We start from the raw sequence: 115,343 nt of genomic DNA on the forward strand, positions 1-115,343 counted from the left end.
CGGCGCGCCGAGCGGGTTGACCACCCGGCCGAGGAACTTGTCGCCGATCGGCACCGAGAGCACCCGGCCGGTGCGCTTGACGCTCTGGCCCTCCTCGATGCCGGCGAACTCGCCGAGGACCACCACACCGATCTCGCGGACGTCGAGGTTGAGCGCCACGCCCAGCGTGCCGTCCTCGAACTCCAGGAGCTCGTTGGCCATCGTCGAGGGCAGGCCCTCGACGTGGGCGATACCGTCGCCGGCGTCGGTGACGGTGCCGACCTCCTCGCGGGAGGGGGCGGGCTTGTAAGAGGAGACGTAGCGCTCCAGGGCGCCGCGGATCTCCTCCGTCGAGATGGTCAGCTCGGCCATCCTCAGCTTCCTTCTGGGTTCGAGTGGTACTAAGCGGGCTTAGCGCTTCGCGAGCGCGTTGCGTGTGTCGGTGAGCCGGCGCAGGACCGTGCCGTCGTACAGGTCGGAGCCGACCCGCACGCTCATCCCGCCGAGGATCTCCGGGCGCACGATCTGCTTGACGGAGACCTCTCGACCGTACAGTTCGGCGAGCTTGGCGCCCAGCCGGCGCTCCTCCTCGTCGGTCAGCGGGGCGGCCACCGTGACGTACGCCACCTGGCGGTCCCGCCGGTCCGCTGCCAGCTCGACGAGCCGGGTCAGCGAGCTGTCGAACGCGCGCCCGCCGAAGCCGGTCAGGGCCACCTCCACGAGGCGGATGGTCACCGGCTTGGCCTTGCCGTCGAGCAGCGCGCGGGCCAGCGTGGCCCGCTGGGCCGGCGGCGCGACGACGTCGCCCAGCGCACTGGCGAGCGCCGGGTCGGCCGAGATCACCTGGCGGAAGCGGAACAGCTCGTCCTCCACCTCGGCGAGGTCGCCGGCCCGGTCGGCGCTGGCCAGCAGCGCCTCCACGCCGAGCCGCTCGGCCGCGTTTAGCAGCTCGGACGGCGCCGACCACCGCCCGGCCACGAGCGCGCCGACCATCTCGACGGCCGGCTTGCCGACCTTGTTGCCGAGCAGGCCGGAGAGCAGGCCCTGGCGGTCGGTGCCGCTGCGGGCCGGGTCGGAGAGCGCCCGGCGCAGCCGCGGCTCGCGGCGCAGCAGGTCGGCCACCGCGAGCACGTCGTCGGCGGTGCCGGCGATCGTCTGCGGGTTGGCCCGGCGGGCGTGCGCCTCCAGCCGCTCGGTGGCGGCGGCGTACGACTCCCGGCTTGCTGCCTGCATCAGCGGGCCCCGGTGCTCTCGAGGTCGGACAGGAAGCGCTCGACCGTGCCCTTGCGCCGCGCCTCGTCGGCGAGGGACTCACCCACGATCTTGCTGGCCAGGTCGACGGCGAGCGTGCCCACCTCGGCCCGCAGGTCGCGGACGATGGTCGCCCGCTCGGCCGCGAGCTGCTCCTTGCCCGCCGCGATGATGCGGTCGGACTCCTCCCGCGCCTTGGCCAGGACGTCCTGCCGGATGCCCTCGGCGTCGGCACGCGCGTCGTCCCGGATCCGGGCGGCGTCCGTGCGGGCCTCGGCCAGCTGGGCGCGGTACTGCTCCAGCAGCTGGTTTGCCTCGGCCTGCGCCGCCTCGGCCCGCTTGATGCCACCCTCGATGGCCTCGACCCTCGCCTGGAAGGTCTTCTCCATACGGGGGAAGACGAACTTCATCAGCACGTAGCACAGCAGCGCGAACGCGATCGTGCCGACCACGATCTCCTGCCAGAGCGGGATGATCGGGTTGTGCTCCTCGGCCCCCTCGGCGGCGAAAAGGTACATCTGAACCTCCGTTCGGAAGGCTGTCAGCCAGCCCAGATGAAGCCGAACGCGACACCCAGCAGGGCGAGCGCCTCGACCACGGCGAAGCCGATCCAGACGAACGGCTGGGTCAGGCGGGACGACTCGGGCTGGCGCGCGGTCGCCTGCACGTAGCTGGCGAAGATCAGACCGACGCCGATACCCGGGCCGATGGCGGCCAGGCCGTAGCCGATGGCGGCGGTGCTGCCCGTTACCTCAGCGAGCAGTGGCATAGCTGTGCTTCCTCCTGGTTATCGCGGCGTGTAGCTCACGCGCGGGACGACGGAACTTACAGATCAGTGCTCTTCGGCGAGCGCGCCCTGGACATAGCTCGCGGTCAGGACCGTGAACACGTACGCCTGCAGGACGATGACCAGCGCCTCGAGGAACGTCAGCGCGATCGCCATCAGCCAGGACACGACGGACACCGGCGCGAGCCAGACGTTCGACTGGAGCATCACGAACCCGCCGAGCGTGAACACCAGCAGGATCATGTGGCCGGCGAACATGTTCGCGAAGAGCCGGACCGCCAGGGTGAAGGGGCGGAACACGAAGGTCGAGATGAACTCGATCGGTACCAGCAACGGCAGGATGAACCAGGGCGCCGGTGGAATGAGCGAGTTCTTCATGTACTTCGCGAAGCCGTGCTGCCGGATGCCGACCGCGTTGAAGAGCACCCAGCTGATAATGGCGAGGATCGCCGGGAACGCGATGTGCGAGTTGGGCGACATCTGGATGCCCGGGATGATGCCGAAGAGGTTGGTCAGCAGCACGAAGCAGAAGAGCGTCGTCAGGTAGGGCGCGAACCTCACCCCGTCGTGCCCGATCAGGTCTCTGGCGACGTTGTTACGCACGAAGCCGTAGATCGACTCGGCGATCCACTGCCGCTTGGTCGGCACGAGCTTCGGCTCCCGGTAGGTGACCAGGAAGAAGATGATGAGGGCCGCGACCGCCACCCACACCAGGAGGGTGACTTTGGTGAACCAGGGGGTGGTGCCCTCGACGATCGGCGGCAGGAAGAAGTCTTCCACGGTCGGCGGCCACGGGATCTCCGCCGCGAGACTGCTGCTCAAGAGCCTGCCCCTCCTCTAGACGCCCAGCCGGCGGACAACCAGATAGATGCCCCCGGCCGCGCCGATCACCGCTCCGATCCCGATCGGCACACCGCCGAGATCGAACCAACGATCGACCAGCCAACCGATGAAGCCCCACACCGCGATGCCCGCGATGAGGTAGCTGATCGCCACCCAACCCTGCCCAGCGCCGCCGCCGGCAGGAGGTTGGGGGGATTGGTCACCGGCCATGACGCGCCGAACCATATCAGGGAGGGATTTTGAGGGTGCGACTCACCCCCCACGCAAGAGCCTTGTGCGGGCGGCTGAGACACTGGAGTCGTCTGTGCCCGTACGCTACTCCTCATTGGCAAGTCCGGTCGCCCACCGTTCGCCGGGTGTTCGCCAAATGCATGAGACGCCGATCACTCCATAGCACTTTGTCTACGTTTCGGCCAGACTCGGGTGAGCCACCAGATGTGCACGCCGGTCCATGCGACGATCCCCGCGGCCACCCCCCAGCCGAATGGCAGCAGGCCGGGCCAGTCGCTGGCGCCGACCGGGATCATGGCGGCGCCGAGCAGGCTGTACTTCATCACGTAGAGGCCGACCCCGAAAGGCAGTACCAGCCTGGGGTTTTGCTTGTCGGCCCAGGCAAGCACCACTGTAGACAGTGTGAAGCTGGCGCTGGGCAAGGCCACGCCGACGGCCGCGCCGACCGCGCCGGCACCGCCGCGGGCCAGCCCACCGACCACGGCACCGGCCACGACGACCACCGCGCTCGCCAGCAGCAGCGTGGGCAGGTGGCGCAGCCGCCAGTGCCCGTCGTCGCCGGCCACCGCCGGCACAGTCGCGTGCTCCCCGGCCGTCATTCCGGGCCCCGGCGGAGACGTGGAGCGAAGCGGAGCGTCTTCGCTGTGTGGTTGTTCATCGCGGGTACGCCGGGAAGGCCCGGACCAGCTCGGTGACCTCGGCGCGCACGCCCTCCAGCACGCTCCCGCCCGCCGCCGGGTCGGTGCGCACCGCCTTGGCGATCAGCCCAGCGATCTGCCGCATCTCCGCCTCCCGCATCCCCTGCGTGGTCACGCTCGGTGTGCCTACCCGGATCCCGGAGGCGACCATCGGCTTCTGCGGGTCGTACGGGATCGCGTTCTTGTTGAGTGTGATGGCCGCGGCGTCGCAGCGCTGCTCCGCCTCCCGCCCGGTGACGTCCAGGTCACGCAGGTCGATCAGGGCCAGGTGGGTGTCGGTGCCGCCGGAGACCGGGCGCATCCCCTCGCCGGCCAGCCCGGCGGCGAGCGCCTGGGCGTTCTTGACCACCTGTGTCGCGTACCCCTGGAACTCGGGCAGCGACGCCTCGCGGAGGGCGACCGCCTTCGCGGCGACGGCGTGCATCAGCGGCCCGCCCTGGGTGAACGGGAAGACCGCCTTGTCGATCCGCTCGGCGAGCCCGGCGCGGCACAGGATCATGCCGCCGCGCGGGCCGCGGAGCACCTTGTGGGTGGTGAAGGTCACGACGTCGGCGTGCGGCACCGGCGACGGGATGGCCTTGCCGGCGACCAGCCCGATGAAGTGGGCGGCGTCGACCAGCAGGTAGGCGCCGACCTCGTCGGCGATCTCCCGGAACCGGGCGAAGTCGATCAACCGGGGGTACGCCGTGGCGCCGCAGATGATCATCTTTGGGCGGTGGGCCAGGGCGAGCTCGCGCACCTCGTCGTAGTCGATCAGCTCGTCGTCCTTGCGCACGGTGTAACCGACGGTGGCGAACCATTTGCCGGAAAAGTTCACCTTGCTGCCGTGGGTCAGGTGGCCGCCGTGCGGCAGGTCCATGGCGAGCACGGTGTCGCCGGGCTGGAGCAGCGCCGCGTACGCCGCGAGGTTGGCGCTCGCCCCGCTGTGCGGCTGGAGGTTGGCGTGCTCGGCGCCGAAGAGCTCCTTGGCCCGGGCGATGCCGATCTCCTCCGCCTTGTCGACCTCCGCGCAACCCCCGTAGTAGCGCCTCCCGGGGTAGCCCTCCGCGTACTTGTTGGTCAGCGTCGAGCCGAGCGCGGCGAGCACCGCGGGCGAGGTCAGGTTTTCGCTCGCGATGAGCTGGAGCCCGCCGCGCACCCGGTCGAGCTCGCCGAGCACCACGGCGGCGATCTCCGGGTCGGTGGCCTCGAGTGCCGCGAAGTCAGGCCCCCAAAAGTCGCTCATGCCCGTCCTCGCTTCGCTGCGGGCGGGCACGAGGCTCCCGAAGGGCTGTGCCTTCTGATTCGCTCGCTTCGCTCCCTCATTGGGGCAGTTTAGGGGCCACCGAAGGCCGCGCCCGCGCTCGGAGGGGTGAACTCCTGCCTCGACTCGCCGGAGAGCGCCGAGGCCATCGTCCGGGCCACCGCCACGATCACGTCCCGCTGGATCGCCGAACCGACGTGGTCCCGCGGGTCGTCCGGGTTGGCGGCGATCGAGGCGACGGCGAGCTGCGGGGTGAAGCCGACGAACGACTCGGTCGAGGCGTCCTCGGAGCTACCCGTCTTGCCGGCCACCGGCCGCCCGTCCAGGATCTCGGAGACCTGTTCGGCGGTGCCGCCGTCGCAGCGGCCGTACGTGGACTGGTCGCCCACCGGGCAGCGGGCCGCGTCGGTGGCCGCGCGGGCCACGTCTTCGCTCAGCACCCGCTCGCACTTCGGGTCGCCGGCGGCCACCTTCTCGCCGGACGAGTCGGTGATCGACAGGACCGGGGTGGGCTTGCAGTGCATGCCCTCGGCGGCCACGGTCGCGTACGCGTTGGCCAGGTCGAGCGGGGTGGTGGCCGCGACGCCCAGCGTGAACGAGCCCCATCCGGCCGCGTTCTCCTTGGCGAAGTTCGCGTCGCTCTCCGCGCGGAACGTGATGCCCAGCCGCTGCGCCATCTCGACCACCTTGTCGGCGCCGACCTGCTGCTCCAGCCAGACGAAGTACGTGTTGACCGAGCGCCCGAAGCCGGTCCACATCGTGCGGTAGCCGTCCATCCACGACGGGTTGGCGTTGCTCGGGCACCACTTGCCGTCGCAGCTCCCCTCGCCGCTGGCCGGGTACTGGGAGACGAAACGGGCCGGCGCGTCGAAGCCGGTGTCCAGGGCCCGCCCGGACTCCAGCGCGGCCAGCATGGTGAACATCTTGAACGTCGAGCCGGCCTGGTACCCGTTGATCGCCCCGCCGCCGGCGACGAGCTGGTTGGTGGTGTCGTCGAGGCTGTAGTGGCGGTTGACCGCCATCGCGAGCACCCGCCCGGTGCCCGGCTGCACGACCGCCATCGGGGCGGCCCGATCGCTGCCGTACCCGTACACCTCCAGCACGTTGCGCTGGGCGGCCTTCTGGATGTCCGGGTCGAGCGAGGTGACCACGCGGTACCCGCCCTGGAGCAGGTTGCGCTCCCGCTCCTGCGCCGTGGCGCCGAACTCCGGCTGGGCCATCCACCACTGCCGCACGTAGTCGCAGAAGAAGCCCCAGGAGTTGTCGCTCGAAGCGACGCAGCCGCTGGGCATCTCGGTGGGCTTGAGGCGGAGCGGCTCGGCCTTGGCCTTGGCGGCCTGCTCAGGTGTGATCTTTCCGGCGCGGGCCATCGAGTCCAGCACGTACCCGCGGCGCTCCAGGGCCTGCTCCTTGTTGCCGCCGATCGGGCTGTAGCTGTCCGGCGACTGCACCAGGCCGGCGAGCAGAGCCGCCTCGGCCAGTGTCAGCTTGGCCGGCGCCTTGTCGAAGTAGCGCTCGCTCGCCGCCGCGATCCCGTACGCCCCGGCGCCGAAGTAGGCGATGTTGAGGTAGCGGCTGAGGATCTCCTCCTTGGAGAGCTCCTGCTCCAGCGCGATCGCGTACCGCATCTCCTGGAGCTTGCGGCCGGCGGTGTCGGCGGTGGCCTCCTCGCGCTGCTGCGCGGTGAGGCTGGGGTCGGTCTTGAGGACGTTCCGGACGTACTGCATGGTCAGCGTCGAGGCGCCCTGCTCGACCTGGCCGCCGGTGCCGTTGGCCACGAACGCCCGGATGACGCTGCGCAGGTCGACGCCGCCGTGCTCGAAGAAGCGGGCGTCCTCGGCCGCCACGATCGCCTCCCGCATGACCGGTGCCACCTCGTCCAGCGGCACGTCCTGCCGGTTGACGTCGTAGAAGCTGGTGATCAGGGTCTTGCCGTCGTTGGCGTAGATGTACGAGCGCTGGGCCGGGGGCGGTGTCCGCAGGTCGCTGGGGAGGTCCAGGAACGCGTCGCTGGCGGACTTGGCGGTCAGCGCGAGCACCGCGTTGGCCGGGAAGACAGCGGCGGCCACGGCCAGACCGGCGAGCACGCCGCAGAGGACCAGGGTCAGAAACTTGGACAGCAGAGACCGGGCACGCACGTGCCAAGAGTTGCCGGCAGGGGCCTGCGTATACCAGGTCTGAGCCGGATTGTCAGCTAACTCTCAGCCGCGTCGTCGTTTCAGCAGTACCGCGTAGAGCGCGCCGAGGACGACGATCACCGCTGCCCCGCCCCCGACGAGCGGGAGGGCGTTGGTGACGGAGACCGGCTCGGGCTCGGCCTGGATTTCCGTCGGCGCCACCGGCTCCGTCGGCGCAGGCGGCTCCGCCAGCTCCGTGGCGACCGGTGCTGCCGCTTTTGTGGCTTTCGCGGGCTTCGCCGCCGGCTTTGTGAAGATCACGTCCGAGCAGGAGTAGTACGTGTCCGGGGTGCTCGAATTCTGCCAGATCGTGTAGATCAGGTGGCGTCCGCTCTTGTCGGCCGGCAGCGTCCCCTTCATCCGGTACGCCTCGTCCCGGAACGCCGGGTCCGCGACCGACAGGAACGGCTTGCTCTCCAGGTCGGACCAGGCCAGCGGCTTCTCCGGGTCGTAGCCGTCGCGGGTCACGTAGAGCTTGAACCTGCCCTCGTGCGGGATCGTGCTCCGGTACGCGAACGCGAAGCTCGCCCCCGAGGTCAGCCGCGTCGCCGGCCAGTCCGCGCGGGCCAGGTCGAGCCCGGCGTACCGGTCGATGCCGGCGCTGCACAGCTTGCCGTCCGGGATCACCTCGCGGTCCCGCCCGTCGACGCCGGGCAGGCGCAGGTTGTCCCAGTCCGCCCACCGCTGGCGCCCGCTGGCCGAGAGGGCCGCCTGGCAGGCCGCCGAACCGGCACTCGTACCCTCGGTGCCGCACGCCGCGAGGCGGCTCACCGGGCTGGTCAGGGCGCCGTGCGCCCGCGCCGGAGCCGGGGCGGCCAGGACCACCAGCGCGGCCGCGGCGAGCGCGTAGAGCACCTTCACGGGCTGTGGTACGTAGCCGGCGGTCCGCGAGATCAAAGCTCCCCTCAAGTCGTTGGAACGACTTGAGGGGAGCTTTGATCACAGCGAAGCGGCGATCTCCTCGGCGGTGACCGGGCCCTCGCGGAGCACCTCGGGCGCCGGACCGGTCAGGCGGACGAGCGTCGACGCCGCCGCGTACCGCACGGCGCTCTTGTCCTCCACCACCGGTACGTCGCGCACGTCGCCCCAGGGCAGCTCGTCGAGCAGGTCGCGGTCGAACGGGCGGGTCTCCTCGCCGGAGCGGTTGAGGCTGGTCGCGGTGATCGGCGCGTCGAGCGTGGCGATCACCTGGAGCGTGGCGGCGTGGTCCGGCACCCGGATCCCGACCGTCCCGCCCAGCGTGACCATTTCGTCCGGCAGCGCGCCGGTCTGCGGTACCACGACGGTCAGCGGCCCCGGCGTGAACGCGCCCATCAGCTGGCGGGCGGCCGGCGAGAGCCGCGCGTACCGGGAGGCCATGCCGATCGAGGCGCAGGCCACGTGCATGGCGTGCGCGCGGTCGCGCTCCTTGACGTCGAACGCCGTGCGCAGGGCCGGCAGCGAGGTGGCCAGCGCGGCGAGCAGGTATCCGGTCTCGGTGGGGAGCACGGCCAGGCCGCCGTCGCGCAGCCGCCCGGCCACGAACTCGGCGTCGGCGAGCCGGAGCAGCCCGGAGTGCGCGGACGGCGCCAGGAAGTGGAACCGCGTCACGAGACGGCCTCGGGCATGAGGGCGCGGGCGAGCGGGTCGACGGTGTCTTCGATCTCGTCCGCCACCCGGGTGAACGCCTGGTCGCCGCGGCCCCACGGGTCGTCGAGGTCGTCCGAGGCGACCGGCGGCGAACTGCCCCGGGCCGCGTTGACCGCCTCGACCAGGGCCACCCCGCGGTTGTACACGGCGTCGGGGGTGACGCCGCCGGGCGGCAGCGCGGAGAGGTCGACGGTGCCGAGCAGCCGGCCGAACTCGCCCAGCACGAACGTGCGGGCCGCCGCGTCGGGGCGCAGCGCCACCACGTACTCCTGCTGGTCGGCCGTTGCCGTGAGGACGAGGTCGGCGGCGTCGATCAGGTCGGAGCGGAGCTTGCGCGCGAGAAACCCGTTGGGGTCTGCGCCGCGGGCCCGCACCTGGCGCGCGGCCGGCGGGTTCATCTCCTCGCCGGCGTGCCAGCCGCCGGTGCCGGCGCTGTGGCTGTGCAGCATCTCCTCGGCCGGCGGCGTCGGGCCCGCCTTGGCCAGCCGCTCGCGCACCGCCCGGTCGAGCAGCCGCTCGGCCATCGGGGAACGGCAGATGTTGCCCATGCACACGTGCAGGACGGTGAACGGCGGCACGTCAGGACTCCGCGTCCGGGCTCTGCTGGCTGGCGCTCGCTCCGCTCCCGCTTCGGCCCGGAGGCCGGCTCCCGCCGCCCTCGTCGCTCCGCTTCTCGGACCGGCGGTCGCCGGCCTCTTCCGGGCCAACGATGTCGGGCACGACGTCGCGGATCTTTTCGAACGGGATCGCGCCGTTGCGCAGCACGCGGGGCACGTCACCGGTCAGGTCGACGATCGAGCTGGGCTCCGGGTCGAGCGAGGCGCCCGCCTCCAGGTAGATCCGCACCGCGTACCCAAGCTGCTCGCGGGCCTCCTCGGCGGTCTTGGCCGCCGGCTGGCCGAGCTTGTTGGCCGACGAGACGGCCATCGGGCCGGTCTCGCGGAGCACCTCGAGCGCCACCGGGTGCAGCGGCATCCGCACCGCGACCGTGCCGCCGGTCTCGCCGAGGTCCCACTGGAGGCTCGGCGCGTGCTCGACGATGATCGTGAGCGCGCCCGGCCAGAACGCGTCGGCCAGGTCGCGGGCGAGCTTGGGGAGCATGAAGACCAGGCCGTCGAGCGTGTGGCGGGAGCCGACCAGCACCGGCGGCGGTGCCTGCGGCTCGGGGCCCTTGGCGTCGCGCAGGGCGGTCACCGCGTATGGCGTGAAGGCGTCCGCGCCGATCCCGTAGACCGTGTCGGTCGGGAGCACGACCAGCTCGCCGTTCTTGACCGCCTCGATCGCCGCGGCGATGCCTCGGTCGCGGTCGGCCACCAACCGGCAGTCGTAGAGCATCACGGTGTGCAGTCTGCCACGTGAACGGCGGTCGCGTACCGCGGCCGGCCAGCTAGATCATGATGATCTTCGATGTCAGTGAAGCGGCTGTCCGCGCGGAGCAACGCGGGCACCGCGACGCCCTGCGAATCGTCGTGCTCCACCGCGAAAACCCCGCCCGGGCGGAGCAGCGCCGCGGCCCGCCCGATCACCGGCCGGATCACCGCGAGGCCGTCGGCGCCGGCGAAGACCGCGTCCCGCGGGTCGTGGTCGGCGACATCAGCGGGTACCGGCGCGCCGGCTGGCACGTACGGCGGGTTGCAGAGCACCGCGTCCACCGTGCCGTCGAGGTCGGCGAGCACGGCCGGGTCGGTGACGTCCCCCTCCACCACGTGGATCGGGGTGTCGCCGGCGGCCGCCCGCGCCTCGGCGTTGCGGCGCAGCCAGGGCAGGGCGGCGGGCGAGCGCTCGACGGCGTACACCCGGGCGCCGGGCACCTCGCCCGCCACCGCGAGCGCGATCGCACCCGAGCCGGCACAGAGGTCGACCACGGTCGTACCGGGCGTTATCAAAGTGATCGCCCAGCCGGCCAGAAGCTCGGTCTCCGGCCGCGGGACGAAGACACCGGGCCCCACCGCCAGGTCCAGGTGGCGGAACCCCGCGCTGCCGACCAGGTGCTGTACCGGCTCGCCGGCCGCCCGCCGGGCCACCAGAGCGTCGAACTCCCCGAGCTTGGCGGCCGTAAACCCATCTATCAGCGCCAATCGCCCACGAGGCACGCCGAGCACATGGGAGGCAAGGATTTCTGCATCGACTCTCGCCGATGGCATACCTGCCTTGGACAGCACGTTTGTGGCGTACGACACCGCCTGCAACGCCCGCGTCCGGTCCGTCCCTTCGATGGGGTGTTCCATATCGCCCGTCACGAGATAATCATTGGATAGCGGGTCGGTGTGGCGACCCGGGGGTACGCCGGGGGTCTTCCGGGGGTTAGGAGGCTTGAGTGAGTTGGCTCGACCGGGTCACCGATCAGGCCGAAACGCTCCAAAAGGCCCGTAAGCTGCAGGAAAGCAGCCGCTCGGCGGAGGCGTGCGTCCTGCTCGACCAGATCCTGGCCACGACCGACGACCCGTTCACCCGGGCGGACGCCCTCGTGCAGCGCGTCGCCGCCTTGATAAACCTCGGCCGCACCGCGGAGTACAACGTGGCGGTCCAGATGGCCTTCGACGCGATCCGCGACCTCGCCGAGCCACTCCTGCTCGGCAACCTGCACGCCCTCGCCGCGCTCGCCGCCCAGCACCAGGGTGCGCTGGAGCGGTGCGTGACCCACCTGGTGCACAGCGCCCGCGCCATGGCCACCGTCGAAGACCTCGACTGGGACACCGCCGTCGCGTGGAACGACCTGGCGATGGCGTACTCGTACCTCGGCTTCCACGGCCACGCCCTGGGCGCGATCGAAAAGGCGCGCCAGGTGGCGGCGGCCGCGGAGGTGACGCCCGAGACGTTCGCCGCGCCCGGCATCCGGCTGCGCAACGCGGTGGCGCTCGACCACAACGGCGACACCGACGGCTGCCTGCGGGTCCTGCGTGACATCACCGCCGACGCGGAGCGCTTTCTCGACGACAACGGCGGGGCCAAGCTCCGGCCGAGCGGCCGCGCGGCGTACGGGTACGCGATCGCCCGCCGCGCCGCGCTGGGCGAGCCGCCCGAGTCCTCCCGACAGGCCGCCCGACTGCTGGCCGACGGCGGCGACGGGGCCCGCGCCCGCGACCTGCGCATGCTCGGCGAGGTCTGCCTCGCGATGGCGTCGGGGCGGCCGATCGAGGCACTCACCCGGCTGGAGACGGTGGCCGTGTCGAGCGAGACGCTGGGCGCGGCCGAGCACGCCCGGCTGCGCAGCCTCACGTACGCGCGGGCCGGCGACCACGCGGCCGCGCACCGGGCCGACCGGCACGCGTTCCGGCTGGCCGCGCAGCGCAGCGACCGCCTCCGCGACGTGTACGTCGAGGGCATCGCCGCCCGGCTCGACCACGAAGACATGCGCCGCTCGGTCTCCCGCTACCAGGACGAGGCGCTCACCGACCCGCTCACCGGCCTGGCCAACCGCCGCCACCTGGAGCGGTACGTCGCGGCGATGGTGGCCCGGGGCGAGCGGGCCACGGTCGGCGTCTGCGACCTCGACGGCTTCAAGGCGGTCAACACCGCGCACGGCCACCTCTCCGGCGACCTGGTGCTCCAGCGCATCGCCGGCGTGATCAACAGGGTCATGCGCCGCGGTGACTTCGTCGCGCGGTACGGCGGCGACGAGTTCGTGGTCGTGCTGCCCGGCGCCGGCATGGCCGAGGCGGCCGAGGTGGGCCGCCGGATCGGCACGGCCGTCGAGGCGGAAGACTGGGAGTCGCTCGTGCCCGGCACGCCGGTGGGCGTCAGCGTCGGGTTCGCCGAGGTCAGCGCCGCAGCCAACCTGCGCGAGGCGCTCGGCACCGCGTTCGAGCTCGCCGACCGCGCGATGCTCCGCGCCAAGCCCGGCGCCCGCCCCCAGCCCGTCGCTTCCTGAGCCGTGATCGGCGCTCACCCGCGGCATCAGCTCCGCTTCAGCTCCGTGTCTCCCGCCAGGCGGGCCTGCCGGTCGGCCTCGGTGAGCGCCTCCAGGACGCCGTCCATGTCGCCGGCCAGCACCAGGTCCAGGTTGTACGCGGTGTAGCCGATCCGGTGGTCGGTGATCCGGTTCTGCGGGAAGTTGTACGTGCGGATCCGCTCCGACCGGTCGACGGTGCGCACCTGCGAGCGGCGCGCGTCCGAGGCGGCCGCGTCGGCCTCCTCCTGGGCGGCGGCGAGCAGCCGGGCCCGCAGGATCCGCATCGCCTGCTCGCGGTTTTGCAGCTGGCTCTTCTCGTTCTGGCAGGAGACCACGATGCCGGTGGGCAGGTGGGTGATCCGGACGGCGGAGTCGGTGGTGTTGACCGACTGCCCACCCGGGCCGGACGAGCGGAAGACGTCGATCCGCAGGTCGTTGGGGTCGATCGAGACGTCGACCTCCTCGGCCTCGGGGAGTACCAGCACGCCGGCCGCGCTGGTGTGGATCCGCCCCTGCGACTCGGTGACCGGTACCCGCTGCACGCGGTGGACGCCACCCTCCCACTTCAGCCGCGACCAGACGCCGTTGCCGCCCTCGGGCACCCCCTTGGTCTTGACCGCCAGCGACACGTCCTTGACGCCGCCGAGGTCCGAGTCCTGAGCCTCGATCACCTCGGTGACCCAGCCGCGCCGCTCCGCGTACCGCTGGTACATGCGGAGCAGGTCGCCGGCGAACAGGGCGGACTCCTCGCCGCCCTCCCCCGCCTTGATCTCCAGGATCACGTCCTTGGCGTCGTGCGGGTCGCGCGGGATGAGCAGCTCGGCGAGCCGCTCCTCCAGGACCGGCAGCCGGGCCGCGATCGCGTCGGCCTCGGTCGCGAACGAGGGGTCTTCGGCCACCAGCTCGCGGGCCGCCGAAAGGTCGGCACGCGCCTGCTCCAGCTCGCCGGCCGCCTTGTGCAGCGGGGCGAGCTCGGCGAAGCGCCGGCCCACCCGACGGGCCGTGGCCTGGTCGGCGTGGATGGACGGGTCGGCGAGCCGCTTCTCCAGCTCGGCGTACTCGTCCAGCAGTCCGCTCAGGCGATCGGTGCTCATCAGATGCCTACCCCTCGGGATCGGTGAGTACATGCGAACGGCGCCCGCCCTCGCGAACGAGGGACGGGCGCCGTCGGGGTAGCTACTTGGCCTTCTTGGCGGCGGCCTTCGCGTACTTCTGCTGGAACTTCGCGACCCGGCCGGCGGTGTCGAGCACGCGCTGCTTGCCCGTGTAGAACGGGTGGCAGGCGCTGCAGGTCTCGACGTGGATCTGACCGTTCTTCGCCGTGCTGCGGGTGGTGAAGGTGTTGCCGCAGGAACAGGTGACCTCGGTCACCACGTACTGCGGGTGGATGTCGGGCTTCATGTCGCCTCGGTCCTTTCGTAAATGGTCGCCGGGTCGCCATCGTCACGGACCGCCGCCTGAGGGCGGCCCGCTCCGGCGTGAACCGGAACCTTGGCCGATTGACCAGTGTGCCATGCCTGGCCGATCGGTTGAACGCGGGGATGCCGGGTGTCATTCCCGGGCCGGTGTCGCGGCGCCGGCCCGGGAGACGGCCGGGCTGGCATGCTTGTAGACGATGCCGCGTTTGATCATCACGCGAGGCCTGCCCGCGTCCGGTAAGACCACGTTCGCCCGAAAACTCCAGCCGGGCGTGGTCCGGGTCAACCGTGACGACCTGCGGCGCATGCTCCACGGCGACCGGCTCTACACCACCTGGGCCGAGGGGCAGGTCACGGTCGTACAGCGGGCGCAGGTCGAGGCGCTGCTCCGGATCCGCGCCGACGTCTGCGTCGACGACACCAACCTCTCCTCCCGCCTGGTACGCGAGTGGGCGCAGCTGGCGGCGCGGCACGGTGCGACGTTCGAGGTGCATGACTTCACCGACGTACCGGTCGACGAGTGCGTACGCCGCGACGCCGACCGCCCCGAGTCCGAGCGGGTCGGCGAGGACGCGATCCGAAGCATGTACGAGCGCTACCTCGCCGGCCGCACGCTGCCCCTCCCGGTGCCGGACGTCGCTCCCGGCCACCCCGCCGTCGTGTACGACCCGCCACCGGGCGCGCCGAAGATCGTCCTGGTCGACATCGACGGCACGGTGGCGCTGATGGGCGACCGCAGCCCGTACGACATGCGCCGGGTCGGCGAGGACCAGCCGCACCGCGCGGTGATCGCCGCGGTCCGCGCCATGCACGCGGCCGGCCACGCCATCGTGTACTGCACCGGGCGCGACGAGTCCGCCCGCGCGGCGACCGAGGAGTGGCTCGACCGCCACGTCGGCGTCCCGTACGAGGCGCTCTACATGCGCGACATCTACGACTCCCGCCGCGACGCCGTCGTCAAGCGCGAGATCTTCGAACGCGAGGTCCGCGACCGCTACCACGTCGTCGGCGTCTTCGACGACCGCATGCAGGTGGTCAGGATGTGGCGCGAGCTGGGCCTGACCGTCTTCCAGGTCGCCGAAGGCGACTTCTGAGCACCCCCACGTCCGTGATCGAAGCTCCCCTCATGCCGGTCTAGCGACGAGGGGGGGGCGTGGATCACGGCGGGGGGGGGCGGGGCGGGGGGCGGTCGCGCGGGCGGTGACGCCGTTCACCGTCACGGCCAGCACCACCGAGCCACCCGAACGCAGGGCGACCAGCTTGCCCGTCGACGGGTCGAACCAGGCCACGTGCCACGGACGCAGCCCCGCCGCGGATCCGATGTGGACCGACGGGGACGCGCTCCAGTCGGCGCTCACCGGCGGCGCCACCGGCACCTCCCGGCCGCTCTGGGTCAGCACCGCCGTCACCTCGACCGGCGTGCCGCGCGGTGCCGTGGCCGGGGCGGTGACCGCGAGCGAGTCCACGTGTGCCTGGGTCTCCGCCACGATCTCGCCGCGCGGGTCGACGCCGAAGTGGGTCCAGCCGGTGAAGCCACCCAGGTGCGGGGCGGACGACGGGGCCTTGCCGGAGTTGCCGTTGACGACGTACGGGACGCCGTCGACCCGGTCGGCGTGGAACGTGCCCACGTGCGCGCCGACGAAGAGCGCGCTCTTGCCGGACCGGCGCTCGAAGTCGCCCAGCCACTGCTCCACCAGCGCGGCCTCCTTGCGGTCGCCGAGCTGGCTCGCCTTGGCCGGCGTGGGATCGCGGGGCGGGTGGTGGTGGAGGACGACGACCGACCTCACGCGCCGGTCGGTCCGCGCCGAGTCCAGCGCCTGCCGCAGCAGCTTGACCTGCTCGAAGCCGCCGCCGCGCAGGGTGCCGGTGGAGGAGTCGAGCGTGACGAACCGTACGCCCCGGTGGTCGAAGACGCGGGACGTGGCGCCGAACACCGCCTGGAAGTTGGCGATCGGCGCGCCCATGATCTCGTGGTTGCCGGGCACGTAGTAGTACGGCAGCTCGCCGCCGAGCTCCTCGTCCAGGATCCGCTTGGCGAGCGCGAAGTCCGCCTCGGTGGCGGTGTCGACCAGGTCGCCGTTGACGACCAGGAAGTCCGGCCGGGCCGCCTTGACCTCGCGGAGCGTACGGCGGGCCTGGGCGACCAGGTCGCTGTCCGGCGCGGCGGCGACGAACTGCGCGTCCGACAGCACCGCGAACCGCCACTGTGCACCGTCCACTGTGCCATCCCTGACGACGACGCGGTCGGTGCGGAGGGGTACCGCTGGTTGGGCCACGCTGGGCGGGACTTTGGCGACGATGTCGTCCACCAGGATCTCGCTGGTGTACTGGGCGTCGGGGCGGGTCTCGGCCACGTAGAAGCGGCGCACCCGCACCGGGTACTGGACGCCGGCGGGCACGGCCATCTCCACGTACCGCCAGCCGGTCCAGGTGACCAGCGGGCCGCTCAGCACGTGCTGCTGGTCGAGGGCGTCGTGCAGGTGCAGGCGGGCCCACTCGCCCTTGCCGTTGCCGTATATCCACATGCCGAACGCCTGCGGCTGCCCCGCCACGGGGATCCAGGCCGGCGGGTCGGCGTACGCGGCGCGGGTGCCCGTGGAGAGGCTGAAGTCGTACGAGAGCCTGAGGCCGGTGCCGGTGTGCCCGGGCGCCGGGGCGACCGAACCGGCGGCGCGGGCGTGGCTGAACTTCCAGCTCGCCGCGTCCTCTTCGAACATCGCGACCGGCACGTCCTCCAGCCCCACCGTCACCGGTACGGCCACAGTGGAGCGTCCGACGTGGAACGTGACGAGCCCGGCGCCGACGTCCTTCTTGGCGCGTACGGCGAACGAGCCGTCACCGGTGGCCGAGACGTCGAGCAGCGAGCGGTCGTAGTCGAGGCGCACGTCGGCCGGCTCGATCGGAGCGCTGTTGCCCTCCGCGTCGTACCCGACCACGCCGAGCGTGCCGGAGCCGAGCGCCGCCAGCCCGAGCCGCGCGGAGGTCGCGTCGATCCGCTCCAGCGGGCCGAGCACCCGCAACGCGATGTCGCCGGAGGCGCGGCCCTTCGCGGCGGTGACGGTCGCCGTGCCGGGCGGCCCCGCACGGAAGACACCGTCGCGGCTCACGGACCCACGACTGGCGCGCCACGACGGCGTACCCGATGCGGGTCCATAGGTCTCGTCGTAGCCGGCCGCCGTCAGGCGGCGGGTGAGTCCCGGGAAGACCCGGTCCGGGTGACCGCCGCGGACCGGGTCGGTGCCCGGGGCCGCGACGGGTTCGGCGGCCGTCTCCACCCAGAAGCCGGCGAGCCGGCCGGAGCCGGGGGCGGCGTAGAGGGCGAGGCCGTTGGGCACGGGGCGTTCGGAGCCGTCGGACGGGCTGTTTTCCACCCGCACGGCGGCCTGCCCCGGCTCGCGAGCGAGCAAAGTGGACGATCCGCCGCCGTCGAGGTTGAGCGCGTTGTGCGCGCCCAGCTCCGCCATGAGGCGGCCGAGCTCGGTGAGCGTGACGCCGCGGCTGTCCGCCTGGCGGCCGTCGACGGTCAGCAGGTACATGCGGCGGCCGTCCCGGGAGAAGCCGACGGCGGTGCGCGGCTCGGGCGTGACGTCGCCGATGTCCTGCGGCACACCGTCTTTGACGAGCACCTGGCGCCCACCCACGGCCGCCTTGAGCGGGCCGCCATCGGACGAGCGGGGCGCGTACGACACGTCGACCGCGTCCCCCGGCTGGAGCCCGGCGAGCGCGTCGGCACCGGCGTCCCGGCCGAGCAGCACCGTCGTGCCGGCCGGGATCGGGCCGCTGCCGGGCCCGCCGGACACCGATACCACTGAGCCGCCGCTCAGCGTGACCTCGGTGACCCGGGCCGCGCCCTCGACCGCCCGCCGCCGGTCGTACGAGCCCCAGAGCGCCGTGAACACGCCCACGCCGCCCGGCTGCACCAGGTTGTTGAACTGGGTCAGCGCCACCCGCGTGCCACCAGGCAGCGCGGCCGTACCGTCGAAGTGGACCTCGACCACCTTGCCGACGCCGCCCGGCGTGATGCCCACGGCGTTGACGCTCCCCTGCACCGGCGACTGGATCAGCCGTCCACTCTGGATGCCGATGCCCTGCGCGGCGCCGGAGGCGTTGATGTCGAAGAAGTCACCGTTGACCGCGGCCACCGCGCGCGTGCGGTCGGCGGCCGCGCGCAGCGGCTCGGTCCTGGCGACCGCGCCGGAGTTGACGTAGTCGACGCTCAGCTTGCCGGAGAGGTCGGCGGTGAGCGCGTCGGCGCGCAGCCAGCCGGCGGCGTGGTAGCGGTCGAATGAGGTCAGCGTCAGCCCGGGCGCGACCGGGCGGGTGCGCTTGCCGGTCTCGATGTCGTCGAAGGCGTCGACCTGCGCCCCACCCAGGGAGGCCGGCCCCGCGGCCGAGGCGGCCTGCACCGCACCCAAGGCGGCTTGCGTCGCATCCAAGGCGGCCGGCGCCGCGCGCAGGGAGGCCAAGGAGGCCGGCGCCCCACCCGAGGCGGCCGGCGCCGCGCCCAACGAGGCCAAGGCGACCGGGGGCGCCGGGGCGGCCACGGGAGCGGCCACCGCCGGCGCCGGCAGACCCAGGATCGAGACCAGGACGAGAACGGCTGCGCTCCGCATGTCGCGTAGTCAACCCGATCTCGCATGGAACTTTCAATAGCTCGATGTCTAACTGAAAGAAAACTTCAGGCAGCCGGTACCAGGGGCGTGGCTTCCAGGGCGGGACGCACACCCGCTCCCTTGGCCAGCGCCATCGCCTCGGCGTCGAGGTAGAAGTTCGGGCGCTGGTCGGCCTCGTGGTAGTACCGGTGGAAGACCGGCGTGGCGCCGCCGGACATCGGCGGCACGATCCAGGTCCAGTCCGCCGGCACCGGCCGCCCGGCCCGCTCCTCGTTGCGCATGTGCGCGAGGAAGCGCTCGGACTCGGTGTGGTGGTCGGTGATCTTCATGCCGGCCCGGTCGAACGACCAGAGCACCGCCCGGTTGAGCTCCACCAGGGCGCGGTCCCGCCACAGCGTCGCCTCGCGCGACGTGTCCAGGCCGAGCCCGCGAGCCACCACGGGCAGGAGGTTGTACCGGTCCGGGTCGGCGAGGTTGCGGGCGCCGATCTCGGTGCCCATGTACCAGCCGTTGAACGGGGCGAGCGGGTAGTCGACGCCGCCGATCCGCAGCCGCATGTTGGAGATGGCCGGGATGGCGTGCCACCGCAGCCCGAGCCGCTCGAACCAGCCCAGCTCGGGGTGCCCGATCGGCACCTCGACCACGGCCTGTTCGGGCAGCTCGAAGAGGCGTGGGCCCTCGCCCGGCGCCTCCACGACGACGGGCAGGACGTCGAACTGGCCACCCCGACCGCGCCACCCCATCGCGCGCATGGCGTCGGTGAAGGGGACGTACCGGGGGTCGCCGACGACGCCGTCCTCGGTGCGGTAGCCGGCGTAGCGGATGAGCTGTTCGTTCCACACCCGGGCGTACGGGCGCCCCGGCTTGGCCGGCGCGAAGATCGAGATGACCGGGCGGATGGCGCTCCCGCCGCCGGCGACGTGCAGGTGCCGGACCAGGAGCGAGAAGATTTCCTTGGCGCTGTGGGCACGGCGCCGGTCGAGCACGGTGAGACTGCGCCAGTACAGGCGCCCGATGCACCGGCTCGCGTTGCGCCAGGCGACCTTCGCGCCCCAGACGAGCTCGTCGGTCGTGTGAACGTACGTCCCCGTGGCGGCGATCTGTGCGCGGACGACAGCGAGCCGGGGCTCCACCGGGCCGAGCCTGGACACTTCGCTATAGCAGAGCCGGAGAAACTCCTCGGCTTCCGCGGGATCCGCCGGCGCGGCCGGATCCCATTCTTCGGCGGGCACGTTTCGGTAGCCCGGCACCGTCATCTGCGCCTCCTCAGCTGACGTCCGTTTCCGCTCCGCGCGCCACCAGAGGACGTGGTGACGCGCGAAGTGTGAGGACCGTTTCACGTGGAGTCACTCAGACATCGCACAGCGCGTGCGATCGGGTCATCTGATGTCGGACCGCCGACAAAACGGTTGCGGCCCCGGCCGGAGTGATCCAGCCGGGGCCGCGCATGCAGACAGGGTGATCAGGCGGGGTCCGGCGCGGAACGCACCGCACCCCGCCCCCGAAGGGTCTCTACTCGCCCGGAGTCGACTTTGCGATCTGCATCAGGAACTCGATGTTGGTCCGGGTCTGCTTGAGCCGGTCGAGCAGCAGGTCGAGCGCGGCCTGCGTCTCCAGCGAGCTGAGCACCTTGCGCAGCTTGTGCGAGATGGCCAGCTCCTCCGGCGCGAGCAGGATCTCTTCCTTACGGGTGCCGGACGCGTTCAGGTCGACGGCCGGGAAGACCCGCTTGTCAGCGATCTTGCGGTCGAGCTTGAGCTCGGCGTTGCCGGTGCCCTTGAACTCCTCGAAGATGACCGTGTCCATCATGGACCCGGTCTCCACCAGCGCGGTGGCGAGGATGGTCAGCGAGCCGCCGTTTTCGATGTTGCGCGCGGCGCCGAGGAAGCGCTTTGGCGGGTAGAGCGCGGTCGAGTCGATACCACCCGACATGATCCGGCCACTCGCCGGAGCCGCCAGGTTGTACGACCGGCCGAGCCGGGTCACCGAGTCGAGCAGCACGACGACGTCGTGGCCCAGCTCGACGAGGCGCTTGGCCCGCTCGATCGCGAGCTCGGCGACCGTCGTGTGGTCCTGCGGCGGGCGGTCGAACGTGGCCGCGATGACCTCGCCCTTGACCGAGCGCTGCATGTCGGTGACCTCTTCGGGCCGCTCGTCCACGAGCACCACCATGAGGTGGACCTCGGGGTTGTTACGCGTGATCGCGTTTGCGAGCGCCTGGAGCACCATCGTCTTACCGGCCTTGGGCGGGGAGACGATCAGTGCCCGCTGACCCTTGCCGATCGGCATGATCAGATCGATGATCCGGGTCGTCAGGATGTGCGGCTCGGTCTCCAGCCGCAGGCGCTCCTGCGGGTAGAGCGGAGTCAGCTTGTAGAACTCCGGGCGCCGGCGCGCCTCGTCCGGGTCCATGCCGTTGATGGTGTCCAGCCGGACCAGCGGGTTGTACTTGTCGCGGCGCTGCTCACCCTCGCGGGTGGCACGCACCGCGCCGGTCACCGCGTCGCCCCGGCGCAGGCCGTACTTCTTCACCTGCGACATGGAGACGTAGACGTCGTTGGGACCGGACAGGTAGCCGGTCGTGCGGACGAACGCGTAGTTGTCGAGGACGTCGACGATGCCGGCGACCGGCACGAGCACGTCGTCATCGGTCACCTGCGGCTCGTTGCCCCCGCCGCCGCCCTCGGCACGCTCGCCGCGGCCGCGCCGGCGGTCCCGGAAGCGGCTGCGCCGGCTCCGCCGGCCACCGCCCTCCTCGCCGTCGTCGTCTCCGTCGCGGTCGCGCTCGTTGCGCTGCTCACCGCGGTCGCCGCGGTCCCCCCGCTGGCCGCGCTCGTTGCGGTCGCGGCCGTTGCGCGACTCGCGGTCACCCCGGTCGTTGCGGTCGCCGCGGTCACCGCGGTCGCCCCGCTCGGCGCGCTCCGCCTCGTCGGGAGCACCGTCGCCGCGGGACTCCGGCGGGCCGGCCGGCCGGCTGGCCCGGCGCGAACGCGGCTCGCGCTCCTCGCCGTCGGACGGCGGCTCGGAAGACGTCACGGTCACGGGCGCGTCGCCGCCACGACGCTCGGTCTCGGTGGTGTCGGGCACCTCGGCGCGCACCTCTTCGCGAACCGGCGCGACCGCGGCCGCTACCTCGGCCCGCTGGCGCGGGGTGCCGGCGGTGCCGTCGGCCCCGCCACCCTGGCGCTCGGAAATCGCGGCGATCAGCTCGCCCTTTCGCATCCGGGCCGTACCCGAGATGCCGAGCGACGCGGCCAGGCTCTGCAGCTCCGGCAACAGCATCGCCGACAGCCCGGTGCCTCGGCGCGCGCGACGCGCGGTGCCGGCGGCGGCCTGGTCAGCGACGTTGGTGACATCCGACGTCACGTCGGTGGTGTCGCTCAATGGATTCCTTCCCTCGATAGGCCGGGGCTGCCCGGATCGAAGATCCTAGGTGGCCGGGCGGCCTCGGTGCACCCGCCTCACGTACCAGGGCGGGAGTTTGTAACACAGCAGCGGTGGGCCTAAGCAGCGGATAAGACGAACTGACCGCCGAAAGCTTCGGGGTGCGCCGCCACGCAGAGATCTATTGCCTCGCGACTGTGCTAGGGCCAGAGCGTAATCAACTCATCGGACCTGCGGCAACAGTGGTCCGCTCGGCGTGTCCCAGTGTACCCCCTCGACGCGGGCCCCGGTGACATCTACTCCCAACCGTTGTGCGAGCCAACCCATTCCCGGTGCGAAATCTTCCGGTACCGGCGACAGCGCGAGCACGGAGGGTCCCGCCCCGCTGACCACGGCCGCCACACCCGCCTCTCGCAACGCGGTGACCAGGGCGAACGTGGCCGGCATGCCGGGCGCGCGGTACTGCTGGTGGAGCCGGTCCTCGGTCGCCGGGAGCAGCAATGCCGGCTCTTCGGTGATCGCGTGGACCAGCAGCGCGGCCCGGCCCGCCGAACGCGCGGCGTCCGCGTGCGGCACGGTCGCCGGCAGCGCCGCCCGGGCCTCCGCGGTCAACCCGCGGTCCGCGGGCACGAAAACCGTCGGTTGTACGGATTTGGCGGGTTGCCGCGTCACGGCGATCGCGCCCGATTCCTCCGTCCACGCGATCGTGAACCCGCCGAGGAGGCAAGGCGCGACGTTGTCGGGGTGCCCCTCGATGCGGGCCGCGAGGCGCAGCGCGGCCGCGGCGTCCATCCGCCACTGCCCGTCGACGGCGAGAGCGCGGGCGAGCTGGATGCCGGCCACGATGGCGGCGGACGAGGAGCCGAGGCCGCGCGCCTGCGGGATGCGGTTGACGCAGGTGACCGATACCCCGGGCGGGCGGCCACCCAGCTCGTCGAAGGCCGCGAACATCGCGCGTACCACCAGGTGGGACGCGTCGGCCGGCAGGTCGCCGGCGCCCTCGCCGGACACCTCGACCGCGACGCCGCCCGCCGTCACCCGCGCCGAGACGTCGTCGTAGAGCGCCAGCGCCAGCCCGAGCGTGTCGTAGCCCGGGCCCAGGTTGGCGCTGGTCGCCGGGGCGCGTACGCGCACGTCGCCGGGGACGAAGGAGGGGGCCACGGGCTCATGGTAGGTCCCTTGATCGGCCTGCCTAGGGTGGCCCCGTGGACGAGTTCGGATACGTCGCCATCCAGTTCGCCGCCCAGCTCCCGGCGCTGATCGTGCTGGTGGTCGGGCTGGCGCTGCTGGCCGCCCGCCGGCGTACCCTCACCGGCCGTGCCGGCGCGCTGGCCGTCTCCGGGTGCGCGGTGCTGCTCGCCGGCGTCCTCCTCAGCATCGCCTGGACCAGCAGCTACATCTGGATCTACAGCGGCGGCGACTTCGACGTCACCGAGTTCGGCCTGATCGCCTCCGGGGTGGGCCTGGTGCTCACGCTGGTCCACGCGACCGGACTGGCCCTGGTCATCGCCGCCGTCCTGGCCGGCGCCCGCCCCGCCGCGCCGCCCTCGTTTCCCATCCCTCCGTGATCGAAGCTCCCGTCAAGTCGCTAGAACGACGTGGGGGGAGCTTCGATCACGCTGGAGTTAGGAATCCGCGGGTGGGCGGCGGGGTGAGCGGCCGGCCTGCTTGAGCGCCAAGCGGAGCGCGAACTCGATCTGCGCGTTGACGCTGCGCAGGTCGTCGGCGGCCCACTTGGCGACCGCGTCGTAGACGTCGGGGTCGAGCCGGAGCAGGAGCTTCTTGCGCTCGGGCATGAGCTTCCTCGGGTCAGGCGTACAAGGAGCCCGTGTTGACCACCGGCTGGACGGCCCGGTCGCCGCAGAGGACCACGAGCAGGTTGGCCACCATCTGCGCCTTGCGCTCCTCGTCCAGGTCGACGACGTGCTCGTCGCGGAGCCGGTCCAGCGCGTTGGAGACCATGCCCACCGCGCCCTCCACGATCTTGAACCGGGCACTCACGATCGCGCTCGCCTGCTGCCGGGCCAGCATCGCCTGGGCGATCTCCGGCGCGTACGCCAGGTGGGTCGTGCGCGACTCGAGCACCTCCACGCCGGCGAGCTCGACCCGCTCGCGCAGCTCCTGGGTCAGCTCCTCGCTCACCACCGAGCCGTCCCGCAGGCTGGCCCGCCCGCTGTCGTGCGCCTCGTACGGATAGCTGGTCGCCAGGTGCCGCACGGCCGCCTCGGACTGCACCGCCACGTACTCGACGTGGTCGTCCACGGCGAACGCGGCCTTGGCCGAGTCGACCACCCGCCACACGACGACGGCCGCGATCTCCACCGGGTTGCCGTCGGCGTCGGAGACCTTGAGCCGCGCGGTCTCGAAGTTGCGCACGCGGAGCGTGACCCGGCGCTTGGCGGTCAGTGGCCAGGTCCAGTGGAAGCCGGCCACGCGGATGCTCCCCACGTAGCGCCCGAAGAACTGCACCACCTGGGCATCGTTGGGATTGACGACCGTAAAGCCGGTGGCGACCACGCCGACCACCAGCGCCCACGCCGAAGCGGTGATCGAGATGCTCAGCGCGGTCGCGGTCTCGGAACCGCCCGCCGTGGCGAGGATCACCACCAGGCCGACCACGGCCAGCACGAACAGGCCCGCGACGGCGACGAACCCGGACACCCGGAAAGCCTGTCTCTCCATGACGACTCCCGACAGCCTCGATAGCGAAGTGATATCACTACGATAGCGTCACGGGGTCTCCTCCGCCACCACCGCCGTACCGAGGCCGCGGGTCGCGATCCGCCAGCCGACCGCGTAGACGAGCGTGACCAGCGCGCATCCGGCGATCAGCGCCCGGCTGTCCACGTGGTCGACGAGCGCGGCGGCCACGAGCTGGCTGACCGAGATGGAGAGCGTGGCGAGCATGAGGTCGGCGGCGAAGACTCGACCCCGCAGGCGGTCCGGCACCTCGCCCTGGAGCGCGAAGTTGGAGAGGATCCAGTTGGTACCGCCGGCGAAGTGCGCGGCGAAGACCAGCGCCAGCACCAGCGGAAACCAGGGCGAGACGGCGACGCCGAGGTAGGCGAGGCCGTACGCGATCATCGAGATCGCCAGCCCGGGCAGCAGCCACGAGCGGTGGCCGAGCACCCTGCGCATCGCGATCGGGCCGACCAGCGCGCCCGCGCCGCGTACGCCGAAGAGCAGCCCCGCCCCGATCGCGCCCACGCCGAAGCGGCCGGCGAGCAGCGGGAAGACGGTCAGCACGCCGTTGCCGAGCCCGACCGCGGACTTCACCGTGACGAGCGCGAGCACCCGCGGGCGGTGCGCGATGTAGGCGAGCGACTCGCGGATCGCGGTCCAGGTGCCCGGCCGGACCTCGTCGCCGTTGCGCGGCGCCTGCAAGGGCCGGCGGATCCGCCACTCCAGGCCCGCGGCCACGGCCAGCGCCGCCGAGGCGATCCAGAAGCAGGTGTACGGGCTGAAGGCCGCGCTCAGCACGCCGCCGAGCGAGGCGCCGACGACGGCCATCGTGCCCCACGCCGAGCCGGCGACCGCGTTGGCGGCGGCGAGGTCCTCGATGTCCACCACGTTGGGGAGGGCGGCCTGGGCGGCCGGCGAGTAGAACGCCTTGGCCACGGCGAGCGCCCCGATCGCGACGAGCGCCAGGGCGGCCGCGCCGGCACCCCGTACCGCCTGCAGGAGCACCACGGCGAGCAGCGCGGCGACGTTCGAGAGGACGAGGAGCTTCTTGCGGTCGAGCCGGTCGGCGATGGTACCGGTGACCGGGAGCAGCAGCGCGACCAGCCCGGTGTCGACGGCGAGGACCAGCCCGCCCCAGACGCCGCTGCCGGTCAGCTCCGGCAGGAGGACCAGCAGCGGCACCATGACGAACCAGTCCGCGCCGAAGACGACGAGCTCGGCCGCGAAGAGGTTACGGAAGTCGCGGTTGTGCGTAAGGACCGATAGGGGAGACGCCACGTACCAAGACGTTACGTCACTGCATTGGTTTCTTGATCTTTGGCAGGCGGAGCACCTCGAACTGGTCGGTCCCCTCGATCAGCGCGGCCGAGGGCTTGGCCGGCGGCGGGGCGACGAGCGGCTCGTGGCCGTTGCTCGGCCGCGGCCCGGCGAAGACCAGGTCGGGCTCGCGGCGGAACCGCTCCTTGAAGCTCTCCACCATCGTGTAGAGCGTCGGCACGAGCACCAGCGTCAGCAGCGTGGAGCTGATCAGGCCGCCGATCACCACGATCGCGAGCGGCTGCGAGATGAAGCCGCCCTCGCCGGTCAGGCCGAGCGCCATCGGCAGCAGCGCGAAGATCGTGGCGATCGCGGTCATCAGGATCGGCCGCAGCCGGCGCCGCCCGCCCTCGACGACCGCCTCCAGCACCGGCATGCCCTGCTGCCGGTACTGGTTGACGAGGTCCATCAGCACGATCGCGTTGGTGACCACGATGCCGACGAGCATCAGGATGCCGATCAGCGCCGGTACGCCGAGCGGGGTGCCGGTGACCAGCAGCAGCGTGATCGCGCCGGTCGCCGCGAACGGGATCGACACGAGCAGGATCACCGGCTGCACCAGGCTGCGGAACGTCGCCACCATGATCACGAAGACGATCGCGATCGCGGCGAGCACGGCCAGCCCGAGGTCCGCGAACGCCTCGGCCTGGTCGGCGCTGACGCCCCCGATCTCGTACGTGGCACCCGGCGGCAGGTCGAGCCCTTCGAGGCGCTCGGTCAGCGCGGCGCTCACGGCACCGACGTTGGAGCCGGTCGCGGTGCCGGTGACGGTGGCACTCCGCTCGCCGTCGATGCGGGTGATCTCGACCGGGCCGGCGACCTCGTCGATGTCGGCGACGTCGTCGAGGCGGAAGGTGCCGATCCGGTGCGCCCGCAGTGCCTCCACTGTGGCCGGTGAGCCGGCCGGGGTCACCACCACGTCCTGCTGTACGCCATCGATGCTCACCCGCCCCACCGGGCCACCCCGCATGATCTGCGCGACGATCTGGCCGATCGCCTGCTCGGTGAGGCCCACGCGGGTGGCCGTGGCCCGGTCGACCACCACGTCGAGCCGCGGCACGTCCGCCGACAGGCTGGTGCTGACCTGGTCGACGTCGGGTGTCTCGGTCATCGCCTGGCGTACCTGGTCGGTCGCCTGGGCCAGCGCGTCCGGGTCGGCGGCCTGGACGATCACCTCGAGCTCGTCGGTGGAACCGCCGTCCGGCCCGCCGCCACCGCCGACCGTGATCTCACCGGCGCCGTTGATGCCGCCCAACTGCTGGCGCAGCTCGTCCTGTACCTCGCCGGAGTCGACGCCCTCCTTGACCGTCACCGAGAAGCTGGCCGCGGTGACCCCGCCGCCGTCCCACGGCGCGCCGCCGCCACCGGCGGTCACCTGGTACGACTCGATGTCGTCGCGGCCGGCCAGCACGCCCTCCACCCGGCGGGCGGCCGCGTCGGTGGCGTCGAGGCTGGTGCCGGGCGGCAGCTCCTGGCTGATCACGAACGTGTCCTGCCCGGAGTCGTCCAGGAAGTTGGTCTTCAGCTGCGTGGAGAGCCCGAAGGTGCCGAGCAGCACCGCGAGCCCGATGCCCACCGTGGCCCACCGGCGCCGGGTGGCGAAGCCGATCACCGGCAGGTACGCGAGCTGGAGGAAGCTGTGCCGCTCCCGCTCCTCGGCCGCCCGCCGCACGGACGCCTCGTCGCCGGCACCGGTCGCCGGGCGCAGGAACCAGTACGCCAGCACCGGGATGACGGTCAGCGAGACCAGCAGCGACGCGAGCAGGGCCACCGTCACCGTGATCGCGAAGGGCGCGAAGAGCTGCCCCACGAACCCGCCGACGAGCGCGATCGGGGCGAACACCGCGACCGTGGTGAGCGTCGACGCGGTCACCGCGCCGGCCACCTCCTTGACGCCGTCGAGGATCGCCCGGCGCTTGTCCTCGCCGTACCCGAGATGGCGTTTGATGTTTTCCAGTACGACGATCGAGTCGTCGACGACGCGTCCGACCGCGATCGTGAGCGCGCCGAGCGTGAGCAGGTTGAGCGAGTAGTCGCCGATCCACAGGGCGATCAGCGCGACCAGCACCGACAGCGGGATCGACACGGCGGTGACGAGGGTCGAGCGGACGGAGAGCAGGAAGACCAGGATCACGAGTACGGCCATCAGCAGGCCGAGCAGCCCCTCGGTGGTGAGGCTGTCGATCGACTTCTCCACGAACGGCGCCTGGTCGAAGATCACGGTCAGCGTGGCCCCGCTGCTCTCGCCCAGGTCGGCGAGGCGGTCGCGGATCTCGTGCGAGATCTCCACCGCGTTGCCGTCGGGCGCGGCGGTCACCGCGATGCCGATGCTGTCCTGCCCGTTGGTGCGGGTGAACCCGGTCGGCGGCGCCAGCCCCGGCTCGACGGTCGCCACCGCGCCGAGCTGCACCGGGTTGGCCCCCGGGCCGGGCGCCAGCCACAGCTCGCGCAGCTGGTCGATGGTCGTGATCGGCGTACCCACCTGGATCGTGCGGGTCTTGTCGTCGGCGGTGAGCGCGCCGGCCGGGATCGCCACCCCGTTGGCCTGCAACGCCGTGCTGATGGAGCGGACGTCGAGGCCGGCGGCGGCCATCTTCGCCGGGTCCGGCGTGACCGCCACGACCGGGTCGCGAGCACCCTCGATGTCGACCGTGCGGACCCCGTCGATCTCCTCGAGGTCGGGCACGACCGTGCTCTCCAGCCGGTCCACGAGCTCCTTCGGGTCGCCTCCCTCGCCGTTCGACGCGAACAGCACGACCGCCGGCAGGTCGTCGGTGCTCCCCGCGAAGACCTGCGGCTCCACCCCGTCCGGCAGTTGCGGGCCGACCCGGCTGAGCGCGGTCTGCAGCTTGTTCGTCGCGTCGTCGAGGTCGGTGCCGAACTCGAACTCGACCTGGATGCTCGCCGACCCCTCGCGCGACGTGGAGGTCACCTTGCTGAGGCCGGCGATGCCCCGCACGGAGTTCTCTATCGGCTCGGTCACGCGCTGCTCGACGATCTCCGGCGCGGCACCCGGGTAGGGCGCCACGACGAACGCCGCGGGGAACTCCAGCGAAGGCAGCAGCTGCTGCTTCAGCGAGGGGATCGCGAACGCCCCGAACGCGGTGACGACCACCGCGACGAGCGCGACCAGACCGCGGTTGGCAAGGCTGAGTCTGGCGAACAACGACATGTCGGAGCTCACTCCAAGGGGGATGGGAAACGCACGAGGGATGCGGCGCTCACCTTAGCGGTCGCCACTCTGGTGCGGTGTAGGACATCCGGCCTCACCTGCCCCAGCCGTACCGACTTTCACTCTTTTTGTTACGAAGATTCGTCCCGGCAGGTGGTTATCGGTCGGGTGGCGAACACTCGATCGCGGCAGAGTGGGGCATCCTGGAGCTGCGACGCGAGACAGGAGAGACGCCATGTGGCGGGGTCTTATAGAGCAGTACCGGGACCGCCTGCCGGTCACCGGTTCCACGCCGGTCGTCACGCTGTACGAGGGCAATACGCCGCTCGTGCCCGCTCCGGTGCTGTCCTCCCGGCTGGGCTGCGACGTCTACCTCAAGGTGGAGGGGGCCAACCCGACCGGCTCGTTCAAGGACCGGGGCATGACGCTGGCCGTCTCCAAGGCGGTCGAGAGCGGCTCCAAGGCGATCATCTGCGCCTCGACCGGCAACACCTCGGCCTCCGCCGCGGCGTACGCGGCACGCGCCGGCCTCACCTGCGCGGTGCTCGTACCGCAGGGCAAGATCGCGCTCGGCAAGCTGGCCCAGGCGCTCGTGCACGGCGCGCGGCTGCTCCAGGTGAGCGGCAACTTCGACGACTGCCTGTCACTCGCCTCGAAGCTCTCCCTCGACTACCCGGTGGCCCTGGTCAACTCGGTCAACATCGACCGCATCCACGGGCAGAAGACGGCCGCCTTCGAGATCGTCGAGGCGCTCGGCGACGCGCCCGACATCCACTGCCTGCCGGTCGGCAACGCCGGCAACATCACCGCGTACTGGCTGGGCTACCAGGAGGACCGCCAGGAGGGCAACGCGACCCGGACGCCGAAGATGTACGGCTTTCAGGCCTCCGGCGCGGCCCCGATCGTCACCGGCAAGGTGGTCGCCGAGCCGTCGACCATCGCCACCGCGATCCGCATCGGCAACCCGGCGAGCTGGACCAAGGCGGTCGACGCCCGCGACGCGTCGGGCGGCCTGATCGCGGCGGTCACCGACCGGCAGATCCTCTCCGCGTACCGGCTGCTCGCCCGCGAGGTCGGCGTCTTCGTGGAGCTGGCGAGCGCGGCCAGCGTCGCCGGCCTGCTCCAGGAGGCCGAGGCCGGCCGGGTCCCGCGCGGCTCCACGGTGGTCTGCACGGTGACCGGCCACGGCCTCAAGGACCCGGAGTGGGCCATCTCCACGGCACCGTCCCCGACGACGATCCAGCTCGACGTCATCGCCGCCGCGCGAGCCCTCGACCTGGCCTAGCCCATCCGAGTTGATCAGGGAGCTCGTGGGCGTGTCGGCCGGCGCTTCGCCCCACAAAGTCCCTGATCGACCACGGCGGGGGCGCGTGAAGCGCGGAGGGTGAGGCCGCGGGAGCAACGGTCCGGACCACTGCGGACGTCGCGGTAGCTCTATATCGCTTCGATGCCTTCGACGCGGAGGACGCTCGCGATGGAGCGGACGATGTCGAGCTGCTGGAGCTCGCGGACGGTGGCCGTGAGCGCGGCGTCCGGGGCGGCGTGGGTGACGATCACGAGGACCGCCTCGTCGCCGCGGCCGGACTGGCGGACCGTGGCGATCGAGACGTCGTGCTTGGCGAAGACACCGGCCACCGCGGCGAGCACGCCGGCGCGGTCGGCCACGTCGAGGCTGATGTGGTAGCGGGTGACCGCCTCGCCCATCGGGCGGATCGGCAGGTCGGCGTAGCTGGACTCGCTCGCGGCGCGGACCCCGGCGAGCCGGTTGCGGCTGACCGCGACGATGTCGCCGAGGACGGCGCTCGCGGTCGGCGCGCCGCCCGCGCCCCGGCCGTAGAACATGAGCTGGCCGGCGGCGGCGGCCTCCACGAAGACCGCGTTGAACGCGTCGCCCACGCTGGCCAGCGGGTGTGAGCGCGGGATCATCGCCGGGTGCACCCGCACGCTGACCGAGTCGTCGATCCGCGCGGCGATGCAGAGCAGCTTGATGGTGCAGCCCATCGCCTTGGCGCTGGCCACGTCGGCGGCGGTGACCTCGGTGATGCCCTCGCGGTGCACGTCGGCCGCGCTCACCCGGCTGTGGAACGCGAGCGAGGCGAGGATCGCCGCCTTGGCCGCCGCGTCGAAGCCCTCGATGTCGGCGGTCGGGTCGGCCTCCGCGTACCCGAGGGCGGTCGCCTCCTCCAGCGCCTCCTGGAAGCCGGCGCCGGTGGCGTCCATCGAGGAGAGGATGTAGTTGGTGGTGCCGTTGACGATGCCGGTGACCCGCGTGATCGTGTCGCCGTGCAGCGACTCGCGCAGCGGCCGCAGCAGCGGGATCGCGCCGGCGACGGAGGCCTCGTAGTACAGGTCGGCGGAGCCCTCGGCGGCCGCGTCGTGCAGCGTGCCGCCGTCTTCGGCCAGGAGCGCCTTGTTGGCGGTCACCACGCTCTTGCCGGCCTTCAGCGCCTCGACCAGCCAGGTGCGGGCCGGCTCGATGCCGCCGACCACCTCGACCACCACATCGACGTCGTCGCGCTTGACCAGGCCGAGCGCGTCCGTCGTGAAGAGCGCCGGGTCGACGGGCACCCCACCGCGGTCACGGCCGAGCCGGCGCACCGCGATGCCGGCGATCTCCACCGGCGTACCGATCCGGGCCGTGAGGTCGCTGGCCTGCTCGTGCAGCAGCCGGACCACCTCGGAACCGACCGTGCCGCACCCCAACAGCGCCACCCGTACAGGCTTCATCCCACATCCAATGCCAGCAGGTCGTCCTCGGTCTCCCGCCGGACGATCACTCGCGCGTGCCCGTCACGCACCGCCACCACCGGAGGCCGCGGCACGTGGTTGTAGTTGCTCGCCATGCTCCGGCAGTATGCGCCGGTGCCGGGCACGGCGAGAAGATCTCCGGGCTGCACGTCGGCGGGCAGGAATTCATCCTTAACGACCACGTCACCGGACTCGCAATGTTTTCCCACCACCCGGGCGAGGATGGGGGGCGCGGCGGAGGTGCGGGAGGCGACGGTCGCCGAGTACGTGGCGCCGTAGAGCGCCGCCCGGATGTTGTCGCTCATGCCGCCGTCGACGCTCACGTACGTGCGGATGCCGTCGACGTCCTTGACGGTGCCCACCTCGTACAGCGTGAAGACCGCCGGCCCCACGATCGCCCGCCCCGGCTCGATCGACAGGCGGGGCAGCTTCAGCCGCAGCGCCTCGCACTCGTCCGCCACGATCTTGTCGAGCCGCTTGGCGAGGTCGGCGGGGGTGGCCGGGTCGTCCTGCGTCGTGTACGCGATGCCGAAGCCGCCGCCGAGGTCGAGCTCGGGCAGTTCGACGCCGAGCGCGTCGCGGATCTGCGCCTGCAACCCCAGCACGCGGCGGGCGGAGAGCTCGAAGCCGCTGGTGTCGAAGATCTGCGAACCGATGTGCGAGTGCAGCCCGCACAGTTCGAGCACGCCCTCCTCGACGATCTTCTGGGCGGCGGCGAAGGCCGCGCCGCCGGCCAGCGAGAAGCCGAACTTCTGGTCCTCGTGCGCGGTCGCGATGAACTCGTGCGTGTGCGCCTCCACGCCCACCGTCACCCGCAGGAGCACGGCGGGGCGCCGGCCGAGGTCGCGCGCGATCGCGGTGAGCCGGTCGATCTCGTGGAACGAGTCGACGACGATCCGCCCCACGCCCGCCTCGACCGCGCGGGTCAACTCGGCGACCGACTTGTTGTTGCCGTGAAAGCCGATCCGCTCCGGCGGCATCCCGGCCGAGAGCGCGGTGGCCAGCTCACCGCCGGTGCAGACGTCGAGGTGCAGCCCCTCCTCGGCGACGATCCGCACCACCGCCCGGCAGAGGAACGCCTTGCCCGCGTAGTACACGTCGCAGCCGGCGAACGCGGCCAGGAACTCGCGGCAGCGCTCCCGCATGTCGTTCTCGTCCAGCACGTACGCCGGGGTGCCGAACTCCTCGGCCAGCGCCCGCACGCTGACCTCACCGACGGCGAGCGCGCCGTCGGCGGCGCGCGCCACGCCCGTGGGCCACAGTTGCGGCAGGATCGCGTTGACGTCTTCGGGGGTACGGAGCCAGGCCGGCCCGGTGCTGCCCAGCTCTCCGTGCAGCGCCCCCGCCTCGTGTGCTCGCACGGGCGTTACATCCTCTCCGGCGCCGAGACGCCCAGCAGGTCAAGACCGTTAGCGATCACGGTACGGGTGGCGTCGTTGAGCCACAGCCGTGCGCGGTGCAGATCACCAATCGGCTCGTCACCCAGGGGGAGGATGCGGCAGTTGTCGTAGAAGCGGTGGTACGAGCCGGCCAGCTCCTCCAGGTAGCGGGCCACCCGGTGCGGCTCGCGCAGCTCGGCGGCCGCGGCCACGATCGCCGGGTAGTCGCCGAGCGCCTTGAGCAGGTCCTGCTCCTTTTCGTGGCCGAGCAGCTCGGGCCGGAAGTCGTCGGCCTCGCCGCGGGTCAGCCCCACCTCGGCCGCGTTGCGCGCGACGCTGGCGGTGCGGGCGGCCACGTACTGCACGTAGTAGACCGGGTTGTCGCGGGTGCTGCGGGTCCACAGGTCGACGTCGATGTCGATCGGCGAGTCGCTGGAGAAGCGGGCCAGCGCGTACCGCGCGGCGTCCACCCCGATCGCCTCGACCAGGTCTTCGATCGTCACCACCGTGCCGGCGCGCTTGCTCATCCGCAGCGGCTCGCCGTCTTTGACCAGGTTGACCAGCTGGCCGATGAGGATCTCCAGCGTGCGCTCGGGCCGGTCGCCGAAGCAGGCAGCCATCGCCCGCATCCGCCCGATGTATCCGTGGTGGTCGGCGCCGAGCAGCATCAGCAGCCGCTCGAAGCCGCGCTCGCGCTTGTCGAGGTAGTAGGCGCAGTCGGCGGCGAAGTAGGTCCACTCCCCGTCCGACTTGCGCAGCACCCGGTCCTTGTCGTCGCCGAAGTCGGTGGTGCGCAGCCAGATCGCGCCGTCCGCGTCGTACACGTGGCCCTGCTCGCGCAGCCGGGCCACGGCCAGGTCGAGCTCACCCCGGGCGTGCAGGTCGGACTCCCGGAAGAACAGGTCGAACGGCACGCCGAAGTCGGCCAGCGAGCCGCGGATCTCGCGCAGCATCCGCTCCACGCCCTCGTCCCGGAACGTCCGCTCGTCGGCGTCCGGGTGCTCCCTCTTGATCTCGGCGGCGATCTGGCCGATGTACTCCCCCGCGTACCCGTCTTCGGGCACCGGCCGCCCCTCCGCCGCCGCCTGGAGCGAGCGGGCGAAGCGGTCGATCTGCGCGCCGGCGTCGTTCACGTAGTACTCGGTGCCGACCTCCGCGCCGCTCGCGCGCAGCAGCCGGGCCAGCGCGTCGCCGAGCGCGGCCCAGCGGGCGCCGCCGATGTGCACCGGGCCGGTCGGGTTGGCCGAGACGAACTCCAGGTTGATCCGCTGGCCGGCGAGCCGGTCACTGTGCCCGTACTCGCGGCCGGTCTGGACCACCACGCGGGCGAGCTGGCCCGCGGAGGCCGTGTCGAGGCGGACGTTGAGGAAGCCCGGACCGGCGATCTCGACCGACTTGACCCCGGGTGTCCGGCCCAGGTGGTCGGCGATGCCGGCGGCCAGGTCGCGGGGCTGCGCCCCCACCTTCTTGGCCAGCTGAAGCGCGATCGTCGATGCGTAGTCGCCATGCTCGGGGTTGCGCGGGCGCTCGACCGTGGTCGATGCTGGCAGGGCGGCAGGATCGAGCCCACGCTCGGCAAAGAGCGCGCGGGCGGCGGCGAGGACAGCCTCGGCGAGCTTGGCGGGAGTCACCGAGCAATGCTAGCGGGGGTACAGTGGGTCCCTCGGCGGCGACCCTGTGCCCGTGCTCGATCCGCCATCCCCTGACCGACCGACCAGACGAGGCACCATGAGCGTGAGTACCCCGGCCGGCGACCAGCGCCGTCCGTCCGTGGTCAGCACAGGTAAGAAGGCGCCGGCTGGCTCCGCCAAGTCATCCACTTCCGGAAAGTCGGCGACCACCGACAAGTCAGGCTCCGGCTCCGCGCGCAAGGGCACCACGGGCGGCGGCAAGGGTGGCGGCACCGGAAAGGGCGGCGGCGGCAAGGGCCCGCGCAAGCCGATCACGCCGGTAAAGGTCAGCCAGGGCCGTAACTGGGGCCCGATCGCGCTCTTCGTCGTGGTCGGTGTGCTGGCGGCCGGCATCGTTGGGTATGGCGCTTACGCCGCGTTCCAGGGCTCCCGCTCCTGGGAAGACCGCGCCTCCGACATCAGCGGCATCGTCAACTACCGGGAAAAGGACCCGTCCCTGACCCAGGGCGGCCAGCACGTGCAGGGCAAAGTGCAGTACACGGTCACGCCGCCGGTCGGCGGACAGCACAACCAGGACTGGCAAAACTGCATGGGTGACGTCTACGACGCGCCGATCGCCAGCGAGCACGCGGTGCACAGCCTGGAGCACGGCGCGATCTGGATCACGTACCGGCCGGACCTGCCCAAGGAGCAGGTCGACAAGCTCGCGGCCAAGGTGCGGGGCACGGAAAAGATGCTGATGAGCCCGTTCGACGGCCTGGACAAGCCGATCTCGCTGCAGGCGTGGGGCTACCAGCTCAAGGTCGACAACGCCGACGACAGCCGGATCGACCAGTTCATCAAGACGCTGCGGGTCAACGCCTCGGTCGAGGGCCCGACCGCCCTCTGCGCCCAGGGCATCACCGCCACCGGCACCGAGCCGCGCAACCTCCAGCAGCCGAGCACCGAGCAGCCGATGCAGCAGCAGGGCGGCTGAGCTCGTGGTGGCCACCGCCACGTCTCCCGACGAAGCGACGTCAGCCTCGCCCGGCGGCCCCACCCGGGCCGCCGGGCGGCGCTGGGGCACCGTCGCCCTGGCACTCGCCGTCGCGGTCGGCCTCCTGCTCGGGTACGCGGGGGGTTGGCTCACGCCCCGCCTCACCCGCCCGGGCGACACCTCGGCCGAAGCGGGCTTCGCCCGTGACATGACCACGCACCACACGCAGGCCGTGCAGATGGCGCTGGTCGCGTTCAAGTACGGGCAGGATCCCGCGGTCACCCAGCTCGGGGTCGACATCGCGACCGGCCAGCAGGGCGAGATCGGCATCATGCAGACCTGGCTGCGCCAGTGGCAGCTCGACCCGACCGGCTCGGAGCCGCCGATGGCCTGGATGCCGGATGGCGAGCAGTTGATGCGCGAGGGCGGCCTGATGCCCGGCATGGCCACCAAGGAGGAGATGGACAAGCTGGAGGCCGCGCGCGGCCACGAGCTGGACGTCCTCTTCGTCACCCTGATGATCAATCACCACCTGGGCGGCATCCACATGGTCGACGCCATCCTCGACCGGTCCGGCAACGACCAGGTCACCGAGGCCGCCCAGCGCATGAAGAACACCCAGCAGGGCGAGATCGCCAACATGCGGAGCATCCTCAGTCGCATTCAGTAGTTTTCTGACTACCCAGCGCTACCTGACCCTTTTGTCATCGTTGTCCGGGCGTGGGGGTTGTTGTCGCTGCATCGTCATCCCGCCGTACGCCCATGGGCAGTGCGGCCCCGGACCTGCTCTTCTCCCATCCGGCCGATCCCGAACCCCTAACGGCCGATCCCCAGCTCCCCGCGACCGGCGTCGCGGTCGCCTTCCGCGCCCCGCGCGCTACGCCGCCCTCTTCTGCCCGGGCCGAGAGCACGGCACCGACCGGCCACACCCCGACCCGCCCGCTCGCGCCGAGACGCCCGCTCCCGACGTCGGGCATCCCCGCGACCACCCGCGGCCCGGCCCCCAGATCCGCTGGCTCCGCTCCTGCGTCAAGCCGCGCTCCGGCTTCTCGCTCTGCTTTGGCCTCTGGCCCTCGCCCTGATTCGGTCGTCAGTTCTCGGCCCGCTTCAGCCTCTAGCCCCCGGCCCGCTTCAGCCTCTGGGCCGCAGCCCCCTTCGGCCTCAAGCCCGCGGCCCCCTTCAGCTTCTGGTCCTCGGCGGGCTTCGGCTTCTGGGCCTGGCTTTGATTCCGCTGTTGGGCCTTGGTCTGACTCGGTCCCTTGGTCTGACTCGGCTATTGGCTCCCACGCGGGGCCGGCCTCTCGGCCTGCCTCGGTCTCTGGCCTTCGCTCCGAGTCGGCCGCTGGCCGTCGGCCTGACTCGTCCCCTAGCCGTCGGCCTGGCTCGGCCTCTGCCTTTCGGCCCGACTCGGCCTCTGGCCTTCCGCGTGCTGGCCTTCGGCCCGACTCGGGCGCTGGCCTTCGGCCTGAGTCGGTCCGGTCGGGTTCGACTTTGGTCCGGCCGCTGGGTGGCTGGGGTCCGGCCGACGCTGGTCCGGCCCCGACCGGGGGCTCCCCTCCCGCCCTGGTCGCCGCGACCCGCGCGGCCCTCCCCTCGGCCCCGACTCCACGAGCCCGGCCCGTCCCGCCCGCCGTCCCAAATGGGTCCAGCGCGGCGGCGCCCGCCCGAACCCCCGCCACCGCAGCCCCGACCCCCGCCACCAGCCCGACGATCGCGGCCAACGACGGGCGCCGCGGCCCACTCGGCAACCCGCGACGCCAGGCCGCCCACTGGTGCCGCCGCCACCGGTCAGGCGGCGACGGCGCGGTAGCCACCCGCCGCCGCCACGGCACCCTCACCCGCGACCAGGAACTCACCCTCGTCGAGACCATGCGCGACCGCTTCCCCGACCAACTCGACCTGAGCGGTCCCCTGTGGAGCCGCCAGACCGTGGCCACGCTGGTGGAACGCCTCTTTGACATCCCGCTCAGCCCAGCCGCGGCCGGGCGCTACCTGCGCGCCTGGGGCGTCACCACCCGCGAACCGGTGGACCGCGCCTGCCCCCTCTGCGCCGAGTCCGTGGTCCGCTGGCAGGTGGAGACGTACCCCACCATCAGCCGCACCGCGCAGAAGCAACGCGCCGAGATCTACTGGGCCGGCAAGTCCCGCCTGCACGGCACGACACCGGCCACGGAGGTGATATCGGCCGTCTCCACCCGCGGCTGGATCCGCTTCATGGTCACCACCGATCCCGGCCTCCCCCGCGACTTCCTGTCCCGCCTGCGACCCCCGACGGGCCGCCCAGCCCACGTGGTGGTGGACGCCTCCTGGTCGTACCGCGAATGGCCGCGCCGGGCGCCCGAAGGCGTGACCCTGCACGCACTGCCCTGCTGCGAACGCGGCCGCTAGCGTGGGCGGTGTCGGTTCGGCCCGCCGGCGGGGAGCCTGCTACTCTTCGTGGGTCGCTGAGCCCCCGTAGCTCAGGGGATAGAGCACCGCCCTCCGGAGGCGGGAGCGCAGGTTCGAATCCTGCCGGGGGCACCAACTACATAGACCATGACTTTGATGCGACTTGTCCAAATAGCTAGAAATGCACCCCCTCTCGTATCTAGCGGCGCGACCCTGTCTATCTGGAAGGTCCAGGGCTGGCCGAACGTGTTCTCCTCCAGGTCGCCGGAGTGAAGACTGCGCCTTGGCGGCGGCATAAGAGTGTGATTGCCCCTCCGCGTAGCTTCACGCGCAACGGGATGCCGACGTTTTCCGCTGAGAAGTATGGCGTAGCTTCCGAAGGCAGACGGAGGAGCCTCGATAGGGTTGTGACGTCCAAGCGTCAGAAGGGAGCAGGATGGCGCTCACCACGTCTCTGGCGGGTCGGGTTCGGAACACGAGCCTCCCGAAGAGCCACTCCCTCCTACCGCTGCTAGAGGCGATCGTCAACGGTCTCCAAGCGATCGACGCACGCTTCGGCTCGAACATCGGACAGGGACGCCTGCGGGTCACGATCGAACGGAGCGGCCAGGATGAACTCGACTTCGGCCCCTCTGGTCCTGGCCGTTCGGCACTGAAACCGATCATCGGCTTCGCTGTCGAGGACAACGGAGTGGGCTTCACCCCAGACAACATGGGCTCGTTCGAGACGCTGGACAGCGACTACAAGGCCGAAATGGGTTGTCGAGGAGTGGGCCGTCTCCTCTGGCTCAAGGCATTCAACAGGATTTCAATCCGCAGCGCGTACAAGAACGAGGACGGCGATCTGTGCACACGACAGTTCAGGTTCTCCGTTGACCGTGAAGTCGAGCATATTGAGCCGCCAGACGGCTTTAGTGACGCTGGAACCGTTGTTCATCTGGACGGCTTCAAAGACAGCTTCCAAAGGAGCGCGCCGAAGACCGTTGAAGCCATCGCCCGCGAAGTCTTCGAGCATTGCATCTGGTACTTCCTCCGACCCGGTGGCGCCCCTGAGGTGATGGTTGTAGATGATGAGGCAGTCTCTCTGAACAAGTTGATGGAGGACTTTGTCTTCTCCGGGCTGCCGACGACCACGGTCACGGTTAAGGGTAAGAAGTTCGACATGGTCAACCTCTGCCTCATGTCCTCGACACGTAATACCGTGCCTCGGCTGTATTGGTGCGCTGCGAGCCGGGTCGTGACCGAGGAAAACCTGACTGGCAAGATTCCCGGATTGTACGGTCGCCTGAAAGACGACACGTCAACCGAATTTACGTACGTATGCTACCTGTCGTCCGACTATCTTGACGCCCATGTCCGCGCGGACCGCACTGCTTTCGACATTGACGAACGGGTGGACGGCACGTTACTGGATGAAGATATTTCACTGGAAGACATCCGCTCGGGCGTGCTGCAGGAGGTGGAACGAATCCTTTCCGACCCACTGGCCGCAGCCCGCAACGAGGGTAGGGCGCGAGTCAATGAGTTCGTAAGCAATCGCGCGCCTCGGTATCGACCGGTCCTTCCCCGGCTTGAGTTACTCGGCGTGACCGTGGACCCATCCATCAAGGACCCGGACCTTGAACTTCTGCTGCATCGCAACCTGCAGAAACTGGAGGCCGCGGCCATCGCTGAGGGTCAGGCGGTGTTCGCAGAGGCTGGCTCCGCTCCCTTGGAGGACTACCAGGAACGACTGAGTCGCTACCTTGACGCCGTCAAAGACATTAATCAGTCCGATCTGGCGGCATATGTCTCCCGCCGGAGGGTGATTCTCGACATCTTATTCAAGATCATCAGGACGAACGGACAGGGCAAATACTCCCGAGAAGACGCTATTCACTCGCTTCTAATGCCGATGCGCACCGACTCGGATGAGATCGGGTCTGATGCATCGAACCTGTGGATCATTGACGAACGACTCGCCTTCCACGACTACCTTGCCTCCGACAAGACGCTAAAGAGCATTCCTATCACCGGTTCCGAGTCGACCAAAGAGCCGGACATACTCTCAACGCGACTCGTCGACACTCCCGTGCTGACAGCAGAGGGCGAAACTTTGCCACTGCCCTCGATTGTCGTCATCGAGATCAAGAGGCCTATGCGAAATGACGCATCGGAAGATAAGGACCCAATCCTTCAGTCGCTCGATTACGTAAAGCGAGTCCGCAGTGGTGGCGTGTTGACGGCCGCGGGGCGTCCAATCCCAGCGTCTCAGGATTCGCCGGCATTCTGCTACATCCTGGCCGATCTCACGCCGACACTAGTGAGTAGGTGCGAGTATGCAAATCTCCGACGGACTCATGATGGCCTCGGTTACTTCGGATTTAACGAGCCAGCGAAGGCGTACATCGAGGTCACGTCTTTCGACAGGCTGATAAACGCCGCCACAGAGCGCAATCGGGCATTCTTCGACAAACTGGGACTGCCGTCGAGCTAGTCCTCCAAAAGGAATGTCCGGCTCCTCCAGCCGCATCGGCTGGTACGTGATCCTTGCCCCACCGCACTCACCAGCGCCCATACGTCGGACCTGTTACCTGATGGTTCGTATGCTGCCAGCTTGGGTGCACTCCCCGTCAGAACAGAGCAGATATGCGGGTCGTGGCGGTCTGATGGGCCGCGCAGCGACCGCCGCCGGTAGCCACCGCGCAGCGTTGGCCGTTCCTCATGGACGCGCCGCATTGGACGGCCGGGTCGTGGACGTGACACAGGCCAGATGGACGGGCCGCGGCCGCGCAGGGGTCGCCCGTCTTGGTGGTCGCGCGGCATTTCATCACCGGTGTGGCGAGCCGGCGGGGTGCGGGCGCTCGTGGCGCGGCGGCAGCCGATCCGGCGGCCTCGCGGAGACCCTTCGCCGCCAGCTGGTCGGCGCGCTCGTTCTCCGGGTGGCCGGCGTGGCCCTTGACCCAGAGCCACTCCACATCGTGCCGTCCCGCCGCCGCGTCCAAGCGTTGCCACAGGTCGGCGTTCTTGACCGGTTGCTTGCCGGTCGTCATCCAGCCGTTGCGCTTCCAGCGTGGCAGCCACTTCGTGATGCCGTCGCGCACGTACGTGCTGTCGGTGTGTACCCGCACCACCGCGGGCCTCGTCAGGCTCTCCAGCGCCTGGATCGGCGCCATCAGCTCCATCCGGTTGTTGGTGGTCGGGGTCGCCTCGCCGCCGCAGAGTTCCTTTTCGTGGGCGCCGTACCGCAACAGCGCGCCCCAGCCACCCGGCCCCGGATTGCCACTGCACGCACCGTCGGTGTAAATGTCCACGACTGCCACACCGGCAACCTACCGAACGCGACGGCCAGACCGGCAAACGACCGCGCACGGTCGTCCCGCGCCGCACCCTCCCCACGCCCGTGATCGAAGCTCTCTACAAGGAAAACTGCCGATCAGGGCGTTGCGGAACATCTCCCACTGGCCCCACGGCCGTGCGACCAGCGACCAGCGGCCCGGGCGCGGACGTACCGCCGTCGGCGTCAGGCGCGGGTAGGAGAATCACTGTGGAGGGACTCGGATGATCATTGAGGCGCGCTTCAACGGCCCGCCCGGCTCGGGCAACGGCGGCTACAGCGCGGGTGTTTTCGCCGGCGGCGGCGCGTGGGAGGTCACCCTCCGCGTGCCACCCCCGCTCGACACCCCGCTCACGCCCACGGACAGCAAGATCCAAACCCCGGACGGCGCCGTCGTGGCCGAGCTGGCGCCGGCCACCCCCATCACCGTCGCGGTCCCACCGATCGGGTACGCGGACGCGGCTGATGCCGCCACCCACTACCCCGGCTTCGTCGAGCATCCGTTCCCCACTTGCTACGTCTGCGGCCCCGACCGCCCCGACGGCCTGCGCGTCTTCCCCGGCCCGCTCGTCGACGGCACGACGGCCGCCCCGTGGACCGTTCCCGACGGCGTGGCCGAGCCGATGGTCTGGGCCGCGCTGGACTGCCCCGGCGGCTGGGCGGTCATCCAGGGCGGCCGTCCGTACGTGCTGGGTCGCATCGCGGTACGCATCGCACGCGTGCCCGACCCCGGCGAGCGGTGCGTGGTGCGCGGCGCGCTCGCCGAGGCCGAGGGGCGCAAAGCGCTGGTGCACACGACGCTGTACGGCCAGGACGGCGACGAGGTGGCGCGGTCCAGGGCCACCTGGATAGCGATCGCGCGCTGAGCCCGGGCGGTGTTCGGCGCACCGCCCGGGCCGCTGGCGAGGCGTTCAGCAGGTCAGGTTGCCGCCGGGGCTGGTGCCGAGGATCTGCACGAACTGCTGGTACTTGGCGACCCGGCTCTGCACCTGCGCCGGGTTGCCGCCGTTGCACTCGATGGAGCCGTTGATGCTCCGGATGGTCTCGCCGAAGCCGGCGCCGTTGACCATCGCGTTGTGCGGGGTCATCGTGCCCGGACCGCTCTGGGTCATCCAGTACCAGATGCCGGTGCGCCAGGCGACCGACGCGTCGTTCTGGACCAGCCACGGGTTGGTGAGCAGGGGCAGGCCCAGCGCGTCACCGGCGGCCTTGTAGTTGAAGTTCCAGCTCAGTTGGATCGGGCCGCGCCCGTAGTACGCGGCCTGGCCGGCCGGGCAGCCGTACGGCTGGCTGGCGTCGCAGTAGTGCGGGTAGTTCGCGGTGTTCTGCTCGACGATGTGCACGAGGCCGCCGGTCTCGTGGCTGACGTTGGCGAGGAAGGCGGCCGCTTCCTGGCGCCGGACCGTGTCGCTGCCGGTGCGGGCGAACGCCGGGTACGCGCTCAGCGCGGCGACCAGGCCGGAGTACGTGTAGAAGGAGTTCCGGCTCGGGAACATCTGGTTGAACTGCGCCTCGGTCACCACGAATCCGTTGCCACCCGGCGGCGGCGCGGTGGTCGGGGGCTGACCGCCACAGGTGTACGGCTCCCAGTACCAGGTGCTGATCGTCGGGTCGTAGCCCGGGTTGTCGTGCTCGGCGATGTAGTACAGGCCGTTGGTGTACCGGACGATCGAGCCGGTCGTGTACCACTGGCCGGCGACCCAGTTGGGGTGGTTGCAGGTGCCCGGGTTCGGCGGGGTGGTGCCGCCGCACGTGCCCTGGTCGGCCCAGACGCCCGAAGTGCCGGGCGGCGCCTCGCCCTGGGTCCACCACTTGGCCAGCCAGTTGTGGCCGTTGTGCGAGGCCGTCATCCCTCCTGTGTAGACGGACGACGCCTGCCACGGCGCCGCACAGGCGGCCGCGGACGCGCTGGTTATCGGCACGATCGCCGCCAGCGCACCCCCGATCACCAGTGCCGCGACCGTCGCGATCGTGCGCACCTTCAACACGTGGTCACCTCCTCGATGTGTGGTCGTGACGTTCGTCGATGAGATAGTGAGCGTAACACGGTAAATAAACTTTCCTAACAATTACCGGTGGGGGGCAGGGCAGAAAGGTGGCCGATGGCCCGGGGGATCCGGTCCCGGCCGGCACCCATCCGCGCGCCGGCCGGCGCCGAATCGCTTTCGTGACCACCGGGACCGTGATCGCCGGCCGTTACCGGCTCAGGGAGGCGATCGGAAGTGGCGGCATGGGCCAGGTCTGGCTGGCCGCCGACGACATGCTGGGCCGCAACGTGGCGGTCAAGGAGGTGACCACGCCCGACTCGGGAGAGTTCGCCACCGTCCGACAGAGCCTGCGCGAGGCCCGCTCGGCCGCCTCGCTCAACCACCCCAACGTGGTGCAGATCCACGACATCCTGCACACCGACCGGCCGTGGATCGTGATGGAGTACGTGCCCTCCCGCTCCCTGTACGACGTGATCGTCCGCGACGGCCCGCTCAGCCCGCGCGACGCGGCCCGGGTGGGGCTCGGCATGCTCGCCGGGCTCCGGGCGGCCCACCGAGCCGGAATCATCCACCGCGACGTCAAGCCGCAGAACGTGCTGGTCGGCCACGACGGCCGGGTGGTACTCACCGACTTCGGCCTGGCGGTACGCCAGCGGGAGGGCGCGGCCGGCCGGGCGGAGGCGCTGATCGGGTCGCCGCAGTACATCGCGCCGGAACGGGTGCGCGACGGCGCCTCGACGCCAGCCACCGACATGTGGTCGCTCGGCGCGACTCTGTACGCGGCGGTGGAGGGACGAGCCCCGTACCAGAGGGAGACGACGACCGGGACGCTGCTGGCGCTGGCCAGCGAACCGCCGGACCCGCCGCGCCGGGCCGGTCCTCTCGCCCCGGCCCTGCTCCGCCTGCTGGAGCGGGACCCGGCCCGGCGCGCGGACGCCGACGCTGTGGAGCGCCTGCTGCGGCCGATCGCGGAGGGCGTGCCGCGGCCGGCGGAGCGCTCGCCGGACGAGGCCGCGCTGGCCCGGCTGACCCGCATCCAGCTCGCCGTGGCCAGCTTCGTGCTGGCCGCGACCGCCACCGTCGCGGTCATCCTGGCGACCGGCTGGTCATAACCCCGACCCGAGTACCCTATTGAGCTCGCCACCGGCACCGCGCTCACCAGCGCCTGACCCGCGGCTCAGGGCGGCGGGTGCAGCCCCTCGTGCCGTACCCGCCAGCCCTCGGCCGGAAAGCCGGGGGCCGGCGGGCCGCCGTCCCAACCGGCGGCCATCAGCGCCACCGCGGCGAGCAGTCCCCCGTTGCCGGGCAGGTAGATCGGGAGTGACGGGGTCTGCCGGTTGTGCCCGTTCGGCAGGTGGGTGTTCTTGGCGACCGGCATCAGCAGCGCGTCCAGCGCGGCCTCCGGCTCGCCCAGCCGGGTCGCGGTCATCGCGATCGCCGGGTAGTCCCAGCCCCACGTGCTCGGCCAGTCCCATGTGGACATGACCGCGCGGAGCGTGGCCCGCATCGTCTCCGGCTCGATCAGGCCGGTGGCCGGTACGACGCCGAGCGCGTAGAGCATCGAGGGGTGGTCGTCCACGATCGTGTACGGCGGCATGTCGATCGCGGCGTACACGCCGTCGCGCACGCGAGGGCGGGCCATGTGCTCACCCACCTCCGTCCACAGTGGCTCCGGGGGCAGGCCCAGCCGCTCCCGCCACCGCTGGGCGACCCGCAGGCCCCACGCCCAGTACGCCAGCTCGAACGCCGGGTTGGTGACCGTGGCGCGGATGTCGCCGTACGACTCCTGGGCCGGCACGAGCGGCGGGCCGAGCGTGTAGCCGTGCTCGCCCTTCGCCGCGTACGTCGCCATGAACGCGGCGGACTCGAAGACGATCTCGGCGTACCGCTCCAGCGTCTCCCGCGCGCCGGTCGCCCGGTACACGAGCTCGGCGAGGTGGATCGGGTGCGGCTGCTGCCACACCAGGAACGGGCCGATCGGACTCGGGCTCTCCCGCCCGTCCGGGCCGACCTGCTTGGGCCAGCGGGCGCCGGCGCATCCCTGCCGCCGGGCGGTGGCGCGGGCGCCGGGCAGCGCGGACGTGTACCAGCCGAGGCTCCGCTCCAGCAGCTCGGGCCGGCCCCAGAGCGCGAAGTGCGCGCCGTGCCACCAGTGCATCTCCAGGTGGAAACGGCCCCGCCAGCTGTTTACCATCAGGCCCGTCTCCTGCGGCGGCAGCGAGCCGGCGCAGTGGATCCGGGTCAGGTACTGGGAGAGCACGATGCGGCGTTCAAGCTCGGCGGCACGCGGGTCGGTGCTGCCGGCGAGGTCGACCGCGCCGCCGCTCTCCCAGAAGGCGGGCCACCCCGTCTCGGACGCCTGAACGGTCTCGTCGAAGCCCGCCGACGCGTTGAAGCCGACCGTCATTTCCAGGCGGCCTTCGGCGGAGACGAGCAGCTCGTGCGGACCGGTCTGCCGGATCGATCCCGGCGCCACTCTTATGTCCACTGTGTACCGGGTGTCGTCGAGGACCCGCGCCACCGTGCACCCGAGCCCGATCGGGTACACGATGGACGAATGCGCGCCGGGCCGGGACCAGTCGGCCGCGACGCTCCACGACTGCGACCCGTACGGGAACGCGACCCGCACCGCCAGTCCGGCGCCGAGCAGCGGGCTCTCGACCCGTACGGCGAGCACGTCGCGCTCGGGGTGGCAGGCCGTGACCACCCGCACGGGAGTGCCCCGCAGGAGGAACCGACTCTCGATGACCCCGGTCCAGAGGTCCAGGCGCTGCCGTACGGCGGTGACGTGGCCGGGCGGCACGGGCCGTCCATCCAGGACGAACCCGATCCGGGCGAGGTCGAGCCGGTGGGGGTTGTTGCGCAGCCACGCTTCGGCCGCCGAGGCTGGCGCGTCGCCGGTGCCGGTGACGTCGCCGCGCATGTCCACATAGGGCACCGGGCCGCGCGGCGTGTCGTACCACCGGTAGGTCTCGGCGAGTTCGAACCCGCCCGGGTGACTGTGCCAGCCCCACTGGGACATGGTGGCCAGCAGCGTCCCCGGCTCCGGGCCGTCCCGGTTTTCCACCGGGTACAGCTCGGGGAAGGTCTGCAATCCGGTGACGTCGACGGTGCAGCAGAACTCGCCGTTGCCCACCGACAGCGGTGACGCCGGCTCGACGCCGGTCACCTCGACGGCGTGCCGCGCGACCAGTTTCCGCCGGTCGATCGACGCCACCGGATCGCCCCCGTTCACTGGATGGCGGCCTCGACCTGCTTGACGAACTCGTCCGCGGCCGCGTCCGGCGTCTTGCGGTTGAAGAGCACCTCGTCGTTCAGCCGGGTGAGGATGTCGGGCGTGTCGGTCGAGCCCTCCGGGCCGATGACGAGCGGTGGGCCCATCGTCGGCGTCGCCGCGTCGATGAACTCGGCCTGCGCCTTCTGGTCCTCGTTGAGGGACGGGAGGATCGCCTCGAGCACGTCCGGGTTGGCCGGGATGCCGCGGTCGGTGAGGATGAGCTTGCCCGCCTCCTCGCTGTTGACCAGGAAGTCGAGGAGCTTCGCCGCCTCCTTGGGGTGCTTGCTCTTCGCGTTGATCGTGTAGACCTGCGAGGCCTGCAGCCACATGCCCTTTTGCTGGGCGCTGCTCTCACCCGGGTAGCGCAGGAGCTTGAGCGGGTGGCCGGAAGCCTTGCGCAGCGCGCCGAGCTGGTTGCTCCAGTCGACCTGCATGCCGGCGAGGCCACGGCCGATGAGCGTCTGCTCCGGCGAGGGCTGGCCGGCCAGTTCGGCGGTGGTCGCGGCGGGCGGGGAGGCGCCGGCGTCGCGCAGCTTGGTGGTCAGCGTCCACCAGTCCACCAGCGTCTGCTTGCTGATGCCGAGCTTGCCGTCCGGCGTGTAGAGCCCTTCGCCGCGCTGGCGGGAGAAGACGTCGAGCGTGTCGCTCTTGGTCGGGTCGGCCACGCCGTACGTGCCCTTGGGCGACTTCTTGGCCACGTCGGTGGCGATCCGGACGAAGTCGTCCCAGGTCCAGGTGGCGTCGTCGGGGAGCGGCACGCCGGCTTTCTGGAAGACCACCGGGTCGGCGATGATGACCGGCGCGTTGACGCCCGTGGGTACGCCGAACTGCTTGTCGTCGAACTTGCCGTTGCCGAGCGCGGCCGGGTCGATCTTGTCGGTCTCCAGCTCGCCGCTGACCCGCGACAGGTCGAGCAGCGCGCCACGGCCGCCGTACTCGCGGGGGTAGGCGCCGCCGAGCGTGATGACGTCGGGCCCGCGCCCGGAGGCGACCTCGGTGGCCAGCTTGTCGAAGTACGCGTTGAAGTCGGCGAAGTCGCCGGTGACCTTGATGCCGGGGTTCTTCGCCTCGAAGGCGGCGATGACCTTCTTGGTGGTCTCCGCCCGGTCGTTGTTGCCCCACCAGGAGAAGCGGATCTCCACCGGGCCGTCGCCGCTGCCACCACCCGAGTCGCCACCGCAGCCGGCCGCGGCCAGCAGGGCGGCGCCGGCGACGAGAGCTGCCGCGAGACGCGTGTTTCTCATCTGAGGCTCCTGTTCGCTTGTAACGATTCACAGAACGTGCGGGTCACTTGAGACCCGTGGTGGCGATGCCCTGGGTCAGGTAGCGCTGCCCGGCGAGGAAGAACCCGAAGATCGGCGCCAGCGCCACCACGGACATCGCGAAGAGCTGCCCCCAAGCGCTCTCCCCCTGACCGTCCAGGAAGGAGTTGAGCGCGACGGGTGCCGTGTAGGTGTTGGGATCGGTCAGGAAGATCAGCTGGCTGAAGAAGTCGTTCCAGGTCCAGATGAAGGTGAACAGCGCCGAGGTGGCCAGGGCCGGCAGGGACAGCGGCATGACGATCCGCCAGTAGATGCGGAAGTGCCCGCACCCGTCCATCCGCGCGGCCTCGTCGAGCTCGCGTGGCAGGCCCCGGATGAACTGCACCATCAGGAAGATGAAGAACGCGTCGGTGGCGAAGAACTTCGGGACGATCAGCGGCAGGGTGGTGTTGATCCAGCCGAGCTCGGAGAAGAGCACGTATCGCGGGACGATCAGCACGTGGATCGGGAGCATGAGGGTGGAGAGCATCATCGCGAAGAAGATCGCCCGGCCACGAAACCTCAGCCGCGCGAACGCGTACGCCGCGAGCGAGCAGGAGAGCAGGTTGCCCACCACCGAGAAGAACGCGACGACCGCGGAGTTCCACAGGTAGAAGTGGAACGGGTGGGCGAGCGCGGTCCAGCCCTCGGTGTAGTTGTCGAAGTCGACCTGCCGCGGCCAGATCGACGGGTCGCGAAAGATCGTCTCGGTGGGCTTGAACGAGCTCGACACCATCCACAGCAGCGGGTAGAGCATCGCGAGGCCGAGCACGATCAGCAGCGCGTGCTTGCCCAGCCGCCGCGACCGGCCGCCGCTCCCCGCCCCCGGCGGGCGCTCCGCCGGCGTGTCGAGCGCCGGCCCGGCCGGCAGCATCGTGTCAGTCGCCATAGAAGACCCACTTCTTCGCGAAGAGGAAGTTGACACCGGTCAGCACCGCGATGATGACCAGCAGGACCCAGGCCAGCGCCGAGGCGTAGCCCATCTCGAACGAGCCGAAGCCCCGGTCGTACAGGTAGAGCGTGTAGACGAGCGTCGAGTCGACCGGACCGCCCTTGCCGCCGCTCACCACGAACGCCTGGGTGAAGTTTTGGAACGCGTCGATCATCTGGAGCACCACGTTGAAGAAGATGATCGGCGTGAGCAGCGGCAGCGTGATGCGGAAGAACCGCGAGACGGGCCCGGCGCCGTCGACCGACGCGGCCTCGTAGTACGACGCGGGGATCTGCCGCAGGCCGGCCAGGAAAATCACCATCGGCGCGCCGAACGTCCAGGCGTTGAGCACGACGAGCGTGCCGAGCGCGGTGTCCGGGTTGGCGATCCAGCTCGTGCCCTCGATGCCGACCACGTCGAGCAGCTGGTTGACCAGGCCGTCGCCGCCGAAGATCTGCCGCCAGAGGATCGCGATCGAGACGCTGCCGGCGAGCAGCGACGGCAGGTAGTACACGGAACGGTAGAAGGCAAGCCCGCGCACGCCCCGGTTGAGCAGCATCGCGAGCGCGAGGGCGAGGCTCAGCTGGAGCGGCACGGAGACGAAGACGTACTCGAACGTGACCACCAGCGACTTGTGCAGGCGGGTGTCGTCGAGCATGCGCTGGAAGTTGTCGAGGCCGACCCACTCGGGCGGGCTGAGCAGGGTGTAGTCGGTGAAGGAGAGGTAGAGCGAGGCGAGGATCGGCCCGAGCGTGAAGACGGCCATGCCGATGAACCACGGCAGCAGGAAGGCGTAGGCGGCACGGTCCTCCCGCCGGCTTCCTTTGCTCTTGAGCAGCTTCCGATGGCTCGGCTGCGCACGCCGCTCCGCTCCTCGGTCGCCAGCGCTCCCTGCGATGTCGCCGAGTCCAAGCTCGCTCATCGGAGCACCCTTCGGTCGTGAACGAGTGGGGGTCGACGCCTCTCGCCGTGCCGCAGGCCCTCACTCCGGAGCTGAGTAACCAGTTTCTAACAGAGCCCTAATGTGCTGTCAACGATTAGTTTTCACGTTTCAATGAAGGACAAATAGGGCGACGGTCACCGCGCGCGGCGCCCTGGCAACCGATTGCCAGGGCGATCGAGTAACCGGTATCTTGGCCCGGCGACGACGTTCGTGCTGGATATGGGCACCCAGGGAGCGACGGCATGGGCCTTGAGATGGGCGACACCCACCGAAGTAAGCCGCGGTCCCGCCGCGGTGGCGTCCGGCGCGATCCGGCGGCCGCCACGATCAGCCGGGTCGCGGACGCGGCGGGCGTCTCCCGCGCGACCGTCTCCCGGGTGATGAACGGCAGCACCACGGTCGCTCCCGAGCTGGCCGCCCGCGTGCGCGCCGCCGCCGAGGCACTCAACTACGAGCCGAGCCTCCTGGCCCGCAGCCTCGCCCTGGGGCGCACGAGCACCGTCTCGCTGATCGTGCCCGACCTGGCCAACCCGATGTTCCAGGACATCCTGCGGGGCCTGAGCACCGCCGCCGGGGCACACGGCCACCGCCTGATGGTCGCCGAGTCCAACGAGAACGCCGAGGCCGAGCAGATCCTCGCGGTCGAGGCGCGGCGCCGCTCCGACGGGCTCGTGCTCGCCTCGTCGCGCATCCCCGAGCCGCAGCTACGCGCCCTGCACGAGCGGCTCGCGCCGCTCGTGCTGCTCAACCGGGAAATCCCGGGCACCGCGGTGCCGTCACTCTCCGTCGACTACCACGCCGGCATCCGCGCGATCGTCGCCCATCTTCTCGGGTACGGGCATCGCCGCCTCGTGTACCTCGCCGGCCCGCCGGCCAGCACCTCCAACACCGACCGGCTCGTGACACTGCGTGCGGAAGCGGCCGGCAGCCCCGGCTTCCACCTGACCGAGCTCGACTGCGGCTCCACGTTCGAGACGGGGCACGCGGCGGCCCGCGCGGTGCTCGCGACCGGCGCGACCGCGGTGGTGGCCTTCAACGACATGGTCGCCTTCGGCGCGCTGAGCGGGCTGCACGAGCTGGGCGTCTCGGTGCCGGGCCAGCTCTCCATCACCGGCTTCGACGACATCCCGTTCGCCCGCTACACCACGCCGCCGCTCACGACCGCCTCCATCCCCAAGAACGAGCTGGGCCGCCAGGCGTGGGAGCGGCTCTGGGCGCTGATGAGCGGCGCTCCCCCGGGCTACGACGCCCGCTTCCAGCCACGCCTGCTCGTCCGCGACACGACCGGCCCGGTGCGCGCGTGAGCGAGCGGAGCGAGCGAATCATCGGGCTCAGCGTCATTTGCGGCTCGCGGCCGCCCGCAGCGAAGCGAGGACGGCCGTGAGTTTACAGTGGATCAGCGCCAGCGGTGAGCGCCTCGTCGACGAGGCCGGCGAGCCGGTCACGCTGGCCGGCGTCGGCCTGGGCGGCTGGCTCAACATGGAAAACTTCGTCACCGGCTATCCCGGCACCGAGTCGCAGCAGCGCAAGGCGCTGCGCCGGGCGCTCGGCGAAGAGGGGTACCAGCGATACTTCGACCGCTTCCTGACCGACTTCTTCGACGCGGCCGACGCGCGATACCTCGCCTCGCTCGGGCTCAACTCGGTGCGGATCCCGTTCAACTACCGGCATTTCGAAGACGACGACCGGCCGTTCGCGCACAAGGCCGAGGGCTTCGCCTGGCTCGACCGGGTGATCGGGCTCTGCGCCGGCGCCGGCCTGTACGCGATCCTCGACCTGCACGCGGTGCCCGGCTACCAGAACCAGAACTGGCACAGCGACAACCCCACCCACTGGGCGTCGTTCTGGACGCACCGCCACTTTCAGGACCGGGTCGTGCACCTGTGGGAGGCGCTGGCCGACCGTTACCGCGACAACCCGACGGTCGCCGGTTACAACCCGGTCAACGAGCCGGCGGACGCCTCCGGCGAGGTGATCGGCCCGTTCTACGCGCGGCTGGAGCGGGCGATCCGCGCGGTCGATTCGCGGCACGTGCTGTTTCTGGACGGCAACAAATACTCCACGGACTTCTCCGCGTTCGCCGAGCCGTTCGCCAACACCGTGTACACCGCGCACGACTACGCGCTGCCCGGGATGGCGGCCGGCAGCGAGTACCCGGGGATGGCGCGCGGCGAGTACTTCGACCGCGAGGTGGTGGAGGAGACGTTCCTGCGGCGCACCGAGTTCATGCGGCGCACCGGTACGCCCATCTGGATCGGCGAGTTCGGCCCGGTGTACACCGGCGACCCGGCCGTGGACGCCTCCCGCCTGCGGTTGCTCCGCGACCAGCTCGACATCTACCGCGCGCACGGCGCCAGCTGGGCACTGTGGACGTACAAGGACATCGGGCTGCAGGGCCTGGTGTACGCCGACCCGCAGAGCCCGTACCTGCGCCGGATCGGCCCGGTGCTGGAAAAGAAGGCGCGGCTGGGCGTCGACTCGTGGGGCGGTGTCGACACCGGGATCCGTGACGTGATGGGCCCGATCGAGGAGCTGTTCGCCCGCGAGTTCCCGGACTTCCAGCCGTACCCGTGGGGTCGCCGCGCCTGGGTCAACCTGCTCGTACGGCACATCCTGCTGGCCGAGCCGATGGTGGGTGACTTCGAGCGCTGCTTCGCCGGCGTCACACCGGACGAGGCGGCGGAGCTGGCCGGCTCGTTCGCCTTCGACCGGTGCGTGCGGCGGACCCCGCTCGCGCTCGCCCTGCGCGAGCACCTGGGCGGCTCGGCGGCCGGCGGCGGGGTCAGCCCGGACCGGCGCGGGTGATCGTGATGCGGAGCAGGACCCGCTGGTCGCGCTCCATCGCGACGCGGTAGTCGTCCCAGTCGGGGTGCTCGCCGGAGATGCGCCGGTAGTAGTCGACCAGCGGCTCCATCGCCTCGGGCAGGTGGACCACCTCCGCCGTGCCCTCGACATAGACCCACTCGCCGTAGAAGGCGTCGTTGAGGGCGCAGAGCACGACGCGGGGGTCGCGGATGATGTTGCGGGTCTTGACCAGGGGCTCGCGGGCGCTGATCACCACGTGGCCGGACCCGTCCACACCGGCGGTCACCGGCGTCATCTGCGCCCGCCCGTCCGCGTGGTACGTGGTCAGGACCGCCCGGTGATTGCGCGCCACGAACTCCAGCGCTTTTTCGATCTCCACGTCAGCCAAGGCTACGGGGCGACGAGCTGAAACGACACGTGATCCTGCCAGCGGCCGGCGATGTCGAGCGGTGCGAGGCCGGAGCGGACGAAGCCGTTGCGCGTCACGATGCCACATTCTCCACGGTCCCGGCATCATGGATGCGATGTTTCGATGGTGGAAGCGGTGGCGGCGCCGGCGGGCGCGCCAGCCCGACGTGACGCGGCCGGCCCCCGCGCCCGAGGTGGGCATCGAAGCGTGGATTCGGGCCCGAGGGCTACGCGCGGTGCTCGACGACCCCGACCCGGCGGTGGCCGGGGCGGCCGAGGAGTACGTGCGGACCGCGACCGGCCAACGGCTGTCGACGCTGTGGCTCGCGCACGCCGGCCACCCCCGGGTGCGCGAGATCCTGCTGGACGATCCCCGCCGCGTGCCGGACGACGTGGTCGACGCGGCGTGGTCGCTCTGGCTGTCCACACCGGACCGGCGGCTGTGGGAGAAGCTCGACGGTCGCCCCGCCACCGGCGGCACCGCGCGACAGCCGAGCCGCATCCTGCTGGGCCTGGCCACCCCGGCCGAGACCTGCGCCGCGGCCCTCAGCGGCGGCTCCTCGGACCTGCTGGTCGCCCACGCGGTGGCGATCTGCCGCGACCGGGGGTACGCGCCGGACGACCCGGTGGCACGGGCGGCGCTGTTCGCGCTGACCGGGCAGGTGGCGCGATACCGCGAGGTCGACCCGGACAGCGCGCTGCTGGCGCGCGCCTACCAGCGCGCGCCGCAGCGGTTGCGGCGCCGGCTGCGGGCCGCGATGAGCGAGGTCGAGGGCATTCACCTGGTACCGGTCGTGGGCGGTGACGGCCGGCGGGCGTTGACCGAGACGGAGCGGGAGTACCTGGTCCGCACGCTGACCAACCGCCGTGCCTGGGAGGAGCTGTGGCGTCTGGCGCTGCTGCTCCCGCTGGCGCACGCGATCGGGGTGGCCCGGCGGTTCGACGGCTGGCGCCCGGTGGAGGAGCGCGACCGCGCTCTCTTCGACCGCCTGCTCGCGGTCAAGGACCGCGACCTGCGATCGCTGCCGCCGCCGGCGCGGGCGCTCTTCGAGCGGCAGCCGCACCTGCTGCGAAAGGCGATCCCGAGGTACCTGGAACAGACCGACCCGGTCCTGGTCGACCTGCTCCGCACGCGGCTGGCCCACGGCCAGGGCGAGGGCGCGTCAGTGTGACGGCGACGAGGCGGCGAACGGGCCGGCGCCCAGGACGGCGCGGCACACCTCGCGCTCCGGCTCGGTGCTGGCCAGCAGGTAGACCACGCGCAGGTCACCTTCGTGGTGATAGGTGAAGTGGTCGACGATGCTCTCCACCATCGTCCGCACGGTGGGCTCGAGCCGGCCGCCGGCCACGCCGGTGCCGAGCAGCGGGATCAGCACGCTGCGGACCGAGTCGACCGCGGCCAGCCGTTCCGCCTCGACAAGCACGTTGCTGACGCAGCGGCCGATGTCGGGGACCTGGCGGTAGCCCTCGCCCGGCTCGCCCCGCACGGCCGCGACGTGGATGACGTGCCGCACGCGGTTGCGCCCGGCCAGGTCACCCGGGCCGGTGGTGACGACCGAGCCGGGGGCGACCGGCACCCGGCCGGAGACCTTGCGGGCCAGTTCCTCGGCGATGCTGTCTTCGACGACCTGTCCGGCGTCGTCGTGCTTGGCACCTTCGAAGCGGATGATCGCCGAGATCGAGTACTCCTCGAAGCGGGACATCCGCATGTCGGTGTTTTCCGAGTTGACCCAGACGTCGGCGACCCGCACCCGGCGGATGTCTCCGGTGATGACGCCGACGAAGGTGTCCGCGCGGTACTGCTCCCCGGTCAAGCGGTAGAGGAACGTCTGGCTGAGGTGGAGCAGCGCCGGCTTTCCGCCTGACTGAGCGGTCACTCGGGATGGTGGCTGCCGGGCCGGGCGCCCGTCGGCGATCCGCTCCCAGGCGTCCAGCCAGGGGCGGAGGTCGGCCACCCGGACGCCGAGCGCCCGCAGCAGGTCCTCGTACACGTCTGCGGGTGGCAGCCGGGTACCGCGCAGGTAGGCGTCGAGCGTGCTCGGCGCCTTGTTGGTCCGGGCCGAGAGGTCTCGCACGGAGAGCTGCACCTGACCCTTGCGGGCCTCGCGCCGCCGCAGCCGGGTGAACGCCTGTGCGAGGTCGTCGAGCGTGTGCAGGCGGCTCGGATCGGGTGGGCGCTCCGCGTGGGTCATGACGCCTCTCCCGTCGTCCCGTGTCCGCGCGCATGTGCCGTCCCGAGCCATCGCGGACGTTCGCGGACAGCCGGAATCCGGCGTCCGGAGGCACGTCGCGGCCGATGCTCTTTCCACGCGAGATTGTCGCACTGCCGGGAGTTCGGCGTCACCAGCCGGCGTCCCCGGGCAGAGGCGGGAGGTGTGGGGAATGTATTCACGTCGATGGCCAAGCGACCGGCCGCACGACAGCGACCCTTTCGAGCGCGGCGAGATCGCCGTCTTGATCGTGGCCGCCGTCCGCTGGCTGGTCACCATCCTGCTGACCAGTTGGGGGTACCTCGAATGAGTCCGGTAGGTGAAGGCGTCAGCCCGTTTCCGGCCGGCCGGTCCGGCAGGACCCGGCTGAGCGTACGGGGGCTCACCGAGCTCCTCGTCGAACTCGTCGGCGCCGACGGGCGGGACGTCATCGTCCTCGCCATCGTGCCGCAGGAGCAGCAGCCAGCGGAGCCCGAGGGCGGCGACCGTCCCGAGGCGGGAAACCACGTGCACCGGCCGGTGGGGCTCTCCACCGCCACGGAGCGGCAGCCCGCCGACACCGAGTGGGCGAGCCTGACCGACCGCGAGCGGGCGGTGGCGTGCCTGGCCGGGCAGGCGCTGACGAACCAGCAGATCGCGCGGCGCCTGAAGATCTCGCCGCACACCGTCAACTTCCACTTGCGACGGATCTTCCAGAAGCTGGGGATCGACTCGCGGGTGAGCCTGGCCCAGATCGTCCACGCGCGACGGTCGAACATGGACCACGGGTCGCGCGCGGGCCAGCCGCCGGAGGACAGCGGGCCGCCAGAGCCGGCCGGCGGCGGCGTCAGGCGGTGACGGGTTCCGGTCCGGGCGCAGTGGCGGGCGCCCGGTCGAGCCCGAAGGCGCGGTGCAGGACCACCGCCGCGCGCACCGTGTCGGCGGCCGGCACCACCGCCGAGACCCGCGACTGGCTGGCCCCCACCCAGCTCGGCGCGATCCCGGCGACGGCCAGCTCGGACAGCATCTGGGCGGTGAGCTGGGGGCGGCTCAGCAGCCCGGTGCCGACCAGCGAGACCTTTCCCACGGCCGCGTCGGCGACCGCCTCCCCGCCGGCGGCGGCCACCAGGCAGGCCAGCGGCTCGCGCAGCCGTGCCGCGCCGGCGGCGGTGACCGTGAAACCACAGCGCCCGGGCGCCGCAAACGCGAACAGGTCCGGCTGCACGGCCTGCTCGGCCAGCAGGTGCAGCAGGGCACCCGGCGGCACCGCGTCCGTGGTGACCAGTACCACGTCCCGGTCGTCCGCCACCGCCACGACGCAAGAGCGCTCCTCCAGGACGTCGCGGCGGCTCTCGACCAGGGTCCCGGGCCCGTCGGACGCCGAGTCGCGCACCTCGATGTCCACTTCGGACATCTGGGCGAGCTCGACCGAGCGGGCGTGCAGCACCCGCGCTCCGGCGAACGCCAGCTCGGCCATCACGCCGGCCGGTACCACGTGCAGCAGCCGGGCCGCCGGCACGATCCGCGGGTCCGCGGTGAAGACGCCCGCGACGTCCGTGTAGATCTGGCAGGTACGCGCGCGCAGCTCGGCGGCGAGCGCCACGGCCGACGTGTCGGAGCCGCCCCGCCCCAGCGTCACCACGTCACCGGCGGCGTTCACGCCCTGAAACCCGGCGACGACCACGACGTTGCCGGCGGCGAGCAGGCTCTCCACCCGCCCGGTCCGGATCCGCTCGACCGAACCGCCGCCGTGCGGGCCGCTCACCCGGAAGCCGGCCTGGCCGCCGGTGAGGGAGACAGCGGGTACGCCCCGCTCCCGCAGCGCCATCGCCAGCAGCGCGGCGGAGGCGCACTCGCCGGTCGCCAGCAGCTGGTCGGTCTCGCGCGGGTGCGGTGCGGCGCTGACCCGGGCGGCCAGCCGCAGCAGCTCGTCGGTGGTGTCGCCGGTGGCGGAGACCACGACCACGACGGAGAGTCCGGCCGCCCGGGTGCGCGCGATCCGGTCGGCGACCATGCCGATCCGCGCCACGGTCGCCACCGAGCTGCCGCCGTACTTCTGCACCACCGTCGTCATCTGCGGACCCCCGTTTCCGTTACGCCTCACGCTATGCGGGGCGGTGCGGCGGCGACCACTACCAATGCGAGTAGTGGCCGCGGTCCTTTGGGCTCGGCACCGTGAAAGGCATCCACGGTCGAAGGGATGGGATCATAGTGAGGTTCTTCGTCGTCGACGCGTTCACCGGCAACGCGTTTTCGGGCAACCCGGCCAGCGTCGTGCTGGTCGACGGTGATTTTCCGGCGGACGGGTGGTTGCAGGCGGTGGCCGCCGAGTTCCGCCACGCGGAGACCGCGTTCGTCCGCCCGTGCGGCGAGCGCGTCTGGGACCTGCGCTGGTTTACGCCGATCGTCGAGATCGACCTGTGTGGACACGCGACGCTCGCGACCGCGCACGTGCTCGGTGGGGAGAACACGTTCCGGACCCGCGGCGGCGTGCTGCGGGCCCGGACGTCGTCGCCCGGCTGGGTGGAGCTCGACTTCCCCGCCGACCCGACCGAGCCGGTCGAGCCGAGCGCGGAGCTGCGGGCCGCGCTGGGCGGTACGGAGGTCGTGGCGGCCGGGCGGGGCCGGTACGACCTGCTCGTCCAGGTCGCCTCGGCCGAGCAGGTGCGGGAGCTCCGGCCGGACACCGAGGTGCTGGGCCGCCTGCCGTACCGGGGTGTCCTCGTCACGGCCGCCGACGGCAGCGCGAACGGTGTGGTGAGCCGCTGTTTCTACCCGGCCGTGGGCACGCCCGAGGACCCGGCCGCCGGATCGGCGCACTGCACGATCGGCGGCTGGTGGTTCGAGCGGCTCGGCGTCGAGGAGCTCGCGGCCCGGCAGCTCTCCGCGCGCGGCGGGGCGCTGCGGGTGGCCCGGCGGGGAGACCGGATCCGCCTCAGCGGCCAGGCCGTCACGGTCATGCGCGGCGAGCTGGTCGGTTAGCCGGCCTGGAGCGCGGTGACGAGATCCTGGGTGGTCGCCGTCACCGCGCACCGGCGTGCGGCGTAGTCGAGGGCCATCAAGTGGTCCTCGGCGCTGAAGTCGGCGACCGCGTCCGCCACGAGGAACGGCTGGATGTCGTGCGAGTACGCGTCGCAGGCGGTGAGCAGGCAGCCGATGTGCGCGAATACGCCGCAGACCACGAGCTGGTCCCGCCCCATCGCGGCCAGCTCGGCGGCGAGGCGGGTGCGGTGGAACGCGCTGTACCGGTACTTGGTCACCACCAGGTCGCCGGGGCCCGGTGCGATCTCCTCGACGATCCCCCGCGCCTCGACGGCGTCCGACATCCCCTCGCCCCAGACGTCGTGGAGCAGACCGCGGTCGGCGCGCGACATCCGTCCGGGTTGGACGGTGAAGACGACGGGGATGCCGAGCGCCGTGGCCGCCGTGCGCAGCCGGCCGACGTTGGCGAGCAGGGGCCTGATCGGCGAGCGGTCCGCCGGGAAGAACGACACGAAGTACCGCTGCATGTCGTGGATCAGCAGCACCGCGCGGCGCGGGTCAGCACGCCACGCCGCCGGACCGGGACGCAGGTGCGCCGGCGTCGGCATCGGGTACGGCGCGATCGTCGGGATCGGCATCGAAAGGCTCCATTCGTGTGCACTGTGGACTCGGGTGGTCCCATCCGTACAGCCAGTCCTGGTCGGAGAGCCGGGCGGACGCGAGCCGGCGGTCCCGGTCGCGCTGGCGCGGCCCGTCGGGGAGGTGCAGCCAATCGGCGCCCTCCCGCACCGCCGCGAGCACGCGTTCGACGCGGGGACGGCGCAGCGCCTCGTACCGTGCCAGCCCCTCCGGGTCGCGCAGGTGCGCGGCGAGCGTCGCGGCGTCCTCGATCGCCTGCGTCGCGCCCTGCGCCAGGAACGGCAGCATCGGGTGGGCGGCGTCACCGACCAGTGCGATCCGCCCGCGCTGCCAGTGCCGCGGCGGCGGCCGGTCGAAGAGCCCGTGGTGGACCAGCGGTCCGGCGGCGAGCAGTTCGCGCACCCGCGGATGCCAGCCCTGGTAGGCCTCCGCGAGCCGCCCGGCGTCGCCGATGGCGTACCCCTCGGGCGGGCTCGTCGCCGCGACCGTGGCGACGACGTTGACCGCGTTCGAGCCGCCGACCGGATAGCTGACGCAGTGCTGCCCCGGGCCGAGCCAGACCGTGACGCGGGGCGGCCCGGCGGGCCACGGCAGCCGGTCGGCCGGTACCAGCGCGCGGTAGACGGTGTGTCCGGCGAAGCGCGGCGGATCCGTGGCGAGGGCGCGCCGCACCACCGAGTGGAGCCCGTCCGCACCCACCACGACGTCCGCGTCGTACCAGCCGCCGCCGGCAAAGCTGAGGCGCACGCCGGACGCCGACTCGTCGACCCCGACGCACCTCTGTCCAAACCGGACCGGCCCGGCGGCGCGCAGCAACATGTGGCTCAGGTCGGTGCGGCGCAGCGTGTAGTACGGCGCCCCGTACCGCTCCCGGGCGGCCGTGCCGAGCCCGACCCGCCCGATCAGCCGGCCGTCCCGCCACCGCCGCAGTTCCCGGACGACGGGCCGGGCCGCGACGGCGCGCAGCTCGGGCTCGAGCCCGAGCCGGTGCAGGATCCGCGCGCCGTTCGGCGAGATCTGGATGCCACCGGCCACCTCGGGTGGCCCGCCGGCCCACTCGAAGACCTCGCAGCGCACGCCTTCCCGGGCGAGGCACGCGGCGGTGACCAGCCCGCCCACACCCGCACCCACCACGGCGATCCGCATCTCCGCACTCTCCACTTCGGACTGTCAGTAGTAGCTCAGCGCCTTGTCCCAGTCCTCGTCCTCGCGGAAGAGGCCGCGCGGCTTCATCACGTCGGCGCTCGCGGTCAGCAGCGAGAGCGGCACGAGCCGGCCCGGCGGCACGCCGACCACCTCGGCGTCGATGCCGTAGGTGCGACCGACCGCCGCCACGAGCGCGGCGACGGCCGGGGCCCGGTGCGGCTCGGCCACCTCGATCTCGACGCGCAGGTGGCTGCTGGCCGCCCTGGCCCGCCAGAAGAGCACGCCGAACTCGGCCGGTAGCCCGAAGACGAGCTCCTCCAGCCCGGTCTGGGTGAGCGGTACGCCGCCGGCGCGGCTCTGAAACGCGGTGCGGCCGAGCACCCGGACGGTGGGGAGCGACCAGCCGCACCCGCAGGCGCCGTACGCCACCTCGACCTCGTCCTCCATGTTGTACCGCAGCAGCGGCATCGCCTCGCGGAAGAGCGGCGTGACGACGAGCTGGCCCCGGCCCTCCGGCGCGGTACGGCCGGTCAGCGGGTCGTACACCTCGAAGAGCGCGCGATCGGCCCACAGGTGCAGCCGGCCGCACGGGCACTCGCCGGCGAGGCTGCCGGTCTCCGTCGCGCCGTACTCCTCCACGACCGGCGCGCCCCACAGCGCGGCGATCCGGTCCCGGCGGGCCGGGCTGAGCGGTTCGCCGCCGACGAAGAGCGCGCGCAGCGCGGGGAAGTCCCGGTCGGGCCGGGCACCGGCGGCCGCCGCGGCAGCCGCCCAGAGCAGCGTGTCGGTCGGCAGCGACCAGGTCACCGTGACGTCCAGGTCGCGCAGCACCCGGACGACCCGGGAGTACGGCATGGCCAGCGAGCGGTTGTCCGCCGGCACGACCGTCGCGCCGCACATGCGGGCCGCGGCGTGCGCGAGATGGCCGGTGATCATGAGGGCGTACGGCGTGCGGACCAGGAACATGTCGCTCGGCTCGATCGCGATCCGCTTGCGCGCGAACCGCTCGGCCAGGTCCAGCCAGTCCCCCGCCGTGTAGTACGACGACGTCGGCGCCCCGCTGCTCCCGCTCGACTCGTGGTACGTGGCGAGTTCGGCGCGGTCGACCGCGAGGAGCCCGAACGGGTACGCGTCGCGCAGGTCCCGCTTCGTGGTCAGTGCCACCTGCCGCAGCTCGGCGCGGTTGGTCGGCACGTCCCCCCGCGCCCGGTAGAACGGGGAGCGCGCCGCGACCCGCAGCGCCTCCGCCAGGTGGACGTCCTGGAGCCGGGTCAGCTCCGCGTACCCGCGCCAGTCTCCGATCCGCGGCCGGTCCATGTCTCCTCCTCTCCGAGCAGCCGGCGGGCGTTCGCCGACATCACCAGGTGCCGGTCCGCCCGGCTCATCTCGACGGCCGCGAGCTTCACGACCTCCACGCGCGGGTGCTGGAGCGGGTACTCGGTGCCGAACACCACCCGCTCCGCCCCGAGCCGCCGCAGTGCCAGCCCGGCGACCGCCGTGTAGCAGCCGGACGTCTCGGCGACGATGTTCGGGCACGGCGCGATCTCGGCCAGGCCGCTCGCGTCGAGGCCCGTGTGTCCACAGTGTCCGTACACGAAGGACACCTGCGGGAAGCGCCGGGCGAGGGCGGCAAGGTCGCCGGCGCGCGTGCCCGGGTGGGCGAGGCAGACCACGTAGACCGGGTGCCGGGCGGCGGCCGCGATCTCGACGAGCTCGTCCACCGCCGGGTCGTCGAGGCGAAACCCGTGCACCGCGGGGGAGATCTCCAGCCCGCGGTGGCCCGGCGCAGCCGCCCGGTACGCGGCGACGTCCCGCCACGGGTCGGCGAGAAAGAACGGCAGGAGCCGCCCGGCGGTACCGCCGCAGATCGCCCGGACGCGCTCGTTGTCGGCCGCCACCTCGCTGCGACCGCCGCGGGCCACCTGCGCGGAGAGGCGGTCGAGGTCCAGCAGGCCGCCGGCGGAGACGGCGGCCCGCTCGATGCCGGTGCGGTCCATGGCCGCGAGCAGCGCGCCCGCGGCCTCCGGACCGGGCCCCAGCCGGGCGTGGAAGTCGAACACGTTCACTGCTCGTGGCAGAACTCGTCGATGGGATAGCCGACGTGGCGTTCCCGCCGCGGGAGGTGGCCGAGGATCTGGTCGCCGGGCCGGAGCGCGGTCGAGTTCAGCACGGCCGCGCCCGGGCCGAGGATCCGTACGTGCCAGTCGTCCTGCACGATCACGTTGACCCGCTCGCCGTCGTCGGAGACCGCGTCGATGGAGAGCAGCGGGCGGGTCTCGATCTTCACCCGACCGACGATCGCGTGCCGGGTACGCCCGTCCGCCCCGACCGCCAGCACGGTGTCGCCCGCGCCGAGCTCGCTCAGGTACCGCGTGTGCTCCGGGTCGGCGAGGGTGTACGACATGATCGCGCCGGCGTTCACCCGGAAGGGTCGGGTCGGCATGTACGGCAGCGGATGCGTCTCGCTGACGCAGAGCACCATCCCCTTGGCCCGCGAGCCGACCAGGATGCCCTCGTCCTTCTCCAGGTAGGTGCAGGTGTCGACGCAGGCCCGTTCCCCCATGCCGGCGTGGGTGATCGCGGTGACCGTGAGCGTGACCAGCTTGAGCGCCTCCGGCTTGCTCGTCACGACGTCCCGCAGGCGGGCCGCCTCGCCCGGCGCGGTCGGGGCCAGCATGAGCCCGCCCGGCCCGTGTTCGAGCACCCCGAGGTGCACCGGCGCGTCGGCCACCCGGTCCATCGCGGTGATGATCAGGCCGGGGGCCGCCGCGCCGGGACGGTGGGTGGCCGCCGCGGCCGCGAGCACGATCTCCAGCGGGATGTTGGTCGGGTCGCGGAAGCGGAGCACCGTGCACTCGTACCGCCGGACGCTCGCGCACGCCCGCTCCAGGCTCTCCTTGTCGGTGACTTCCACGTACACGCCGAACCGCCGGTCCGGGTGCCGCTGCGCCAGCTCCTCCGGCGTTCCGTGCACGACCGGGTCGACCACGACCAGGTCGGCCACGCCGAAGTCCGCCGGCAGGTCGGCGCCGGAGGGCAGGAGCACGCGGGTGACCGCCGGCGGCAATGGCGCCAGGTCCGCGGGATCCGCCGCGACGATCGCGTCGAACCCGTGGTGCAACGCCTCTTGGCAGAGCGCCGCGGTGAATTCACCGGCGGATCGGATGTCGAGCCAGCACTGCTTCAACGCCTGCTCTCCTTTCATCGAGCGACCTTTCGTCAGGTCGGCTTTCGTCGGCTCGGCTTTCATCTGGTCGCTTTTCATCGGGCCCCTCCCAAGACCGTGGAAGCCGTCCGGTCGTGGACGAGCGCGGCGATCCGGCGGGCCGCCGCCGCTGGATCCGCGGCGGTGAAGACGAGGCGCCCGGCGGCGATGCCGCCCGCGCCGGACCGCATCGCGTCGGCGAGGTGGCGCAGCGCGTCGTCCGGGCCGGGCGAGGGGGCGCCGCCGGCCGCGAGGACCGGCACCGGGCAGCTCGCGGTGACCGCGGCGATCCCGGCCGCCGAGGCGGGCAGGGACGATTTGACCAGGTCCGCGCCGAGGTCGGCCGCGATGACGGCCGCGTGGGCCACGAGCTCCGGCGCGCGTCCGTCGGCGACCTGCGGTCCGCGCGGATACAGCATCGCAAGCAGGGGTACGCCCCAGCGGTCACTCGCCTCGGCGACGGCGGCCAGGTCGGCGATCTGCCGCCCTTCAGTCTCCGATCCGACATTGACGTGCACGCTCACCGCGTGCGCGCCGAGCCGCAGCGCTTCCTCCACAGAGGACACGAGGTACTTGGCGTCGGGATCGGGGGCCCGGCGGGTGCTCGCGCTCAGGTGGACGATCAGCGACAGCGACCGGAACCAGCGGGGGTCGAGGTGCCGGAGCGCGCCCTTGTGCAGCACGATCGCGTCCACGCCGTTCCCGGCAAGTTGCCCGACCAGCCGGTTGAGCTGGCCGCTCCGGGTGATCGGACCGTCGGTCACGGAATGGTCGAGCGGTACGACGAAAAGGCTTGAAGAATCGTGCCGGTACAGATGCTGTAGCCGGATGCGACTCCCGACCGTATTGTTTAGTGTCATTTCCGCTCCTCGGCGAGCGCAATTAGCGACATGCGAAAAACGTTAAGTGCTCGGCCGGCCCCCGCCCATAACGCGAATGAGTAGGCGGGTAGGTACCGCGTGTTCGAGTAGTGGCCGGCGTGGCGCGGGAAATGCCACCGTGAGGGCCATGACCGAGCGTAGCGAGGGAATCATTGGGCACAGGGCGCTTGGAGTCTCGCGGCCGCCCGCAGCGAAGCGAGGACGGCCGTGAGCGACTTCAGGTCCGTACTGGTGAACGGCGCGCCGGCGTTCGCGCTGCTGTCCCGCCCCCGCTCCGGCGGTGGCGACCGGCTCGAGGTGTTCGTGGGCGACCCGGTCGAGGTCGCGACGCTGGCCGGCCTACCGGCGGCGACGGAGCGCCTGCTCGCCCTCGTGCCGTACCGGCAGATCCGGGAGCGGGGTCTGGCCTGTGTGGACGATGGCGAGCCGCTGGTGGCCATCGAGGTCCGCGCGCACGGCGAACTCCCCGTCGAAGAGGCGCTGCGGCTGCTCCCGGTGGACGGCGCGCGCCTCGACGGTGGCGCCTTCGACGTGGACGACGCCGCGTACGAGGCGGTGATCCGGCGGGTCGTCGCCGAGGACATCGGCCGGGGCGCGGGCTCCAACTTCGTGGTCCGCCGCACCTTCCACACCGCCCTGCGGGACCCGTCGCCGCGCACCCGGCTGGCCATCTTCCGCCGCCTCCTCGCCGCGGAGACCGGTGCCTACTGGACGTTTCTCGTGCATTGGAACGGGCGCACGCTCGTCGGCGCGACGCCCGAATGCCACGCCCGCCTCGACGGTGGCGTCGCCACGATGAACCCGATCAGCGGCACCTACCGCTACCCCGAGTCCGGCCCCACGCGCGGCGGGCTGCGCCGCTTCCTGGCCGACCGCAAGGAGACCGAGGAGCTCCTGATGGTGGTCGACGAGGAACTCAAGATGATGGCCCGGGTCTGCGCCGGCGGCGGGCGGCTGCACGGGCCGTTCCTGCGGCCGATGTCCCGCCTGGCCCACACCGAGTACACCATCTCTGGACCGTCCAACCTGGACGCTCGTGAGGTGCTCCGGCTCACCATGCCGGCCCCGACGGTGACCGGCAGTCCGCTCGCCAGCGCCTGCCGCGTGGTGGCCGCACACGAGCGGTCCGGTCGCGGGTACTACGGCGGCGCGCTGGCCCTGATCGACCGGCGCGGCATGGACGCGGCGCTGCTCATCCGGACCGCCGACATCGGCGTGGAGGGCAACGTACGCATCCCTGTGGGCGCAACGCTGGTGCGCCATTCCGACCCGACGGCGGAAGCGGCCGAGACCCGGGCAAAGGCGGAGGCACTGCTGCGCGCGCTCGGCGGCCAGCCGGTCGCGCCGGCGGGCGAACCCGGGCGCGAAATCCCCGTCGGCTACCGGCTCCGCCGCGCTTTGGCCACCCGCAACCGGGGACTGTCGGGTTTCTGGCGCGGGCGGGAGCGACCCCGCCCGGCACCGTCACTGGCCGGCCGGCGGCTGCTGCTGATCGACGCCGAGGACGACTTCACCGCGATGCTCGCCACCGTCGCCGCGTCGACCGGCCTGTCCGTGGAGGTACAGCGATTTGACCGGGACCTGCCCAGCGAAGCGGACCTCGTGCTCGTCGGCCCGGGGCCCGGCGATCCCCTCGACCGCACGGATCCCCGGATCGCACGGCTGCACGAGGTGACCCGGAGCCTCCTCGCCGCCGGTACGCCGTTCCTGGCGGTGTGCCTCGGCCACCAGGTGCTCGCGGACGAGCTCGGGCTAGCCGTACGCCGCCTGAAGACGCCCCGGCAAGGCTTGCAGCAAACGATTTCCCTGTACGGCCGGCCGGAGCGGGTGGGCTTCTACAACACGTTCGCGGCGGCGAGCGGGGCGGACCGCGTGTACTGCCCGTTCACCGGCGACCCGGTGGACGTCCGGCGCGATCCGGCCACCGGCGTCGTGCACGCCTTGGCCAAGCCGCGGATGCGCTCGACCCAGTTCCACATGGAGTCGGTGCTGACAGAAAACGGACCAGCGATCCTCCGCCGAATGATGATCGAACTCGTGACAGAGTCCGGCAGAGTCACCACGGCCGCCGGAGTCCGCGCGTAGCGCGTCTTCATCCGGTGGCGCCCCCGTTGCCGTTAAGCAAGTGAGCGATCTACGGACGGCGCTGGCGAGGTCGGCCGAAAGGTTGCTTAACTGGATCACTTCCATCTATCACAATCTGCGCTGGGTTGCCGTAACAAGATCCCCGGGGGGTGGATCCGCTGACGACTTTCGGTCGCGATGAAGAACAAGCGATCTTGCGAAAGGCGTTCGCTGACACGGCACGGGGGGTTGGCGGGTGTGTGGTGCTGACCGGTGCGGCCGGCATCGGCAAGTCACACCTGCTGCGTGCGGCGGTCGAAGAGGCCCGGGCCGACGGGCTGGCGGTGGCTACCCGGGCGGCGTTCGAGCTCGATCGGGCGGCGCCGTTCATCACGCTCGCGTCGGCCTTGCAGCAGATCGAGCCGGCGACGTCCGCGTTCGACTGGATCGCCGATACGGGTGAAAGCCAGTTCCAGACGCTCGACCGGCTCGCCGGGGCGCTGGAAGACTTCGTGGCGGAGCGGCCGCTGGTCATCGCGATCGACGATGCACAGTGGACGGACGAGTTCTCCGCGCTGGCGATGCGGGAGCTGGTGACCGCGCTGGCCTCCTCGCCGGTGCGGTGGCTGTTCGCCCGCCGGCCGCGGCAGGAGGCCACACCCGGGCAGCAGCTGGTCGATCGGCTGATCCGGGAGGGTACGCCGGAGATCGTGCTGGGCCGGCTGGACGAGGGGGCGGTGGCCGGGCTCTGCTCCCAGGCCGTCGGCGCCCGGGTCGACAACACCGTGCTGGCGTTGGCGGCCGGCTGTGACGGCAGCCCGTTGCAGCTGGAGCAGCTGATGCGGGCGCTGCTGAACACGCGGCAGCTGCTGATCCGGGACGGCGTCGCGACGGTGGTCGGTGACCAGCTGCCGTCGAGCTTCATCACGATCGTGGAGCAGACGCTGAGCAGCCTGTCGGAGCAGACGCGGCGGATGCTCGAGGCCGGCAGCGTGCTGCACGGCCGGTTCAGCGCCGACACGCTCGCGCGGCTGCTCGGCACCCGGCCGGCGGCACTGCTGCCCTCGCTCTACGAGGCCACCTCCGCCAAGGTGCTCGTCGACGAGGGAGACGGCCTCGCGTTCGGGCACGATCTGGTCCGCAAGGCGATCTACGGCACGGTCGGCGGTGCCGCCAAGGCGCTCTACCACCGGGAGGCGGCGGTCGTCGGCCGGGAGGAGGACCGCTCGCCGGTCGAGGTGGCCGAGCACCTGCTGCGCAGCGGCCGATCCACCCGGGAGGCGGCGACGATGCTGCGCGAGGCCGCGCTGGAGGTCGCGCCGGCGGCGCCGAGCACCGCCGCCGACCTGATGGTCCACGCCCTCGACGTGCTCGGCGCCGACGACCCGGACCGGCCCGAGCTGGCCGCCGACACCGTGGGCCTGCTCGCCCGCGCGGGCCGGCTGGAGCGGGCGCAGCGGCTCGGCGAGGCGGCGCTGTACACCGGGCTGGAGCCGCCCACCGAAGCGGCGCTGCTGCTCGGGCTGGCCGAGGCGTTCAAGCACGCGGGCCGCAACCGCTCCGCCGTGGAGTACGCCTCGCGGGGGCTGAGCTACCCGGACGTGCCGGAGGCGGTGCGGGCCAGGCTCTGGGCGGTCCGCGCGCACGCCCTCTTCTACACCGGCGACCTGACCGGCACCGACCGCTCCGGCACCAGCGCGTACCGGTCCGGGATGGCGGCCGAGGAGTACGGGGCGGCGGTCTTCGGGCTCACCGCCCGCACCCTGGCCGCGCAGGCCGAGGGGCGCCTGGACGACGCGCTCGCGCACGCCACCGAGGCCACCGAGATCGCCGACGGGATACGGGGCGAGGCGGCGCACTGGCACCCCCGGATCTGGCTCGGTGACGCCCAGGCCGCGCTCGACCGGTTCGAGGAGGCCTCGGCCACGTTCCGCCGCGGGCGGGAGGAGTCCGAGCGGCTCGGCACCGCCTGGTCCACGCCGCTGTGGCACTACTACCACGCCGCCCTGCTGGCCGCCTCCGGACGGCTCGACGAAGCGGTCGCGGAGACCGACGCCGGCGTCAAGATCGCCGAAACCCACGCCGCGTACGCGCTGGCCGTACCGCTGCTGGCCGGGCAGGCCCGGCTGTCCGTCCTGCGCGACGACACGGCACAGGCCCGGGAGTACATCGGCCGGATGCGCCACTGGCTGGCCGAGGGCATCACCACCGCGCCCGAGGACGCGACCTGGGCCGAGGGGATGCTGCTGGAGGCGACCGCCGGCCCGGACGCCGCGCTGCAGACCCTCACCGTCATCTACGACGCGATGCCCCGCCGGTCGCTGCTGCTCGTCCAGGACCCCGGCGCCGCCGCCACACTGGTGCGCGTAGCGCTCCTGGCCCACTCGCCCGAACGGGCCGAGGTGGTCGCCACCACCGCCAGCGATCTCGCCGACCGCAACCCGACCGTGCAGGCCCTCACCGCGGCCGCCGCGCACGCCGAGGGCCTGCTCCGCCGCGACCTGGGCCTGCTCCGAGAGGCGATCGACGGGTACCGGGGCATCCGCCGCCCCCTCGCCCTGGCCGCCGCCCTCGAAGACGCCGCCGACGCCACCCCCGACCCGGTCCGCGCCCGCAAGCTCGCCGAGGAGGCGCTGGCGATCGCGACCGACTGCGGCGCCGAACGGGCCCGGCGCCGGCTGGAGCAGCGCCTCGGCCGTGAACGCGTCCGGCAGTCCGCGCCGCCGTCCGTGCTCGAGCGGCTCTCGCCAGCGGAACGACCCGTCGCAATCCTGGTCGCAAGGGGACGAAGTAACCGCGAAATCGCCGAAGAGCTCTTCCTCTCCCGGCATACCGTCGACAGCCACTTGCGGAAGATATTCGTGAAACTCGGCATCAACAACCGTTCCGTACTGGCCCGGCTGGTCGGAGACGAAGGCAGCAATAGCGCAAGCACGTGATGCGTAATCGGCCGCCATCCCCAAGCATTGCCATGTGACGCCGACGTCACTGTGTCTGCGACAGGGGGTGGACCTCTTGGCTACGCCAGCACTACGTACCGAGGTACTCGTGGTGGGAGCCGGGGCGGTTGGTGCAATTCTCGCTTTGGAATTGGCACATCACAATGTCGCATGCATTGTGGTCGAACGGGCGGTGACCGGGCCACGCCATCCGGGCCTGGACTTCCTGGCCGGGCGCAGCATGGAGCTGCTGCGCCGGCTCGGGCTGACGGAGCTGATCCGCGAGCACGGCGTCAGCCCCGACCACCCGACCGGCCTGGAGTGGAGCCAGGGGCTCGACGACCCGCCGATCCTCGTCTCGCCCGGCGGCCCGGCCGGCGTGGAGTCCGACGACGGCGGCGGCCCGGCCGAGAGCCACCAGCTGGTGTCCGGCGCCCAGCTCGCCAAGCAGCTGCGCGACGCCGTGCGCCGGCATCCCCTGGTCGACCTCCGTGAGGGCTGGACGTTCACCGGCATGCGGGTCGAGCCGGACGGCGCGGTGGCCGAGCTGGTCGAGGTGGGCAGCGGCGACCGCCACTTCGTCGAGGCGCGCCACGTGGCCGGCTGCGACGGTGCGCACAGCACGGTGCGGCGCTGCCTGGAGGTGCCGATGGAGCAGCTGGCCGCCCCGGCGCGGCACTGCTCGGTGTACTTCCGGAACGAGGACCTCACCCGCCGCTTCGCCCGGCGCGGCCTCTCCACGGTCATCGTCGGCGGCGTGGCGCTCGTGGCGCGGGGCGACCACGACACCTGGGTCGGGCACCTCGGCCTCGCGCCCGACGAGCCGATCACCACGGACCCGGTCGCCATGCTCCGCGCGATGCTCGGCGTACGGCTGGACGCGACCGAGGTGCTCGGCGTGACCCAGTGGGACGACTCGCTGGCGGTGGCGACCACCTACCAGCGCGGTCCGGCCTACCTGGTCGGGGAGGCCGCCCACCGGTTCCACCCGGTGACCGACAGCGCCGACATCAGCATCGGCGACGCGATCGACCTCGGTTGGAAGCTCGCCGCGGTGATCAACGGCTGGGGCGGTCCGGGCCTGCTCGCCAGCTACGAGCTGGAGCGGCGCCCACGCGCGTTGATCGACCGGGAGATGCTGGCCCGGTCGCTGGAGACCCGGCGCAGGTTCAGCCGGCTGGCCAAGGCCGGCGCGACCCGCGAGTTGCTCGCCGAGGTGTTGCAGCAGGAGCCGCACCTGCTCGGCACCGCGGGTGTCCAGGTCGGCGACCGGCTCGCCTCCTCGGTCATCTGGGCCGACGACCGTCCACAGTGGCCGGGGCCGGACGAGGCGCCGCCCACGATCGCGCCGGGCGGGCGGCCACCGGCGGTACGGCTGGCCGACGGCTCGCAGCTCTTCGACCGGCTGGGGCTGGAGCTGACGCTGGTCGACCTGACCGACGACGACGCCGGCCGGCCGCTCGTCGACGCCGCCCGCGAGCGCGGGATCCCGATGGCACACCTTGTCACCACGGATCCGGCCGTCCGTGCCCGGTGGGATCACCCGTTGGTGCTCGTACGGCCAGATCAGCACGTCGCGTGGCGTTCGGGAGCCGCGCCGGACGACTGGGACACCGTGCTCGATCTGGTTACGGGGCGTAAGACCACGTGAATACGTCATGTGTGAGACCGGACTGTCCGGACAGGCTCACTCCAACCCCTGGAGCAGCGACAGAGAGCAGGTCCGATGACCCTGGCGATCTCCAACCCCGACCTCTACCACACCGTTGTCGGTGAGTGGCACCGGCGCCTCTCCACCACCGGATCCACGAAGCGCAGCCACTGGCGCACCAAGGTCATCTACTTCCGGTCCGTCGCCCGGCTCCTCGCGACCCACCCGGGGGTACGGCTCACCTGGCGGCGGATCGTCGAGATGGCCGGGCCGGACGGGAGCCGGAGCACCTTCTACGAGGTCGCCGGGGCCCACGCGCGACATCCACTCATCGACGCCTTCATCCAGGACGGCCGGCTCGACTCGATCCAGCTCGCGCTCTGCTACCGCCGCCCCGACGCGGTCACCCAGCTCGTCGACGAGACGAAGGTCTGGTCCTTCTGGCCGTACCGGGAACGCCTGCTGGCCGCGTTCGCCGCCGAGCCGGTGCCGGCCGAGGCGATGGAGGCCGCACTCTCGGAGGCGCTGACCATCTGGGCCGGGCGCAACCCGGGGCTGGCGGCCGCCCTGGACCACGCTCCGCCGGCCTGCGCGGTGGAGGATCTCATGATCATCAAGGGCCGGCAGGTGGCCGCCTTCCGCGCGACGAACGAGCTGAGCGCCATAATCCGACGCGCCACCTGAGGTAAGAACTACGCGTTCACGTCATGGCAAGAGCGCGCCGCCTCCGCACACTCGATCCCCTCCCCTCGAGACGAAGGGTCGGCATGAGCGACAAACGATCAACGACCTGGACCAACCCCGCCACACCCTCGATCCGGTACGGGCCGTTCGCGCGGATCTCCGACTGGTGGTGCGGGGGGCGCGACGGCCGGAAGGGCATCCCCTCGGTGCCCGAGGAAGCCCGGCCGGGCACGCCGCAGGCCGAGCTGAGCACGCCCCGGATGATGTTCCTCGGCCAGCTCGGCGTCGGCCGGATCGAAAAGGAATGGATCACCTTCCAGATCGAGGTGGCCGGCCTCGAAGCGAAGCTGCGCGATGCCATCGCCCGGCGGGACGCGCTCGCGCTGGAGCCCGGCGGGGCCGCCCGGCTGGCGGCCGCCCACGCCGAGATCGCCCACCTGGAGGAGCAGATCAAGATCGGCCTGCGGGTGACCCGCCGGCGCGCGTCGATGATCGAGGCGTACGTGCGGCGGCGGTGCGCGGCGTACCTCACCCGCCTCGTCCGCCGGCACCCGGACGGCGCCCGGCTCAACCACCTCATGCGCCCCCGCTGGCCGGATCAGGTCGACTGGGCCCGGGCCAGCCTGGGGCCAGACGTTCCGGCCGCCGTGCCGCGAGCCGGCGTCCTCGGCGTACGGGGCAGCTGAGCGGCGGGAGTGGCCGGCGCCTCATCGACCGCCAGCGACTTGATACCCTAGGGGGGTATGGGTACGCTGGCCGCATGAACACGCCAACCAGGATGGCCGGCTACGCCCTCGGGCTGGCGGCGGTCTTCGCCGCGGCCCTGGGCGCCGGCAAGGTGGTGGGTGGCCCGGAGCCGGCGCCGCCGGTGGCCGCCCACGACGGCGGTGGACACGGGGACGGCGGCGACGGCGGTCACGACAGCGCCGCGGCCGAGATGCCCGGTGGCCTGCAGGTCGCCCAGGATGGATACCGCCTCAGCCCGGTCAGCGGTGGACTCCCGGTGGGTGACCCGGCGCCGTTCCAGTTTCGGATCCTCGGGCCGGACGGCACGCCGGTCACCGGCTACACGCCGACCCACGAAAAGCAGCTGCACCTGATCGCGGTGCGCCGCGACCTGACCGGCTTCCAGCACGTCCACCCCACGATGGCGGCGGACGGCACGTGGTCGGTCCCGCTCGCCGCGGACGCGCCGGGGCAGTACCGGATCTTCGCGGACTTCCAGCCGGCCGCCCGCGCGCAGGCGCTCACGCTCGGCGTGGACGTACCGGCCCGGGGCGACTACCGGCCCGCTCCCCTGCCGGCCCCGGAGCGCTCGGCGACCGTCGACGGCTACACGGTGACGCTCGCCGGCGACCTCGTGCCCGGTACCGCGTCGAAGCTCACACTCACCGTCAGCCGGGGCGGCCGGCCGGTCACCGACCTCCAGCCCTACCTGGCGGCGTACGGGCACCTGGTGGCCCTGCGCGACGGCGACCTGGCCTACCTGCACGTACACCCGGACGGCGAGCCCGGCGACGGCAGGACCGCCCCGGGACCAGAGATCACGTTCTACGCGGAGGTCCCGTCCGCCGGGGCCTACCGGCTCTTCCTGGACTTCCAGCACGCTGGGAAGGTACGTACGGCGGCCTTCACCGCGACGGCGGGCGGCGCCGAGCTCCCCGCGGCGCCGGGCCACGACGACGACGGGCACACCCATGGCTGAGGGAGGAGGACGCGTGACGAACCTCGTGGAGCTGGAGATCGGCGGCATGACCTGCGCGTCCTGCGCCTCCCGGATCGAAAAGAAGCTCAACCGGATGGACGGGGTCAGCGCCACGGTCAACTACGCGACGGAGAAGGCGGCCGTGACGGTCACCGACCCGGCGGTGAGCGTGGCCGACCTGATCGCCACGGTGGAAAACACGGGGTACACCGCCGCCGTCCCCACGCCTGAGCCGGAAGCCGAGACGCCCCGGGAGGCGGACCCGCTCCGCACCCGCCTGCTCGTCTCGATCGCGCTCACCGTCCCGGTGGTGGTGCTGGCGATGGTGCCGGCCTGGCAGTTCGAGTACTGGCAGTGGCTCTCGCTCACGCTCGCCGCGCCGGTCGTCGCGTGGGGCGGGCTGCCGTTCCACCGGGCCGCCTGGGTCAACCTCCGGCACGGCGCCGCGACGATGGACACGCTGGTGTCGATGGGCACGCTGGCCGCGTTCGGCTGGTCGGTGTGGGCGCTGTTCTTCGGCACGGCCGGCGAGCCGGGCATGACCCACCCGTTCCGCTTCGCGATCGAGCGGGGTGACGGCTCGGGCAGCATCTACCTGGAGGCCGCCGCCGGCGTGACGGTGTTCATCCTGGCCGGGCGCTACTTCGAGACCCGGGCCAAGCGCCGCGCCGGCGCCGCACTGCGCGCGCTGCTGGAGCTGGGCGCCAAGGACGTCGGGGTGCTGCGCGGCGGCGCCGAGGTGCGGATCCCGGTGGCCCAGCTCGCGGTCGGCGACCGGTTCGTGGTCCGCCCCGGCGAGAAGGTCGCCACCGACGGGGTCGTGGAGGAGGGCTCCTCGGCCGTCGACGCCAGCATGCTGACCGGTGAGTCGGTGCCGGTCGAGGTGGGCGCCGGCGACGCGGTGGTGGGCGCGACGGTCAACGCGGGCGGCCGCCTGGTCGTACGGGCCACCCGGGTCGGCGCCGACACCCAGCTGGCCCAGATGGCCACGCTCGTCGAGCGGGCGCAGACCGGCAAGGCGCAGGTGCAGCGGCTGGCCGACCGGATCTCCGGAGTCTTCGTACCCATCGTGATCGCGATCGCGGTCGGCACGCTCGGCTACTGGCTGGGCACCGGCAACGGCGCGACGGCCGCGTTCACCGCCGCGGTGGCCGTGCTGATCATCGCCTGCCCGTGCGCGCTCGGCCTGGCCACGCCCACGGCGCTGCTGGTCGGCACCGGGCGCGGCGCCCAGCTCGGCATCCTGATCAAGGGACCCGAGGTGCTGGAGTCGACCCGCACCGTCGACACGGTCGTGCTCGACAAGACCGGCACGGTGACCACCGGCCAGATGGCGCTCGTCGACGTGACGGCCGGCGCCGGCGAAGACCGCGACGAGGTGCTGCGGCTGGCCGGCGCGGTCGAGGCCGGCTCCGAGCACCCGGTGGCACGCGCGATCGCCAGGGCCGCCGCCGAACGCGGCGCGCTGCCTCCGGTCGAGGGCTTCCGGAGCACGCAGGGCGTCGGCGTGGAGGGCTCCGTCGAGGGGCTCGGCGTTACTGTCGGTCGCCCTGCCAGCGGGACTCGCGTACCAGATGATCTCGCGGCGGTGATGCGGACGGCGGAGGCCGTCGGGCGGACGGCCGTGGTGGTGTCGTGGGACGGCCGTGCCCGCGGGATCCTGGCCGTCGCTGACGCGGTCAAGCCCACCAGCCGGGCGGCGGTGGCCGCCCTGCGCCGGCTCGGCCTCACGCCGGTGCTGCTCACCGGTGACAACGCGACGGTCGCGAAGGCCGTCGCGGCCGAGGTGGGCATCGACGAGGCGGTCGCCGGGGTGCTGCCGGCCGGCAAGGTCGACGTGGTCAAGCGCCTGCAGGACGAGGGCAAGGTCGTGGCGATGGTCGGCGACGGCGTCAACGACGCCGCCGCGCTCGCCCAGGCCGACCTCGGGCTGGCGATGGGCACCGGCACCGACGTGGCGATCGAGGCCGCCGACCTCACGCTGGTGCGGGGTGACCTCACCGCCGCCGTCGACGCCATCCGCCTCTCCCGGCGCACGCTCCGCACCATCAAGGGGAACCTCTTCTGGGCCTTCGCCTACAACGTCGCCGCCCTTCCCCTTGCCGCCGCCGGCCTGCTCAACCCGATGATCGCCGGGGGTGCGATGGCGCTGTCGTCGGTCTTCGTGGTCAGCAACAGCCTGCGGCTGCGCGGCTTTACCGGGTCTGCTCCAGGGTCCCGCTGACCGTTAACCAGATGCGCGGCGCGGTGGAGATCCGTACCGTTCTCGTTGGAGACAGTCCAGCGGCGCGCCGGCATCGCCGACCGCGTTCCGCGCATTGGGGTCTTCAGCCAACGGTAAAGCCGACAGGCCGAGGTTCGAATCCTCTTTCCAGGAGCGGCCCCGCGCGACCCTGCCCGTGAGGGCGGCGGTGGTGCGGCCCTGCGGGCCCGCGACCACGGTCGCGGACGCCCCCGCCGCGCCATCGTGGGGTGGCGCGGGGTCCGCTCCGTCCACTGTGGGCATAGGCTCGTACGGAGGTGAGAGATGGCAAAGGTCACCGTCATGGACTGGGAGCGTCGGGTGCGGTTCACCGACGGGCGCTTCGACGAGGTGCTCGCGCCCGGGCGGCACCGCTACAACAGCCGCCGTTCCCACCTGCTCACCGTCGACATGCGACAGCGCAGCACGCTCGTCCAGGGCCAGGAGCTGCTGACCGCCGACGGCGTCACCGTCAAGGTCTCCGTCCTGGTGGTCTGGCGGGTCACCGACCCGCGGGCGTTCCTCACGGCGTCCACCAATGTGGAGTACGACCTCTACACCGCGGCCCAGCTCGCCATCCGCGACGCGGTCGCCACCACGGCCTTCGACGACGTCCTGGCCGACCGCGGCCGGCTCTCCGCCGGACTGACGGAGGCGACCGCCGCGCACCTGGACGGCCTCGGCGTCGAGCTGGTCTCGGCCACGGTCAAGGATCTGATGCTCCCCGGCGAGCTCCGCCGCGCCGCGACCGAGACGCTGCTGGCCCGCGAGCGCGGCAAGGCCGAGCTCGAGCACGCCCGCGCCGAAGCGGCCGCGCTCCGCACGCTCGCCAACGCCGCGCGCCTGCTGCAGGACCACCCGGCCCTGCTCCAGCTCCGCACCATCCAGGCGGCCGCGACCCCAGGCACGACGGTCGTCCTGACCCCTGACCCCAGCTACATTCCCCGCTGAGCCACCGCCGGGCCCGCGACCGCGGGCCCGGCACTTTCACTCGTTCGGGGTCGGCCGCACGCTCTCCGGGTACGCCGTCGCGGTTGTCCCGCTGCCCGTACAGCTCGCAGTGCGCCGCAGCGTCCATGAACTGACAGTCGCATGTGGACTCATAGCGATACGGTCCGCCGGTCCAGGTTTCTGGTACCCCTCGAAAGGCGGAATCCCATGTCGACTCCGAAGGCGCTCGCCATCGGCGGCGGTACAGCGGTGGCGCTCGGCTCGTTGGCCTTGGTCATCACCCGCGACCTCGCCGTGCTCACCGGCCCGCTGGTCTGGTTTCTGTTCTGACGGCTACGACAGGGCGATCACGTCGTAGTGGTCGAGGCGGTCGACGGTCAGCTTTAGCTTGCCGCCGCGGCAGGTGTACCGCGGCGACGCCGGGCGGCCGCGGTCCGGCGAGACCAGCGTCAGCGCGCGCGGGCAGGAGGGCAGGTCGGCTTCGACGGTGAAGCCGGCCTGCGGCACGATGCCGCCGTCGTAGTTGTGGTTGACGAGGTGGATCGTGCGCCTGCCGGTGTCCCGCCGTACGAGCAGGCTCGCCGAGACACCGGCCGCCCCGACGCGTACGGGCTCGGGGGCGATCGCGTTGTCCGTGAAGAGCGCGCGGTGCTCCTTGTAGAAGCGGGTGTAGGTCTTGAAGAAGTCCATCATCCCCAGGTCGGTCGCGGTGGGGCTGCCGACCGTGTCCTTGAGGTGGAAGGCCGGGAAGATGCCGTTCGCGTACGCCTCCGCGCCGAAGATCTGCCAGTAGTCCTTCTTCTCTTCCAGCGGCAGGTTGAGGTAGTTGGTCATCATGTCGTTGGGCCAGTCGATGAAGACCACCACCGGTACGTCGCCGGCGATCCGGGCGCTCTGGTCCTTCAGGTAGCGGTACTGCGACTGGAGCGACTTGGCACCGTTGAGGTGGCCGTCGACCACCGGCACGTAGTCGGCGCCGCGGAAGTCGGGCGTCTGCTCGTCCGGGTTCCACGGATACATGCCGACGCTGTTGAAGTCGACATAGGGCCACAGCCCGTTCGAGGAGACGAGGATGCGCCGGTGCTTGGTCCGCCACGCGTACGCCCGCGTCTCGTCCACGATCTGCTTCCAGTACCGCCGGAGGTACGTCGCGGTGAACGACGTGTCCTCCGCGTACATCCGGTTGGCGACCACCCGTCCCCACTCGGGAGCCAGCGGGTTGGCCGCGTTCAGCGGGTCGAGGTTCCAGCCGCCGGCCCGCAGGTACTCGCGGTAGTTGAAGTTGGCTTCAAGGTCGCCGGCCGGGACGTCGCGGCGCGGGAGGTTGTCGTCGGTCATCCCGAACCGCGACTTCCAGTCAGCGGCGGTGAAGGCCGGATACTTCGCCAGCAGGTACCGGTTGAAGTCGGCGATCGCGTAGTCGTCGAACCCCTCGTTGCCGTTGAAGCCGTACTTCGAGCCGCCGCTGAAGCCCGCGTTGACCTCGTCGAAGTTGACCCCGTCGACGCCGCCGTCGACCTGGATCCGGGCCCAGGACAGCAGGTACTCGCGGTAGCTGGGATTGAAGATGTTGCCCCGCCGCGCCGGCTCCGGAAAGCCGAACTCGTCATGGGGCACGGGATTGCCGTCCGCGTCCCGCGTCGACATGTCGTCGAAGACCTCGGCCGTGGCGAAGTCTTTGGGGAAGATGACGCTGGCCGTGCCGCTCCCCATGAACGTGATGCCCTTGGCGTGGTAGCGCCCGATCTGCGCGAAGTTGTAGTCGGCGGCCTCGTCGCCGGCCGTCGACCACTTTCCGATCGCGCGGATCGTGGTGTCCGGGTCGAGCTCGTAGACCTGCGGGTCTTCCTCGTGCACGTCGGACTGGCTGAACCCGTACACGACGAAGTCGTCCGGGCTGGCGGTGGCCCCGGCGGCGGATGCCGGCTGCGCCGGGACCGCGAGGGCCACCGCCACGATGCCTATCGACCAGCGTGTCGCTCGAGATCGCCGTGGCATCGCGTCCCCCCGGCCGTAGCTTCGGCGCTGCCTGTCGGCAGATTCCCGAAGCATAGGCCGGTGCCATCAATATAGGAAGTCGTCAATTAGTCGATTCGTAGGTCGTCCCGGGCGGCGAGGGCGGCCGACATCACCGCCTCGCGCTCGGCCCTGCTGAGCCGCCCTTCGTCCGCCCACCGGATCGAGACCCGCCGCACCTCGCCGACGAACCGGTCGTGGTCGGGGAACGGCGCCGCCGCCCAGACCGCGTCGAGCAGTGTGGTGCCGTCAGCGGCGGCGCGGTTGGGTACGCCGGAGTCGTGCGTGCCGAAGACCACGGTCGGCTCGTGGCGCCGGAAGTAGATGTGCTGTGCCTGGGTGTCGCCGACGTAGAGCGGGCGGAGCGTGTGCCCGTTCGTGGTGAATGTCCCGTCTCCCCCGGGCGTGATCGCGTGACCGAGCCCGCCGTCGAGCTTGACGTCCTTGTAGAGCGAGAACTCCCGGTACGCCGGGTCGGTGCTCAGCGCGGGCAGCACGATCGGCCCGTTGAAGATGGTCTGGGTGTCCGGGCGGTCGAGCGCCTTTTCCACCCGTAGCCGGAACGGCAGCGACACGTGGATCGTGTCGCCGGTGTGCCACCGCCGCCGCAGCCGCAGGTACGTCCCCGGCGTCATCGGCCCGCCCCGCTCGCTGCCGTTGACGCTGACCCGGAAGCCGGTGGCCCACGAGGGGATGCGGAGGTGGATGTCGAGCCACCCCTCGCCGGTGACGGTGAGCGTGCTCTCCTCCTGCCGCGGGAAGTCCGTCACCTGGGTGATCGTGAAGCCGCGCGCCGCCCAGTTCAATGTGGACCCGACGTACAGGTTGACGTAGAGCGCGTCGTTTTCCGCCGACCGGAAGTAGATTGACTCCTGGTACTTGGTGTGGTTTTCCAGCCCGGTGCCGCCGCAGCAGGTGCCGGTGTTGCCAAAGCCGCGCACGCTGCCCGGAGTGAGCGGCAGGAAGTACGTGACGTTGGGGCTGGTGGTGCTCTCCGTGTCGCGCCGCGAGCCGAGGATGTGGTTGAGCAGCCCCCGCTCGTAGTAGTCCATATAGGTCGGATCCGGGTCGTGGAAGAAGAGGTTGCGCGCGACCTTGAGCAGGTTGTACGTCGTGCACGTCTCGGCGCCGTTGCCGGCGATGGAGTTGGCGATGTTGCCACGCGGCTGGAAGAGCTCGGCGTTGGTGTTGGCGGCGAGGTCCGGGGTGGCCGGCCAGGTGCCGCTGGTGCCGCCGTGCGCGTACATGCGGTGCGGCACCACCATGTGCCAGAAGTTCTCCGCCGCCGTGTAGTACTCCGCCTCCTCGGACTGGTCGAAGACCCGCAGGTAGCCCAGGAACTGCGGCACGTGGGTGTTGGCGTGCAGCCGGGTGAGCACGTCGCGGTCCTCGACGGTCGCGCCGAAGAGCGACTGCCGGTTGTCGAAGCACTTGGCGGCGACCAGGTAGCGCTCGTCGCCGGTGATGGCGTGCAGGTCGGCCATGACCTCGTTCATCGCGCCGTACTCGCCGGCGATGTAGATCGCCCACATCCGGTTGAGGGTCTCGCGCGGCAGCACGGAGAGGCGGCTGTGCACCCAGTCGCCCATCTTGGTCACGATGTCGAGCGCCTGATCGTTGCCGACCAGCAGGTACGCGTCGAGCAGGCCACGCATGATCTTGTGGCACGTGTAGTAGGGCGCCCAGATCGTCGGGTACGTGGCGAACGACTCCAGCCGCACGAACTGCGTCTCCGGGTATGCGGCGAGGAAGCCCGGATGGCTGTAGAGCCCGCTCGCCGCCAGCGCGTCCTGGCACTTTCCGAGCTCGGTGACGATGTAGTCGACCTTGTCCCGGAAGACCGCCTGCCGCGTCGACGCGTACGCCTGGGCGAAGAGGGTGATGAGGTGGCCGCTGTAGTGGCCGCGGAGGTTGCCGGTCGCGTCGTCCCAGCCGCCGGGTGGCGAGGACCCGGCCGGCGTCGGCAGGCCCGCGGTCACCCGGAAGTTGTGCAGCACGCGGTCGGCCGGGTATGCGGCAGCGAAGGTGAGCACCCGGTCGCGCTTTTGCGCGAAGACGGTGCCGTCCTGGAGCGTCACCTGGTCGAGCGCGAACGGCTTGACCCGCCAGCTCGGGTTTTGGTCCAAGAAGTCCGCCTGGCTCAGTGCCCGCTCCGTGGCGGCGTAGGAGGAGCCGGACAGGGCCGGCCCGATGACGGCGCCGACACCCACCGCGCCGGCTGCCCTGAAGAGTCCACGTCGGTCGATCGAAACCATGACACGCCTCTCCCGCGCTATGTGTTAGCGCGAACATGCCCGGCTTGATCCACAGCCTAACGAAGGATCAGCCGAGCCGGAAGGGCCCGGACCCTCATGATCGAGGAATTCCCATACAGTGAGGCCGTCTCACGTCCGTATGGAGAAGGAGATCGCTTTGGGACTCACCCGGAAGCGGATGCTCGGCCTCATGGGCGCGACGGCGGCAGGGTCTGTCGCCGCCTCGCTGAGCCCGTCCGCCGCCCAGGCCACGGCCCGCGGGACCGCCGCCGCCTTCGCTGAATCGCACGTGATCCACCGGGATGTGTGCGTGATCGGGGGTGGCTCGGCCGGCACGTACGCGGCCACCCGCCTCGGAGACTTCGGCAAGAGTGTGGTGCTGGTGGAGGCGAAGGACCGGCTCGGCGGCCACACCGAGACCTACCACGACCCGGTCACCGGCGGCACCGTCGACATCGGGGTCATCGTCTTCGAGGACGACCCGCTGGTGCGCGCCCACTTCGGCCGCTTCGGCGTCGACCTCGTCCCGGTCGGCGGCTTCGGCACGGTCAACCGATACATCGACTACCGCACCGGGCGGCCGGTCGACTACACGCCACCGCAGCCGGCCGCGCTGCCGACCTATTTCGAGCTGATCAGCCAGTACGGGCCGATCGACACCGGGTACGACCTGCCCGACCCGGTGCCACAGGACCTGGTCGCACCCTTCGCCGACTTCGTCGACAAGTACCACCTCGGCTCGGTCGTGCCGCTCATCTTCAACTACGGCCAGGGCCTCGGTGACCTCCTCGCCCTGCCCGCGCTGTACGTGATCAACAACTTCGGCGTGGGCGTCGTGCGCAACATCCTGTCCAACTCGTTCATCACCACCGCCGCGCACGACAACAGCCTGCTGTACGAGCGGGCCACCGCCCACCTCGGCGACGACGTGCTGCTGGAGGCGCAGGTGCTCCGCGTCGACCGGACGCCCGGCGAGGTGCGGGTGCTGGTCGCCACTCCGGACGGACCGCGCCTGATCCGCGCCGGAAAGCTCGTCGTGACCATCCCGCCGCTGCTGCGCGGCTTCGCCGGCTTCGACCTCGACGCGGTCGAACGCTCGCTGTTCAGCCAGTACGTCAGCGGCGCCTACTACACCGGCGTCGTACGGCTCTCCGGCGTGCCGGAGGGCGTCAGCCTGGAGAACGTGGCCGCCGACACGCCCTACAACCTGCCGCCGCTGCCCGGGCTCTACCAGGTCAGCCCGACCGGCATCCCGGGCCTGTACAACGTGAAGTACGGCAGCCCGGCGCCGCTCTCCACCGACCAGGTCCGCCGCAACATCCGGGCCGACATCGAACGGATCGCGAAGGCCGGCACCTACCCGGTGAAGTTCGAGGAGCTCGAGGTCTTCGCCAGCCACACCCCGTTCGAGATCCACGTCTCGCCGGAGGCGATCGCCCGCGGCTTCTACCGCAAGCTCAACGCCCTGCAGGGCCGCAACCGCACGTACTACGGCGGCGCGGCCTTCTCCTCGCACAACTCCACCCGCGTCTGGACCGCCCTCGAACGCATCCTCCCGTCGATCGCCGCCTGAGCGGTCGCTGGGGCTGGCTCGTCCGTGTGTAACGCTTCACGGGCGAGTCAGCCCGGCGTGTTTGCGCGGTTACTGTGTGCGATGGATGCCAGCATGCCCGGCATGGACCTCGCTGTTCTGGGCTGGGCGTGGCGGGCGGCGCTGGGCGTGCTGTCGCTCGCGCTCGGGTTCGCGCTGCTGCTGCGGCCGTTCGACTCGTTGACGCTGCTGATCGTGCTGATCGCGGTCGGCCTCGCGGTGGATGGCGTCCGGCGGCTGGTCGGAGCCGACCGCGACGTACGCGGGCTCGTGGTCGGTGGCCTGCTGCTGGCCGCCGCGGTGCTGGTGGTGGCCTGGCCGGCGATCTCGGTCTCCGCGCTCGCCGTCGTGGTCGGGGTGAGCTTCCTGGTCAACGGCGTGCTCGACCTGGCCGCCGCCGCCCCGCGCCGGTCCGCGCTCTGGGGTGCCGCGAGCGGTCGGGCCGGGCGGGTGGCCGCGCTGCTCTCCGGGGCGGCCCTGGTGATCTTCGGAGCGCTGGCCCTGATCTGGCCGGACGTGACGATCCTCGTCATCGGGATCGGCTTCGGCGTCCGCATGATCGTCTTCGGCGCCAGCGTGATCGCGCACGCGCTGCGGGACGGGCGGCGCCCCCGCGCGAGCGGGAAACCCCTCCTGCGGGTACTCGACCTGGCCGGCCGGGGCCTGCTGCTCGCGCTCGCCCTCGCGCTGCTCGCGGCGAGCATGTACCTGCACCGCGCGCCGGGCCACCCGACCGCCTTCTACTCCGCGCCGCGCGAGGTGCCCGCGGAGCCCGGCCGGCTGATCCGCAGCCAGCCGTACACGCACGGCATGCTCGACGGCACCCGCGGCTGGCTGATCCTCTACACCACCACCGGCGTACGCGGTGAGCCGCGGTTTGCCTCGGGCTTCGTGATGGCCCCGGACCAGCCGAGCGCGGTGCCCCGGCAGGTCGTCCTCTGGACCCACGGCACCGAGGGCGCGGACGTGGCCTGCGCGCCGACGCTGCTGCCCGAGCCGCAGCCGCTGATCGGACCGGTCGCGGCGATGCGGCAGGAGATCGCCCGGGGCCGGGTCGTCGTCGGCCCGGACTACCCCGGCGCCGGCGTACGGGGACGGCAGAGCTACCTGATCGGCGTGGACGAGGGGCGCTCGTCGCTCGACGCGGTGCGCGCGGCCCGCCAGCTCGACGGGGTGAGCCTCGCCGCCCAGACCGTCGTGTGGGGACACTCGCAGGGCGGGCAGGCGGCGATCTGGACCGGGATCCTCGCGCCCGCCTACGCCCCCGAGGTGTCCATTGTGGGCATCGCCGCGGCCGCGCCCGCCAGCGACCTGCCCGCGCTCGTCGACTCCACGCTCAAGACGCCGCTCGGCCAGGTGCTGGGTACCTTCGTGCTGCGCGCCTACGCCGAGACGTACCCGGACGTCCGCGTCGACGAGTACGTCGACCCGCGCCTGCGCACCGTCTACCGGGCGATGTCACGCCGCTGCGTACCGGCCAGGTCCACAGTGGTGTCCGGGCTCACCGCGATGGCGGCGCACGGCTCCCTCTTCTCCCGGACCCCGACCTCCGGCCCGCTCGCCGCCCGCCTCGCCGAAAACGTGCCGAGCGGGCCGGTCGCCGCACCGCTGTACATCGCCCAGGGCACCGCCGATCCGCTCGTGCTCCCGTCCATGCAGGACGGTTACGTCGCGCACCGCTGCGCCACCGGCCAGCCGCTGCGCTACCAGACCTACGCCGGCCGGGACCACCTCTCGCTGGTGGCCGACGACTCGCCGTACATCGCCGATCTGACCGCGTGGACCCAGGACCGCTTCGCCGGCGTACCCCAGCGGAACACCTGCGGTTAGCCGCGATGAGTTTCGGCCGGGTCAGCCGTCTGTTCTGGTGAGCCCCTGAAACGCCGCACGACACTGACCCGGTACGAGACACAACGGAGGACACCATGGCCACCACGCCGCACGAACCGACCGGCGCGCTGCCCGGCCGCCCGCCCGTCGTCGACCTGGCCACCTGGCAGGCCGCCCGCGACGAGCTTCTGGTCCGCGAAAAGGCACACACCCGCGAGGGGGACGCCATCGCCGCGGCTCGCCGCCGGCTGCCGATGGTGGAGTTCGACGGTACGGTCGAGGTCGTCGGACCCGACGGCCCGGTCCCGTTCCTGGACCTGTTCCAGGGCCGCGACGAGCTCGTCGTCTACAAGCACATGTGGTACGACGGCGCGCCGCACCAGGGGCAGTGCGAGGGCTGCACCACCACGGCCTGGCACCTGCGGGACGCCTTCTACCTCAACGCCCGCGGCGTCTCGTTCGCCATCCTTACCACCGGCCCGTGGGACGAGGTGGCCGCCTTCGTCGAGTTCATGGGCTACACCGAGCCCTGGTACTCGGTGCGCGGCGTGGACGGGCCGGCCGGCGGCGACATGGGTTTCCTCACCTGCTTCCTGCGCGACGGCGACCGCACGTTCCTCACCTACTCCACGACCGGTCGCGGCAACGAGCGGGTCAACGCCGCCTTGGGGCTGCTCGACATGACGCCCTACGGCCGCGGCGAGGCGTGGGAGGAGAACCCCGAGGGCTGGCCCGAGGGGCGGCACGCGTGCTGGACCTGGCGCTCGGACGCGGACGGAAAGCACACCTGGGGCCCGACCAGCCGCCCCGTACCGCAGTGGACCCGCCCCGGCGCCACGCCCGTGGAGACCCTCGGCCGGCAGGGCCACCACCACTGACCGGCGTTCCCGGTCGGGCGCCGGGCCGTGGATCAGGCGGTGGCGCGGGCCAGGCTCACTCCGCTGGCGATGATCCCGATGTGGCTGAACGCCTGCGGGAAGTTGCCCATGAAGGCGCCCGTGGCCGGGTCGATCTGCTCGGACAGCAGGCCGAGCAGGCTCGTCCGGGCGCACAGGGACGCGTACAGGTCGTTCGCCTGTTCGAGCTGGCCTTGCTGGATGAGGTTTTCGACCAGCCAGAAGCTGCACAGCACGAAAGCGCCCTCGTCGCCTTCGATCCCGTCCGGCGCCTCCTCGTGCAGGTAGCGGTAGAGCAGGCCGTCACCCGCGGAGAGCCGTTGGGCGATCGCGGTGGTGGTGGCGATCATCCGTGGGTGGGTGGCGGGCACCACCTGACGCAGGGGGAGGGCCAGCAGGCTGGCGTCGAGCACACCGCCGCCGTCGAGGTGCGCGCTGAGCGTCTGTGCCTTCTCGTCCCAGGACCGGTGGAGGATGCTTCGGGTCAGCTCGGCGGCCGCCGCGCGCCAGCGCTCCGTCGGGCCGGGCAGGCCGAGCTGCTCGCCGAGGGCCGCCGCCCGATCCAGCGCCACCTGGCACATCGCGGCCGAGTAGGTGAACGCGCGGCCGTTGTTCCGGATCTCCCAGAGCCCTTGGTCTGGCTCCCGCCAGGCCGACTCGGCGGATTCGGCGAGACCGCGCAGCTGCGCCCACAGCGCCGGTTGCAGCTCCCCGCCGGCGCGTACCCATTGATCGGCGCAGTCGAGCACCTCGCCGTAGACGTCGTGCTGGCGCTGGTCGGCCGCGCCGTTGCCCCAGTGGACCGGGGCGGAGCCGCGGTAGCCCTCCAGCCCGGGATCCGCGACCTCGTCCGGCACCGGGCCACCGTCGAGGGTGTACATGATTCGTGGTTGCCGGCTCTGCTCGAACGCGTCGAGCACCCACCCCAGAAACGCGTCCGCCTCGTTGCCGAACCCGATGCGGCGCATGGCGAACACGGTGAACGCGGCGTCGCGTACCCATGCGTATCGGTAGTCCCAGTTACGGACGCCGCCAATCGGCGCGGGCAGTGAGGAGGTGGGTGCCGCGACCATGGCGCCGTTGACCCAGTCGTCGCAGAGCTTGAGGGTGATCGCCGAGCGCCGGACCAGGGGCTCCTGCGGGCCGCTGTAGGTGAAGTTGGCCATCCAGCGCCGCCACGCGTCCGCGGTCGTCGCCAGCATGTCCTCGGCGTCGAAGCGGTGGTGGCGGTGCACCCGGCCCCAGGAGAGCACCAGGTCCAGGTGCTCGCCTTCGTCCAGGTCGAAGGTGGCCGGCAGGCCGGTCAGGGGACGGTTGGCGCGCAGGTGCAGCCGCAGGTCGGGCCGGCGCGAGGGGCGGATCTCCAGGCCGTCGAGCGCGGCGCGGGTCTGGCCGCCGTCACGGGGCCGCAGGTCGATGTCGAGCCGGATGGTGCCGTTGCGGACACGCGCCGAGCGGACCAGCTCCGCGCGGCCCGCCGGTGCGTCGTCGGTGAGGTCGGCGCCGGGACGCACCACGATCGCGTCGGTGATCTCAAGCAGGCCGGTGGCGGTGCGCAGCTCGGTGACCAGCACGGCGGTGTCCGGTACGTAGCGCTGCCGCGCCTCGCGCAGGTCCTGGGCGGCGACCGTGAAGTGCCCGCCGCGCTGGTTGTCGAGCAGGCCGCCGAGCACCGGGTCGGCGTCGAACTGGGGCAGGCACAGCCACGGGATCGAGCCGTCGAGGCCGACGAGCGCCACGGTGGCGCCGTCGCCGATCACGCCCAGGTCCTCCAGCCGGAGGTAGCCGTCGGGTCGGTGTATGGGCCGCATCGGAGGGTTCGGGTCAAGCACGGGCTCTCCTCCGACCTCTACCGGGCGAGGACCCGGCCACCAAACAGGGCGAGCGTCTCACCGGTGACGTAGCTGCTGTCCGCGTTGCTGGCGAAGAAGAGGAAGGCGGGTGCGATCTCCTCCGGCTGCGCGGGCCGGCGCAGCGGTACGCCGTCGGTCAGGTCGCCGTAGCCGGCCATCTGCTCCGGGGTACGGCTCGACGCGTTCAACGGCGTCCAGACCGGTCCGGGCGCCACGCAGTTCACCCGGATGCCCCGCTCGATCAACTCCGTCGCCAGTGACTTGGTGAACGTGTGAATCGCGCCGTTGGTTTCGGCGTACCCGATGAGCGACGGGTTGCCCTCGAACCCCGCGACCGAACCGCAGTTGACGATGCAGCCGCCCGCCGGCAGGTGCCGTAGTGCCGCACGGGCCATGTAGAAGTAGCCCGACACGTTGGTGTGGAAGAGCTCGTCGAGCGCCTCGTCGGAGACGTCCGCCAGCGACGAATACTGGAACAGGATGGCGGCGTTGTTGACCAGGATGTCCAGCCGGCCAAGCTCCGCGACGGTACGCTCCACGGCCGCGTCGCAGAACGAGGAGTCCTTCACGTCGCCGGTCAGCACCAGGCAGCGCTGTCCCTCTTTCTCCACCAGCTCCCGGACGTGGTCGGCGTCCTCCTGCTCGCTGGGCAGGCAGACCACGGCGACGTCCGACCCCTCCCGGGCGAACAGCACCGCGACCGCAGCCCCGATACCGCTGTCCCCACCGGTGATCAGCGCCGCGCAGTCGGTCAGCTTCCCGGACCCGCGCAGCGCGGTCGCCTGGTTTCGCGGGCGAGGCTCCATCCTCGCGTCCAGCCCCGGCCTCGACTGGGACTGCCCGCGAAACGGTGGCGCGGGCTGCTCGACAACTCTGTTCATCACAAGGCCCCCCGTCAGTCGTCCCGCCGCGATGCCCCTGGCCGCCGCGGCTAAACACGACCCGCATGCGGTGGACGCACCGGAACGGCCGACGGCACGCCCGCTCCCCGCCGACTCCGGCGGTGTGCCCGCCGGGACGGTGCGTCAGAGGATGGCGAGCCGGTCCACCAGCAGCTCCGTCCTGCGCTCGGTGTCCTCCGGTGGCAGCCGCCCGGCCCGGGTCAGGGTTGCCAGCCCGTGCAGGGCCGCCCAGAACACCTCGGTGAACAGCCCCGGGTGGACGCCGTCGCCGGCGACCTCCGCGAGGCTCTCCAGCAGGGCGGCGAAGCCGTCCTTGAGAGGCTCCGGGGTGTCCTCCTTCGCGAACGCCAGGCCGCCGTCGAGCTGGAACATGGCGTCGTAGACCGCCGGGTTGCGCGCGGCGAAGTCGAGGTAGGCGCGGGCGAGGGCGGTGACCCGGGCGCGCGGGCCGGCCGCGGCGGAGGCCGCGGCCCGCACCGCCGCAGCCATCTCGGCGGCGCCTTCGAGCGCGACGGCGCCGATGATCTCGCGTTTGCCACGGAAGTGGCTGTAGAGGACGGGCTGGCTGTATTCGATGCGCTCGGCGAGCTGGCGGGTGGTGACCGCGTCCCAGCCCTGCTGCTCGGCGAGTTCGCGCGCCGTCGCCAAGATGAGGCGCTCGCGGTTTGCCCGCTCGCGCTCCTTGCGTTCCTGTACCGACATGATCCGATCCTAGCACCGCTAGACAATCGAGCAGCAGCAGAGCTAGCGTTGCAATGTCAGCTATCAACGCTAGATTCCCGGAGGGGTCGTCATGCTCAACGCACTCGAGGTGTTCACCACCGTGGTCGTCGGCGTGATGGTGGGGGTGGAGTTCTCCGTCGCCTTCGTCATCAACCCGATCAACGACGCCCTCCCGGACGACAGCGCCCTACGCGCCCGCGCCCACGGGGGCCGGATGCTCGGCGCCGTGATGCCGGTCTGGTACATCAGCTCGCTCGTCCTCGCGGCGGTCTGGGCCATCGCCGGATGGCACCACCCGGGCGCCGGCCTCGTCGTCGCCGCCAGCGCACTGCTGGTCCTCAGCGTGCTCATGTCGATCCTGCTGCTCGTCCCGATCAACAACCGGGGCAAGACGTGGACCCCCGACAACCGGCCCGCCGACTGGAAGCAGCAGATGAACCGCTGGGACCGCTACCACTACGTCCGCGTCGCCGTGCTCATCGCCGCCTTCGCCCTGCTGGTCGCCGCCCGCACCTGAGCCGGCGGGCCGGGCACCGCCCGCCCGCCGCACAATCCCTACCCCCGGCGGCAGCGGGCCACCGAAATCCGGCCGGATGATCCGCCGAAGACGCCGCGTCGACCAGTTGGCCGACGCGGCGTCGTGGTGGCGAAGTGCGGCTAGAACGGCAGTCGCAGGACCGCGCCGGAGACATCGGCCGCGTTCGTGGCTTGGATCCGGCCGATCTCGGTGCTGGTGAGCGCTCGCTTGTACAGCCGGGCCTCGTCGAGCGTACCGGCGAAGTGCTGCGCGCCGTCGAGTCGCTGTCCGAAGTGCATCGTGAACGGGCGTCCGGGGCTGACCGTGCCGGCCGGAGCGGTGGCGCTGCCGGCGGTTACGCCGTCCACGAACAGCCGCAGCGTGGTGCCCTGTCGCTGCAGGGCGACGTGGTGCCAACTGTTGTCGTTGTAGGCGCTGGTCGACATGACCGAGGCACCGTTGTCGCCGCTCTGGATACGGCCCTGGATGCGGTCGCTCCCTGGTTCGGCGCGCAGCCACACCTGGGAGTACTGGTCGCCGACGTTGTATGCCCAGAAGATGGGACGGTTACCGCTTGCGGCGTTGTACTTGATCCACGCCATGACGGTGAAATCGCCGCCGTTGACCGCGAGCGACTCGGCGAACGGCACCTGCACGTAGTCGTCGACGCCGTCGAGCGTGACGCCGCCGTCGAACCGGCCGCCGGCGACATGCGCCGCGCCACCCCGGATGCGCGCCGTGTTGTCCATACCGGACACGTCCGGCGAGGCGACGCCGCCGGAGTAGTTGTCCGGCAGCCCGAGATCCTGCTCCGAGAACCGGGTGACGCGGATCTCCTGGTGCGACACCTGACCGTCGTCCCCGGCCTCGAAGGCGAGGACGACGTTTCCGTCGTCCGCGACCGTCATGCCGCTGTAGCTGGCCGGTCCGGAGTAGATGAGCTTGCCGTCCGAGACGCTGTCCCAGGTGCGGCCCTCGTTGTAGCTCGACCGGATCACCATGTCGTGACGGTCGCTCACGTTGTCGCCCGTCCGGGTGCGGTGGTCGGCGGGCGCTGAGAACAGCACCCGGTTGTACCTGTCGCCGTCCAGAGTGGACCTCAGGGGCAGCAGGGCGCCGTATACCTTCGGCCCGCGGAGGTTGTCGACGACCTGGAACGGACCGGCGAACGTCGCACCACCGTCGGTGCTGGTGCCGTAGGTCCGGAACTCGCCGACGTCCCCGTCGCCGATGTTCTTGCGGGCCTGCACGTAGATCGAGCCGTCGTTCTGCTCGAACAGGCTCGGCTCACCCGCCCATTCGCCCGAGGTGTCGGAGATGGCGCCGAGGTGCCACTGCGTCTCGCCCGGGTCCTTGTAGACAAGCCGCACCCGGTGGCCACTCGATGGCGACGTCCACACCGCGACGACCAAGCGGCCGGCATGGGGTCCCCGTTCGAGCTGGATGCCGTGGCTCGGCCCCGGCCGAAGGCTCCAGTCCGGATAGGTGGGACCGTTGGCCCAAGTGTCCCCGTCATCGCTGCTGACGAGGATGAACGCGCTGGAGGTGTCGTCGGTGTCGGTCGGTGAGGTGTCGCGGCGGCCGAACATATAGATGTCGCCGGTGGTGCGATCGACCACCGGGCTCGCGTTGAGGGCGTCGGAGATTCCGCCTCCGCGCACCCGCTTGACCGGTGTCCAGGTCCTGCCGTCGTCGAGCGACCGGCGCACCACGATATCGGAGCTGCTGAAGTCCTCGCACTTCCCGGCGACGAAGTACTTCCCGGTGGCGACGGCGATGATCGTGCCCTCGTTGGTGGTCACCAGCCGGGGACCGCGGAAGCAGTCGTACCCGCCCATGCCTCTGGTGAACAGGTCGGCCGGTACCGGGATCGCCGCCTCGGCGACGGGTGCGCGCACGGCCACGCTCATCGTGCCGGCGAGCGCGAGAGCGAGGCAGGCGGCGGTCATGGCCGCCATACGAAGTCTCATCTGGGCCCTTTCAGGGGTTAGGAAACAGGGTGTCCTTTGTGGTCACGACGACATCACCTCAGTACCTGCCAGGGGCTCCTCCTCTGCTGCTGGCCGGTGCCGGGCTTCGACCAGTCACACACGCCCGCACCGAAGATCTCCACCAGCCGGGTGCGCTCGGCCGGCGTGAAGCCCACCTCGTAGTCACTCCATTCGACGTCCTTGCGCTGGCAGGCGACCACGTCGTCCGGCAGCGGGGCGCCGGCCACCAGTCGTGGTGTGGAGTAGGCGGGGTACAGCTGCCCGCACTCACCGGCGTTGTCAGCCGTGATCGGCTGGACGATCTCGCGGGGCTGGGTGTCGCGGCTCCAGCAGGCGTCGGTGAGGTCGTCGGGCTTGTTCCGTACCACCCGCTCGTGCGCCGGTCGCCCCGAGTCGTCCCCCGCCAGCGCGGTCAGCCAACGGTCCATACTGGACAGCGCGTACCGGAGGGTGGGGCTGTTCAGGCTGAACCCGCCGTACCGGTTGTCCTCGACCAGGAAGACCTGGTTGTCCGCGTCGCCGTTCACCGCCTCCAGCCGCGCCCGGGTGGCGAACCCGTGCGTCATCATGTGGATGTCGCCGTTCGTCGCGTCCTCGGTGTACGCGCGATAGTCGATGATCGGCGTGGCGGCCAGACCCATCCCGCCGTACAGGATGCGCCCGGTGCGGTACGCGGCGCGGGTCGCGATCGGGTCCGCCACGGTGCGGTGTGGCGTCGGCCTGGCGTCGAGGTCGAGTCCGCCGATGCCCTCGTTGAGGTCGAGGAACTGCCGCGTGGTGATCGCGCCGGAGTTCAGCGCGGCCAGCCCGTACTGCACTCCCACGTTGTCCAGCGGCCGCCGGGCGAACCCGGTGGCCGGGTCGCGTCCGTAGACGTTGACGGTGTGGTCGTAGACGTCCCCGCGCGCGCCGCCGGGGTTGGTCTGCGCGTCGTAGCGCAGCGCCGCGGGCAGCGCGGCGGGGAACTCGGCGGCCGGGTCGAGCCGGTTCGCCCCGTCGCTGAGGTTGTGGATGCTCTGCCACCGCCGGAAGCCGGCGACCTGGCGCTGCTGCTCCTGGCTGAACTCACCCGGCGCGACCTCGGTGAAGTAGTGTTCGAGCAGCCGGGCGTCGAACAGCGTGATGTTCGTCGCCGACGTGACGTCGGGAAAAGTCTGGCCGACCACGATGCCGTCCAGCAGGCCCGGGTAGTTGTCGGCGATCTGGTGGCTCTGGTAGGAGCCGCCCGAGGAGCCCCAGCCGATGGTGAAGAGCGGGTCGCCGTACCGCTCGACGAACCGTTCCTTCACGATCATCATCGTCTCGGCGGCCAGCAGGTCGTTGCAGTTGTTGCCGAAGACGTTCAGCGACGCCGACGCGACCGCGTAGCCCCGACCGAGCAGTTCCGGGGAGAGCACACCGCCGGTGTTCGTGCCCTGGGTGTACCAGCCGCGCCGGCAGCCGCCGCCGAACGTGTAGACGAGTCGGTCGTTCCAGCCGGGGGCGCGCTGGTCGAACGCGGGCTCCGCCGCGGCCGGGTCGTGCAGCATGGAGATCTGGTAGATCGCCCGGTTGAGCGTGCCGGTCTCGATCCGGATCAGGAACGGGACCGTCTCGCCGGTGCTGGTGGTCGTCCAGGCGAGGTCGTCGGGGCGGGCGGACGGGTCCGGCAGTGGCATCGTCTGGCCGGCGGTCGACCGGTACGCGTAGTCGACCCGGGTGGCCACCGAGCAGTCGCCGTCGAGCGGGGCGCCGAGGGTGCCGCCGTCGACCAGGCGGAACAGATCCGTGGTGCAGACGTACGGTGTCTGGTGTGGACCGCTGATCACCGGGCCGGTGGCCGGATGGTTCGTCACGACGAGCTGGTCGCGCAGCCGGCCGGCGGTCGCGACGAGACGGTTGGGCCCGGGGCGGAGCCGGTCGACCAGACCGGTGAGGGTGTGCGCGCCGGCGTCGGCCCGGAAGGAGCCGGTGATGTCCGTGCCGTTGAGCGAGAGCCGCACGTCGCGCAGCGGCCTGCCACGCGGCACCTCCGCGGCGACCAGCACGTCGCCGGCCGTGACCAGCTCGGGTCGGGCCGACAGCGACACCAGCCGCAGGCTGTCTCCTCCCCCGGCCATCGCTGGGCGGCCCGGCTGTGCCAGGGCGATCGGCGCGAGCACGACGGCGGCGCAGGCCGCGGCCACAGTGGAGCGGCGCATCATCGACCTCCGGGGTTGGCGTAGACGGCGAACTCGGCCAGTTGGGTGTTGTGGCCGGGCTGGGTGGGATACCACCCCTGTGTGATGCGCAGCCGCACGTAGCGAGCCCGGGTCGGCGTGACCGTCGTTGTGTGGTCCGCCCGCGGCGCGTCCACTTCGGACCCGACGGTCGTCCACCGCCTGCCGTCCAGCGAGGTCTGCACGTCGTACGCCCGCGGGGCCCAGCTTCCGCGTCCACTCGTCCCCACCGCTCGCACGACCGTGGGAAGCCCGAGGTCGACGCCGATGGTCTCCGGTCTCCCGGCGGTGGGTGCCTCTCCGGGCGTCTGGCCGCTCGACACCCAGTACGTCGACTCCTGCCCGTCGGTCAGGAACGACGGCGGATGCTGGTACTGGTAGGTCGACGCCCAGACGCGCGGATACGGGCTTCCGGTCGGGTTGAGCGCCAGGTTGCCGGAGTGCCGAAGCGTCACGTACGCCTGCCCGCGCGCCCCGTTGGAGGCCGCCGCGTCGACCACGAGGCTGGACGAGCCGGCATCGTTCCGGCCGCGCAGGCGCACCTGCGTCGTCACCGCCGCCCCTCCCGGAACGCGCAGGATCCGCTGATCGGGTGCCGCGTCGACCCCGTCGCCGGCCGTCACGCCGACCGACACCACCACCGGTCTGGGCGAGTTGTTGGCGATGCGGACGCGTGCCTGGTTGGCGCCGCCGGCCGCCAGCGGCAGTTCCCGTTCGAGGGCTTCCACGGTCAGGGTCGGCTGCCGCGCGTCGACCGGTGTCAGGCGCACCGGGCCGAGCAGTCCGTAGGCCATGCGTTCGCGGCCGGCCGCGCCGGTGCCCGGTGCCACCCGGACCGCGTTGAGCAGGGTCGAGGAGACGCGTACCGTCATGGTGTTTTCGCCCGGCCGCAGGAGGTGCCCCACCTCGATGTGCCGCGGATCCTGCGGATTCAGCGCCGGGATCCTGGTGCCGTTCACGGTGACGGTCGCGGTGTCGACGACGGCGCCCAGATCGAGGTACGCGGTGCGAACGCCGCCCCATGAGCGGTCCAGGGTGAACGTCGATGTGTACGTCCCTACGCCCGACGCGTCGCCGAGGTCGACGTCGTATCCGTTCGCCGGGGTGATCGCCGACCAAGGCGGCAGCGCGCCGCGCTCACCGGCGACGAGCGGGACCGCCCGGAGGCTCGTCCTGGTGGTGTCACCCGGCAGCCCCGACGCGCCCCGGCTCCAGCTCTCCACCTGGAGTGTCCAGTCGTCGAGAAGCACCGGGGCGAGCCCGTCGTTGCGCGCGACAGTCGGACCCCGTTCGGTCGCGGCGGTCCAGCGGAAGGTCTCGTCGCGGCGCGTGGAGAGCGCGATGACCTTCGTGTCGGCCGGCTCGAGGGCGACGTCGACCACCACGCCGTCCCGCGTACGCCGGTAGTCGGTGAGCGGTGTGATCTCGCCGGTCCACGTGTCCAGCTCGTACGGCCAGCCCTCGCCGGTGAGCGTCAGCCGCTGCTCCGCCGCCCACGACCGCTGGTTGAACAGGTAGTAGAAGTCGGTGGTCGGGTCGGTACGGCGGACGCTCAGCACGTCGGCGGAGTCGGTCGCGTGCGCGGCGGCGGGCCTTACGCCGAGCCGGGCGAGCAGGCCCGGCACGGCGTCGAGCTCAGCGACCCGGTGCACGGTGGGCCGCTTTGCCAACTGGCCGATCACGCGGCGCAGCTCGGCGTCCCGCGCCGCCGCATCGTGGAACCCCGGCGTCGCCGATGGCAGGTCGCCGACGAAGACGACCGGCAGGCCGGCCCGTGCCAGGTCGAGCAGCCGGTGCGCGGTGTCGACCGCCATCGTCGTCTGGTTCGCGAGGACGATCGCCTGGTACGCGCCGGCCTCTGGAAACAGCCGTCCGCGCGACACCCGCGCCGACGGCATCCGCAGGTGCGCCGGGCTGAGGTACTCGTAGGTGTAACCACGCTCGGCCAGCGGCGAGTCGCTCTCCAGCAGGGTTTCCGGTCCGGTCAGCGTGGTGGCCGGTGACCGCAGACCGAAGTCCTGCAGGTACATGGCCACGTCGAAGGTCGGCCTGCCCTGCCGGAGCACCAGTTGCAGCCGGGCCAGGTGGTCGTTGATCGCCCGGTAGTCCGGCCAGTTCGGGCCGCCCTTGGCCCCCCACGCCTCGGCGAACGAGGTGTTGCCGCCGTACGACATGCCCGGCCAAACCGCCTGGTCGGACGTACCCTCCCCCTTCGTCAGGTACGGGTAGCCGTGCCAGATCACCTGGGTCACACCGCCCGCGTAGCCGCGGTACACCGACCGCAGGTTGCCCGGCACCTGCCAGCCGCCCGCGGTCGTCGCCCACACGCTCTCCCGGGCCGCGCAGCACTCGCTGGACACGACCGGGGTGCGGTTGAGGTGCGCACCGACCGACACCAGGCGGTACGCCTCGATGTTGTCGTAGAACACCAGGGACTCGCCCTCGGGTACGTCGACGTGGGTGGCGGCCTCCGGCGTGTCGATGGGACCGCCGTACGGCTGGCTCCGCAGCGCCATGCCGCGGTCGTTCGCCCATTGACGCAACGGTTCGAGCCGGGCGTCGATGTACAGGTCGTTCCAGGTCTGCCGGTAGTCGGTCCGGATGCGCCGGCCGCTGCCGTCGGTGAAGTCGAAGAACGGCGCCTCGGTGAGGCCCGCCGATCCCGCGCCGGCGAGCGCCGGAAGCAGCGGGATCGGTGAGTAGCCCCGCCGCCGCTCCCACTGGCCGGCGAAGTCCCACGTCCACTTCTGCGACGTGCCGAGTTCGAGCGAGTCCTCGAAGAGGTCGACCCGGCCGGCGGCCTTGAGCGCCTCCCGCACCGGCGGCGTGAGGATCGACGAGTCGTAGAACTCCGTCGTCGCCCGCGCCCCCTGCGCGCCGAGGTGGTCGAGGAAGTAGTTCGGTTTGGTGGTGGTGAAGTTGTTGCGCAGCTGGCCGTCGCCGGTCTGGAAGAAGCCGATCAGCACGTACGTGTCACCGGCGTCGCCCGGCACGTCGAGGCTCAGCGCACCGTCGTCACCGACGCGACCGGTGAGGTCACGCACGCTGGCGCGGTCGAGCATCCGGGGGCCGCTGCCCTGGCTGTCGCAGGCCGCGTCCGCGCAGCGGGCCAGCAATGCGGCGACCAGCGTGTGCCGCGCGCCGGTCGGTGGTCGGGGGTCGTAGTTGGTCGGCAGGGCGCCGCCGTACCGCGTCCCTCCCTTGAGGAAGGCGTGCGAGAACACAAGCTGTTGCGACGCACGTGGATCGTTGACATCGGTCACCGTGGGTACGATGGCCGGCCACCGTGGACTGATCGTGAAGTCCAGAGCCAGGTCGAGGTCGTCGGCGCTCTCCAGCATCGTCTGGACCTTCCGCGCCCAGAGCGGCGACCCCCAGCCGTATTCGGCGAGGAACTCGGGGTCGAAGGCCCGGGGGCCGACGGCGGTGGTCGTGGCGACCTCCGCGCCGCCGGCGCCGATGGCCTTCATGTCGGCGAGCTCGGCGCGCAACTGCTCGTCTTCTGTGAAGGCCATCGGCATCCACCAGCGATACTTCGGACGCACCGTCGATGGTGGATCGGCGAACGTCCCGGCGGTCAGCCGTGGCGTGGGCGCCGTGGACCCGGCCGCGGCGGGGTTCGGTGGAGCCGCCGCCGTGGACGGGTTGGCGACCAGGGCGCCGCCGAGCACGGTCGCGAGGATGGCGCCCACGGCCAGAGGTGCCCGCGCACGGTGGCGTCTCGGGACAGGGAGCATCGCGGCACCGCCTTCAGGCGCCGGGTGGGATGACGGCGTTCATCGGCAGGTGTGCGGTGAGGCCACGGATGCCGCTGGTGTTCGTGGCACGCAACCAAGACAGCTCAAGACCGGAAAGGGCCCGGTCGTAGACGCGGAACTCGTCCATCGCACCGTGAAACCGGTTCGCCCCGTCGAGGCGCTGTCCGATGTAGATCGGTGTGGGATCGCTCGACTGGACGGCACCGGCCGCGCCGGACGCCGACGCGACCGCGGTACCGTCGACGAGCAGGGTGACCGTGCCACGGTGCCGGCGCAGCGCCACGTGGTGCCAGGCGCCGTCGGCGTACGCGCGGGCGGAGCTGACACTGGCCGAACCGGAGGCGGTGGTCACCGTGCCCCGGATCCGGTTGCTGCCCGGCTCGGCGCGCAGCCACACCTCCGGCTCGCCGTTCTGGCCGTAGGCCCAGAAGATGGCCTGATCGCGGCTCTTGTCCTCGTACCGGATCCAGGCCGACACGGTGAAGTCACCCGCACCGAGTACCGGGGTCGTCCGGTACGGCAGCTGCACCCGACCCCGCTGGCCGTCGAACTCCAGCGCCCGACCATACCGGCCCTTGGCGGTGGTGACGCCGTCGAACACCAACGCCGACCGGCCTCGCAGGTCGGGCGTCGTGGACGGAGTGTGCAGGTCACGGTGACTGAGCCGGACGAAGGCAATCTCCGAGCGGTAGTCGGTGGTGCCACGCTCGTACAGCAGCCCGAGGTCGCCACCGCGCAGCTCCACCATGTCGGAGTAGCCGCCCCAGCAGGCGCACTCCTCCACCGTGGCGCTCCGGTCGTTGGTACCCCACACCTGCACACCCTCGTCCGTGGAGTCCAGCGGGGTGTCGACCGACTGCCAGCTCAGCCCCTCGTCGAATGTGGAGCGGATCGTCGGCCGGATCCGCGGCTCCACGTTCACCGACGGCGCCATCGTGAGGATCCGGTTGTAGGCGTCACCCTCGTCGGTGGCCCGCAGCCGCAACGCGGACGACTGGATGGGCGGTGCTTCGAACCCGGGCACGTTGGTGTAGTCGCGGTGGTAGGTCTCGCCGCCGTCCCGGCTGATCGCGATCGACCGGTGCGGCAGCACGTTCGGGTCGGCCTGCTCCTGCGGGGTGCCCGCGTTCCAGTTCTGCCGGGCCCACACGAGGATGTCGCCGTTGACCAGCTCGACAAGGCTCAGCTCGCCGAGGTTCTGCCGCTCCGCGGGCGCGTACTCGACCTGGGCGCCCTTGTGCCAGGTGTCGCCGCCGTCGTCGGTGTAGGCGAGCATGAGGCCGAACTGCTGGCCGGCGCGGTAGTTGACGCCGATCACCAGCCGCCCGGCGTGCGCGCCGCGGGTGAGCTGGATGCCGTGTACCGGCGCGGTCTGCATGTGGCCCCACGTCGGGTCGTCCAGCTCCTCGTACATGCTGCGCGGCGGGCTCCAGGTCGCCCCGTTGTCGTCGCTGTGCTGCAGGTACGGGGTACGCGGTGCGCCTTCGTGGTTCTTGCCGGGCGTGGCCGGGTCGACCGGGTTGTGCGTGCCCATCAGCAGGATCCGGCCGTCCGGTGCGCCGGTGCTCGGCGCGCCCGGCAGCTTCCGGTACACGACCGGGCCGGGGTTGCCCCGGGTCGCCGGCGCCTCCGGATCGCCGTCCTCGCCGCGTGCCACCGTCTGCGCCGGCAGCCACCGCGTGGCACCGGCGGGCAGGCGCCGCAGCACCACCTCCATGTTGGACTTGTCGGCGCAGGTGTGGAAGCGGTGCTCGGCGAACGCCAGCAGCGACCCGTCCACCGCCCGGACGATCGCCGGGATGCGGTAACACCCGGACGGCACGTTCGGGCTGGAGAAGAGCACGGTGGTCCGCGTCCGGAACGGGTCCACAGTGGCCACCTCGGCAACGGCGGGCGCGCTCTGGACCGGTGTCAACGCTGCGGTCGCGCTCACCAGCGCGGCGACCAGCACCGCGCGATATCGGGGCGAACGATGTGTGGTCACGATCGACGTTCCTCTCCTCGTCGGGGGCCGGGAGTCGGGGTCGGGAGTCAGGGTCGGGAAGCGAGAGCCAGGAGCCGGGGCGGGGTCGGGGGTGTCGGGAGTCGGGCGTCAGGAGCCGGTGCGGTGCTTGGCCACCGCGCTGGCGAACAGCTCGTGCCGGGCGGCGCGGTCACCGCCGGCGACCGTGCCCCGCCGCGGGGCGTCGGGGTCCAGATAGGTGGGTGGCGTCGCGTCGTACAGCGCCCACCGCGCGGCGGTCTCGCGCATCCGCCGCAGCGCGTCGCCGTGCGCCGGGTCGTCGACGACGTTCGTCAGCTCGTGCGGATCGGCGGTCAGGTCGAAGAGGGCTTCCCCGGCGACGTCCGACCACAGCAGCTTGTACCGGTCGGTGCGGGCCATCCCCGCGATGCCGTGCCGGCGGTCTTCGGCGAAGACGCACTCGTGCCCGGCGGCCGGATCGGTCAGATCGTTGCCCGGCAACGGCGTCGCCGGCGGCAGCCCGCAGGTGGAAAGGACCGTCGGGGCGACGTCTATCAGCGAGACCAGCGCGTCCGAGGTCTCGCCGGGCCACTGCCGCCCGGGAAACTTGACCAGCAGCGGCACCTTCACCACCGGGTCGTACATCGGCCCGTCCTTGAGCAGCAGGTGGTGGAAGCCGAGGTACTCGCCGTGGTCGGCGGTGAAGACAATCAGGGTGTCGTCGTACAGCTCGCGCTGCCGCAGCAGGTCGAGCATGCGCCCGACCTCGTGGTCCAGCTGCGTGATGGTGGCGTAGTAGTGCGCCATCACCTGACGCAGCCGCGGCAGATCCAGCGGCCCGTAGTCGAAGTACTCCCGCCGGTGTCGCTGGTCGGCGTCCGGGATCGTCTCCGTCCAGCCGGGCAGCGGGGTCAGCGCCGCCGGGTCGTACACGTCGTCCCAGCCGGCGGGCGGGTCGAACGGGTGGTGTGGCTTGACGAACGACACGTGCAGCAACTGGCCACCGGCGCCGGACCAGCCGGCCAGCACCCGTCGCGCCCGCTCGCCGATCCAGGCGGTGGAGTGCCACCCCTCCGGCAGGTTCGACCGCCCGCTACCGTAGCTGTCCCAATAGGACTGTGGGGCCTGCGCGCGAAACTCGCGCTCCTGGTCGACCAGGTCGGTCACCGGCGCCAGCCCGGCCGCCGCCAGCTCCCGGTGGTAGTCGTCGTCGTACCGGCCGGGACCGTCCTGCTCGGCCAGCTCCAGGTGGTCGTAACCGACGTCGAGGTACGTCGGCGTGAAGTGCATCTTGCCGACCGCGGCCGTCTGGTACCCGGCCCGGCGCAGCGTCCGCGGGAAGGTGTCGATGCCGGGGGCGAGCGTGCAGTGGTTCGTCCAGCCGCCGTGCTGGCGGACGTGCAGGCCGGACACCAGCGAGTACCGGGACGGCGTGCAGACCGGAAACGGGCAGTACGCCTCGCGGTAGTGCACACCGTCGCCGGCGAGCCGGTCCAGGTGCGGGGTACGCACGTCCGGGTTTCCGGCCACGCCGAGGCAGTCCGCCCGAAACTGGTCGGCCTGGATGACGAGCACGTTCGTCGCCATCAACAGCCCCGGCCGGTGAACCCGAGCGCGGTCACCTCGGCGCGCAGCGCGGCCGCCCGCTCCGGCCCCGGTGACACCAGCGGTGGCCGGCATCCTCCACAGTCGACAGCGAACAGGGCGCCCATCGCCTTGAAACCGGTCAGCTCCCCGCCGTGCCGCGCGGCCGCGTCGATGACCTGCTGTGCCAGCAGCTGGCACTCCTGCGCCTCGGCCAGCTCGCCGCGGGCCGCGTGGTCGAGCAGCTGCCGGAAGAGCGGACCGGCGAAGTTGTACACCGATCCGATCGCGGCCCGGGCACCCCACTGCCACGCGGCGAGCACCAGCTTGGCGACGCCGACGAAGATTTCGTGCCGCCCGCCGGCGACGTGTAGGCAGCGTTGCAGGTCGACCATGTCGTTGTGGGCGAACTTGAGGCCGGCGAACGTCGGGATCTTCTCCCGGGCTTCCAGCAGCACGTCGCTGGCGCGCAGGTTGACACCGGTCATCGACGGGATGTGGTAGTAGGTGAACGGCAGGGTCGGTGCGGCGCCGGCGATGGCCGCGCAGGCGTCGACAAGTGCGGCCACCGTCTCCGGCCGGTGGAAGTACGGCGGGACGGCGGAGATCGCCCTCGCCCCCACCGACTCGGCGTGCTCGGCCAGCCGGCGCGCCTCGGTGACGCTGGAGTGTCCGACGTGGACGATGACGTCCAGCCGGCCGGCCGCGACCTCGCACCACCGCTCCACCAGGGCCATCCGCTCGGCGGTCGACAGGGACGCCCCCTCACCGGCGGTACCACCGACGTACGCCGCCGCCGAACCCCACGCGAGCAGGTCGTCCGCCTGCTTGGGCACGGTGTCGAGGGCGAGTTCGCCGGTCTCGGTAAACGGGGTGAACACGGCGGTGAGCAGTGCCATGTCCGGTCCGTCGGAGGAGTAGCGCAACGAGGTCATACGGTTCCTTTCAAACGCGCCTGCCGGCAGTTCAGCCCTTGGTCGCGGTGAGGTTGACGAAGTCTCGGACGTCGGTGACCAGGCCGGTGATGCGCTTGTCCAGTGCGAACAGCGACGGCATGGTGCTGATGCCGATCGCCCACGCCTCCTCGACGAGGACGGCGTTCAGCGCGGCGTAGGCGGTCTTCTGCGCCTCGGGCGTGATGGCCGAGCCGGCCGCGTCGACCGCCTCGACGTACGCGGGCGGCACCTTGTCGCCGAACGTGGTGTTCGCCTTGGTGGTCAGCATCTGCCGGCCCCGGGCGACAAGTGACGGGCTCTGCATGTTGTTCGGTTGCGCCGCGGCGGTGCACTGCAGCTTGCTGGCGAACAGCGCGTCGAGGTACGCCGCCTCCTCCTGTGGGGCGATCTCCAGGTCGAAACCGATCTTCTTCAGGTCGGCCTGGATGATCTCCAGCTTCGAGACGTCCGGGGTCCCCGAGGCCACGCCCGCCACGGCCTTGCGGGCGCCGCCCGAGCGCTCCAGCAGCGCCGCCGCCGCGTCCAGGTCGAAGCGGTGCGAGTCGAGGTAGGCGGGCTCGAACGCGGGCGAGGACGGCATGAACGCCGTGTACACCGGGTCGCCGATGCCGAAGTTGACCTGCTTGAGGATGCGTTCGCGGTCGATCGCCCGCCCCACCGCCTGCCGCAGGAGCTTGTTGTCGAAGGGCGGGATGAGGGCGTTCATGAAGAAGATCGACATCCGGCCGTTCCCCTCCACGAGGGTGTACCGGTCCCGCAGCCGGTCCGCGTGCCGGAACGCGATGTACGCGGCGCCGTCGACCGAACCCGACTCGAGCGCGGCGACGAGAGCGTCCTCGTCGGTGAAGAACCGGTACTCCACCTCGTCCAGGAACGGCTTGCCGGCGTCGTAGAAGTCGGGGTTCTTCTTCAGTACCAGGCGCTGGTTGCGCTGGAACTCCACGAGCCGGAACGGGCCGGAGCCGGCCGGCTCGTGCTCCAGCTTGGCCGGGGTGTTGCTGGCCGCCGGGACCAGCGGGAAGGCGAACATCCAGTCGAGCACGAGCGGCTCGGGGGTGGGCCGCTTGAAGTCCAGGCGCACGGTCCGGTTGTCGACCGCGGTCGCCGCGGCGATGAACCCGGTCGGCTGGGCGAGGGTGAACCCGGCGTCCGGGTCCTGTGCCCGCTTGACCCCCGTGACGACGTCGTCGGCGGTCACCGGCGCCCCGGAGTGGTACGTCGCCTGCCGCAGCGTGATGGTGACCGACCCGCGGTCGGCGGCGAACTCCCACTTCTCGGCCCCGGCCGGGATGGGCTTGTAGGTGCCGTCGGACGGGTAGTCGACCAGGTACGTGTAGAAGGAGTGGATGTGGATGTCGGTGTTGGTGAGATAGGGATCGAACTGCATGATCTTCGTCGTGCCGAGCGTGATCTTGCCGGTCGTGCCGCCCCCGCTCTCCGCACTCCCGGAGCCGCAGGCGCTGAGCAATGGCGCGCCGGCGAGCGCGCCAGCCGCGAGAAACCCGGTCCGCAGCAGCGTGCGGCGGGCGATGAGGCGGGACTGAATCGGGGAAATGGTCATGGCGATGCCCCTGAGAGTTGGGATGGGGGTGGACTCAGGTAAGCCGGATACGTGGGTCGAGGACGGCGTAGAACACGTCCACCAGCAGGTTGAGCAGCAGGAAGGCGGCGACCACGAAGAGCACCCCACCCTGTACGAGGGCGTAGTCGCGCTCGCCGATCGCGGTGTAGAGCAGGCGTCCCAGACCGGGGTAGTTGAAGACGGCCTCGATGACGACGGTGCCGCCGAGGAAGCCGCCGAGCTGGAGCCCGACGATGGTGACGGTTGGCAGGGACGCGTTCCGCAGCGCGTGGCGGCGGATCACATCCCGTTCCGGTACGCCCTTGGCGCGGGCGGTGCGGATGTAGTCCTTGCCCATGACCTCGCCGAGGGAGGTGGCCAGAAACCGGGCGGTGACGCTGGAGGTGTGCACGGCGATGGCGGTCGCCGGCAGGATCGTGGCGGTCAGCGCGCCGCCCGGGTCCTGCCACAGTGGTACGAAGTCACTGGAGGCGGGCAGCCACCGCAACTGCACGGCGAGCACGATGATCAGCAGCAGGCCGAGCCAGAACGCCGGCACCGCAAGGCCCGCGGTGAGGTAGCCCTGTAGCACCCGGCCGACCACCGCGTACGGCCGCAGCGCCACCACGATGCCGACCGGCACCCCGATGAGCAGGGTCAGGGCCATCGCGAACCCGGCCAGCTGCACCGTCGCCGGGATCCGGTCGAGCAGCTCGCCGACCACCGGCTGGCCCGAGTAGTACGAGTCGCCCAGGTCGCCGGCGACCGCGTGGCCGATCCAGGACACGTACTGCTCCACAATGGACCCGCCCAGGCCGAGCCGCTCGCGGGTCGCCTCCAGCTCCGCCTCGCTCGCGTCCGGGCCGAGCAGCACCGTCGCGGGATCGCCGGGCAGGGCGAACGTGAATCCCCACACCGCGATCGAGCCGAGTAGCAGCACCGCGGCGAACTGCAGCAACCGCCGGACCAGGTAGCCGTACATCTAGACCGCACCTCCGGTAGTGACGCGCGCCGCCACGTGCGGGCCGCTGCCACTCACCGCGAGCTGCAGGCCACGCCCGATCCGGTCGAGGCAGAACACGGTGGCGACCAGGCAGAGCCCGGGGAACAGCCCGTAGCTCGGGCTCTGGTAGAGGTACGAGCGGGCGTCCTGGAGCATGCCGCCCCAGGACGGCGCCGGCGGCGGCGTTCCCAGGCCGAGGAAGGTCAGGCCCGCCTCGACCACGACCGCCATCGACGCGGTGACGACGAGCTGGATGACGATCGGACCGAGCACGTTCGGCAGCACCGTACGCACCATCGTGTCTGGCGTGCTCGCGCCCATCCCCCGGGCGGCGAGCACGAAGTCGCGGTCCCGGATGCTGAGCGTGGCCACCCGGGTGAGGCGGGCGAACTCCGGCACCGCACCGATCCCGATCGCGAGGATCAGGTTGAGCCGTCCCGGACCGAGTACCACGATGATGACCAGCGCGAGCAGGATCCCCGGCACCGCGAGCAGCAGATCGACAAGGCGCATCGCGACCGCGTCCACCCACCGCCCCAGATAGCCGGCGAGTAGCCCGAGCGGTACCCCGATGCCCGCGCCGACCGCGGCGGCGCCGGCGGCGGCGACGAGTGAGGCGCGGGCGCCGTAGATCAGCCGGGACAGGATGTCGCGGCCGAGCTGGTCCGTGCCGAGCAGGTGCGCCCCGGACGGGCCGAGCAGCGGCTCGCCGTCTTGCGCGGCCGGGTCGAACGGGGCGACCAGCGGCGCGAACAGCGCGAGCGCGGCCAGCACCAGCAGCCCGGCCGCGCCGGCGACGGCCGACCGGGACCGGGCGAACCGGCGCAGCGACGCCAGCCGCCGCCGAGGCGCTGGCGTGGGCGCGTTCGGGGCCGTGCTCATCCGCGCACCTCCGGTCCCTGGCCGGCGGCCGGCTCGGCGGGTCCTGGTGCGGCGGTCTGCTCGGCCGGTCCCTGGCCGCCGGCCTGCCCGCCGGGTTCCATGCCGGCGGTCCGCTCCGCGAAGTGGCATGCGGTGTGGCCGCCGGCGACGAGCCGCAACGGCGGTTCCTCTTCGGCGCAGACGGCGGCCGCGATCGGGCACCGGGTGCGGAACCGGCATCCCGAGGGCGGATCCACCGGGCTGGGTACGTCACCGCCGAGCGGCACCCGCTGCCGGTCCGCGCGGCCGACCGGATCCGGTACCGGCACCGAGGCGAGCAACGCCCGCGTGTACGGATGGCGCGGGTCGTCGTACACCCGCCGCACCGATCCGGACTCGACGATCCGGCCCAGGTACATCACCGCGACCTCGTCCGCGACCTGACGGATCACCGCGAGGTCGTGGCTGACGAACAGGTACGCCATCGCCGACTCGCGCTGCAGGTCGGCGAGGAGGTTCAACACCTGCGCCTGCACGGATACGTCCAATGCGGACACCGGCTCGTCGAGGATCAGCAGCCCCGGCCGGGAGGCCAGCGCCCGCGCGATCGCGACCCGCTGGCGCTGCCCGCCGGAGAACTCCGCGGGCAGCCGGTCCGCGTGCTCGGGCCGCAATCCCACCCGGGTGAACAGGTCGGCCACCTGGCGGCGGCGCTGGCCGTAGGGCAGGCCCTGCAGCCGCAGCGGCTCGGCGACGTTGTCACCGACGGTCAGCCGCGGGTTCAGCGAGGCGTACGGATCCTGGAACACCATCTGCGCGCGCCGCCGGATCCGCCGCAGCTGGGACCGGCCCGCCTTGCCGACGTCGTCGCCGTCGACAAGGATCTGGCCGCCGGTCGGCTCGACGAGGCGCAGTACGAGCCGCGCGAGCGTGGTCTTGCCGCAGCCGGACTCGCCGACGAGCCCCAGCGTCCGCCCGGCCGGGACCCGCAGCGACACCCCGTCCACCGCGTGCACCCACGCGGACGGGCGGGCGAGTACGCCGGAACGCACGGGGAAGCGCACCATGGCCTCGCGGATGTCGAGCACCGGCGCGGCCGGCTCGCGGGCGCTCCCCGGTTCGCCGGCGCCGTCCGGCGCACCAGCCGGCTCGGCCCGCGCACCCTCCGGGCGGGCGGTGAGCAGGCCCGCCGCCTCGTCCGGAAAGTGGCAGGCGCTCCCTGCGGTGCCGCTGCCGTCGGGCACCGCCTCCGGCCGGACCTCGGTGCACACCGCGCGGCCACGGGAGACCGGGCACCGGGGCGCGAAGGCGCACCCCGGCGGCAGGTCGCTCGGGTCCGGCGGCTGTCCCGGGATCGGAAGCAGGCGGTCGGACGCCGTGTCGAGCCGGGGCAGCGCGCCGAGCAGGGCCGCCGTGTAGGGGTGTCGCGGCCGGGTGAAGATCTGGGTGACGTCGCCGGCCTCGACGATCCGGCCGCCGTACGTCACGCTGACCCGGTCGGCGGTCTCCGCGACGACGCCCAGGTCGTGCGTGATCAGTACGACGCCGGCGCCGGTCTCCTGCCGCGCCACCCGCAGTAGGTCCAGGATCTGCGCCTGCACGCTGACGTCCAGCGCGGTCGTGGGCTCGTCCGCGATCAGCACCTTCGGGCGGTTGGCGATCGCCATCGCGATCATCACGCGCTGGCACATGCCACCGGAGAACTGGTGCGGGTACTGGTCGTAGCGGGTCGCCGGGTGAGGGACGCCCACCATGTCGAGCAGCTCCACGACCCGGGTCCGCGCCGCATCGGCCGACAGGGCGCGGTCGTGCACCCGCAGCGCCTCGGCGATCTGGTGGCCGACCCGCTGGACCGGGTTCAGCGCCGAGATCGCGTCCTGGAAGATCATGGCCACGTCCCGCCCGAGCCGCCGCCGCAGGTCCGGCTCGGGCAGGGCGAGCAGGTCGACGTCGCCGAGCATGGCCTTCCCGGACACCCGGCGCAGGTTTGGCGTGCGGAGCAGACCCAGCGCGGCGAGCACCGACACGCTCTTGCCGGACCCGGTCTCCCCCACCACACCGAGCGTCTCGCCGCCGAGGACGTCGTAGCTCATCCCGTCGACCGCGCGCACCACGCCCGCCGGCGTCGTGAACTCGACGACCAGATCGCGCAGGCTCAGCACCGGTCGTCCGGCGCGATCCGGCGCCACGGGCGGGGCGCTGCCGTGCGCGGTCCCGTCCCGGACCGCGCCGTCGAGGGCTCCACCTGACACCGACGACCTCCTCCGCGCTGGCGTGGCCGACGCATTGCTGCAAGATGTCCTACAGATTTCGCTACCGTAGGGTCCATAGATCATGGTGTCAAGACTGGCAAGATATCCTACAGGTTGGCGCGAACGGGAGGTCGATTCAGAGAGTGGCGACTCGGCAGGACGACGTGGAGCCGGAGTTCCGGCGGCTGGGCAACCCAGCTCCGCTGCACCAGATCGTGCAGCACGAGATCAGAAACTACATCCTCAAGCAGGGGCTGCGCCCCGGTGATCCGCTCAAGCCGGAGTCCGAGCTGGCCCGGCTGTTCGGGGTCAGCCGCAACTCGGTCCGCGAGGCGGTCAAGGCGCTGGAGTCCACCGGCGTCCTGGAGACGCGCCGCGGCAGCGGCGTCTACATACGCGACTTCTCCTTCACTCCGCTGCTCGACCACCTCCCGTACGGCCTCATGCAGGACCAACGGGCCCTGCGCGAGCTGGCCGCGCTGCGCAAGACCCTCGAAGCCGCCCTCATCACCGAAGCGATGCAAGCCATGTCGCCGGAGAGCGTCACCGCGCTGCGGGAGACCCTGGAGACGATGCGCGGGCTCGCCGAACAGGGTGAGGGCTTCGCCGAGCAGGACCGGCAGTTCCACCAGCTACTGTTTCGCGACCTCGGCAACGCGATGCTGCTGCGACTGTTCGACCAGTTCTGGCTGGCATTCCACGCGGCGGTGCCACCGGCGCGCGGCCGCACGCCGATGGACGCCTACCACGGCCATGCCGCCATCCTCGACGCGATCCTCGCCGGCGACCCGGACCAGGCGCGCACGGCGGTCCAGGACCACTACATCGGCATCGAGTCCAAGCTCGCCGCGGACCCGCCGACGGAGGCGCCGCCCACCGAGATGACCACGGAGCCACATTGACCAGGCGACCCGGCCGGTCAACCGTCAACGGCGCCCCGGCAGCCGAGGCACCGGCATGCGGGTGATCCAGCTAGGGCCGGACGCCCCCGGAGTCTGGCGGGGAAGCCTGGCCTGGACCGAGGAGGACGGCGCCTGGCAGCCGTGGCGGCTGCCACCGGAGCGGGTGGAGACCGCCCACGCACCCGACCTGGTCGCCCGGGCGCGGATGGCGGCCGGGATCCGGGCGGCCGTCCAGACCGACGCGACCGCGCTGGAGCTGCGGGTCATCGCCCTGGACGGCGAGGTGGCGCCGCTGGACGTGGTCGTCGACGGCGTGCTGTGGCGGCGGGAGCCACTGGCCGCCGGAGCGACCGACCGCCGCGTCCCGTTGCCACCCGGGCGCAAGGTCGTCGAGGTCTGGCTGCCCCAGTTCGGCGAGGCCCGGATCGGCCCGTTGCTCCTGCACGGCGCCACCGCCGCCGAACCCGCCGGCGCGGACGGGGAAGTCCGGTGGGTCACGTACGGCAGCTCGATCACGCAGTGCCGCACCGCCTCGGGGCCGAGCGAGACCTGGCCCGCCCTGGTTGCCAGGCACCTCGGATGGGACCTGACCTGCCTGGGCTTCAGCGGCGAGTGCCACCTCGACCCCATCGCCGCCCGGGCGATCGCGGAGCGCCCCGCGGACTTGATCTCGCTGTGTCTCGGAATCAACGTGTACGGGCGCGGGAGCTTCGGCCCCCGTACCCTCGCCGGCCAGGTATCCGGGTTCGTCCAGACGATCCGTGACGCCCACCCCGCTGTACCGATCGTCGTGATCTCGCCGATCAGCTCGCCGAGCCGGGAGACGCTGCCCAACCCGGCGGCGATGACCCTCGAAGACGTCCGGGACGCCGTCGCCGCCGCGGTGACCACACTCCGCCGCCGCGGAGACGCCCTGCTGCACCTCGTCGACGGCCCGAGCGTCCTCGGCCCGGACCACGCGCACCTGCTGCCGGACGGCCTGCACCCGGACGCGGACGGCTACCGGCTCATGGCCGAGCGGCTCGCCCCCCGCCTGGCCGCCATCCGGTCGACACCCACGAAGGAGCGAACATGCCGCGACCTCGGCACAACACCCGCCGGCTAGCCGCCGGCTGCGCAGCCCTGGCATTCGCCGCGACAACCGCTTCCGCCCCCGGTACGGCAGCCGCTGAACCAGCCGCCGCGGACGCCTGGTCGACGTCCTGTGACGCCGAGGCCGCCGGCTACCGGCCGGTGCGAGCGCTCGACCTACCCACCGCCGCGAACTGGCAGGAGACGACCCCGCCGTACACATTCGACGACACCGCCGCCCTCGCCGGCGGCCTCGACCGGGTCGGCTACTGCCTGGAGCTCACCACCGAAGCGGGTACGAGCTGGGTGTGGACGGCCATGGAGGCGCTGAGCGCCGACCCCGACGACCTGGGCCTACCGACCCGCATGGAGCAGTCCCGGCACCAGTTCGTCGACGATCTGACGGTCGCCTCCAACGTCCCCGGCGTACCGCGGGTCGACGGCGGTTCCGGCTGGGTTGAGATGTGGCCCAACCAGTACGACGCGACAGGCTCCCGGCAGATACCGGGAGCGTCCGATACCGCGCGGGACGCCGACGACGCGGTCCTGTGGGCGAACGGGTACGGCTCGTTCCAGGTGCACGCGTTCGCCGACGCCGGCGACGCCCGTGGCCCGCGCACCGCGGACGCTCCCACCGCGACTCCGGTGCTGGCCGTCAACGCCTTCACCACCCCCGGACCGCAGACGATGGACATCGGCATCGGCGCCAGCCCGGGCGCGAACCCCGACTGGACGTCCGCCCGGAACGCCGGCGACTACACCGCCCGGCGGCTCACCTTCTACGCCCGGCCCTCGCTGGTCCGGGTGGACACCGCCCCAATATCGCGGCAGGTGGTACCCCGCCCGGGCCGGACCGCCACCAGAGTGTCGGTGCCGGTCCGCGGGACGGCGACCGACCCGGCCGTCACCGCGGTCGAGCTGCGGTCCACCCGCGACGGCCGGCGGACCGTCCAACGGGCTGCCGTGTCACGGACGAGGCCACGGTTTTCCTTCACCGTCTCGCTGCCGGTGGCGCTGACCTCGACCGATCTCGAACTTGTCGCGGTCACCGCCGGCGGCGCCAGGCATCGCGTCGGCCACGCGGTCGACGTCGTAGCCGGTGACGTCGTCGTCGTGCAGGGCCAGTCGAACGCGCAGGCCGGCCAGCAGCCGAACTCGACGTCGTCGGAGGCGGACCGGTCCCGGTGGGTACGGACCTTCGGCACCTCCAACAACAACAACCCGCGGTTGGCCGGCGCCATCGGCGGCTGGACCTACGCCATGGGCGACAACATCCAGCGGGTCGCGGCGGTCGGCCAGTGGGCGGTCCGGATGGGACAGCTGATGTCGGCCAGGCTCCGCATCCCGATCGCCATCGTCAACGGTGCCCGTGGCGGGCAGCCGATCAGCTACTTCGCCCGCAACGACAGCGTCCCCACCGACGGTGAGACGAGCTACGGCATGCTGCTGCGGCGCCTCACCCGGGCCGGCCTGACCGGGCCGGACGCCATCGACGCCATGCTCTGGTACCAGGGTGAGGCTGACCGCGACAACGCCGAGGCACACGTCGCCGGATTCACCGAGCTGGTCGCGGACTGGCGCCAGGACTACGGCGCCAAGCTGCCGGTCTACGTCCACCAGGTCCGGAGCTCCCCATGCGACCAGGCGACCCCGGTCGCGCTGCGGGAGGCCCAGCGGCGGCTGCCGGACACCATCGACAACCTGCGGGTACTGTCGACGACCGGCCTCAACGGCCACGACGGTTGCCACTTCGACTACATCGACGGCTACCGCACCTTCGGCGAGCACAACGCGGCCATGCTCCTCGACGACCTGTACCGCCCGGGTGCGCCGAAGGTGGCACCGCCAAACCCCAGAGCTGCCCACCGGGTGGACGGCGTCCCGAACCAGCTGGTGGTGGCACTCCGCTCCCCCGCCGGCCCGCTGACCGTCGAGGAAGGCGCGGCCGCGGACTTCCGGGTGCCGGGGACCGTCGTGGAGTCCGTACGCTGGCAGCGCGGTCGCGGCCTGGTGCTGACGCTGGACCGGCCGGCGCCCGCCGACGCCACCGTGGCGTACCTCGCCCACCGCCGCGCCGGCCCCCGCGTCATCAACGCCCTCGGCATGGGTCTGCTCGCCTTCCAGGTCCCCGTCGAATAGCAATGGCATCGCGGCAAATGCCCCGCCATGGTGAACAGCGTCGACCCGGCCGCTGGCCGTCGTGGGTGTACCGGTCCGGGAGCGAGCCGGACCCCCGGTTTACGCTCGCCAACGAACGGACCTTCCTGGCCTGGATCCGCACCGCGCTTGGCCTGGTCGCCGCGGCGGCACCGATGGTCATTGGGGTGGCCGTCGCCGCACGCGTCCGCTACCGCGCCGGTCACCACGTCCTGCACACCGGCCGATCCCTGCCCGACGGCCGGCTCGCCGCCGCGTGCGTCCTATTGACCACACTGGTCGCGATCACCGCCGCCATATACCTCGCCGCCGGCTGACCAGCCCGACCTCCGCGCGCCGTGTACTGGCCTGGGCAATGGTCACGGTGTCATCAGCGGCGCGAGCCGAGCGCGGGTCTGCTCGTCAAGCAGGGGCTCGATCCCGGCGAACTCCTCCTGCGCCCCCTCCGGATACGGCCCTTCGAGGGCCGCCTGCCAATGGTCGTATGCCTGCTGCACATCACGGAGTCCGAAGTCGTCCACGCTGTGAAGCATGCCCAGGTCTACCGCGAGCCGCTGCTCCGTGTAGCCGTCGTCGTCGTACTGAAAGTAGCGGAACTCCGCATAGCCGTAGATGACCCCTTCCATCTCGTGGTCGAAGTAGTCCTGCGCCAGGTATAACGCGAGCAGCCGCTCCCAACCGTGCGTGTACTCGCGGGTGTCATCGCGTTGCAGCGCCGTTCGCAGGTCCTCGCCCGGCGGCAGATCCAGAATCGTGTGGAGGTCGCCCGCTCTGGCCGCGGCGACAAAAGCCGCCAACGCCTTGTCGTTCCAGTCCCACGGTCGTTTCGCCATGGCGGCATGCTAGCGGCACACGGCTAGTTGGTCGGTCTGGCCACCGCGATGTCGTCCGCCCATCGCGGCAGGCTGGCGACGGATATCCCCTCGAACCAGGGCGGGCGCGGGCCTGTTGGTCGCAACGTGCCTGCCGGGGTCGTTGAAGCAGTCAGTCGACCAGACGAGGCTCGGGCAGTCACTTGACGGCTCCTTGCATCAGCGCCTTGACAAAGTTGCGTTGGAAGATCAGGAAGATCACCAGCGAGGGCAGGATGATCAGCAGGGATCCGGCGCAGAGGAGCACGATGTCGGTGCCGTACTGGCCCTGGAACGCGCCCAGCCCGCCGGCCACGGTCCGCTTCGTCGGGTCGTCGACGAGGACGAGGGGCAGCAGGTACTGGTTCCAGCTGGCGAGGAAGAAGAGCACAGATAGTGCGGACCACGCCGAGGTGGCGAGCGGCAGGTGGATGCGGCGGAACGTCTGCCAGGTGTTGGCGCCGTCGACTTTCGCGGCTTCGGTGAGCGCGGGCTCGGCGCCGAGAAAGTGTGCGCGCATCCAGAAGACGCCGAACGGCATGAGCAGTCCGATGAGCGGCAGGACGATCGCCAGCCGCGTCCCGAGCAGTCCCATGCTGCGCAGGTCGTAGTACAACGGGGTGATCAGCGCCTCGAACGGCAGGGTGAGTCCGACGAGGAGAAGACCGTAGATCGCCTTACCGAAGGGCACGTTCAGCCGAGCGAGGGCGTAGCCCGCGGCGGTGGCCATCGCGACCGTGGCCGGTACGACGCCAAGCACGATGAGGGTGCTCGAGCGGAACAGCGCGAGGAAGTTCGCCGCGCTCCACGCGTCGACGAAGTTGTGCCAGTGCGGGTCGCTCGGCCAGCTCAGCCCCTGCGGCGTGCTGCCCGGCGCCGCCAGTGCCGTGGTGAACATACTCAGCAGCGGCACCACGGCGAACAGCATCAGCGCGAGCAGGATCCCAGTGCGTGTTACTCGATGGGCGAGGCCCGATGTGGTCATTTCTCCCTCCCGAGACGCTGGATCGGCCAGATGACCAGCAGCACGACGACGGCCAGGAACACCGCGAGCGCCGAGGCCTGGCCGACGTGCTGCTGCAGGAACGTCAACCGGTAGATCTGCACGCCGGGCACCATCGTCTGGTAGCCGGGACCGCCTTGCGTCGCGATCTGGACGACGTCGAAGCTCGCCAGCGCGGCGATGGTCGTGAACGTCGTGCACACGACGAGTTCGCGCCGCAGCCCGGGCAGCGTCACGGCGAAGAACTCACTGACCCGCCCGGCCCCGTCCAGCCGGGCCGCCTCGTACAGCGCCGGATCGATCTTGCCGATGCCCGCGAGCAGCAGCACCGTGCAGAAGCCGAGCATGACCCAGACCCCGATGACGCCGACCGCGGGCAGAGCGAAAGTGAAGTCACCGAGCCAGGCCCGCGTGTACTGATCGAGGCCGACCGCGCGCAGGACCTGGTTGACCAGGCCGTTTGAGGAGTACATCCACGTCCACGCGATACCGGCCGCGACCAGCGGAAGCACCTGCGGGACGAACAGTACGACCCGGGCGGTGGTGCTGAACGCGCCGGGCTTCAGTTCGCGGATGAACGACGCGGCGACCAGACCGAGCCCGACCGGCAAGACCGTGTAGAACACGACGAGGACGAACGCGTTCACCACGGATCGCAGCAGCTCCGGCTGGGTGAAGATCGCTTTCCAGTTGTCCAGTCCGGCAGGCGTCGCCGGCCCGATGCCATCCCAGTCGTAGAACGAGTACTGCACCGACTGGAGCATCGGGAACAGCACGAAAACGCCGTACATACCGAACGCTGGCGCAACCCAGAGGAGCGCGCTCCAACTCCGCCGCCGGACGGACGGCACCGCATCACCCCTGGGTCGGCTCGCCGCGATCATCGCCCGAGATCGCGCTCGTAGTCGGACTGCACCTTGGCCGCGAACGCCTCGGGCGTCGTCTTGCCGGCCAGCAGCAGCTGCGTTTGCGGGATGAGGCTGTTGACGTGGATCGAAGCCGTCGCATCAGCCATGAAGCCGACCAGCCCGTTGCTCTTCAGCAACTCCTGGAACGCGCTGACGGTGGCGGCAACCGCCGACCCCTCGGGCGCGGTCGGAGCTGGCGCGTCCGCCGGGCCCGCCGGCACCAGCCCGCCGAGGGTCACCGTCTCCTGCCGCGCCTGCTGGTCCGTCTGCACGAAGTCCAGGAACGCGGCCGCCACGTCCGCATTGGGCGACCTCGCCGGGATCCCCAGGTTGGCGGCAGCGGTCATCGCGTACGACGGCCCACCGGCAACGCCGGGCGGGAACAGGAAAAACCCGAACTGGTCGGATCCGGTCTTGTCGAGTCCCGGAGCCTGCCAGTTGCCGCTCGGGAAGAACACACCGTTGCCCTTGACGAACTCGGCCGGTGCCCGGGTCTGGTCGATGTCGTTCACGTCGGCCGGCAGGTATCCCGCCTGCCCCCAGCGTTGCAATGTCGTGGCGGCCTTGACCGTCGCCGCCGTGTCGATACTCGCGCCAGGCTTGGTGTAGTTCCAATCCTGGACGGCTTGCACGTCACCGGCGTACGACATCACCAGGTTCTGCAGCGGATAGACGCTGCCGCCGTCCTTGCCGTTGATCATGATCGGCTGCAGCCCGGCGTCCTTCGCGTTGGAGAGCAACTGCTCGAACTCGGCGACGGTCGCCGGTGGCCGCGTCATACCAATCCGCCGCGTAAGCGCCTTGTTGTAATACACCCCGGTCAGGCCGAAACCAGCGCCCGCGGCGTACAACGAGCCCGTTCCCCGCTCTCTGCCGTCCGGGCCGACACGGGTGGACGCGAACTGCGACTGCGGCCACTCGTTCCACCCATACGCCTGCGCATACGGGTCGAGGCTGATCAGCAGGTGGTCCTTGGTCAGGTTGCCGAGCTGCGGCACGCGGACGAGGTCGGGCACGTTGTTCCCGGCGAGAGTACGCGCGATGGTCGTGGTCAAG

General features: G+C 71.6%; 91 protein-coding genes, 1 tRNA gene and 3 pseudogenes (2 of these 95 running past the window's edge). 34 read left to right on the forward strand and 61 right to left on the reverse strand.

Features of this window, described 5'->3' with window-relative positions; all coding sequences use genetic code 11:
- From atpA to prmC, 14 genes and pseudogenes are all read right to left on the reverse strand, one after another.
- Positions 1–351 carry the start of a F0F1 ATP synthase subunit alpha gene (gene atpA, locus RB614_RS13935; RefSeq protein WP_308712889.1) on the reverse strand. 1,293 nt of this gene lie to the left of the window's left edge, so only the first 351 of its 1,644 coding nucleotides appear in the window; its start codon is at positions 349–351; its stop codon lies beyond the left edge, outside the window.
- Between the two features lie 39 nt (positions 352–390).
- A complete protein-coding gene (locus RB614_RS13940; protein ID WP_308712890.1) occupies positions 391–1,212 on the reverse strand; it encodes a F0F1 ATP synthase subunit delta in 822 nt (273 codons plus the stop codon).
- A complete protein-coding gene (locus tag RB614_RS13945; protein ID WP_308712891.1) occupies positions 1,212–1,748 on the reverse strand; it encodes a F0F1 ATP synthase subunit B in 537 nt (178 codons plus the stop codon). The genes RB614_RS13940 and RB614_RS13945 overlap by 1 nt, the downstream gene beginning before the upstream one ends.
- Before the next feature lie 23 nt (positions 1,749–1,771).
- On the reverse strand, positions 1,772–1,999 hold the full coding sequence (locus tag RB614_RS13950) for an ATP synthase F0 subunit C (protein WP_173039464.1): 228 nt from the start codon (positions 1,997–1,999) through the stop codon (positions 1,772–1,774).
- Between the two features lie 63 nt (positions 2,000–2,062).
- Entirely contained in the window at positions 2,063–2,839 is a 777-nt protein-coding gene (gene atpB, locus RB614_RS13955; protein WP_308712892.1) for a F0F1 ATP synthase subunit A, read from the reverse strand.
- Between the two features lie 15 nt (positions 2,840–2,854).
- Positions 2,855–3,070, reverse strand: a complete 216-nt coding sequence (locus tag RB614_RS13960) for a hypothetical protein (RefSeq protein ID WP_308712893.1) — start codon at positions 3,068–3,070, stop codon at positions 2,855–2,857.
- 173 nt (positions 3,071–3,243) lie between these two features.
- Positions 3,244–3,666, reverse strand: coding sequence for a hypothetical protein (locus RB614_RS13965; RefSeq protein WP_428983000.1), 423 nt, complete (start codon positions 3,664–3,666; stop codon positions 3,244–3,246).
- Positions 3,667–3,745: 79 nt separating this feature from the next.
- Complete coding sequence (locus RB614_RS13970; protein ID WP_308712895.1) at positions 3,746–5,014, reverse strand: serine hydroxymethyltransferase; 1,269 nt, start codon at positions 5,012–5,014, stop codon at positions 3,746–3,748.
- Between the two features lie 89 nt (positions 5,015–5,103).
- A complete protein-coding gene (locus RB614_RS13975; RefSeq protein ID WP_308712896.1) occupies positions 5,104–7,170 on the reverse strand; it encodes a transglycosylase domain-containing protein in 2,067 nt (688 codons plus the stop codon).
- A gap of 63 nt (positions 7,171–7,233) precedes the next feature.
- Positions 7,234–8,070, reverse strand: coding sequence for a lytic polysaccharide monooxygenase auxiliary activity family 9 protein (locus tag RB614_RS13980; RefSeq protein ID WP_308712897.1), 837 nt, complete (start codon positions 8,068–8,070; stop codon positions 7,234–7,236).
- 78 nt (positions 8,071–8,148) lie between these two features.
- A complete protein-coding gene (locus tag RB614_RS13985) occupies positions 8,149–8,799 on the reverse strand; it encodes an L-threonylcarbamoyladenylate synthase (protein WP_308712898.1) in 651 nt (216 codons plus the stop codon).
- Positions 8,796–9,416, reverse strand: coding sequence for an arsenate reductase/protein-tyrosine-phosphatase family protein (locus RB614_RS13990; protein WP_308712899.1), 621 nt, complete (start codon positions 9,414–9,416; stop codon positions 8,796–8,798). The genes RB614_RS13985 and RB614_RS13990 overlap by 4 nt, the downstream gene beginning before the upstream one ends.
- 127 nt (positions 9,417–9,543) lie before the next feature.
- Positions 9,544–10,173 (reverse strand): annotated as a pseudogene (locus RB614_RS13995) (L-threonylcarbamoyladenylate synthase); the annotation flags it as partial.
- Positions 10,173–11,066: a peptide chain release factor N(5)-glutamine methyltransferase gene (prmC, locus tag RB614_RS14000; protein WP_428983005.1), complete on the reverse strand. Its 894-nt coding sequence runs from the start codon at positions 11,064–11,066 to the stop codon at positions 10,173–10,175. The pseudogene RB614_RS13995 and the gene prmC, both read right to left, overlap by 1 nt.
- A gap of 89 nt (positions 11,067–11,155) precedes the next feature.
- Here prmC and RB614_RS14005 point away from each other — a divergent pair, with 89 nt between their 5' ends.
- Positions 11,156–12,709 carry a GGDEF domain-containing protein gene (locus RB614_RS14005; protein ID WP_308712901.1) on the forward strand — a complete coding sequence of 518 codons (1,554 nt, stop codon included), beginning with the start codon at positions 11,156–11,158 and terminating at the stop codon, positions 12,707–12,709.
- 26 nt (positions 12,710–12,735) lie between these two features.
- On the opposite strand, the gene prfA is transcribed toward RB614_RS14005, so the two are convergent.
- Positions 12,736–13,824, reverse strand: a complete 1,089-nt coding sequence (gene prfA / locus RB614_RS14010) for a peptide chain release factor 1 (protein WP_308712902.1) — start codon at positions 13,822–13,824, stop codon at positions 12,736–12,738.
- Positions 13,825–13,906: 82 nt separating this feature from the next.
- Positions 13,907–14,131 (reverse strand): 50S ribosomal protein L31, encoded by a 225-nt coding sequence (rpmE, locus tag RB614_RS14015; protein WP_308712903.1) that lies wholly within the window; start codon positions 14,129–14,131, stop codon positions 13,907–13,909.
- Between the two features lie 214 nt (positions 14,132–14,345).
- Here rpmE and RB614_RS14020 point away from each other — a divergent pair, with 214 nt between their 5' ends.
- Positions 14,346–15,242 carry a phosphatase domain-containing protein gene (locus tag RB614_RS14020; RefSeq protein ID WP_308712904.1) on the forward strand — a complete coding sequence of 299 codons (897 nt, stop codon included), beginning with the start codon at positions 14,346–14,348 and terminating at the stop codon, positions 15,240–15,242.
- A 30-nt stretch (positions 15,243–15,272) separates the two neighbouring features.
- Here the strand turns inward: RB614_RS14020 and RB614_RS14025 are convergent, their stop codons facing one another.
- The 4 genes and pseudogenes from RB614_RS14025 to thrB all read right to left on the reverse strand — a co-directional run bounded on the left by RB614_RS14025 (position 15,273) and on the right by thrB (position 23,306).
- The gene (locus tag RB614_RS14025; RefSeq protein ID WP_308712905.1) at positions 15,273–18,761 is read right to left on the reverse strand and encodes a phosphodiester glycosidase family protein; all 3,489 of its coding nucleotides are present in this window, start codon (positions 18,759–18,761) and stop codon (positions 15,273–15,275) included.
- A 65-nt stretch (positions 18,762–18,826) separates the two neighbouring features.
- A complete protein-coding gene (locus RB614_RS14030) occupies positions 18,827–20,017 on the reverse strand; it encodes a nitric oxide synthase oxygenase (RefSeq protein ID WP_308712906.1) in 1,191 nt (396 codons plus the stop codon).
- 256 nt (positions 20,018–20,273) lie between these two features.
- Positions 20,274–22,145 (reverse strand): transcription termination factor Rho, encoded by a 1,872-nt coding sequence (gene rho, locus RB614_RS14035; protein WP_308712907.1) that lies wholly within the window; start codon positions 22,143–22,145, stop codon positions 20,274–20,276.
- Between the two features lie 217 nt (positions 22,146–22,362).
- Positions 22,363–23,306: pseudogene (thrB, locus tag RB614_RS14040) on the reverse strand (homoserine kinase).
- Positions 23,307–23,350: 44 nt separating this feature from the next.
- Between thrB and RB614_RS14045 the strand changes: the two are divergent.
- Positions 23,351–23,713, forward strand: coding sequence for a hypothetical protein (locus tag RB614_RS14045; RefSeq protein ID WP_308712908.1), 363 nt, complete (start codon positions 23,351–23,353; stop codon positions 23,711–23,713).
- Positions 23,714–23,770: 57 nt separating this feature from the next.
- Here the strand turns inward: RB614_RS14045 and RB614_RS14050 are convergent, their stop codons facing one another.
- Genes RB614_RS14050 through RB614_RS14065 form a run of 4 tightly spaced genes read right to left on the reverse strand, consistent with a single transcriptional unit; the run spans position 23,771 to position 29,316 of the window.
- On the reverse strand, positions 23,771–23,941 hold the full coding sequence (locus tag RB614_RS14050) for a type II toxin-antitoxin system antitoxin (RefSeq protein WP_308712909.1): 171 nt from the start codon (positions 23,939–23,941) through the stop codon (positions 23,771–23,773).
- 13 nt (positions 23,942–23,954) lie between these two features.
- On the reverse strand, positions 23,955–24,827 hold the full coding sequence (locus RB614_RS14055) for an SPFH domain-containing protein (RefSeq protein ID WP_308712910.1): 873 nt from the start codon (positions 24,825–24,827) through the stop codon (positions 23,955–23,957).
- Positions 24,828–24,875: 48 nt separating this feature from the next.
- A complete protein-coding gene (locus RB614_RS14060; protein WP_308712911.1) occupies positions 24,876–26,105 on the reverse strand; it encodes an MFS transporter in 1,230 nt (409 codons plus the stop codon).
- A 16-nt stretch (positions 26,106–26,121) separates the two neighbouring features.
- Positions 26,122–29,316 (reverse strand): efflux RND transporter permease subunit, encoded by a 3,195-nt coding sequence (locus RB614_RS14065; protein ID WP_308712912.1) that lies wholly within the window; start codon positions 29,314–29,316, stop codon positions 26,122–26,124.
- A gap of 235 nt (positions 29,317–29,551) precedes the next feature.
- Here RB614_RS14065 and thrC point away from each other — a divergent pair, with 235 nt between their 5' ends.
- Positions 29,552–30,601: a threonine synthase gene (gene thrC / locus RB614_RS14070; protein WP_308712913.1), complete on the forward strand. Its 1,050-nt coding sequence runs from the start codon at positions 29,552–29,554 to the stop codon at positions 30,599–30,601.
- A 149-nt stretch (positions 30,602–30,750) separates the two neighbouring features.
- On the opposite strand, the gene RB614_RS14075 is transcribed toward thrC, so the two are convergent.
- The 3 genes from RB614_RS14075 to argS are packed head-to-tail and all read right to left on the reverse strand — an operon-like array spanning position 30,751 to position 35,074.
- Positions 30,751–32,043, reverse strand: coding sequence for a homoserine dehydrogenase (locus tag RB614_RS14075; protein WP_308712914.1), 1,293 nt, complete (start codon positions 32,041–32,043; stop codon positions 30,751–30,753).
- Complete coding sequence (gene lysA / locus RB614_RS14080) at positions 32,040–33,425, reverse strand: diaminopimelate decarboxylase (RefSeq protein ID WP_308712915.1); 1,386 nt, start codon at positions 33,423–33,425, stop codon at positions 32,040–32,042. The genes RB614_RS14075 and lysA overlap by 4 nt, the downstream gene beginning before the upstream one ends.
- Positions 33,426–33,430: 5 nt before the next feature.
- Positions 33,431–35,074 carry an arginine--tRNA ligase gene (gene argS, locus RB614_RS14085; protein WP_308712916.1) on the reverse strand — a complete coding sequence of 548 codons (1,644 nt, stop codon included), beginning with the start codon at positions 35,072–35,074 and terminating at the stop codon, positions 33,431–33,433.
- A gap of 97 nt (positions 35,075–35,171) precedes the next feature.
- Here argS and RB614_RS14090 point away from each other — a divergent pair, with 97 nt between their 5' ends.
- From RB614_RS14090 to RB614_RS14110, 5 genes are all read left to right on the forward strand, one after another.
- Positions 35,172–36,050, forward strand: coding sequence for a thioredoxin-like domain-containing protein (locus tag RB614_RS14090; protein ID WP_308712917.1), 879 nt, complete (start codon positions 35,172–35,174; stop codon positions 36,048–36,050).
- Between the two features lie 4 nt (positions 36,051–36,054).
- A complete protein-coding gene (locus RB614_RS14095; protein ID WP_308712918.1) occupies positions 36,055–36,720 on the forward strand; it encodes a DUF305 domain-containing protein in 666 nt (221 codons plus the stop codon).
- Between the two features lie 1,199 nt (positions 36,721–37,919).
- Positions 37,920–38,438, forward strand: coding sequence for a winged helix-turn-helix domain-containing protein (locus RB614_RS14100; RefSeq protein ID WP_308712919.1), 519 nt, complete (start codon positions 37,920–37,922; stop codon positions 38,436–38,438).
- Between the two features lie 60 nt (positions 38,439–38,498).
- Positions 38,499–38,573: transfer RNA gene (locus RB614_RS14105), tRNA-Arg, on the forward strand.
- A 301-nt stretch (positions 38,574–38,874) separates the two neighbouring features.
- Positions 38,875–40,914 carry a hypothetical protein gene (locus RB614_RS14110; RefSeq protein ID WP_308712920.1) on the forward strand — a complete coding sequence of 680 codons (2,040 nt, stop codon included), beginning with the start codon at positions 38,875–38,877 and terminating at the stop codon, positions 40,912–40,914.
- A gap of 376 nt (positions 40,915–41,290) precedes the next feature.
- Here RB614_RS14110 and rnhA read toward each other — a convergent pair.
- Positions 41,291–41,740 (reverse strand): annotated as a pseudogene (rnhA, locus tag RB614_RS14115) (ribonuclease HI); the annotation flags it as partial.
- A gap of 238 nt (positions 41,741–41,978) precedes the next feature.
- On the opposite strand from rnhA, the gene RB614_RS14120 reads away from it, so the two are divergent.
- Positions 41,979–42,620 (forward strand): hypothetical protein, encoded by a 642-nt coding sequence (locus RB614_RS14120; protein WP_308712921.1) that lies wholly within the window; start codon positions 41,979–41,981, stop codon positions 42,618–42,620.
- A gap of 45 nt (positions 42,621–42,665) precedes the next feature.
- Here the strand turns inward: RB614_RS14120 and RB614_RS14125 are convergent, their stop codons facing one another.
- Positions 42,666–43,742 (reverse strand): glycoside hydrolase family 19 protein, encoded by a 1,077-nt coding sequence (locus RB614_RS14125; protein WP_308712922.1) that lies wholly within the window; start codon positions 43,740–43,742, stop codon positions 42,666–42,668.
- 179 nt (positions 43,743–43,921) lie between these two features.
- Between RB614_RS14125 and RB614_RS14130 the strand changes: the two genes are divergently transcribed.
- Complete coding sequence (locus RB614_RS14130) at positions 43,922–44,854, forward strand: serine/threonine-protein kinase (RefSeq protein ID WP_308712923.1); 933 nt, start codon at positions 43,922–43,924, stop codon at positions 44,852–44,854.
- A gap of 65 nt (positions 44,855–44,919) precedes the next feature.
- Here the strand turns inward: RB614_RS14130 and RB614_RS14135 are convergent, their stop codons facing one another.
- From RB614_RS14135 to RB614_RS14150, 4 genes are read right to left on the reverse strand one after another with little or no spacing between them, the layout of a single operon-like run.
- A complete protein-coding gene (locus RB614_RS14135) occupies positions 44,920–46,959 on the reverse strand; it encodes a hypothetical protein (protein ID WP_308712924.1) in 2,040 nt (679 codons plus the stop codon).
- Positions 46,960–46,973: 14 nt separating this feature from the next.
- Complete coding sequence (locus tag RB614_RS14140) at positions 46,974–48,263, reverse strand: ABC transporter substrate-binding protein (RefSeq protein ID WP_308712925.1); 1,290 nt, start codon at positions 48,261–48,263, stop codon at positions 46,974–46,976.
- A 43-nt stretch (positions 48,264–48,306) separates the two neighbouring features.
- On the reverse strand, positions 48,307–49,209 hold the full coding sequence (locus RB614_RS14145; protein WP_308712926.1) for a carbohydrate ABC transporter permease: 903 nt from the start codon (positions 49,207–49,209) through the stop codon (positions 48,307–48,309).
- Entirely contained in the window at positions 49,199–50,173 is a 975-nt protein-coding gene (locus RB614_RS14150; RefSeq protein WP_308712927.1) for a carbohydrate ABC transporter permease, read from the reverse strand. The genes RB614_RS14145 and RB614_RS14150 overlap by 11 nt, the downstream gene beginning before the upstream one ends.
- Positions 50,174–50,436: 263 nt before the next feature.
- Between RB614_RS14150 and RB614_RS14155 the strand changes: the two genes are divergently transcribed.
- A complete protein-coding gene (locus RB614_RS14155) occupies positions 50,437–51,498 on the forward strand; it encodes a LacI family DNA-binding transcriptional regulator (RefSeq protein WP_308712928.1) in 1,062 nt (353 codons plus the stop codon).
- A 76-nt stretch (positions 51,499–51,574) separates the two neighbouring features.
- Positions 51,575–52,999 carry a glycoside hydrolase family 5 protein gene (locus RB614_RS14160; protein ID WP_308712929.1) on the forward strand — a complete coding sequence of 475 codons (1,425 nt, stop codon included), beginning with the start codon at positions 51,575–51,577 and terminating at the stop codon, positions 52,997–52,999.
- Here the strand turns inward: RB614_RS14160 and RB614_RS14165 are convergent.
- A complete protein-coding gene (locus tag RB614_RS14165; RefSeq protein WP_308712930.1) occupies positions 52,977–53,378 on the reverse strand; it encodes a PPOX class F420-dependent oxidoreductase in 402 nt (133 codons plus the stop codon). The two genes, RB614_RS14160 and RB614_RS14165, sit on opposite strands and share 23 nt — an antisense overlap.
- A 145-nt stretch (positions 53,379–53,523) precedes the next feature.
- On the opposite strand from RB614_RS14165, the gene RB614_RS14170 reads away from it, so the two are divergent.
- Complete coding sequence (locus RB614_RS14170) at positions 53,524–54,579, forward strand: hypothetical protein (protein WP_308712931.1); 1,056 nt, start codon at positions 53,524–53,526, stop codon at positions 54,577–54,579.
- Here RB614_RS14170 and RB614_RS14175 read toward each other — a convergent pair.
- Complete coding sequence (locus RB614_RS14175) at positions 54,571–55,599, reverse strand: helix-turn-helix domain-containing protein (RefSeq protein ID WP_308712932.1); 1,029 nt, start codon at positions 55,597–55,599, stop codon at positions 54,571–54,573. The two genes, RB614_RS14170 and RB614_RS14175, sit on opposite strands and share 9 nt — an antisense overlap.
- A gap of 190 nt (positions 55,600–55,789) precedes the next feature.
- Between RB614_RS14175 and RB614_RS14180 the strand changes: the two genes are divergently transcribed.
- Together RB614_RS14180 and RB614_RS14185 are read left to right on the forward strand one after the other, a co-directional pair.
- On the forward strand, positions 55,790–55,927 hold the full coding sequence (locus RB614_RS14180) for a hypothetical protein (protein ID WP_308712933.1): 138 nt from the start codon (positions 55,790–55,792) through the stop codon (positions 55,925–55,927).
- The gene (locus RB614_RS14185) at positions 55,924–56,454 is read left to right on the forward strand and encodes a helix-turn-helix transcriptional regulator (RefSeq protein WP_308712934.1); all 531 of its coding nucleotides are present in this window, start codon (positions 55,924–55,926) and stop codon (positions 56,452–56,454) included. The genes RB614_RS14180 and RB614_RS14185 overlap by 4 nt, the downstream gene beginning before the upstream one ends.
- Here RB614_RS14185 and RB614_RS14190 read toward each other — a convergent pair.
- Positions 56,444–57,670, reverse strand: coding sequence for an aspartate kinase (locus RB614_RS14190; RefSeq protein ID WP_308712935.1), 1,227 nt, complete (start codon positions 57,668–57,670; stop codon positions 56,444–56,446). The genes RB614_RS14185 and RB614_RS14190 overlap by 11 nt on opposite strands.
- Before the next feature lie 137 nt (positions 57,671–57,807).
- Here RB614_RS14190 and RB614_RS14195 point away from each other — a divergent pair, with 137 nt between their 5' ends.
- Positions 57,808–58,578: a PhzF family phenazine biosynthesis protein gene (locus tag RB614_RS14195; protein ID WP_308712936.1), complete on the forward strand. Its 771-nt coding sequence runs from the start codon at positions 57,808–57,810 to the stop codon at positions 58,576–58,578.
- On the opposite strand, the gene RB614_RS14200 is transcribed toward RB614_RS14195, so the two are convergent.
- From RB614_RS14200 to RB614_RS14225, 6 genes are read right to left on the reverse strand one after another with little or no spacing between them, the layout of a single operon-like run.
- A complete protein-coding gene (locus RB614_RS14200; RefSeq protein WP_308712937.1) occupies positions 58,575–59,216 on the reverse strand; it encodes an isochorismatase family protein in 642 nt (213 codons plus the stop codon). The genes RB614_RS14195 and RB614_RS14200 overlap by 4 nt on opposite strands.
- Complete coding sequence (locus tag RB614_RS14205; RefSeq protein WP_308712938.1) at positions 59,137–60,363, reverse strand: FAD-dependent monooxygenase; 1,227 nt, start codon at positions 60,361–60,363, stop codon at positions 59,137–59,139. Before RB614_RS14205 ends, RB614_RS14200 begins: the two co-directional genes overlap by 80 nt.
- Positions 60,364–60,387: 24 nt before the next feature.
- On the reverse strand, positions 60,388–61,680 hold the full coding sequence (locus tag RB614_RS14210; protein ID WP_308712939.1) for a phenylacetate--CoA ligase family protein: 1,293 nt from the start codon (positions 61,678–61,680) through the stop codon (positions 60,388–60,390).
- On the reverse strand, positions 61,635–62,423 hold the full coding sequence (locus tag RB614_RS14215) for an amidohydrolase family protein (RefSeq protein ID WP_308712940.1): 789 nt from the start codon (positions 62,421–62,423) through the stop codon (positions 61,635–61,637). The genes RB614_RS14210 and RB614_RS14215 overlap by 46 nt, the downstream gene beginning before the upstream one ends.
- 2 nt (positions 62,424–62,425) lie before the next feature.
- On the reverse strand, positions 62,426–63,568 hold the full coding sequence (locus RB614_RS14220; protein ID WP_308712941.1) for a 3-dehydroquinate synthase II family protein: 1,143 nt from the start codon (positions 63,566–63,568) through the stop codon (positions 62,426–62,428).
- A gap of 56 nt (positions 63,569–63,624) precedes the next feature.
- Positions 63,625–64,428 (reverse strand): 2-amino-3,7-dideoxy-D-threo-hept-6-ulosonate synthase, encoded by an 804-nt coding sequence (locus RB614_RS14225; RefSeq protein ID WP_308712942.1) that lies wholly within the window; start codon positions 64,426–64,428, stop codon positions 63,625–63,627.
- A 228-nt stretch (positions 64,429–64,656) separates the two neighbouring features.
- Here RB614_RS14225 and RB614_RS14230 point away from each other — a divergent pair, with 228 nt between their 5' ends.
- The 9 genes from RB614_RS14230 (at position 64,657) to RB614_RS14270 (ending at position 77,015) form a co-directional block, all read left to right on the forward strand.
- Complete coding sequence (locus tag RB614_RS14230; protein WP_308712943.1) at positions 64,657–66,534, forward strand: anthranilate synthase family protein; 1,878 nt, start codon at positions 64,657–64,659, stop codon at positions 66,532–66,534.
- Positions 66,535–66,683: 149 nt separating this feature from the next.
- Complete coding sequence (locus RB614_RS14235; protein WP_308712944.1) at positions 66,684–69,452, forward strand: ATP-binding protein; 2,769 nt, start codon at positions 66,684–66,686, stop codon at positions 69,450–69,452.
- A 67-nt stretch (positions 69,453–69,519) separates the two neighbouring features.
- Positions 69,520–71,103: an FAD-dependent monooxygenase gene (locus tag RB614_RS14240; protein WP_428983001.1), complete on the forward strand. Its 1,584-nt coding sequence runs from the start codon at positions 69,520–69,522 to the stop codon at positions 71,101–71,103.
- A gap of 75 nt (positions 71,104–71,178) precedes the next feature.
- Complete coding sequence (locus RB614_RS14245; protein WP_308712946.1) at positions 71,179–71,787, forward strand: hypothetical protein; 609 nt, start codon at positions 71,179–71,181, stop codon at positions 71,785–71,787.
- An 83-nt stretch (positions 71,788–71,870) separates the two neighbouring features.
- Positions 71,871–72,473: a hypothetical protein gene (locus RB614_RS14250; RefSeq protein WP_308712947.1), complete on the forward strand. Its 603-nt coding sequence runs from the start codon at positions 71,871–71,873 to the stop codon at positions 72,471–72,473.
- A gap of 74 nt (positions 72,474–72,547) precedes the next feature.
- On the forward strand, positions 72,548–73,492 hold the full coding sequence (locus tag RB614_RS14255) for a hypothetical protein (protein WP_308712948.1): 945 nt from the start codon (positions 72,548–72,550) through the stop codon (positions 73,490–73,492).
- Positions 73,485–75,716, forward strand: a complete 2,232-nt coding sequence (locus RB614_RS14260) for a heavy metal translocating P-type ATPase (protein ID WP_428983002.1) — start codon at positions 73,485–73,487, stop codon at positions 75,714–75,716. Before RB614_RS14255 ends, RB614_RS14260 begins: the two co-directional genes overlap by 8 nt.
- Positions 75,717–76,019: 303 nt before the next feature.
- Positions 76,020–76,685 carry a slipin family protein gene (locus RB614_RS14265; RefSeq protein ID WP_308712949.1) on the forward strand — a complete coding sequence of 222 codons (666 nt, stop codon included), beginning with the start codon at positions 76,020–76,022 and terminating at the stop codon, positions 76,683–76,685.
- A 207-nt stretch (positions 76,686–76,892) separates the two neighbouring features.
- The gene (locus RB614_RS14270) at positions 76,893–77,015 is read left to right on the forward strand and encodes a hypothetical protein (protein WP_308712950.1); all 123 of its coding nucleotides are present in this window, start codon (positions 76,893–76,895) and stop codon (positions 77,013–77,015) included.
- Positions 77,016–77,018: 3 nt separating this feature from the next.
- Here the strand turns inward: RB614_RS14270 and RB614_RS14275 are convergent, their stop codons facing one another.
- Positions 77,019–78,635 carry a hypothetical protein gene (locus RB614_RS14275; RefSeq protein ID WP_308712951.1) on the reverse strand — a complete coding sequence of 539 codons (1,617 nt, stop codon included), beginning with the start codon at positions 78,633–78,635 and terminating at the stop codon, positions 77,019–77,021.
- 134 nt (positions 78,636–78,769) lie between these two features.
- A complete protein-coding gene (locus RB614_RS14280; protein WP_308712952.1) occupies positions 78,770–80,956 on the reverse strand; it encodes a glycoside hydrolase family 127 protein in 2,187 nt (728 codons plus the stop codon).
- A 157-nt stretch (positions 80,957–81,113) separates the two neighbouring features.
- Here RB614_RS14280 and RB614_RS14285 point away from each other — a divergent pair, with 157 nt between their 5' ends.
- The 3 genes from RB614_RS14285 to RB614_RS14295 all read left to right on the forward strand — a co-directional run bounded on the left by RB614_RS14285 (position 81,114) and on the right by RB614_RS14295 (position 85,255).
- Positions 81,114–82,529 (forward strand): FAD-dependent oxidoreductase, encoded by a 1,416-nt coding sequence (locus RB614_RS14285; RefSeq protein WP_308712953.1) that lies wholly within the window; start codon positions 81,114–81,116, stop codon positions 82,527–82,529.
- 102 nt (positions 82,530–82,631) lie between these two features.
- The gene (locus RB614_RS14290; RefSeq protein ID WP_308712954.1) at positions 82,632–84,377 is read left to right on the forward strand and encodes a lipase family protein; all 1,746 of its coding nucleotides are present in this window, start codon (positions 82,632–82,634) and stop codon (positions 84,375–84,377) included.
- A 95-nt stretch (positions 84,378–84,472) separates the two neighbouring features.
- A complete protein-coding gene (locus tag RB614_RS14295) occupies positions 84,473–85,255 on the forward strand; it encodes a DUF899 family protein (protein WP_308712955.1) in 783 nt (260 codons plus the stop codon).
- Between the two features lie 32 nt (positions 85,256–85,287).
- On the opposite strand, the gene RB614_RS14300 is transcribed toward RB614_RS14295, so the two are convergent.
- From RB614_RS14300 to RB614_RS14310, 3 genes are all read right to left on the reverse strand, one after another.
- Complete coding sequence (locus RB614_RS14300) at positions 85,288–87,105, reverse strand: glycoside hydrolase family 15 protein (protein WP_308712956.1); 1,818 nt, start codon at positions 87,103–87,105, stop codon at positions 85,288–85,290.
- Positions 87,106–87,122: 17 nt separating this feature from the next.
- Positions 87,123–88,007, reverse strand: a complete 885-nt coding sequence (locus RB614_RS14305; RefSeq protein ID WP_308712957.1) for an SDR family oxidoreductase — start codon at positions 88,005–88,007, stop codon at positions 87,123–87,125.
- A gap of 144 nt (positions 88,008–88,151) precedes the next feature.
- Positions 88,152–88,730, reverse strand: coding sequence for a TetR/AcrR family transcriptional regulator (locus RB614_RS14310; RefSeq protein WP_308712958.1), 579 nt, complete (start codon positions 88,728–88,730; stop codon positions 88,152–88,154).
- Positions 88,731–88,821: 91 nt separating this feature from the next.
- On the opposite strand from RB614_RS14310, the gene RB614_RS14315 reads away from it, so the two are divergent.
- Positions 88,822–89,268: an anthrone oxygenase family protein gene (locus RB614_RS14315; RefSeq protein WP_308712959.1), complete on the forward strand. Its 447-nt coding sequence runs from the start codon at positions 88,822–88,824 to the stop codon at positions 89,266–89,268.
- 140 nt (positions 89,269–89,408) lie between these two features.
- Here RB614_RS14315 and RB614_RS14320 read toward each other — a convergent pair whose 3' ends face one another.
- The 10 genes from RB614_RS14320 to RB614_RS14365 all read right to left on the reverse strand — a co-directional run bounded on the left by RB614_RS14320 (position 89,409) and on the right by RB614_RS14365 (position 107,395).
- Complete coding sequence (locus RB614_RS14320) at positions 89,409–91,226, reverse strand: LamG-like jellyroll fold domain-containing protein (protein WP_308712960.1); 1,818 nt, start codon at positions 91,224–91,226, stop codon at positions 89,409–89,411.
- A gap of 65 nt (positions 91,227–91,291) precedes the next feature.
- The gene (locus tag RB614_RS14325) at positions 91,292–93,439 is read right to left on the reverse strand and encodes a DUF6351 family protein (protein ID WP_308712961.1); all 2,148 of its coding nucleotides are present in this window, start codon (positions 93,437–93,439) and stop codon (positions 91,292–91,294) included.
- Positions 93,439–97,149 carry a glycosyl hydrolase gene (locus RB614_RS14330; RefSeq protein WP_308712962.1) on the reverse strand — a complete coding sequence of 1,237 codons (3,711 nt, stop codon included), beginning with the start codon at positions 97,147–97,149 and terminating at the stop codon, positions 93,439–93,441. The genes RB614_RS14325 and RB614_RS14330 overlap by 1 nt, the downstream gene beginning before the upstream one ends.
- Before the next feature lie 58 nt (positions 97,150–97,207).
- A complete protein-coding gene (locus tag RB614_RS14335) occupies positions 97,208–99,199 on the reverse strand; it encodes a LamG-like jellyroll fold domain-containing protein (RefSeq protein ID WP_308712963.1) in 1,992 nt (663 codons plus the stop codon).
- Between the two features lie 108 nt (positions 99,200–99,307).
- The gene (locus RB614_RS14340) at positions 99,308–100,765 is read right to left on the reverse strand and encodes a sulfatase-like hydrolase/transferase (protein WP_308712964.1); all 1,458 of its coding nucleotides are present in this window, start codon (positions 100,763–100,765) and stop codon (positions 99,308–99,310) included.
- Positions 100,765–101,697, reverse strand: a complete 933-nt coding sequence (locus tag RB614_RS14345) for a dihydrodipicolinate synthase family protein (RefSeq protein WP_308712965.1) — start codon at positions 101,695–101,697, stop codon at positions 100,765–100,767. The genes RB614_RS14340 and RB614_RS14345 overlap by 1 nt, the downstream gene beginning before the upstream one ends.
- Before the next feature lie 31 nt (positions 101,698–101,728).
- Positions 101,729–103,279 carry an ABC transporter substrate-binding protein gene (locus RB614_RS14350; protein ID WP_308712966.1) on the reverse strand — a complete coding sequence of 517 codons (1,551 nt, stop codon included), beginning with the start codon at positions 103,277–103,279 and terminating at the stop codon, positions 101,729–101,731.
- 34 nt (positions 103,280–103,313) lie between these two features.
- Positions 103,314–104,261, reverse strand: coding sequence for an ABC transporter permease (locus tag RB614_RS14355; protein WP_308712967.1), 948 nt, complete (start codon positions 104,259–104,261; stop codon positions 103,314–103,316).
- A complete protein-coding gene (locus RB614_RS14360) occupies positions 104,262–105,164 on the reverse strand; it encodes an ABC transporter permease (RefSeq protein ID WP_308712968.1) in 903 nt (300 codons plus the stop codon).
- Entirely contained in the window at positions 105,161–107,395 is a 2,235-nt protein-coding gene (locus tag RB614_RS14365; protein WP_308712969.1) for a dipeptide ABC transporter ATP-binding protein, read from the reverse strand. The genes RB614_RS14360 and RB614_RS14365 overlap by 4 nt, the downstream gene beginning before the upstream one ends.
- A gap of 143 nt (positions 107,396–107,538) precedes the next feature.
- Between RB614_RS14365 and RB614_RS14370 the strand changes: the two genes are divergently transcribed.
- From RB614_RS14370 to RB614_RS14385, 4 genes are read left to right on the forward strand one after another with little or no spacing between them, the layout of a single operon-like run.
- Positions 107,539–108,297, forward strand: coding sequence for a FadR/GntR family transcriptional regulator (locus RB614_RS14370; RefSeq protein WP_308712970.1), 759 nt, complete (start codon positions 107,539–107,541; stop codon positions 108,295–108,297).
- A gap of 55 nt (positions 108,298–108,352) precedes the next feature.
- On the forward strand, positions 108,353–109,402 hold the full coding sequence (locus RB614_RS14375) for a GDSL-type esterase/lipase family protein (RefSeq protein ID WP_308712971.1): 1,050 nt from the start codon (positions 108,353–108,355) through the stop codon (positions 109,400–109,402).
- Positions 109,369–111,507, forward strand: a complete 2,139-nt coding sequence (locus RB614_RS14380) for a sialate O-acetylesterase (RefSeq protein WP_308712972.1) — start codon at positions 109,369–109,371, stop codon at positions 111,505–111,507. The genes RB614_RS14375 and RB614_RS14380 overlap by 34 nt, the downstream gene beginning before the upstream one ends.
- 17 nt (positions 111,508–111,524) lie before the next feature.
- Positions 111,525–111,842 carry a YidH family protein gene (locus tag RB614_RS14385; protein WP_308712973.1) on the forward strand — a complete coding sequence of 106 codons (318 nt, stop codon included), beginning with the start codon at positions 111,525–111,527 and terminating at the stop codon, positions 111,840–111,842.
- 42 nt (positions 111,843–111,884) lie between these two features.
- Here RB614_RS14385 and RB614_RS14390 read toward each other — a convergent pair whose 3' ends face one another.
- The 4 genes from RB614_RS14390 to RB614_RS14405 form a co-directional block, all read right to left on the reverse strand.
- Positions 111,885–112,358 (reverse strand): hypothetical protein, encoded by a 474-nt coding sequence (locus RB614_RS14390; RefSeq protein WP_308712974.1) that lies wholly within the window; start codon positions 112,356–112,358, stop codon positions 111,885–111,887.
- A gap of 178 nt (positions 112,359–112,536) precedes the next feature.
- Positions 112,537–113,361 carry a carbohydrate ABC transporter permease gene (locus RB614_RS14395; RefSeq protein ID WP_308712975.1) on the reverse strand — a complete coding sequence of 275 codons (825 nt, stop codon included), beginning with the start codon at positions 113,359–113,361 and terminating at the stop codon, positions 112,537–112,539.
- The gene (locus tag RB614_RS14400; protein ID WP_308712976.1) at positions 113,358–114,263 is read right to left on the reverse strand and encodes a carbohydrate ABC transporter permease; all 906 of its coding nucleotides are present in this window, start codon (positions 114,261–114,263) and stop codon (positions 113,358–113,360) included. Before RB614_RS14400 ends, RB614_RS14395 begins: the two co-directional genes overlap by 4 nt.
- A protein-coding gene (locus RB614_RS14405; protein WP_308712977.1) for an ABC transporter substrate-binding protein crosses the window boundary here: on the reverse strand, positions 114,260–115,343 show its 3' portion. 275 nt of this gene lie beyond the right edge of the window; only the last 1,084 of its 1,359 coding nucleotides appear in the window; its start codon lies off the right edge, out of view; its stop codon occupies positions 114,260–114,262. Before RB614_RS14405 ends, RB614_RS14400 begins: the two co-directional genes overlap by 4 nt.

Origin of the sequence: Phytohabitans maris (assembly GCF_031085175.1) — a bacterium.
GTDB lineage: Bacteria > Actinomycetota > Actinomycetes > Mycobacteriales > Micromonosporaceae > Phytohabitans > Phytohabitans maris.

Bases quoted from the DNA above. Each gene is read 5' to 3' on its own strand.
- RB614_RS13940 (WP_308712890.1), bottom strand. From the start codon at position 1,212: ATGCAGGCAGCAAGCCGGGAGTCGTACGCCGCCGCCACCGAGCGGCTG.
- RB614_RS13945 (WP_308712891.1), bottom strand. From the start codon at position 1,748: ATGTACCTTTTCGCCGCCGAGGGGGCCGAGGAGCACAACCCGATCATC.
- RB614_RS13950 (WP_173039464.1), bottom strand. From the start codon at position 1,999: ATGCCACTGCTCGCTGAGGTAACGGGCAGCACCGCCGCCATCGGCTAC.
- RB614_RS13960 (WP_308712893.1), bottom strand. From the start codon at position 3,070: ATGGCCGGTGACCAATCCCCCCAACCTCCTGCCGGCGGCGGCGCTGGG.
- RB614_RS13970 (WP_308712895.1), bottom strand. From the start codon at position 5,014: ATGAGCGACTTTTGGGGGCCTGACTTCGCGGCACTCGAGGCCACCGAC.
- prmC (WP_428983005.1), bottom strand. From the start codon at position 11,066: ATGGAACACCCCATCGAAGGGACGGACCGGACGCGGGCGTTGCAGGCG.
- prfA (WP_308712902.1), bottom strand. From the start codon at position 13,824: ATGAGCACCGATCGCCTGAGCGGACTGCTGGACGAGTACGCCGAGCTG.
- rpmE (WP_308712903.1), bottom strand. From the start codon at position 14,131: ATGAAGCCCGACATCCACCCGCAGTACGTGGTGACCGAGGTCACCTGT.
- RB614_RS14020 (WP_308712904.1), top strand. From the start codon at position 14,346: ATGCCGCGTTTGATCATCACGCGAGGCCTGCCCGCGTCCGGTAAGACC.
- RB614_RS14025 (WP_308712905.1), bottom strand. From the start codon at position 18,761: ATGCGGAGCGCAGCCGTTCTCGTCCTGGTCTCGATCCTGGGTCTGCCG.
- RB614_RS14030 (WP_308712906.1), bottom strand. From the start codon at position 20,017: ATGACGGTGCCGGGCTACCGAAACGTGCCCGCCGAAGAATGGGATCCG.
- RB614_RS14050 (WP_308712909.1), bottom strand. From the start codon at position 23,941: ATGCCCGAGCGCAAGAAGCTCCTGCTCCGGCTCGACCCCGACGTCTAC.
- RB614_RS14055 (WP_308712910.1), bottom strand. From the start codon at position 24,827: ATGGAGAGACAGGCTTTCCGGGTGTCCGGGTTCGTCGCCGTCGCGGGC.
- RB614_RS14065 (WP_308712912.1), bottom strand. From the start codon at position 29,316: ATGTCGTTGTTCGCCAGACTCAGCCTTGCCAACCGCGGTCTGGTCGCG.
- thrC (WP_308712913.1), top strand. From the start codon at position 29,552: ATGTGGCGGGGTCTTATAGAGCAGTACCGGGACCGCCTGCCGGTCACC.
- RB614_RS14075 (WP_308712914.1), bottom strand. From the start codon at position 32,043: ATGAAGCCTGTACGGGTGGCGCTGTTGGGGTGCGGCACGGTCGGTTCC.
- RB614_RS14090 (WP_308712917.1), top strand. From the start codon at position 35,172: ATGAGCGTGAGTACCCCGGCCGGCGACCAGCGCCGTCCGTCCGTGGTC.
- RB614_RS14100 (WP_308712919.1), top strand. From the start codon at position 37,920: ATGCGCGACCGCTTCCCCGACCAACTCGACCTGAGCGGTCCCCTGTGG.
- RB614_RS14110 (WP_308712920.1), top strand. From the start codon at position 38,875: ATGGCGCTCACCACGTCTCTGGCGGGTCGGGTTCGGAACACGAGCCTC.
- RB614_RS14120 (WP_308712921.1), top strand. From the start codon at position 41,979: ATGATCATTGAGGCGCGCTTCAACGGCCCGCCCGGCTCGGGCAACGGC.
- RB614_RS14140 (WP_308712925.1), bottom strand. From the start codon at position 48,263: ATGAGAAACACGCGTCTCGCGGCAGCTCTCGTCGCCGGCGCCGCCCTG.
- RB614_RS14145 (WP_308712926.1), bottom strand. From the start codon at position 49,209: ATGGCGACTGACACGATGCTGCCGGCCGGGCCGGCGCTCGACACGCCG.
- RB614_RS14150 (WP_308712927.1), bottom strand. From the start codon at position 50,173: ATGAGCGAGCTTGGACTCGGCGACATCGCAGGGAGCGCTGGCGACCGA.
- RB614_RS14155 (WP_308712928.1), top strand. From the start codon at position 50,437: ATGGGCCTTGAGATGGGCGACACCCACCGAAGTAAGCCGCGGTCCCGC.
- RB614_RS14170 (WP_308712931.1), top strand. From the start codon at position 53,524: ATGTTTCGATGGTGGAAGCGGTGGCGGCGCCGGCGGGCGCGCCAGCCC.
- RB614_RS14175 (WP_308712932.1), bottom strand. From the start codon at position 55,599: ATGACCCACGCGGAGCGCCCACCCGATCCGAGCCGCCTGCACACGCTC.
- RB614_RS14180 (WP_308712933.1), top strand. From the start codon at position 55,790: ATGTATTCACGTCGATGGCCAAGCGACCGGCCGCACGACAGCGACCCT.
- RB614_RS14185 (WP_308712934.1), top strand. From the start codon at position 55,924: ATGAGTCCGGTAGGTGAAGGCGTCAGCCCGTTTCCGGCCGGCCGGTCC.
- RB614_RS14190 (WP_308712935.1), bottom strand. From the start codon at position 57,670: ATGACGACGGTGGTGCAGAAGTACGGCGGCAGCTCGGTGGCGACCGTG.
- RB614_RS14200 (WP_308712937.1), bottom strand. From the start codon at position 59,216: ATGCCGATCCCGACGATCGCGCCGTACCCGATGCCGACGCCGGCGCAC.
- RB614_RS14205 (WP_308712938.1), bottom strand. From the start codon at position 60,363: ATGCGGATCGCCGTGGTGGGTGCGGGTGTGGGCGGGCTGGTCACCGCC.
- RB614_RS14210 (WP_308712939.1), bottom strand. From the start codon at position 61,680: ATGGACCGGCCGCGGATCGGAGACTGGCGCGGGTACGCGGAGCTGACC.
- RB614_RS14220 (WP_308712941.1), bottom strand. From the start codon at position 63,568: ATGAAAGGAGAGCAGGCGTTGAAGCAGTGCTGGCTCGACATCCGATCC.
- RB614_RS14225 (WP_308712942.1), bottom strand. From the start codon at position 64,428: ATGACACTAAACAATACGGTCGGGAGTCGCATCCGGCTACAGCATCTG.
- RB614_RS14245 (WP_308712946.1), top strand. From the start codon at position 71,179: ATGACCCTGGCGATCTCCAACCCCGACCTCTACCACACCGTTGTCGGT.
- RB614_RS14250 (WP_308712947.1), top strand. From the start codon at position 71,871: ATGAGCGACAAACGATCAACGACCTGGACCAACCCCGCCACACCCTCG.
- RB614_RS14255 (WP_308712948.1), top strand. From the start codon at position 72,548: ATGAACACGCCAACCAGGATGGCCGGCTACGCCCTCGGGCTGGCGGCG.
- RB614_RS14260 (WP_428983002.1), top strand. From the start codon at position 73,485: ATGGCTGAGGGAGGAGGACGCGTGACGAACCTCGTGGAGCTGGAGATC.
- RB614_RS14265 (WP_308712949.1), top strand. From the start codon at position 76,020: ATGGCAAAGGTCACCGTCATGGACTGGGAGCGTCGGGTGCGGTTCACC.
- RB614_RS14270 (WP_308712950.1), top strand. From the start codon at position 76,893: ATGTCGACTCCGAAGGCGCTCGCCATCGGCGGCGGTACAGCGGTGGCG.
- RB614_RS14280 (WP_308712952.1), bottom strand. From the start codon at position 80,956: ATGGTTTCGATCGACCGACGTGGACTCTTCAGGGCAGCCGGCGCGGTG.
- RB614_RS14290 (WP_308712954.1), top strand. From the start codon at position 82,632: ATGGACCTCGCTGTTCTGGGCTGGGCGTGGCGGGCGGCGCTGGGCGTG.
- RB614_RS14295 (WP_308712955.1), top strand. From the start codon at position 84,473: ATGGCCACCACGCCGCACGAACCGACCGGCGCGCTGCCCGGCCGCCCG.
- RB614_RS14305 (WP_308712957.1), bottom strand. From the start codon at position 88,007: ATGAACAGAGTTGTCGAGCAGCCCGCGCCACCGTTTCGCGGGCAGTCC.
- RB614_RS14310 (WP_308712958.1), bottom strand. From the start codon at position 88,730: ATGTCGGTACAGGAACGCAAGGAGCGCGAGCGGGCAAACCGCGAGCGC.
- RB614_RS14315 (WP_308712959.1), top strand. From the start codon at position 88,822: ATGCTCAACGCACTCGAGGTGTTCACCACCGTGGTCGTCGGCGTGATG.
- RB614_RS14320 (WP_308712960.1), bottom strand. From the start codon at position 91,226: ATGGCGGCCATGACCGCCGCCTGCCTCGCTCTCGCGCTCGCCGGCACG.
- RB614_RS14325 (WP_308712961.1), bottom strand. From the start codon at position 93,439: ATGCGCCGCTCCACTGTGGCCGCGGCCTGCGCCGCCGTCGTGCTCGCG.
- RB614_RS14340 (WP_308712964.1), bottom strand. From the start codon at position 100,765: ATGGCGACGAACGTGCTCGTCATCCAGGCCGACCAGTTTCGGGCGGAC.
- RB614_RS14345 (WP_308712965.1), bottom strand. From the start codon at position 101,697: ATGACCTCGTTGCGCTACTCCTCCGACGGACCGGACATGGCACTGCTC.
- RB614_RS14350 (WP_308712966.1), bottom strand. From the start codon at position 103,279: ATGACCATTTCCCCGATTCAGTCCCGCCTCATCGCCCGCCGCACGCTG.
- RB614_RS14355 (WP_308712967.1), bottom strand. From the start codon at position 104,261: ATGTACGGCTACCTGGTCCGGCGGTTGCTGCAGTTCGCCGCGGTGCTG.
- RB614_RS14360 (WP_308712968.1), bottom strand. From the start codon at position 105,164: ATGAGCACGGCCCCGAACGCGCCCACGCCAGCGCCTCGGCGGCGGCTG.
- RB614_RS14375 (WP_308712971.1), top strand. From the start codon at position 108,353: ATGCGGGTGATCCAGCTAGGGCCGGACGCCCCCGGAGTCTGGCGGGGA.
- RB614_RS14380 (WP_308712972.1), top strand. From the start codon at position 109,369: ATGCCGCGACCTCGGCACAACACCCGCCGGCTAGCCGCCGGCTGCGCA.
- RB614_RS14385 (WP_308712973.1), top strand. From the start codon at position 111,525: ATGCCCCGCCATGGTGAACAGCGTCGACCCGGCCGCTGGCCGTCGTGG.
- RB614_RS14390 (WP_308712974.1), bottom strand. From the start codon at position 112,358: ATGGCGAAACGACCGTGGGACTGGAACGACAAGGCGTTGGCGGCTTTT.
- RB614_RS14395 (WP_308712975.1), bottom strand. From the start codon at position 113,361: ATGACCACATCGGGCCTCGCCCATCGAGTAACACGCACTGGGATCCTG.
- RB614_RS14400 (WP_308712976.1), bottom strand. From the start codon at position 114,263: ATGATCGCGGCGAGCCGACCCAGGGGTGATGCGGTGCCGTCCGTCCGG.